The organism is Achromobacter sp. SD115, from assembly GCF_017355315.1.
GTDB lineage: Bacteria > Pseudomonadota > Gammaproteobacteria > Burkholderiales > Burkholderiaceae_B > Achromobacter > Achromobacter xylosoxidans_B.
The window spans coordinates 287,950-398,216 of sequence record NZ_JADIJM010000001.1 but is presented as its reverse complement, the minus strand read 5'-3'; the positions used below and the strand labels follow the sequence as shown (position 1 = coordinate 398,216).

The following is a 110,267-nucleotide window of genomic DNA, read 5'->3' as shown; positions in this document are numbered from 1 at the left end:
GGAACAGTGGCTCACGGGCCTGTCCGACGGCACCGCTGCTCCCACCTTTAATTCGAACGGTGACTTTCTGCCCATGACCACGCGGTCCGGCTTCGTGTTTGACGCGTACGTGGCGGACGTCAATATTGACGTGGCCACCAACGACATCGTCAAGGGAACCGTGATCTTGCAGCGCTCTGGCAAGGTCCGCCCGTTCTACAAGGCAGCGTGAACATGAGCGATCTGGATGAAGACCTGTTCGTGTCGCCCGAGGTCGTCCGCCGGGCGGTGAAGCTCGGCGACGGCAAGGAACGCGACTTTCACTTCCGGCGCTATTCGGGCGCCGTCTATTCCGCCCATCTCGCCGCCGCGGCGTCGCGCAACCCGGATGTTCGGGAAACCGCCATCCCGCATCTGGTTGCGGCGAGCTTGTGCGACGAAGACGGCGATCCTGTTCTGACGGTGGCGAGCGCCTGCCGTCTGAAGCCGGTTGTGCTGGCCGCCTTCTATGGGGTCGTCCGGGACCTGAACGAGCCGCGCTCGGAGGATGTCGAAAAAAAAACTTGACGGTCGGCCAGGACGAGTGGTTTTGGCACGTGCTCGCCCTCGCGCTGGGTGGGCGGACTGTGTTGGAGCTCAAGGCGTCCATGGAGCAGGTCGAGTTTGAGCGGTGGCGGCATTTCTATGTGTTGCATCCGTTCGATGACCTGCACCGGTTCCACCGACCGGCAGCGCTGGCGGCGGCAGCAATGAACGGCGATCTTAGGGCCGGGCTCGATTTTCTTACCCGACCGATCCAGACGGCAGAAGAAGACGCCGATGAGGCAACCCTGAAGGCGTTTGGCCTTGGCAAACTGAAGGAATCCTGACATGGCAACAGCCGGCAGCATCGTCGTCGACCTGCTGATGCGGACCGGGTCGTTCGAAACCGACACGGACCGGGCGACGAAAAAGGCGCAGAAGCAGTTCAAGGACATGGAGCGCCAGGCCAAGGAGACCGCAGACGCGATTTCCCGAAGCATTGGTGGGGTCCTGAGCGGCGCGCTTTTTGGCGTGGGCCTGGGCACCATCTTCTCCAAGTTCATCACAGAGACGCGCAATTCTCAGGACGAGCAGGCACAGCTGGCGGCCGTGCTGCGCTCCACGGGTGAGGCGGCGGGATGGACCCAGACGCAGCTGAACCAGATGGCCGGCTCCCTCGCCGGTGTGTTCAGCGAAGGTGACATCAATCGCGCGCAGACGCGTTTGCTTTCGTACACGGGGGTTGTCGGCGAAGAGTTCCCGCGCGCGCTCCAGGCGGCGATCGACATGGCCGCTCGGATGGGCGTCGAGGTCGAGCAGGCTGCCGAAACGGTTGGACGCGCCCTAGACGTTCCCAGCCAGGGCCTCAGTTCGCTGTCAAAGCAGGGATTCCGGTTTACGGAAGACCAGAAGAAACTGGTGGAGCAGCTCGAAAAGGCCGGTAAGGTCGCCGAGGCACAGGCGATTGTGCTGAGCGCCTTGGAGTCTTCCTACGGCGGGGCGGCGGATGCGGCGCGCGACACCTTGGGCGGTGCACTCAAGGCGCTGCAGAACCAGATCGACGACCTGATGACGGGCGACGACGGAAGTGTCAACGGCCTCACAGCGAGCATCAATGACCTGACGGATGTCCTCGGATCACCGGAAACCAAGCAGGCCTTTGCCACCTTTGTCGGTTGGCTCGCGGATGTATCGCGGTCCTTGGTGACCTTGATCGGTGACTTCGCGTCGGGTCTAAGCGCCGCTGGCAGCTTTACCGACGCGCTTGCGACCTATGGACTGATGAATCCGTTCAACAGCCATGCGGAGAACGCGGCGAAGTATCGCAAGGAGTTGGAGGAGCTGGACGCGTTTGAGAGGCGCGTGCTGGCCGGCCAAGAGCAGAACCAGGGCACTGACATTGCCGCGAAGCGGCGTCAGCTTCAGAACCGCATCGAGTTCTCGGACCGGAAAGCGAATGCGCAGGAAAGGGACGTGTTCGCTGCCTACCAGGGAACCGGCGAGACGGGTCGCGATATCCCGACGCTTCCGGCCCAGAGAGTCACTGGCGGTTCCGGCGGGTCTGGCAAAGGGTCGGGTGCCAAGGAGAAGGTGGACCAGGGCCAGCGCCTGATTGACCAAATGAATCAGCGCATTGCATTGATCGGAAAGGAAACCGAATACGAAAAGCTGCTTGAGCAGGTTCGCATCGGGTCGGTGAAATTCAAAACGCAGGCCCAGCAGGACGAGGCGCTTGCATCAGCGCAGACGCTGGACTTTATCAATGACCAAGCCAAGGCATATGAAGAGTCGCAAAAGCGCGCAGGCTCGCTTGCGAAATTGCTTGGTGACCTGTACCCCGATGCCGCGAAGAGCAACGAATACCTGGCGCGGCTCACGCTGCTGACCGAGGGTCTGCAAAACGGTGTGTTGACCGCTGGTGAGTATCAAGATGCGATCGGCAGGCTGGACGAAAAGTTCGGCGACACCGCGAGCGGGATGTCCGAATTTGCGGTGCAGGCGGCTCACAACATTCAAGACTCTATGGGCACCACGCTCGAAAGTGCACTCAGCGGCAACTTTGACAACATCGGCTCGGACTTCACCAAAATGATCACCAAGATGTTGGCGAACGCCGCGTCCGCAAACTTTGCCGAGGCTCTGTTTGGCGATTTCGGTAGATCGGGGCAGGTGGGCGGCTTGATTGGGAGCGCGATCAGTGGGTTGTTTGGTGGTGGCGGCGGATCTGGTCCGGTAGCCACGGCCTCGCAAGTAGGAGCAGCGGGAGATGGGTTGATGTTTTTCGATGACGGGGGCTACACAGGGCCGGGAGGTAGGCTTGAACCCGCCGGTGTAGTCCACAAGGGAGAGTACGTTTTCGACGCAGATTCGACCCGCCGTCTCGGGGTGGGATTTCTATCGCGACTACGCGGCTATGCCGACGGCGGCTATGTCGGCCCCGGGAGTGCTGTTCCCGCTGCGACTGGCGGAAATGCGCGCGTCGAGATCATCAACAACGGAACGCCTCAACGGATATCCGGCGTGCAGCGAAGCGTGGATATCCGTGGAGAGGTGATCAGCATTATGGTCGAGGACATGCGGAAGAACGGCCGTTCGGCGGATGCGGTTCGTGGTGTGGTGGGGGCCTGAGATGCCGGCGACATTTCCGAGCTACGCAAAGATCCTGCTTGAGGGGTTCAGCGAAGAGCCTGATTACGGCGTGCTACGTACCGACATGGACGGTGGCATCGCAAAGCAACGGCCACAGTGGACCACGCCTATCGTTACGCGGGCCGTGACGGTTCATGTTGAAACCTTGGCACGGAAGAATGCCTTCGACTTGTGGATGAAGTCGGATCTGAATGGCGGAACTGGTTGGTTTGGCTGGGTCGATCCGCTCGACTCTGTGACGAAGCAGGCCCGCTTCGTGTCCGGGAAGATCTCGTGGTCCAGTCCCGGGAGAGTGTGGCGGGCATCCGCTCAAATCGAGACGGTAGGCTGACATGGCGCGCAATTTTTCCTCCCAGGCAAAACGCAATATCAACGCGACCAGCGCCGATGAGCCGTTGATCGAATTGGTTGAGATAGTGCATAGAGACCTTGCAGTTCCGGCGCGTTTCGCGAATGACACGGCGGATATCGTGGTCGAGGGGCACTTGTTCAACGCCTGTCGTTTCGATTGGTCGATCCCTGACGACAAAGCAGGTCAGGTTTCAGGTGCTCGGCTTGAGGTCGACAACATTGGACGCGAACTGACGCAGTGGCTGGAGGTCAGCCAGGGAGGCGCTGGGGCGAAATGCCGGCTGATCATGGTTCTGCGTTCGAATCCCTCGAATCTGGAGTTTGACATGACGATGGACTTGACCGGCCTGTCGATCACCAATTACCGCGTGTCCGGGGACTTGGGATTCAAGAACACGCTCATGCAGTCGGCGGTCACGGTGCGGTATGACCCGACGACGACTCCAGGGGTTTTCTGATGCATTGGTCCGATAATTATCTGAACCTGCCCTATGTGCCGGAAACCGGCGACTGCGCAGCGCTTGCGGCACTGGTTGCGCGGGAGACACTAGGGATCAGTGCCGACATTCCAGGCTCACACGAAGAGACCCTGCGAGCGCAAGCAGCGCAGATTGCACGCGTGAAAGCCGACTTTGCCGAGCGAGTGGATGAGCCCGTCGAAGGCCATCCTGTGCTTTTGCTGTCGCGCGGTGACCTTTTTCACATCGGTGTCATGTGTCGGTTGGCCGGAGAGTGGTGGGTACTGCACGCTGACAAAACCTTTGGGGCTGTCATCCGTCAACGCCTGCGCTTCATGACGATGATCGATTACAAGATTGAAGGGTTCTACCGGTGGAAATCGTAGAAAAGAAGCCTGAGACGACGTCGGAGACTCCGTCGCTGCTGGTCGTTCGCAACCCCTTCGTTGCATCCACAGGCCGAGACGCGTTTTGCGCTCCTTTCTTGCCCGGTGAAACCCTGGGGCGGTACTGCGAGCGTCTGGGCGTCGCGTTGCCGTCGCGCGTGGTCAATGTCTGGCACAACGGGCGGCCGGTGCCCATTGGGATCTGGCAGAGGCTTATCCCGCGCAATGGCGATCAGGTTGTGATCCGAGCGCGAGGAGAGGGTGGTGGTGGCGGCAATAAGGTACTGCGCACCGTTGCAATGATTGCCGTCATTGCTGCGTCCATTGTTGCCCCGTACCTGGCCCCAGTAGCTTGGGGAGTGGGCGCCGGCACAATGGGTGGCGCTTTGTTGTCGGCTGCTGTGATGATCGGCGGATCGCTGTTGGTGAATACGTTGCTGCCGATGCCGACGCCGACAGCCGCCAAGCTGGGCAGTGGGCAAAAATACGAAAGCAGCCCCACCTATGCCATCCAAGGAGGACGCAATCGCGCACGCCCTTGGGAGCCGATGGCAATCGTTTTTGGGCAACACAAAGTAGTTGCAGACATTGGCGCGAAGCCATACTCCCAGTACGTCGGGGACACTCAGTTTCTGAATCAGATCTTCCACTTTGGTTTGCAGCTGAATTCTGTCTCTTTGAACGATTACAAGATTGGCGAGACGCCAGTCCTGAGTTTTCAAGGGGTCCAGATGCAGTCTTCTGATCCCAATAGCGGGGGCTTGACCATGTTCCCCGGCAACGTGGACACGTTGCAGGGGTTCACCCTGCAGGCTGGCGTGGTCAATACCCGCACGACCCCGAAAGATGTCACGCACATTTCCGTCGAGGTGGCGTCCCAGTTGTTCTACGTGAACGATTCTGGCTCCATGGAGTCGCGGACTGTTGAACTTCGGCTGCAGTACCGTCCGGTCGGTGGCGCGTGGGTAGATATTGGGCTGCTCAATGATGCGAGCTACGCGACCCACTATTGGGCGAAGATGCAGATCGTGTCCGGAACAGGCGGCGGCGAAGCCGGTGAGGCATACACGCGGGAGCAGCAGATCGGGTTCGGATCGACCAATTCCGCAGACCATACGGACGGTGAAACATTTGTCATCAAGCCTGGCTACAGCTTCGGCGGTGGCGACGCGGGCGTGACCGTTGTGCCTCCGGTGATGGGCGTTTGGCGTTGGAAGCCACACCCTTTCCAGGTCGGGCAGCCCTGGGCCGGAATCGCGCCTGATCCATTGCTCGGCTACAGCACGACCCCTGGTGTGCGCGTCACTGGGGGCAGGCAAGAGCCGACGCGGAAAACGATTTCTTGGGATGTACCTGTTGGCATGTACGAGGTGCGCGCCTGGAAGGTGACCGCGGACATACAGAGCAGCCGAGAATCGAACCAGACGGCGATCAGCCAGATACTGTGCTATCAGACCGACACGGCGGATTACTCGGGCCAGCTGCGTGTGGCCTTGCGCATCCAGGCTTCGGCACAGCTCAACGGAGCGGTTGACGAGTTCAGTGCCATTGCAACCGCGTGGTGCTCGATCTGGACCGGTTCCGACTGGCAGTGGGCCCCGACGAGCAACCCCGCGTGGTGGTTCCTGTGGTTCGCTCGCGGGAAGTTGGACACGGATGGGCATCGAATCTACGGCGGTGGCATGAGCGATGCCCAGATTGACATCGAGGCCATCAAGGCCTGGGGTTTGTGGTGCCACACCAATAGGCTCACGTTTGACTACGTGCTAGACCGCAAGATGAGCACGGCGTCTGTGCTTCAGATGATCGCGCGCGCCGGGCGTGCCTCGATGACCTACCAGACTGGGAAGCTTGGTGTCATATGGGACGCGGCGGACACCCCTGTCACTGCGATGTTCGGCCCGTTCAATGTCCGCGCCGGGTCCTTCAAGGTGGCATACATCAACGAAGGCACCGTTGACGAGATTGTTGCGAACTTCATTAATAAGGACTCGGGCTGGGTGATGGACGAGGTGCGCGCCAAGGTGCCTGGCGTGGTTGCCACGAACAATCCCTTGCAGCTCGACCTGGATGGCTGTGTGTACGCTGACATGGCCGGCCGGGAAGCGAATCTTCTGGCGGCAAGTCAGGTGTGGCGGCGGCGGCAGATTTCCTGGGAAACCGACATCGAGGGGATGGTGTGCACCCGCGGCGACGTGGTGTCGTTCTCACACGATTTGACGGTGTGGGGATACTCGGGGCGCATGATGCCCGGTAGTGGCGGCACCACGATAAAGCTGCAGAACAAGGTGCCCAGCGACGGCAACGGCATTGCGATGCTCCGCGATCCGGACGGCAACATGAAGACGGTTACCGTCGTGTCCGCTGTTGGTGATGTTGATGAGCTGACAATCATCTCGCCGCTGGATGGTTTCCCGATGCCGGGCGCGGCCGGCTTTGAAGAGTGCGCGCCGTTCGACTGGGCGTGGCAGTTCGATCCGATCGCGACGCCGGGACGTCGATTCAAGGTGTCCGGCGTCTCGCCGGCGGGCGACGGACTGCGATTTGAGGCCGTTGATGACGACCCGGAGTATTACGCCTGCGAGGACAACCCATATGCCTATACTCCGCCGAGAGACGGGGCGCTGCTGGTAGGGGTGGTGTTCTCGATCAGCGCGACGGAGGCCATCGTCAATGCCAGCAGCGATCAGATTCGCGTGACGCTTACTTGGGCGCTGTCGCGAGAAATGCCCGTTCTTGCGGTGGTTTTCGTGAACGGAGTTCAGCGCCTGGCGCAGGACATCGAGGGGCGCTCGACGGATCTGTTGGTTCGGACGGGCGACGTGATCACCGCCACGGTGACGCCGAACGGCCCAACAGGGACGGGGACGCCGCGCGAGACTACCTACGTCGTCCAAGGGCTGAATGCGCCACTTCCGCCCGTTGAGGGTTTGACAACGGTGTTCCGTGACGGGCTGACGGTGCTCAGCTGGCGCAAGGTATCCGACGTTCGTGATCCGGACTACGAGGTCAGGATTGGCGATTCCTGGTCGAATTCCCGGATCGTTGGCTCAACGCGCGCACAAGAGATGCTAGCGGTGGGCAATGGCAGCTACTGGGTAGCGGCCAGATTCAGGCTATCAAATGGCCAGGTCGTTTTCGGGCCAGCGGCCGGCATAACGGTTTCCGGCGCGGTGCTGGTCAGGAATGTCCTGCTGACGCAAGACGAAGCTCCTGACTGGACCGGCACGGTATCCGGCGGCGCGGTGGTGTACGAGAACCAACTGACGCTCGCGGCGCTGGGCGATGTGCTGGCGAGCCCGGACCTGTTCGCCGAGTCTGATTTGCTGTGGCTTGGCGGGGTGGCGTCAGATGGGATCTACACGAATGCGGTTTCGGACCAAGTCGACATCGGGTACGTGACGCCTGTCCGCCTTGATTTCAGCATCGATTATCTGGCCATCAGCCAAGATGATGACCTACTGACGATCCCGGACTGGCTGGCGGCGGAAGACCTGCTCAATGGCTCAGCCCGACAGGCCATCACTGTTCGCCCGCAGATTCGAAGTGCTCAGGTGGCAGGGCAGTGGTCGGAGTGGGTGGACTTCGTTCCAGGGCTGATCAATGCGCGCTACTTCGATGTTCGGCTGTACTTCGCCACTTCGAACGCACGTATCTTGCCGTTCGTCAGGCATTTCGTTTGGACGATAGACGTGCCTGATCTTTTGCAGCGAGCGGAGTCTGTCTCTGTCCCGGTCGCGGGTATGCGGGTCACGTATCCCAAGCCCTTTCATGCACGGCCAAACCTGCAGATCACCATTCTGGATAGTCAAAACGGTGATCGCGCGGTCGTGCAGGACGCGACGGCCGGCGCGACGGGCTTCGACGTCATGATTTTTAACGGCTCCACGGCGGTGGGGCGAAAGATTAACTGGATTGCACAGGGGTTTTGACATGCAAGATAACTCGCAGATTCCCACCACGCCGCCGTTGCCCGGCAACGTCGCGATTCCCGCGATCAATAGGGCCCTTCAGACGATAGCCACCGATTTTTCAGGACCCAACGATCCGGCAGCGTTGGCGTGGCCGTACAGCTGCTGGGCTGATACCGCAAACCAGGTCTTGAAGCGCCGCAATGATGCGAACACGGCCTGGGTGATCGAATCTGAGTTGTTCAAGCGGGCGTATCCGACGACGGGCGGCCTCATCAATGGTCAGGTCTCCGTCTACAAAGACAACCAGTCCGGCTTTTCGAATGCGGCCATCATCGCGGGTACCGCAAGCACCACGGTAGGCGATGCGGTCATTTCGCTTGCGGTAAGCGGGGCAGACGCGGCGCAAATTCTGCTATCGCGAGCCGACCCAACGGCAGTGAAGATCCTGGATGCCTCGGGATTGCCGAAGAATCTGGAGGCGAAGGCTGCCACGGCCCCGGCTCACGTCGTGACCAAGGCTCAGCTGGATGCTGGGCTGAACGGGAAGCAGGCAACCGGGAACTATGTGTCTGCGGCAAACGCAACACCTGTCACCGTGACCTGGGACGGATCGTTCTTTCAAGCTGCGGCAGATGGAGTGTATCGGGGCGCGTTGTGGCATTCCGGGAATTTCGATCCCAGTACGAAGGCGACGAAGGGCGCCCTTGTGCAGCACGATGGGGCGATCGTTGAGGCCGGCCCGACCTACTTTATCCAGTTGGTGGAGCCGAGCCAGGTGGACTTCCCGAACCCGTTTGTGATGATCGGGATGCGTCGGGTGAACAATTCCGCGATCGTCTACCTTCGCGGCATTTCTCTGAAGATGATCTAGGGGGAGCAATGATTTCTCACGAACAAATGATTTTCTGCATCCAGCGGATCTATCCGCAGATCTCCATGTATGACCATGGCCGGAAATATATCGTCTTGATGCCGATGCGCGGGGATGCGCAGATCGACGACGCGTATGTCGCCAAATGGAGCTTTGACGACATAGAGCAGCCGACCTTCGAGGAAATCATGGCGGTGTGGAACAACTCGGCGACGCAGGCGGCCTACGCTGAGCACGTCGCGAAGCTGGCCATCCCGACGTCGGTGTCGTGGCGCCAGGCGAATCTGGCCATGCTGGAAGTCGGCAAGCTGGCGGACGTGGAGGCGCTGATCCAAGGCATCGCGGATCCCGTCGAAAAGCGCAAGGCCGAGATCGAATTCAACTCCCCGGTGTACGAGCGCTCCAGCGCATTCCTGCGCGCCATGTGGGCGCAAGTCGGCGGCACGGATGCGCAGCTTGATGACCTTTTCCTCCTCGCCAGCCAGAAATAGCCGGCGATCGATTACCGGACTCGCATCGTGCCCCTTTGCTGGGGCTTTTTTACGTCTATAGGGGACGAGGGTGACTGTTGAAGCCCCGGGCTTGAGCCAGGACGCGAAGGCGATCCTGGTCGCACTCCACGAGATGCAGGCGGACGCGCGCCGAGAAACCGACGCGAAATTCGACGCCCTGCAAAAGGAGATGCTGGCAGTGTCGGCCAGCGTGAAAACCGGCTTCCCTGGCGGGGACTACGACGGCCATCGCCGTTACCACGAGTTGATCATCGAGCGCGAAGAGCAGCGCCAGCAGATCCGCCGCGAGGTCATTACGCACTTGATCAAAGGCAGCACCTGGGCCGCGCTGGGTGGGTTGGCGTGGATGCTCATCAAGAACCTGAAGGAATACCTGAAATGAACTTTGACCAGGCATTCGACCGCCTCATAGGGCACGAAGGCGGCTATGTGAACCATCCGGATGACCCGGGCGGTGAGACGAACTGGGGTATCACGCTGCGCACGGCCCGCGAGGCCGGATACAGCGGCGCCATGCGCGACTTGACCCGCGACCAGGCCAAGGGCATCTATCGGCGGGCGTACTGGGAGCGGGCCAAGGCGGATCAGTACGACGGCGCGATCGCGTTCCAACTGTTCGACGCCGCGGTCAATCACGGGATCGGCCAGGCCATACGCTTTCTCCAGCGCGCTGTCGATGTGGCGGACGACGGCGTTGTCGGCCCGGTGACGCTGGGAGTCGTGCGCGCCATGTCCGTACCGGACGTGCTGGCGCGGTTCAACGCTGAAAGGCTGGAGTTCTACACAAAGCTGACCACCTGGCCGACGTTCGGCAAGGGGTGGGCCCGCCGGGTGGCCGGCAATTTGCGGTACGCCGCTGAGGACGCATGATGAATTTCGACTGGAAGGGCGCGCTGGGCAACCTGGCGCCGATGCTGGCGACGGCCTTGGGTGGCCCGCTTGCCGGCGGCGCAGTTGCAGCGATTACGGAGGCGCTGGGACTGGGCGCCAATGCCTCCGACGCCGAGATTGCCAAGACGCTGTCCACCGCCAGTCCGGAGATCCTGAAGCAGCTCAAGCAGGCCGAACTGGACTTCTCCGCGCGCATGGCAGAACTGGGCTTCAAGAGCGAGGCCGACCTGGCCAAGATCGAGGCCGACGACCGCGCCAGCGCGCGCCAGCGGGAGGTCGAACGCCAGGACTGGACGCCGCGCATCCTGGCCTACCTGGTGACGGCCGGCTTTTTCGGCATGCTGTCGGTGATGGTCTTTGCCGAGATCCCGACCGCCAGCAAGGAACCGCTGTACATCCTGCTGGGCTCGCTGGGCACCGCCTGGACCAGCATCATTGCGTACTACTTCGGCAGCACGGCGGGCGGGCAGAAGAAATCCGAGTTGCTGGCCAAGACGAAGCCTTAGCGCTGTGCCATATCTGTGGTCGTCCCAGGCAACTTGCACGATGTCGCAGCCGCTATTTTGATAGCAAACTGAGGAGGGGCGTCAAAATCGCCATATGGTTTGCCGCCAGGCCGATGAACCGTTCGTACGCTTCCGCTAGAGTCGGCTTCCCGACATGCTGACGCATCTCTGCACTGGCGCGCAGCAAGCTGTCAATTTCCGCTTGCGATGCATTCAATTTGGAAATCGCATTTTCCAGTTGAGCAAAGACGTGCGCGTCTTGCGGAGCGGTCGCGGTGATGTTGTCGGCATGATGGTTGTCACCGACCATGACCGCAGCTCGATCGTACCCATCAAAATTGCTGTTTATTACTCTTCCATTGTTCCCGATAATTGTGACGCCGGTCTTCCCGATTCCCTTCAGCCAATCGACTGGTGCAGGCGCAGCGGGTTGCGCGGGCACATCTTTTTTTTCCTGATCGTCGCTCATTGGGGATCCTGGATCGTGTGACATGAGGCTGCTGGATTTTGGCGTGGTGTCTCTAATTGTGCCAACGAAAGTGCGCATTACCAGACAAACTCGCGATAAGCCCTGTCGGAAGGGGGGGAGTGTTGCTTCGGCGACACGCAGGCGATTTCTACCGCGGCGCCATCCCCTTGCGCAGCTTGCGCGGCGATTCCAGCAGCTCGGACGTCATCTGGTCGCGTTCCAGCACACAGGGCTCCTTGGCCAGGCCCGCCAGCAGGTCGTCGTAGATGTCGCCCGTCAGACCAGCGGGTCGCTTCAGCTCAAAGGACACCTGGTGCAGGCGCAGCATGGCCGCGCGCAGGCGCTTCACCTCCCATAGCAGGGTGAGCACGTCGGGATTCCAGGGCTGACGCTCCCGGATGGCCCGGAGGTCGGCGAAGGTGAGCGGGTCTTTGAACGGCATGGCGGAAAACACTGGTCAGGCATCCAGTATATTCCGTCGCTAATAGGGGTCAACAGACGCGATCCTCCGCTGGAATCTGACTAGTTGGTCAATAAATTCCAGCGTAGTCCGATGGAAAGAATTGCTCGCCAATCTGATCCATCAGTGTGATGCATACCTGTAGAAGCTCTGCGGTGCGCACCTGAGGATCTCCGTGCTTACCGCCGTGAAAGAGATTGTTGCGGACGGTCTTGAGTAGTTCGCAATCCCTAACTAGCTCCGGTCTCTCAGCCAGATCGAGTCTTGCGGCCCAATCTAATTCTCCGTGCTCGTTCACAATTTGTTGAAGCGGGGCCAGCGAGGTGAGGTCGGCTCCTGCGGGGCAGGGGCGATAGGTGTCGCGGTGTTTCTTGTAGAACTCCTTCCAATCCACCTGAGCCGAGTTGTACGAACCGGTCGTGAAATACCTGTTTTCTTTCAACGCAAATTCGAGACGGGAAAAGCGCAGCAGGAACTGCGCTGCGGGTTCGGCCAGGCTAGGATCTAGGGTGGGTCTCATGGTTACTGTTCTGGTTCGTAAAGGGCTATAGTTGGGCTGGCGTGGCCACCAGCCGGTCGGCCGGGTAGGGCACCAGGAAATCACGGGTGTCGGCGACCGGCGCGGTGAGCCAGTCCTGGTAGGCGCCTTCCGGCAGGATCACCACCATGCGCTTTTCCTTGCCGGCCTGGTGGTAGTTCTGGAAGAGCGGGTCCTGGTCGGCGTTGATGGTGAGCATGGTGTAGCTCTCCTGCCACTGGCCGGCGGCATCCCGGTAGCGGTCCCACAAGCCGGCGATGCCCAGCGGCGCGCCGTCAGCTCGCGTGAACCGGGTAGCCACCGCGGCGCCCGACCGCCAGTCGGGCTCGAATATCGCGTCGGCCGGGATGATGCAGTGCTGGCCGCGGCGCCAAGCGTTGCCGAACGTGAACGACTTGGCCGCCGTCTCGCTGCGAGCGTTGAAGGTGGACAGCTTGCCGGCCTTGTCCAGGCCATCCGCCTTGGTCATGGCGCTGATCAGGCCCCAGCGGCCCACGACCGCCTCGCGCTCGGGCACTGCCTCGTCGCCGGCGTCATGCTCGGGTGGCCGCCGCACGAACAGCCCCTGATACTTCGGCCACATGTCGTACTTGCCCATGGCCTTCGGCTTCTCAGGCATGCCGAATTTCTTCAGCAGGTGCTCGGCATCCTTCAGGGTCTGATAGTGGCTGCACATGGTCCCTCCCATCGGAAGGGCCAGTATAGGATCAGTCCAGGGCCGCGGCTTCGTCCGGGAAGCGCTCAAGGTAGTAGACCAGCGCGCGGACGATCAAAACGATCAGGCGCTGCTGAGCGATGGGTAAGGCGTCGAATTGCGCCAAGGTGAAGTATTCGTCGTAGGGCCAGGGTTCCATGCTGGCAATCTACCGGGCCGGCGCCGCGGCGTCGCGCGGATGGGGGAAATCTCGGACGGATTCCGCCAGCGCGCACGCCAAAGCTACGCCAGATCGCCAGGGAACCGCACCGATCCTAGATTTCGCTGTCCCCTCCTTCGCACCAACCCTATTTGGGTACTGATCTGGCATGTCGCCAACAGCGCCCTGAAAGCCCTCGGCATCCGTGCCGGGGGCTTTTCTTTTGCCGGCACGGGTTTCGCGCTTAGGGATAACCTCCCGTGCTGAAAGCACATTTTTGATATATCTTCGCGCTCTTCGGCAAAGGCTTGCCGATAGGCGCGGTAAAAGCTTCTCAGCAGGCGGCGCGGCAGACAGCCTTCCATACGGCGCCTCGGCCGCATCAAACACAGCACCCAAAACAGCAAGATAAGGAGAGCCTCCCATGGCGCTCAAGCATGCTGCATTTCTGGATGTCATCGATCTGCGCACCCCGCATCGCGAACACGGGGAGGCCGTCAGCGTCAGTCTGATAAAGACCGCGCACATGCAATTGCTGCAATTGGTGCTGCCAGCGGGCAAGGGCCTCCCGCAGCACGCCGTGGCGGGCGAAATCACCATCCAGTGCATCACCGGCGAGGTGAGCGTGACATCGCGCGATGGCATCCGCCAATTGCGCGAAGACCAGCTCATGGCGCTGGCTGCCCACGAGCCGCACGCATTGCTGGGTGTGCGCGATGCCACCGTGCTGGTGACGGTGCTGCACGCCGCCGCCTAGTACTCCTTCTTCCTGACCCAGACGTGTTCCCTGAGAGGTGAGCCGTGCATGAGCTGCTGGCCGACTGGTGCGAAATCCTGAACCGCTTGCTGCGCGACGTAGCCAACGCCCAAGCCACGACGCAGGCGCGCGACAGCGCGCTACGGCATGCCCACAGACACTCCTGCCTGGCGCCGATCTGCTTCCGGATGTCCGGCGCCACGATCAGCCACCTGGCCGAGACGTTGGATTGCGCCATCCGCGCTTCCTGCGCCCGCCAGGACAAATCCGCCTGGATGCTGGCGCTGGACGTGGCATACACCAAATTCCTGCTGTATCTGATCCGCGACGTGGACCGCTGGTCCAGCAGCGGGCTGGAAGAGCGCGCGGCCTAGGATGGGGACCGGTCGCCCGGTATATGTGCGCTCCATGAAATACTGGATAAATAAACAGTTATCTGGTTCAATCTGAACATGCCCTCGGCTGCCTCCCGTCCCCGCGCACGCACGGGCAGGGTGCCCATCCCCACGACCAGGAGAAACCATGAAATTCGGATACACCATCATCTATGTGCCCGACGTCGCCGCATCGCTGTCCTTTTTTGAACAGGCGTTCGGATTCGCCAGGCGCTTCCTGCATGAATCCCAGACCTACGGCGAACTGGAAACTGGCGAGACCACACTGTCGTTCGCCGCGCATGAACTCGGCGAGGCGAATTTCCATGGCGGCCACGTGGCAGCTTCCGCTTCGGCCGAGCCTTTGGGTATGGAAGTGGCTTTCGTGACGGACGACGTTGCCGCCGCGCACGCCCGCGCGCTAGCGGCCGGCGCGACGGAAATGAGCGCGCCCGCGCCCAGGCCCTGGGGGCAGGTCGTGTCGTATGTGCGTTGTCCGGACGGCACGCTGGTGGAGCTTTGCACGCCCGTGCACGGCTAGGCGCATACGTTGCCGCGGCGCAGGCCTTGCGTCGCAGGCGCCTTCGGTATCGCAGCCATCTTCCGGACCTGTTCGGCCTGGGTCTTTCCGTCTAGCCGGTTCGGGCGATCCCCGATCCCTCCCCGTGACGTTACCGTGGTTGCGGCAGGGGTGTCCGCGTCCGGCTACGCTCAAGAATTGTCAAGATTTACATTGCTTTAAAGTCGCCGTCCCCACCCCGCGATACCGTTGCATTTTCGTTTTTCGGGGAGTCGAAATGTATTCGCTTTCTAAGCGTTGCGGCGCGGAGTTCTTTGGCACGTTCTGGTTGGTATTGGGGGGCTGCGGCGCGGCGGTGCTAGCCGCTGGTTTCCCCGGGCTGGGCATCGGTTTCGCGGGCGTGGCGCTGGCCTTCGGCCTGACGGTGCTGACCATGGCCTTCGCGGTGGGCCATATCTCGGGCGGGCATTTCAACCCGGCTGTCACGGTCGGCCTGGTGGCGGGCGGACGTTTTCCCGCGAAGGAAATCCTGCCTTACGTTATTGCCCAGGTCCTGGGCGCGATCGTGGCGGCGGCCGTACTGGCCTGCATCGCGAGCGGCAAGCTGGGTTTCGATCTGAAGGGCAGCCATTTCGCGGCCAACGGCTACGACGCCTATTCGCCGGGCAAGTACTCAATGGTGTCCGCCCTGGTGACGGAAATCGTGCTGACCGCAGGCTTCATCTTCGTGATCCTGGGCGCCACCAGCAAGCGCGCGCCCGCCGGTTTCGCGGCGATCCCGATCGGACTGGCGCTGACGCTCATCCACCTGATCAGCATTCCGGTGACCAACACCTCGGTCAACCCGGCCCGTTCCACAGGTCCCGCGCTGTTCGTGGGCGGCTGGGCGTTGGAGCAGCTGTGGCTGTTCTGGGTCGCGCCGATCGTTGGCGCTATCGTCGGCGCCATCGCCTACCGGCTGGTCAGCGACCCGGCTCAAGAACGCGCCTAGCACAGGCGCTTGGCCGGGCCGCGCCGGGATTGCATCCCGGGCGCGGCCCGGCCGTTTCATGGCCGCGGCATCGCCGCGCAATGCGGTTGCGCAATGTCCGCGACCAGCATCGAAGCCCCCGCTCTCGCGGCCGGGCGATAATGGGGCCGAGTCCCGCTTGTTGTTCCCGGCATGTTGCCGGGCCGGGCTCAGAAGAAGCCCGATCAGTCCCATGAACGAATTTACGATTGCCATCAACCTTGCGCTGGCCATGCTGCTGGGCGCCGCCGTCGGCGTCGAGCGCCAATGGCGCCAGAATTACGCAGGCGTGGTGACGCATGCGCTGGTCTCGCTGGGCGCGGCCGCCTATACCGCCTTGCCCGCGCTGCTGGACGCCAGCAACGACATGCGCCTGGGCAGCCAGGTCGTGACCGGCATCGGCTTTCTGGGCGCGGGCTTGATCATGCGCGACGGCCTGACCATACGCGGCCTGAGCGCGGCGGCCACCATCTGGGCCACCGGCGCCGTGGGCGTGCTGGCTGGCTACGGTTTCCTGGCCGAAGCCAGTGCGGTGACGGCGCTGATCCTGGTTACCAATGTGCTGCTGCGGCGTGGCGCCAGGCTGGTGGACCGCTACGTGCCCGAAGCGGAAACCGAAGAGCGCTACTACAACATCGCCTTGACCTGCGCCTCCACGGACGAAGCTCTGGTGCGGGCGGAACTGCTGAACGCCCTGGGCAAGCACAGCCTGCGCCTGCGCGGCGTGGAAAGCCAGCAGCGCGACGGTGGCCGCTCCGAAGTGACCGCGGTGGTCTATTCCATGCGCCAGGAAGACGAACGGGTGGAACAGCTGGTGGGCAGCCTCAGCCTGCTGCCGCAGACCTACTCGGCCAGATGGACTTCGGACACCGGCAACGCCTGATGCCGGCGGTAATCAGGACGCCGTAAGTCCGATGTCAATACGCTTGCACACCTGCCTCCAGATGATGAGCGTATTCCGTGACCACACCGATTTCCTTCGCCGCGCCCACCGGCCCTGCGCACTATGACCGCATCACCATCGCGTTTCACTGGCTGACCGCGGTGCTGGTGGTGGGCCTGTTCGCGCTGGCCGAAATCTGGGGCTTCCTGCCGCGCGGTACGCCCACGCGGCGCTTGCTGCAGCACCTGCACATTTCGTTCGGCCTGCTGTTTGCCGCCGTGTTCGTGCTGCGCGCCGTCTGGCGGCTCACTGCGGGCGGACGCCTGCCGCCCGCGTCCACGGGCTGGCTGCGTACGGCTAGTACGGGCGTACATGGATTGCTGTACCTGTTGATGGCGGCGCAAATCGTGCTGGGCTTTCTGTTCCGCTGGGCGCAGGGCGAGCCGTTCGCGTTCTTCGGCCTGTTCGACGTACCCACGCTGATCGCCATCGATCACGAGCAGCGCCGCTTCATCGGCGGGCTGCACAACACCGTGGCGTGGTGCATCATCGCGCTGGCGCTGCTGCACGCGCTGGCCGGGCTCTTCCACCATTACGTCCTGCGCGATGGGGTGCTGCGCCGCATGCTGCCGGGCCGCTGAGGCGGCGCGACAGGGGCGCGAGGTGAAAGCCGGGGCGGGCAGGTTGTACATTACGCACTATCACTGCCTTACTTCCACAGGATGCACCCATCATGACCGCCCCAGAAGTGTCTATCTCCTCCTCGATCAGCTGCGCGAACGATCGCCCCTTCGTGCTGTTCGGCGGCATCAATGTGCTGGAATCCATGGATCTGGCGCTGCGCGCCTGCGAGGAATACCAGCGCGTCACCCGCAAGCTGGGCATCCCCTACGTATTCAAGGCCTCGTTCGACAAGGCCAATCGTTCCTCCATCCATTCCTATCGCGGTCCGGGATTGGAAGAGGGCATGAAGATTTTCGAAGCGGTCAAGAAGGAATTCGGCGTGCCCGTCATCACCGACGTGCATGAACCCTGGCAGGCCGCTCCCGTGGCCGAGGTCGTCGATATCCTGCAACTGCCGGCCTTTTTGGCCCGGCAGACGGACCTGGTGGTGGCGCTGGCCAAGACCCAGCGCATCATCAACATCAAGAAGCCGCAGTTTCTCAGTCCGGGCCAGATGCTGAACATCGTCGAGAAGTTCACCGAGGCCGGCAACGACAAGCTGATCCTGTGCGACCGCGGCACCAGCTTCGGCTATGACAATTTGGTTGTAGACATGCTAGGGTTTGGCGTGATGAAGAAAGTGTCCGGCAACCGGCCGCTCATTTTCGACGTCACGCATGCCTTGCAGCAGCGCTCGGCGCTGGACGCCGCATCTGGCGGCCGCCGCGAACAGGTGGCCGAACTGGCCCGCGCGGGCATGGCCGTGGGGTTGGCCGGCCTGTTCCTGGAAGCCCACCCCGATCCCAAGAACGCGAAGTGCGACGGTCCCAGCGCCTTGCCGCTGGACAAGCTGGAGCCCTTCCTGACCCAGCTGAAGATGCTGGACGACCTGGTGAAGTCCTTTGCCCCCATCGACATCGAACCTTGAGACTGGCGGTCATAACGGCTGCGCAAAGTTGTTATACGATCCGGGCCAAACATTGGGGAGGCCGGGATGTCTTTGTATGTGATCGTCGCCGTTCGAAAAGAGCCCGTCAGCGGGCATGTGGCCTATGTGCGCTGGGGCCAGGCCGAACGCGGCGTTCCGGGCTGGGTCACCGAACCGGTGACGGCGGCGGCATCCGAAGTCATCGAGGCCATCAAGGACGGAGCGGAAGTCGAAACCGCCATCAGCCAGGACGGCATGAGCGTGGCGCTGCGGCCGGTGCGCGTGCTGGTGGATGACGACGGACGCGAGCATCTCGCGTCCGTGCCGGTTCCCAGCTCGACCCTGTATACGCTCTTCGACCTGCCGGAATTCTGATCCCGCCAGGTCGGCTGGCGGCGCCTAGCGCCGGCCCTGCGCGAAATTGAGCAGGGCGTCTCCGGCCATCCGGTAGCGCACCCATTCGTCTTGCGGCAGCGCGCCGATCGACTTGTAGAAATCGATGGCAGGCGTGTTCCAGTCCAGCACGCTCCATTCCAGCCGGCCGCAACCATTGGCCACCGCTTCCTGCGCCAGATGGCGCAGCAGGTCGCGGCCCGCGCCGATGCCGCGCTGCTCCGGCGTGATGTACAGGTCTTCCAGATAGATGCCGTTTTTTCCCAGCCAGGTCGAATAGCTGTAGAAGTAGACGGCGTAGCCGATGGGCTTGCCATCCAGCAGGCACATCAGGGCCTTGGCCGGCGCGTCAGCGGCGAACAGGGTGCGCTCGACATCGTCGGCGTTGGCGATCACTTCATGGGCGGCGCGTTCGTACACGGCCAGCTCGGTGATGAACGCATGGATCTGGGCCGCATCCGAAGCGACGGCCGGACGAATTTCGATAGTCACGGGTACTTCCTACTACACTTTAAGGGGGGCCTTATCCTACCCGCGAATCCGGGTGCGCGCATGTCGTCCGGCTCATCAATTTCGGGAATACCCTTACTTGCGCGCCAGGCGCTCGGGGGCGATTCTTGAAAGCGTTCTGCCCTCGAGTCCAATGCGTACAACAGGGGACATCTCCCATGCCTGAGTCTGGCTCCGCCACCGCCAGCACGCCTGCAGCAAGCCGTAAAAGGCGTCGCCTGTCATGGATCTGGCTGGTGCCTCTCATTGCAGCCTTGGGCGGGCTGGCGCTGGTGGTGCGCGTCTGGATGGAGGCGGGCCCCACGGCCACCATCAGCTTCCAGACCGCCGAAGGGCTGGAGGCCGGCAAGACCCAGGTCCGCTATAAGGAAGTCAACGTCGGCGTGGTCGAGCGCGTGGCCTTGAATGCCGACCGCTCGGGCATCGTCGCGACCGTGCGCATCAACAAGGAAGCCGGCAGCCTGCTGCAGGAAGGGACCGTGTTCTGGGTGGTGCGGCCCAGGCTGACGCTAAGCGGCGTGTCGGGCCTGAGCACCTTGTTCTCCGGGGCGTATATCGGCGTGGACCCCTCCGACCGGTTCCGGCAGGAGGGAGAGAGCCGGGCCACCAAATACAGCTTCGTCGGACTGGAGACTCCGCCCGAAGTGCCGCAGGACCGCGCTGGCAAACGCTACACCCTCAAGGCCCGCGACCTGGGCTCGCTGGACATAGGCTCGCCCGTGTACTTCAGGCGCATCGCGGTGGGGCAGGTGGTGGCCTACCACCTGGACAGCAGCGGCGAAGGCGTCAATGTGCAGGTATTCATCGACGCGCCCAACGACGATTTCGTCAACAGCGCCACGCGCTTCTGGAACGCCAGCGGCGTGGACTTCAGCGTCGATGCGCGCGGCCTGCAGGTGCGGTCGCAATCCCTGCTGTCGGTAATCGTGGGGGGCGTCGCGTTCGACACCATCGAGCAGCACGCGCACGTGGTGGCCAAGGCCGATGCGCAGTTCACCATTTTCCCGTCGGAAGGCGCGGCCCGCGCGCAACCCGATGGCGCGCCGCTGCATATCCGCATGCGGTTTGACCAGTCGGTGCGGGGGCTGGCGGTGGGCGCGCCCATCGATGCTTATGGCGCCGCCATCGGCCAGGTGGACTCGATCCGTCTGGAGTTCGATCCGGCCATCCAGCAGTTCTATGCGCTGGTCGATGCCACCGTCTATCCCGAGCGCCTGGGCGCGCAGACGGTGGAGGAAATCAAGGAATACTCGGGCTCGACCCTGGAGCATCCCAGCGGCAAGCTGCTGGCCGCCTTGATCAAACAGGGCCTGCGCGCGCAGCTGCGCATCGGCAACCTGCTGACCGGCCAGCTGTACGTCGCCCTGGCGGTGTTCCCGGACGCCAAGCCGGTGGCGTTCAAGATGGAAGAAGATCCCTTCATTCCGACCGTGTCGAACAACCTGGATCAGCTGCAGCAGCAAATCAACAGCATCCTGACCAAGCTGGACAGGGTGCCGTTAGAAGGCCTGGGGGCCGATCTGGGTCAGCTGTTGCGCGCCACGTCCAGTCTGATGAAGCGGCTGGATACCCGCCTGGCGCCTGAGGCGCAAGCCATGTTGCGGCAGGCCAGCAAGTCATTGGCCGCCGTGGGAGGTGTGTTGAGTCCCGACGCCGGCCTGCCAGTCAATGCCAACGCGGTCTTGCAGGAACTGTCGCGGACCGCGCGGTCCCTGCGGGAGCTGGCGGACTACCTGCAAGCGCATCCGGAGTCGCTGCTGCGCGGCCGCGCGCCGGACGCCCAATACCAGCGCCAGCCGGCGCGCTAGAGGCCGTCAGCGTCGCAGGCCCTGGCTATCCGTTTAGCCACTGCGCAATCTGGCGGGCGCTGGATTGCGCATCCGTGTCCGAGGTGTCCAGCACCAGGTCGCTGAAGGGACGGGCGGCATAGCCTTCGAGGTACATCTGCGCGACGCGCTGGCGCTCCCATGCGGTCAGTACGCGTCCGCCCCGGTCCGACTGCGCGGCCGCCAGCGTGGGCGCCAGCGTCACCACCCGCAGCAGGGCGCGACGTTGTTGGCACGCAGCCAGAATCCGTTCGTAGCTGTCCTGTTCCAAGGGGTAGGCGATGACCAGATAGCGGTCCTGCGTGGTGGCGATCAGATGGGCGATGCGGGCCAGCGCCAGCGCCCATTGCTCGGGGTATGGCAGATGGCTGGGGGCGTCGTGGTCGTCGCCATCGATGAAGCGCGCAGCCGGTAGCAGGGCGGCCAAGGCGGCGCCCACGGTGGATTTCCCGCTGTTGATCGGGCCGTTGATATGGATGACGGTAATGCCGGGATTCGAGATGGCGGGTCCTTTCTGTACTGGCGGGCGCGTAAGCGTACCAGTGTCCGCGCCGGCCAAGTCAGAACAGGCATTGCCGCAAGGCGAACTTGCGGCCGAAAGCGCGGACTTCGTCGCCGTCCACGGACGCCGCCAGGTCCCAGCGGTCGCCGCGGGTCACTAAAAATGAACGGCCGATAAGCGCATGCCGCAAGGCGAATTGCCAGAACGCTGCCTCGGAACCCACCGGCTCGAGATCGTGCGGTCCGATCAGCAAGCGGGTAGGGCGGGGCGTCGCGCCCAGTGTCCAGCGCAGGGCGATTCCCAGGAATGCAAAACGCGCCGAGAGCGACGAAGGCTGTACGGTCAGCACGCGGATTCTGTTGAACATGGCGAGGACCCCTTGCAGATGGAGCCCAGCGTAGCAAAAGCTGCCCGGGCCTTCCATACCTCCTTTGGCGGAACTGGCAGGCCCGGTGGAATCCTATTTCTGGATGGCCCCTGGCGCGTGGTTGCGGGTGATCCGGCCGAGCAGCAGCAGGGCTCCGGCCGGCGCCAGCGCGAACGCCGCGAACAGCCATTGCGCCGCATGCTGCGCGCCCGCCACGCCGCCTGGATCCGCCAGGCCCGCGCTGTTGGTGATGACGCCGGCCAGCGCCGCCGTCAATGCGGTCGCGTAAAGCTGCACGGTAGTGATGGACGAGGAGGTCAAGGTTTCTTCACCGGCAGGCGCAGCGGTGAAAATGCGCGTCAGCAGGTGCGGCCAGCTCAGGCCGATGCCGAAGCCTACGCCGGCCAGCGCCAGCACATAGAGCGCCAACCCAGGGTAGGACTGCAACTGCATCGGGCGCGGCGTCATGTAGGCCAGGGCGGCCAGCGCGGCCAGGATCACCGCAGGGCTCAGTCGCACCAGAAAATTGGCGGCCGGTCCGCTGCGGGTAGCGCTGGGCATGGCGGCCAGGGTCCAACCCGCGGCCATCGCCGCCGTCATGTAGCCGGCGGCCAGGGGGGTCATGCCATGGATCACTTGCAGGAAGTACGGCACGAAGATTTCAGTGGTGATGGCGGCCACCACCAGGCACATGACCGCATACAGCGCGCCCAAGGGCGTGGCGATGGAGTACGCGCCGGTAGGCAGCAGCCGCTTCACGGCGCGCTTGTCCACCGCCGCGATCAGCGCGGCGATGGCGAGTCCGGCGGCGATGCCGGCAAGGTTCCAGCGCAGATCCTTCGACAGGCTGGCCAACGTGATCGCCAGCACGCTGGCCACCAGCAGGCCCAGCGTGGTCAGGGGCAGGGGGCTCGGCCGGGCCGGCGGGACCGATTCCTTGCCGCCGACCTTGAGAGCCACGATCGCGGCCAGGCCCGCGGCGACGGGCAGCAAGGCCCAGAACGCCAGCCGCCAGTGCCCGGTCTGGGCGAAAACGCCGCCGATGGCGGGGCCGCACAGGGTGGCGACGCCCCACATGCCCGACACCAGGGCCATGGCGCGCGACCACAGCGGCGCTTCGAACACCAGGCGGATCAAGGCATAGCTGAGCGCGAAGAGGATGCCGCCGCCCAAGCCCTGGATGCTGCGTCCGACCAGCAGCATGGGCATGCTGGGCGCCAGCGCGCAGACCACGGATCCCGCGGTGAACACCGCGACGGCCAGCAGATAGGCCGCGCGCGGTCCCAGTGTTTCGATCAGCCGGGCGGACAGCGCCGACCCGACGATGGACGTCACGACGAACAGCGTCGTGTTCCAGGCGTAGTACTCCAGTCCGCCGATATCCTTGATGACGCTGGGCAGGATGGTGGTGACGATGTAGACGTTGATGGCGTGCAACGCCACGCCGCCCGCCAGCGCGATGGAACGCAGGGCATTGGTCCCGTGCAGCAGATCTGCCCAGGACGCGCTTGAAACATGGGTGGTGCCGGTGCTCACGCGCTCTTCCGCCTTCGAGAGAAATTATTTAAACAAGATTTATATTGGATAATACGCATGCCTGGGCGCAACCGCAAACGCTGCATCGCAGCGCCGCGGCCATTCCCGTGGCCGAGGTCAGGGCATGCGCAAGCCGCGCAGCAGCAGGTCCAGCGCCTGCAACGCCTGCGCCAGACGCGGACCATCCGCGGAATCCTGCGCGATCCAGAAGGCGCTTTCGACCAGGCTGCCATTGATCAGCCGCGCCATCGCCTGCGGCGCTGCCTGCTCGATCACGCCCTGGTCCATCATCGTCTGCAGCAGTGCGCCCAGCGAAGCAATGCACTGCTGCTGCGAGCCGTCCGCCGCCGCGCCCAGCACCGCCCGCGCGTCCTGCAGCACGATGCGCCGGATCTCGGGTTCGGCCGCCATCTCCAGATAGGCGCGGCAGCGTCCGCGCAAGGCGCTCCAGGCATCGGGCGCCCGCGCCGCGATGGTGGCCAGGCGCTGGTCCATTTCGCCGTCGATCTGTTCGACCACCGCCGCGAGCAAGCCTTTCTTGTCGCCGAAATGATGGTACAGCGCGCCCCGGGTCAGTCCCGCGGCGGCGGTGAAATCGTCCATCGACGTGGCCGCGTAGCCGGCCTCGCGGAAGGCTTGCCGGGCCGTGGCCAACAATTTGGCGCGGGTGGCTTCTATCATCTCGGCGCGGGAACGCGTCATGCTCCTCTCCAAAGGCATACGGTGCGTATGTAAATTGACATACGCATCGTATGTGAATACGATGCCGCTGTCCATGCCATTCAAGGGTTTCCGGTGTCGAATCCGTATCGCGAGTTGTTCCAGGCGCCCGGCGCCCTGGGGTTTGTCCTGGCTGGCGCCATCGCGCGCCTGCCTCTGCCCATGATCGGCATAGGCATCATCACGATGTTGTCCGAGGTGCGCGGCGCCTATGCGCTGGCGGGCGGCGTCGCGGCCACGTTCGCCTTGGCCACGGCCTTGCTGGCTCCGCGGATTTCCCGTCTGGTGGATCGTCATGGCCAGGGCAGGGTGCTGCCCGTGGCGGCGGGCCTGAGCGTCGCGGGACTGCTCGGCCTGGCGGCCTGCGTGCAATGGGGAGCGCCCGACTGGACTCTGTTCCTCTTTGCCGCGCTGACGGGCGCCTTGCCCAGCATGCCGGCGATGATACGCGCGCGCTGGACCGAGATCTTCAGGGACCAGCCGCAGTTGCGTACCGCCTATGCGCTGGAGTCCGTGGCCGACGAGCTGAGTTTCATTGTCGGTCCGCCGCTGGCCGTCGGGCTGAGCGTCCTGTTCTTTCCCCAGGCCGGCCCCTTGTTCGCCGCCTTGCTGCTGGCGGTGGGCGTCACGGCCTTCGTCCTGCAGCGCGCCACGGCGCCCGCGGTGCGCTTCAGGCAGGAGGGGCGCCAGGCGTCGGTGCTGCGTATGCCTCCCATGCTATCCCTGCTTGCGATGATGGCCGCCATGGGTGTCATCGTGGGCACCATCGATGTATTGAGCGTCGCCTTCGCCCGCCAACAGGGCTTTCCGGCCGGCGCCAGCCTGGTGCTGTCCTCCTATGCCCTGGGCTCCTGCGTCGCCGGCCTGGTGTTCGGCGTGCTGAAGTTCCGGATGCCGCTCGCCCGCCTGCTGGTGGTCGCGGCGGCGGTCACGGCGTTCACCACGATTCCGCTGCTGTTGGTGAACGACCTGCTCACCCTGGCGCTGGGCGTGCTGCTGGCCGGTCTGTCCTTCGCGCCGACCATGATCATCGCGATGGCGTTGGTGGAAGGCAGCGTGCCTGGCCATCGCCTGACGGAGGGCCTGACCTGGCTAGTGACCGGCCTGGGCGCAGGCGTCGCGGCGGGCGCGGCGCTGGCAGGCTGGGTGGTCGACCATCATGGCGTGGGCGCGGGGTTCTGGACGGCGGTAGGCGCGGGGACGATCGTGCTGTTGGCCGCCCTGCCGGCCGGGCGCGGCCGCGTGGCAGGACGTGCCGGCGCCTGAGGCGGCGGATCGATAGAATGGCAGCTTCGGCGCCTGATCAGGCGCGCCGCCCGGAGATGCTCATGTCCAGAACCGTCGTCAATCCCGATACCGTGCCCAACACCGTGCAATACGGTTTCAGCCAGGCCGTCATCGTCACGGGGCGGCGCCGCATGCTGCTGTCCGGCCAGGTTGGCGTCGATGCCAATGAACGCACCGCGGGGCCGGGCCTGCAGGAGCAGACCGAGGCCGCGCTGGACAATGTCGAGCGCGTGCTCGCCGCGGCGGGCGGCACGCTGGCGCAGGTCATCATGCTGCGCATCTACATCTGCGAAACGGCCAGGGAAGATCAGGAAGTCATCGCCCAGGCGCTGCGCGACCGCTTCAAGAAGGATCCCCCGCCGTCGTCCTGGGTCATCGTCAGCGGCCTGTCGTTGCCGGAATGGCTGATCGAGATCGAGGCGGAGGCCATGCTGGACTAGCCGCGCCAGGGCGCCGCGGCAAAGGCGGCGCGCAGATGAGCCAGGAAACCCGCCGTCCGCGCGGGCAACTCCTGGCGCGATTTGACCAGGGCCACCACGTCGGCCGACGGCAGGCTCCAGCCGGGCAGCAGGGACACCAGCGCGCGCGTCTGCAAATGCGCCGCCACGTCCCATTCCGACCGCACCATGATGCCGTGCCCGGCCAGCGCCCATTCCACGGCGGTTTCGCCCGCGTTGCTCGATAGCACCGGCGCAACGCGCACCCCCACGGCCGGCCCGCGCCCATGCTTGAAGCGCCACAAGGTCACATCTTCATCGTTCTCGCGCAGCGCGATGCAGTCGTGCCCGCGCAAATCCTCGGGCTTGGCGGGAGCGCCGTGGCGCGCCAGGTAGGCGGGCGACGCACACAGGATCCGGCGGTTGGGCGCCAGCGGGTAGGCGACCAAGGTCGAATCGCGCAGCTCGCCGATATGGATCATCACATCCCAGTCGTCGGAAGCCAGCCGCGGGGGCCCGTCGGACAGCGTCAGGCTGGCGGTGACGTCCGCGCTCTGGCTGCGGAATTCCGCAACTAGCCCGGCGATATAGCGCTGGCCGAATCCCAGCGGGGCGACCACGCGCAGATGGCCCGCCACCACGCCCCGGCGGCCCGCCAGTTCGTCGGCCAGGTCGCCCAACTCGCCGCAGATCTGTTCCGCCCGCAAGGCCAGCAGCCGGCCTTCGTCGGTCAGCGCGGTGCCTCGTCCCGAGCGGTTGACCAGCCTGACGCCCAGCCGCTTCTCAAGCGTGTGCAGCCTCTGGGTGACGGCGGGCGGGGTCACGTCCAGCGCGCGCGCCGCTTCGGCCAGCGAGCGGGTCGCTGCCAGGCTGAGGAAGAAGCGCAGGTCTTCAGTCGTAATCATGCAGGCATGGATTAATGGATGATTAAGTCCAGATTAAACACGCGGAACTGCCGCCGCGCCATACTTCAGCCATTCCGATCCGCCATGCCGAGAGCGCCATGAACCAGAACGCCACGCCTTCCTCCCTCGATACCCTCGACACGCCATGCCTGCTGCTGGATGAAACGCGCATGACGCGCAACATCGAGCGCCTGAACGCGCTGATGGCCGGGCACGGCGTGCAACTGCGCCCGCACCTGAAGACGCCCAAATCCATCGACGTCGCGCGCCGGCTCATGTCTTCGCCGCAGGGACCCGCGGCAGTGTCCACGCTGCAGGAAGCCGAGCAGTTCGCGGCCGCCGGCGTCACCGACCTGCTTTACGCCGTGGGCGTGTCGCCCGCCAAGCTGGACCGCGTGCTGGCGTTGCGGCGGCGCGGCGTGGATCTCACGGTGGTGGTGGACAGCCTGGAGGCGGCGCGCGCCGTCGCCCAGCGGGGGCGGGAAGCGGGCGACGCCATCCCCGCGCTGATCGAGATCGACTGCGACGGCCACCGCGCTGGTGTGCAGCCGGGCAACACGGCGCAGCTGCTGGCGATCGCGCGGGTCTTGCACGAGGACGGCGCGTGCCTGAGGGGCGTCATGACGCACGCCGGCGAGTCCTACGGCTGCGACAGCGTCCAGGCCATTGCCGATATGGCCGAGCAGGAGCGCCTGGCAGCCGTCACCTGCGCCGGGGCGATCCGCCAGGCCGGCCTGCCATGTCCGGTAGTCAGCGTGGGGTCCACGCCCACCGCGCATTTCGCCCGCAAGCTCGATGGCGTGACGGAAGTCCGCGCCGGCGTGTACGTATTCTTCGATCTGGTGATGGCCGGGCTGGGCGTGTGCTCGGTGGATGACATTGCCACCACCGTTTTGACGACCGTGATCGGCCATCAGCCCGACAAGGGCTGGATCCTGGTCGACGCCGGATGGATGGCCATGTCGCGCGACCGGGGCACCGCCAGGCAGCGGGTGGACCAGTTGTACGGCCTGGTGTGCGATGCGGACGGCACGGTCTATCCCGACCTGCTGCTGGCCGAGACCAACCAGGAGCAGGGCATCATCAAAGTGCGTCCGGGCAGCGGCGCGGCCCTGCCCGAGCTGCCCTTGGGCGCGAAGCTGCGCATCGTGCCCAACCACGCCTGCGCCACCTGCGCCCAGCACGAAGCCTACGAGGTCGTGCGCCCGGGTTCGCCCGAAGTGGTGGCGCATTGGGAACGTTTTCGCGGCTGGTAGCCGTCATTCCAGAGGAGGCATGCATGGAACTCATCCATACGCATCAGGCCACGCCGCCCGCCGGCCACTATTCGCAGGCGGTCCGAGCCAACGGCTTCATCTTCGTCTCGGGGCAGTTGGGATTCCTGCCGCCTGCGGCCCCGGGAGCACGGCCCGTGCTGGCCAGCGGCGCGGCTGCCCAGACCCGGGAGGCGCTGCGCAGCGTCCGCGCCATCCTGGAAGCGGCCGGCGCTTCGCTGGCCGCCGTCGCCAGCGTGACGGTGTACATCCCGGACGTGGCGCTGTGGGACGAGGTCAACGGAGTGTACGAACTGTGTTTCGGCGATCACCGGCCCGCGCGGGCCATCGTGCCCACCCGCGAGCTGCACTACGGCGCCCTGGTCGAGATCAGCGTGGTCGCCGTGGCCTAGAGGTCGGGGCCGCTCCTGCGGCGCCGCGCCGCGCGGACGCGTCCGAGGCGGCGCCTATAATGCCTGCGCCTCAATACCTTCGGGGGAGACCGTCCGCATGCAGTACGAATACCTGTTCTGGTCCATGGCCGCGATGGTGGCGGCGGCGTTGGCTGGCGGCTCGCTTTGCGGCCGCCTGGGCTCCGTCAAGCATGTGCTGCTGGGGGTTGCCGCACTGGCGGCGGCGGTGGGCGTGGCGGTGTTCCTGTTGTCCCGCCACGGCGGCTTCAGCGACCTGTCGGCGATGCTGTCGATCGCCGCTTTCATGTTCAGCCTGGTGATCGGCGCCGCCGCGTCGCTGCTGACGCGGCGCATCCTGCTGCGCCGCTGAGCCTGGCGCCTTATTCTTCCGCGTCGAAATCCTCGTCGTCTTCGTCGTCCTCATCCTGCTCCAGGGCGTCGTAGCCCTTCCAGGTGATGCGCCAGCGCGTCGCGCCAGCCGTGGCTGCGGTCTCGCTGATCTGCTTGACCAGGCCCGCGTCTTCCAGCAGGTCCAGGTGGTGTGCGATCAGCTGCAGGCCCTGCTCTTCGGGGTGCGGCGCCAAGGCCACGTTCTTGATGTCGTGCGTGCTCAGGTTGGGGCCCGGGGCATCGCGCAGGGCGCCCAGGATAGTGACGACCAGATCGAAATCGCGTTGCATGATGTCCACCATTCATTGGGGGTAAAAGATAGGGCGACGATAGCAGAGATCCATTGCGGCCACGCGACAGGCAGCGCGGCCGGGTTACAGTCCAGGGTTCTCGACAACCGATACATGCAGATCCCATGAAGAAACCCGCAGAACGCGATTGCCTCGCGCTGATTCCCGGCTATACGGGCCAAGCCGCCAAGCTTTTTCTTACCCGCAGCGAGGATGGCCACATCGACGGCGTGACCGTGTTCGACCTGCTTGGCCACATCAAGCTGCAGGGCGATGCCGACGCTGCGGCGGCCTGGGTCGGCGACTGGCTCGCCCAGGAGGCCGACAACCGCAAGGCCCGCCGCACGCAGCTGCTGGCGCAGATGTTCATCTGCAAACTCGCCGGCGAGGAGAAGGACGCCTTCCTGGCGGCGCAGAAGCCGCTGCTCCGCGCGCTGGCCGACGCCGGGGTGCGCGCCCGCTCCGTCGCCGCCACCTCGGGGGCCGCGCGGCAGTCACTTGGTCCTACTGTCAAGAAGTATTAGCCCAAGGCTGTTATAGTCGCGCCTGGGCGTGCAAGTGCACCTGCAAGGTGCGTGCCCAGGCGGGTAGCGCCCGCAAATCAAGGAAGATGGATCATGGAAATAGTAAGTCGGCAGGTTGCCGACATAGCGGGCGGCGTCGAGCTGCACACCACGCTGGATGGCGAGAGCATCAGCGTCTACGTCGTAGATGGCGTGACGGATCTCAATGCGATCGCAGACATCGTGCCGCGTGAAAAGGTCGAAGCTGGGGCTGACATACACGCCTCTAGTGTCGACAATGTTGATAATGCGCAAGAACAGATCGACCAAGTCCTGGAGAATATGAATCCCGGCGACGTGGCGGTTTTCCTTTGCTCGGGCCCCGATGCTTTTGGCGCGGCGCTCGATCTGCTGGGTTTACCTATCGACGAGTAAGCCTGGCGGCAAACCAAAGTGCTAGCCCGAACGGCGTATGAAGAAATCCTCGTACGCGGGCAGGCGGCATTTATATAAGCCTTGATTGTTTGTTTATGATGCGTGGGTGTAAACACCTATGCAGGACTTCTTATTGCCTATGAAAATGTGTGAAATCCGCGTGCAGTTTCTCTTTGTTGCATTATTGGCACGCATTTTTTAGGATTATGTTGACTTGTGAGGGGAACCTAACGATAGTGTCGGCACACGATCACAAGCGTTGCGATTTTCGTTCAGTGCCGTGCCTTTTCCGGCTCAGCGTTATTGTTCTACTGTCCCCTCCTTGATTGATTCGTGACCTCCGGGCATTTGCCCATTATCTCTAGGAAATACAGTATGGAAACCGGCGTCGTCAAGTGGTTCAACTCGGAAAAGGGCTATGGCTTCATCACCCCGGAAGCGGGTGGTAAGGATCTGTTCGCTCACTTCTCCGAAATTCAGGGCTCGGGCTTCAAGTCTCTGGAAGAGAACCAGCGCGTCAGCTTTGTGACGGCCAATGGCCCCAAGGGCCCGCAAGCCACGAAGATCCAGGTCCTGTAAGGGTCTGAGTTTTCGGTAGAAGCCCCTTCGTGGGGCTTTTTTGTTTTCTGCGGCAGCCTTTCCTAAACATGGAAAGTATCTGTTCGCCAGTAATCTCAGGGTAATCCCTAGATTACGATAATTGCTCATGTCGAAGTCGCACCCGATTCATTCATCTGGTGTATTGGCGCTAATACCGGCACGCGTCTCTGTTATTGTCGGCCTTGCCCAGACTTCAGGATCCGCGTTCTCATGACTTCATCTTTCCCCACGCAGATTGCACCGCAAGCCCAGGACGTGGTCGCGTTTTGGCTCGATGCCGGTCCGCAGCAATGGTTCAGCAAGAATGCGGAGTTCGATGCGGCCTTCCGTGCCCGTTTCGAAGCCGCCCACATGGCAGCCGCGGCGCGCCAGCTGGATGCGTGGCTGGACGACGCCACGGGCGCGCTGGCGCTGATGATTCTGCTGGACCAGTTCCCCCGCAATGCCTACCGCGGCACCGCGCATATGTTTGCCACGGACCCGCTGGCCCAGTATTTCGCCGACCGCGCCATTGCCGCGGGCCATGATCTGACGGTGGACCCGCAGTTGCGCCCGTTCTTCTATCTGCCATTCGAGCATGCCGAAAACCTCGCGGCGCAGAATCGCGGCGTGGCCCTGATGGAGCCGCTGGATGCCGATACCCTGCGTTGGGCGGTCCTGCATCGCGACATCATCAAGCGCTTTGGCCGCTTTCCCCATCGCAACGCCGCGCTCGGCCGGCAGACCTCGCAGGCGGAGCAGGAATTCCTCGATTCCGGCGGCTTCGCCGGATAGCGGTGTCGCGGCTGCGGGCAAGGGCTGCTTGAACGGCGGCGCGGCATCAGGTATCCGCTTGTGTCCACGCGTGGCAAGTTGAAAATTCCAGGCGGATGGCGGCAGTGCAAACCCTTGCCCGGCCTTGCTTTCCGCTGCTTTTGGCGCGTCGTCAAACTTGTGGATGTTTGACGTTTTTCAGGGTTCGCCAATACACTGGGTTTAGCGAGATTTTCAAGCGACGCGGTCTGCGTTTCACTTGTCGCCGTCAGTGGTACTGCGGTTGCTTCCTCTCCCATCCTTGATGATCTGGCGCCCCGCGAGCAATCGCTTTTTCTAGGTTCAAGGACATTCCATGGCAACCGGCATCGTTAAGTGGTTCAACGCCGAAAAGGGTTATGGCTTCATCATGCCCGACGACGGTAGCAAGGATCTTTTCGCTCACTACTCGGAGATCCGCAGCGAAGGCTATAAGTCGCTGCAGGAGAACCAGCGCGTCACCTTCGAGGTCGGTACCGGCCCCAAGGGTCCCAGCGCAAAGAACATCAAGGTAGCGGCCTGACCTTCGCAGGGCAGCGCCCCGGGCCGGCCCGGCGCTCCGCCCAAAAAAAAAGCCCCCGCACGCAATGTGCGGGGGCTTTTTTTGTTCCTGTGACTCCGGGGCGTCCCGCAAGGTGGGCGCGACACGCGGGAGATTGATTTGGCGTCAGTGCTTGGCGTGGTTGGCAGGCGGGGTGGCCAGCTTGTCGACCAGCGCGATTCCCAGCGCCGACAGGATGAACAGCGCGTGGATGACGGTCTGCCACATCACGCCGGCCTCGGAGAAGCGCGCGTTGGGCGTGCCCAGCGTCCCGGCTTCAATAAAGGTGCGCAGCAGGTGGATCGAGGAGATGCCGATGATGGCCATCGCCAGTTTGACCTTGAGCACGCTGGCGTTCACGTGGCTGAGCCATTCCGGTTGGTCCGGGTGGCCCTGCAGACGCAGGCGGGACACGAAGGTTTCGTAGCCGCCCACGATCACCATGACCAGCAGGTTCGAAATCATCACCACGTCGATCAGGCCCAGCACCAGCAGCATGATCTCCATTTCGCCGAAACTGCTGGCGTGCGTCACCAGGTGCCACAGCTCTTTCAGGAACAGCATGACGTAGACGCCTTGCGCGACGATCAGGCCCAGGTACAGGGGCAGTTGCAGCCAGCGCGAGCTGAAGATGAGGCTGGGCAGCAAGCCCAGGCGGGGAGGGGTGTTGGAGTTCATTTGTGGGTGCGAGCCGAATGGTATGTGCGAAAAAGGCGGGCGCAATTCTATCAATGCCGCGTTGCCGCAGATATCAGTTTTTTTAAGAGTGATCCGGTCCGGCGCAAGCGCCAGCTAGCATGACTGCGCGGATCTTGTTGGGGTTTTATGTAAGGAAAGCTGGCATTTGCGAAACTGTGTGGCGAAACGCTTTGTGTGCATTGGTCGTATATAGAATTGCGGCCTCGTTCGCATAGAGCCAGTAAAGAGGAGTTTGTTCCCATGAAGATCCGCTACACCGTTGCCGCCTTGAGCGTTGCGCTCGCCCCTTTCTCCGCCTCCCAGGCTTTGGACATCGGCGGCCTGGTCGGCGCCGGCAGCAAGGTTGTTCAGGCTGCCACGCTGAGCGATGCCGAAATCAAGACCCTGTCGGACAAGGCTTGCGCGCAAAGCGATTCGCAGGAAAAGATTGCCGCTCCCGGCAGCAAGTACGACGCCCGCCTGCAGAAGATCGCCAAGCAACTGGGCGGCACGGTCAACGGCCAGAAGGCCAGCTACAAGGTCTACGTCACCAAGGATGTCAACGCCTGGGCCATGGCCAACGGCTGCATCCGCGTCTACAGCGGCCTGATGGACATGATGACCGACGATGAAGTGCTGGGCGTGGTGGGCCACGAAATCGGCCACGTCGCGCTGGGCCACAGCAAGAAGGCAATGCAGACCGCCTACACGGTTTCCGCCGCGCGCGACGCCGCCAATGCGGCAGGCGGCGCTACCGTGGCCGCGCTGAGCTCGTCGCAACTGGGCGACCTGACCGAGAAGTTCATCAACGCGCAATTCTCGCAATCGCAGGAAAGCGCTGCCGATGATTATTCCTTCGACCAGTTGCAGGCCAAGGGTCTCAATACCCGCGGCCTGGTGACGGCCTTCCAGAAGCTGGCCGAACTGGACGGCGGCAAGAGCGATATGATGAGCTCCCACCCGTCCTCGGCCAAGCGTGCGCAGCACATCGAAGAGCGCATCGCCAAGGCCAAGTAAAGCGTCCGTACAGGCGTTTCTCCTCCCATCCCGGGTGGAAAACGGGGCGCGAGTATCCGGACTTATCCGGGTGCTCGCGCCCCTTTGCGTCAGGGGTCCGGAAGTTTCCGGTAAAATGCCGCGTTTATCCGCCCGTCATCTCTTTATCTCTCGGAAAATAGGTCTTTTAATGCAGCCTGTGGTTGAAACCCTCTCCGGCCTGGAGCGCCGTGTTGATCTGGCCGTCTCGGTGGCCGACGTCGAAAAGGAAGTCCAGGCGCAATTGAAGCGCGTGGCGCGGACCGCCAAGGTCCCCGGCTTCCGTCCTGGCAAGGCTCCGCTTGCCATGCTCGAGCGCAGCCATGGCCCCGGCATCCGCTACGACGTGATCAATGGCCAAGTTGGCCGTGCCTTTGAACAAGCCGTCGACGGCGCCAAGCTGCGCGTCGCTGGCGCCCCGAACCTCGAACCCAAGACCGACGGCGTTGCCGACGACACGCTGGCGTTTACCGCCACGTTCGAGGTCTATCCCGAAGTCGCCGTGCCCGACCTGTCGACCCTGGCCGTGACCCGCTACGAAACGGCCGTCACCGACGCCGAAGTGCAGCAAACGCTGGATGTCCTGCGCAAGCAGCGCGCCACGTTCGAAGCCCGTGAAGGCCGCGCCTCGCAAGACGGCGACCGCGTCACGCTGGACTTTGCCGGCACCATCGACGGCGTGCCGTTCGAAGGCGGCAAGGCCGAAGATTTCCCGTTCGTGCTCGGCCAAGGCCGCATGCTGCCGGAATTCGAGGAAGCCGCCCGCGGCCTGAAGGCTGGCGAAAGCAAGGTCTTCCCGCTCAAGTTCCCCGATGACTACCAAGGCAAGGAAGTCGCCGGCAAGACCGCCGAATTCACCATCACCGTCAAGGAAGTGGCTGAAGGCGTGCTGCCTGAACTGAACAGCGAATTCGCCAAGTCCCTCGGCCAGGCCGAAGGCGACGTCGAAAAGCTGAAGGCCGACATCCGCAGCAACATCGAGCGCGAAGTCAAGGTCCGCTCGGCTGGCCGTACCAAGTCCAGCGTCATGGACGCCCTGGTCGAAGCCGGCAAGTTCGATGTGCCGAAGGCCCTGGTCGACAACGACGTGCAAGGCCGCGTCGCCGCTGCCCGCGAAGAGCTCAAGCAGCGCGGCATCCCGAACGCCGAGTCCGTGCCGATCCCGGCTGAAGCCTTCGCCACCGAATCCGAGCGCCGTGTGCGCCTGGGCCTGCTGGTGTCGGAACTGGTCAAGCAAGCCCAGCTGCAAGCCAAGCCCGAGCAAGTTCGCGCGCGTATCGAAGAGTTCGCCGAGAACTACGAACAACCCGCCCAGGTTGTCAGCTATTACCTGGCTGACCGCCAGCGTCGTGCTGAAATCGAGGCTATCGTGCTGGAAGACAATGTCGTCGCGCACGTGCTGGAAAAGGCCAAGGTCACCGAAGAGAAGGTGCCTTTCGATCAGTTGATGGGGATGGCGTAACACTATGCAGAGATTCACCGATTTCTATGCGGCAATGAATGGCGGGTCTTCGGTGACCCCCACCGGCCTGGGCTACATTCCCATGGTGATCGAGCAGTCGGGGCGCGGCGAGCGCGCCTACGACATCTATTCGCGTCTGCTCCGCGAGCGGCTCATTTTCCTGGTGGGCCCGGTCAACGACGCAACGGCCAACCTGGTCGTGGCGCAGTTGCTGTTCCTGGAATCGGAGAATCCTGACAAGGACATTTCCCTGTACATCAACTCGCCCGGCGGGTCGGTGTATGCGGGAATGGCCATCTTTGACACCATGCAGTTCGTCAAGCCGGACGTGTCCACCCTGTGCACCGGCCTGGCTGCCAGCATGGGCGCGTTCCTGCTGGCCGCAGGCAAGAAGGGCAAGCGTTTCACCCTGCCCAACTCGCGCATCATGATTCACCAGCCCTCGGGCGGCGCCCAAGGGCAGGCTTCGGACATCCAGATCCAGGCTCGCGAGATCCTGGACCTGCGCGAACGCCTGAACCGCATCCTGGCTGAAAACACCGGCCAGACCATGGAACGCATCGGCATAGACACGGAGCGTGACAACTTCATGTCGGCCGAAGATGCGGTATCGTATGGACTGGTGGACAAGGTGATGACCTCCCGTTCGGAAGGCTGACTTCCAGGTTTGATCTGACCCGCTGCCATCATGTTTGAGTAAGCGCATGCGCTAGGCTATGTTCCAGCCTGGCGCATCTTTACCTGAGATACGAAAGAAATATGCCTGAAAAAAAGGGATCGGCAGACGCAAAAGTGCTGCATTGCTCGTTTTGCAATAAAAGCCAGCATGAAGTCCGCAAGCTGATCGCGGGTCCGTCGGTATTCATCTGCGATGAATGCATAGACTTGTGCAACGACATCATCCGCGAGGAGGCGCAAGCCACCGCGCGCGCGGCGATTCGTTCCGAACTGCCCACTCCGGCTGAAATCAAGACCTTCCTCGACCAGTACGTCATCGGGCAGAACTCGCCCAAGCGCATGCTGGCCGTGGCCGTCTACAACCATTACAAGCGCATCCGCCACGGCGAGATCAAGGGCGACGAAGTCGAGCTCTCCAAGAGCAACATCATGCTGATCGGCCCCACCGGGTCGGGCAAGACGCTCCTGGCCCAGACGCTGGCGCGCATGCTGAACGTGCCCTTCGTCATGGCTGACGCCACCACGCTGACCGAAGCCGGTTACGTGGGTGAAGACGTCGAGAACATCATTCAGAAGTTGCTGCAGAACTGCAACTACGAAGTGGAGAAGGCGCAGCGCGCCATCATCTACATCGACGAAATCGACAAGATTTCCCGCAAGTCCGACAACCCGTCCATCACCCGCGACGTGTCGGGCGAGGGCGTGCAGCAGGCCTTGCTGAAGCTGATCGAAGGCACGGTTGCTTCGGTGCCCCCGCAGGGTGGCCGCAAGCACCCCAACCAGGATTTCGTCCAGGTCGACACGACCAACATCCTGTTCATCGTGGGCGGCGCCTTCGACGGACTGGAAAAGGTCATCCGCGACCGTACCGAAAAATCGGGCATCGGCTTTTCGGCCTCGGTGCGCGCCAAGTCGGAACGCGGTGTGGGCGAGCTGTTCTCCGAAGTCGAACCGGAAGACCTGATCAAGTTCGGCTTGATTCCCGAGCTGGTCGGCCGTCTGCCTGTGGTCGCCACCCTGGACGAGCTGGACGAAGCGGCCCTGGTGCAGATCCTGACCGAGCCCAAGAACGCCTTGCTCAAGCAATTCCAGAAGCTGTTCGCCATGGAAGGCGCCGAGCTCGACGTGCGGCCCGCCGCTCTCAAGGCAATCGCCCGCAAGGCGCTGCGCCGCAAGACAGGCGCGCGCGGCCTGCGTTCCATCATCGAGCAGGCCCTGCTCGACACCATGTATGACCTGCCTTCCCAGGGCAACGTCAAGCGTGTGGTGCTGGACGAGGGCGCCATCGAAGGCGAGGGCAAGCCATTGCTCATCTACGCCGACGAGGACGCGGCTGCCGACAAGCCAGAACGCGGAGAAGTCCGCGATGCCGCAGCCTGATATTTCAAGAAAGCCCGTTCCTGTAACGGGTTTTTTTGCCTAAGGCGCATTCCCGGGTGCAAACACGCTTTTCCCGCAGGCGCGAGGCTTGCATACTGAGAGTGCCGCCCCGGGGTTTTTTCCAGCCTTTGGGTTATCCGGGCGCCGAGATCTTGAATTTTCGGCTATTGTTCCCATAACAGACGTAACCGACGTGAATGGTCCGGGTATACCCGGGTCTCCCGTCCCCGATACGCCGAGTCATACCGAGGAACCTCCTATGTCTGCCAGCCAGACCCTGCCTTCCGACCCGATCGACCTGCCTTTGCTCCCACTGCGCGATGTCGTGGTGTTTCCGCACATGGTCATCCCGCTGTTCGTCGGCCGTCCGCGCTCTATCCGCGCGCTCGAGGTTGCGATGGAAGCGGGCAAGAGCATCATGCTGGTGGCCCAGAAATCCGCCGGCAAGGATGATCCCACCCCCGAAGACGTCTACGAGATCGGCTGCGTAGCCGGCATCCTGCAGATGCTCAAGCTGCCCGACGGCACCGTCAAGGTGCTGGTCGAAGGCACGCAGCGCGCCCGCATCAACAGCATCGAAGACGCTGATTCGCACTTCACCTGCCAGGTGAGCCCGATCGAACCGGATGCCATGCAAGGCTCCGAGACCGAGGCTCTGCGCCGCGCCATCGTGGCTCAGTTCGAGCAATACGTAAAACTGAACAAGAAGATCCCCCCGGAGATCCTGACCTCGCTGGCTGGTATCGATGATGCCGGACGCCTGGCCGACACGATCGCCGCGCATCTTCCCCTGAAGCTCGAGCAGAAGCAGAAGATGCTCGAGATTGTCGGCACCTCCGAACGCCTCGAAGGCCTGCTCACGCAACTCGAAACCGAAATCGACATTCTCCAGGTCGAAAAGCGGATTCGCGGGCGCGTGAAGAAGCAGATGGAAAAGAGCCAGCGCGACTACTACCTGAATGAACAGGTCAAGGCCATTCAGAAGGAGTTGGGCGAAGGCGAAGAGGGCGCGGACATTGAAGAGCTCGAAAAGAAGATCATCGCTGCCCACATGCCCAAAGAGGCGCGCAAGAAGGCCGATGCCGAGCTCAAGAAGCTCAAGCTCATGTCGCCCATGTCGGCCGAAGCCACCGTGGTGCGCAATTACATCGATACGCTCATCAACCTCCCCTGGAGGAAGAAGAGCAAGATCAACAATTCCATCAGCAACGCGGAAACGGTGCTGGACAACGACCACTATGGTCTGGAAAAGGTCAAGGAACGGATCCTGGAATACCTTGCCGTGCAACAGCGCGTGGACAAGGTGAAGGCGCCCATCCTGTGCCTGGTCGGCCCTCCTGGCGTGGGCAAGACCTCGCTCGGCCAATCCATCGCCAAGGCCACGAACCGCAAGTTCGTGCGCATGGCGCTGGGCGGTGTGCGCGACGAAGCCGAAATCCGCGGCCATCGCCGTACGTACATCGGCTCCATGCCTGGCAAGATCGTCCAGAACATGTCCAAGGTCGGCGTGCGCAATCCCCTGTTCCTGCTCGATGAAATCGACAAGCTGGGCATGGATTTTCGTGGCGACCCCTCGTCGGCGCTGCTCGAGGTGCTGGATCCGGAACAGAACCATACGTTCCAGGACCACTACATCGAAGTCGACTTCGACCTGTCCGACGTGATGTTCGTGGCCACCAGCAACACGCTGAACATTCCGCCGGCCCTGCTGGACCGCATGGAAGTGATCCGCCTTTCCGGCTACACCGAGGAAGAGAAGATCCACATCGCCCGCGACCATCTGCTGCCCAAGCTGCTGAAGAACAACGGCGTGAAGGATAGCGAATTGTCGGTCGACGACAGCGCGCTGCGCGACATCGTGCGCTACTACACCCGGGAAGCCGGCGTGCGTGCGCTCGAGCGCGAAGTGGGCAAGATCTGCCGCAAGGTCATCAAGCAATTGCTGACCCAGAACGATCGCGCCAAGGCCGAAGGCAAGACCGTCGAGGTCAAGCCGGTCAATGTCACGGGCGAGAACCTGAGCGATTTCCTGGGCGTGCGCCGCTACACCTTCGGCATGGCCGAAAAGGAAAACCAGATCGGTCAGGTTACCGGCCTGGCCTGGACCGAAGTCGGCGGCGACCTGCTGACGATCGAAGTCGCGGACATGCCGGGCAAGGGCGTCATCCAACGCACCGGTTCGCTGGGCGACGTGATGAAGGAGTCGGTCGAAGCGGCCCGTACGGCGGTGCGTTCCCGCGCCCGCCGCCTGGGTTTCGCCGACAGCGTCTTTGAAAAGCACGACATGCACGTGCACGTGCCGGAAGGCGCGACGCCCAAGGACGGTCCGTCCGCCGGCATCGCGATTACGACGGCCATGGTGTCGGCCTTGTCGCGCATCCCGGTGCGCGCCAATGTCGCCATGACGGGCGAAATCACGTTGCGCGGTGAAGTCCTGCCCATCGGCGGCCTGAAGGAAAAGCTGCTTGCGGCTCACCGTGGCGGCATCAAGACGGTCTTGATTCCGGAAGAAAACGTCAAGGATTTGGCGGAGATCCCGGACAACGTCAAGAACCACCTTGAGATCGTGCCGGTGCGCTGGATCGACAAGGTGCTGGAAATGGCTCTGGAGCGCCTGCCGGAGCCCCTGGCCGAGGAAGAGGCCGTCAAGGAACCCCTGGTGGCCAAGCCTGCCGAACCCGGCTCGACCGATCCGGTACTCAAGCACTGATGAACGCCTGGAGGACGCCGCCTGCAGGTGGCGTTTCTCCAAAATAGGGCCTTCAACAAAAAACCCCGCCAAGAAAATCGGCGGGGTTTTTTTTATGCAGTGCGCGGACGCGGAGCGCCAGGGTCTAGTGCAAGGCGTGTGTGCGGATCAGGCCTACGGCAATGCCTTCCAACGCAAAATCCTGGCCGGCTTCGACCACGATGGGTTCGAAGTCTGGGTTTTCGGGCAGGAGTTCGATGTGGCCGTTCTGGCGCTGCAGGCGCTTGACCGTGACGTCGTCGCCCAGGCGGGCCACCACGATCTGGCCGTTGCGGGCCTCCGAGGCTTTTTTTACTGCGAGCAGATCGCCTTCCAGGATGCCGGCGTCGCGCATGCTCATGCCGCGGACCTTGAGCAGGTAGTCGGGCGCCTGGGCGAACAGGTTGGGGTCCACGCCCACTTCGCGTTCGACATGTTCGGCGGCCAGGATGGGGCTGCCTGCGGCGACGCGGCCGACCAGGGGCAACAGCAATTGCGCTAAACCCGGCATCGGCAGCGAGCTCTGCGTGGAGGCAGGGGAGGCGTCTTTCAGGCGGATGCCGCGGGAGGCGCCCGCCGTCAGTTCGATGGCGCCCTTGCGCGCCAACGCCTTGAGGTGATCTTCCGCTGCATTGGGGGAACGGAAACCCAGGGCCAGGGCGATTTCGGCGCGTGTCGGCGGGAAGCCGGTACGTGCGACGGTCTGCCTGATGAGGTCCAGGATTTGTTGTTGGCGATCAGTGAGTTTGCTGGCCATGGCGATGATCCGGTGCTAGCGGACTGTACATATATACAGCGCCATTCTGGGGGACGCAGCGCAAAAAAGCAAGCCGGCCCGAGCCAAAAGAAAAGGCCGGCCCAAGCCAAAAGAAACTGCCGGCTCGAGCCAAAAGAAAAACGGGACCCGAAGGTCCCGTTCCTGGCGGCAGGCCCGGACGGGCCTGCGCACGGCAAGCGGCCTTAAAGCACTGCTGCGATGCCCTTGGCGACCTTGTCGATGTTGCCGCTGTTCAGCGCGGCGACGCAGATGCGGCCGCTGGACACGGCGTAGACGCCATGCTCTTCGCGCAGGCGGTCCACTTGCGCGGCGGTCAGGCCCGAGTACGAGAACATGCCGCGCTGCTGCAGCACGAAGCTGAAGTCCTGCTTGCCGCCGTGTTCCTTGATCTTGTCGACCAGCTGCTTGCGCATTTCGCGGATACGGTCGCGCATGCCGGCCAGTTCCTCTTCCCACATGGCGAAGAGCTCAGGCGTGTTCAGGACCGTCGACACCACCGTGCCGCCGTGCGTGGGCGGGTTGGAGTAGTTGGTGCGGATCACGCGCTTGAGCTGGCTCAGCACGCGTGTGGCTTCGTCCTTGCTGCCGGCCACGACCGTCAGCGCGCCCACGCGTTCGCCGTACAGCGAGAACGACTTCGAGAACGACGAGCTGATGAACATGGTCAGGTCCAGATCGGCGAACATGCGCACGACCGAGGCGTCTTCGGTCAGGCCATCGCCGAAGCCCTGGTAGGCGATGTCCAGGAACGGGACCAGCTTGTTTTCCTTGACGACGGCGGCGATCTGCTGCCACTGGTCGGCGGTGGGATCGACGCCGGTGGGGTTGTGGCAGCAGGCATGCAGCACGACGACGGTCTTGGCCGGCGCGGCCTTCAGGTCGGCCAGCATGGCGTCGAAGTTCAGGCCGCGGGTGGCGGCGTCGTAGTACGAATAGGTGCCGACCTCGAAACCGGCGCGCTCGAACAGGGCGCGGTGGTTCTCCCAGCTGGGATCGCTGATCAGGACCTTGGAGGTCGGCAGCAGCTGACGCAGGAAGTCGGCGCCAATCTTCAGCGCGCCGGTTCCGCCCAGGGCTTGGGTGGTCAGCACGCGGCCGGCGGCGGCCAGTGCCGAGTCCTTGCCCAGCAGCAGGGCTTGCGCGCCGGTGTTGTAGCCGGCGATGCCCTCGATCGGCAGGTAGCCGCGGGCGGCGGCGGCCTCGATGCGGGCGGCTTCGGCCTTGCGCACCGCGCCCAGCAGGGGAATGCGACCCTGATCGTCGTAGTACACGCCCACGCCCAGATTCACCTTACCGGGACGCGTATCAGCGTTGTATTGTTCGTTCAGGCCAAGAATGGGGTCGCGCGGCGCGAGTTCGACGGAATCGAAAAGGGTGCTCATGGGAGTCTGATGAGGTGGGTGGACGCAGTACGGGCTGCTGTGGATAATGAGGGGTTTACCCTGGAAGAGTCTAGCATGCCTAAGAGCGCAATAGACCCGATTACGGCGGGGGCTGTGGCCAACCCAGCAGTGACCCCGGCAGTGACCCCGGCGGCCGATCCCGCGGCGGCATTGACCGTGGCGGATCCGTCCGCGCCAGGCCCCGGATTCATCGACTTCCCGGGCAGTCCGTTTCATCTGTACCAACCCTATCCGCCGGCGGGGGATCAGCCCACCGCCATTGAAGGGCTGACGCAGGGGGTAGAGGACGGCCTGATGTTCCAGACGCTTTTGGGCGTGACGGGCTCGGGCAAGACCTACACCATGGCCAACGTGATCGCCCGCATGGGGCGCCCGGCGCTGGTGCTGGCTCCCAATAAGACGCTGGCCGCCCAGTTGTACGCCGAGATGCGGGAGTTCTTCCCGAAGAACGCCGTCGAGTACTTTGTTTCGTATTACGACTACTACCAGCCTGAAGCCTACGTCCCGACGCGCGACCTGTTCATCGAGAAGGATTCGTCCATCAATGAACATATCGAGCAGATGCGGCTGTCGGCGACCAAGAGCCTGCTGGAGCGCCGCGACACCATCATCGTGGGCACGGTGTCGTGCATCTACGGTATCGGCAACCCGGGCGACTACCATGCCATGGTGCTGATCCTGCGCGCTGGGGATCAGATCGCCCGCCGCGAGATCCTGGCGCGCCTGGTCGCCATGCAGTACACGCGCAACGACGCCGAGTTCACCCGTGGCGTCTTCCGGGTGCGCGGCGAGACGATCGACATCTTCCCGGCGGAAAGCCCGGAACTGGCGCTGCGCCTGACGCTGTTCGACGACGAAATCGAAAGCCTGGAACTGTTCGATCCGCTGACTGGGCGCATCCGCCAGAAGCTGCCGCGTTTCACCGTCTATCCCGGTTCGCACTACGTCACGCCGCGCGATACCGTGCTGCGCGCCATCGAAACCATCAAGGAAGAGCTGCGCGAACGCGTCAAACGCTTCGTCGACGACGGCCATCTGGTCGAGGCCCAGCGGCTGGAGCAGCGCACCCGTTTCGACCTGGAAATGCTGCAGGAACTGGGGTTCTGCAAGGGCATCGAAAACTACTCCCGCCACCTGTCGGGCGCGGCGCCGGGCGAACCTCCGCCTACCTTGATCGACTACCTGCCGTCCGATGCCCTCATGTTCATCGACGAAAGCCACGTCACCATCGGGCAGCTGGGCGGCATGTACCGCGGCGACCGTGCGCGCAAGGAGACGCTGGTGCAGTACGGCTTCCGGCTGCCCTCGGCGCTGGACAACCGGCCCTTGAAGCTCGAGGAGTTCGAGGCCCGCATGCGCCAATGCGTATTCGTATCGGCCACACCGGCTGCCTACGAGAAGGAACATACCGACAACGTCGTGGAGCAAGTCGTCCGGCCTACCGGCTTGGTGGACCCGCTGGTCGAGGTTCTGCCGGCCCGCACGCAGGTGGACGATCTGCTCGGGCAGATCAAGGCGCGCGTCTCGCAAGCTGAGCGCGTGCTGGTTACCACCCTGACCAAACGCATGGCCGAGGACCTGACGGACTTCCTCGGCGAACACGGGGTGAGGGTGCGCTACCTGCACTCGGATATCGACACCGTGGAGCGTGTGGAAATCATCCGCGACCTGCGCCTGGGCACCTTCGACGTGCTGGTAGGGATCAACCTGCTGCGCGAAGGATTGGACATTCCCGAGGTCTCGCTGGTCGCGATCCTGGACGCCGACAAGGAAGGCTTCCTGCGCTCGGAGCGCAGCCTGATTCAGACGATCGGACGGGCGGCGCGCAACCTGAACGGCCACGCCATTCTCTATGCCGACCGCATCACGGATTCGATGCAGCGCGCCATGGAGGAAACCAGCCGCCGGCGCGCCAAGCAGCAGAAATTCAACGCCGATCATGGCATCACCGCCAGGGGCGTGCAGAAGGCCGTGCGCGAACTGATCGATGGTGTGGTCGCGCCGACGCAGCACGATGCGCTCGAGGCGGCGGTGCCGGCCGAATTCCTGAAGGACGAAAAGGCCTTGGCGCGCGAGATCAAGCGCCTGGAGAAACTGATGATGGACCATGCGCGGAACCTGGAGTTCGAGCAGGCTGCGGCCGCTCGCGATGCCTTGACCGCGCTGAAGCAGCGGGTGCTGCTGGATGGGGCGGTGTAGGGCGCGCTAATGTATCTTGTTGTTTCTATTGCCTGACTGATTGCTGAATTGATCAAAAATCTGTTGCGTTGCAATCAAGCTGTCGCAAACAGACGGATTCCCCGGGTCCGGTGTTCAAGCGCTGGATCCGGATTAAATCATAAGTATCTGATTTTTATGAATTAATAATGGGTTTGCATTGGCCCAACCCGAATCTCGCAGGCGCAAAAAAAGCTTGCCTTATCTCGGGTTTTCCCGCACACTTACTTCCATGATGACCAAGGTACTTTTCGTTTGCATGGGCAATATCTGTCGCTCGCCGAGCGCAGAGGGCGTGTTTCGCCATTTGGTGAACGACGCGGGTTTGGGCGATGTGGTTCGCATCGACTCCGCGGGCACGCACGCGTTTCACATCGGCGAGGCGCCTGATGCCCGGGCGCAGGCCGCAGCGCGCAAGCGCGGCTACGAGATCACGCACTGCGAAGCGCGTCAGGTCACCGCGGAAGATTTCCGCGATTTCGACCTGATCCTCGCCATGGACTGGGACAATCTGTCCGCCATGCAGCAGCAGTGCCCCAAGGCCTACCAGCACAAGCTGATGCTGCTGATGCGCTTTGCCAACGAGTTCGAAGAGGCCACCGTGCCCGATCCGTACTATGGCGGCGCCGATGGTTTCGGCAAGGTGTTGGACTACCTGGAAGACGCCTGTCAGGGTGTGCTTGAACTGGTGCGCAAGCGCGCTACCCAGTACCAGGCGGCGTGATCCGCTTTTGCCGCAGGGCCGCCCGCCAGGCGGTTCTCGGAGGTGCTTGGCAGTGAAAGAACCGCGCAGATGCGCGGTTTTTTCTAGCCGGGAGCCATACCAAATTAGTCGGGAATAGGCTATACTTGAGCCAATTACTCGGGTATTGACCGCTGGATTCGCCTGCGGCCATTGCCGAATCACAGGGAACCTACCATGCGGCTAACTACCAAGGGGCGTTTCGCCGTGACTGCCATGATCGATCTGGCTATGCGGCAGCATAGCGGCCCGGTCACTCTAGCGGCCATCAGCCAGCGTCAGAATATTTCGCTGTCCTACCTGGAACAGCTGTTCGGGAAACTGCGTCGCCACGAACTCGTGGACAGCGTGCGCGGTCCCGGCGGCGGCTATTCGCTCGCACGCCTGGCCCGCAACGTTACCGTTGCCGACATCATCTTTGCCGTCGACGAACCCCTGGACGCTACCAGCTGCGGCGGCAAGCGGGACTGTACGAGCGGCAACGACGGCAAGCCGGGCAAGTGCATGACGCACGAACTCTGGGCTACGTTGAATCGCAAGATGGTGGATTACCTGGATTCGGTGTCCCTGCAAGATCTGGTTGATCAGCAGCGCGTGCGCCAATTGCAGGAAGCCAACAATCAAGCGCAGGCTTGCGCGGTGCGTGTGAACCGGGTGGGGGGCGCCGCAAGCGCCGCCAACGCCCCGGCCGCGACCGTCGCTGCCAACGCCACCGTATAAGCAGTATCAGGAGTTGTAGAAATGACCACCCGCCCGATCTATCTTGATTATTCGGCCACGACGCCCGTCGACCCCCGCGTCGTGGACAAGATGGTGCCCTGGCTGTACGAGAACTTCGGCAACCCGGCTTCGCGCAGCCATGCGTTTGGCTGGGAATCCGAAGAAGCCGTCGAACGCGCCCGCGAAGAAGTCGCCAAGCTGGTCAACGCTGACCCGCGCGAAATCGTCTGGACCTCCGGCGCGACCGAGTCCAACAACCTGGCGATCAAGGGCGCCGCGAACTTTTACTCCGAACGCGGCAAGCACATCGTCACCGTCAAGACCGAGCACAAGGCCGTGCTGGACACCTGTCGCGAACTCGAGCGCCAGGGCTTCGAGGTGACCTACCTGGACGTCAAGGACAACGGCCTGATCGACCTGGACACCTTCAAGGCCGCGCTGCGCCCCGATACCGTGCTGGTGTCGGTGATGATGGTGAACAACGAAATCGGCGTGATCCAGGACGTGGAAACCCTGGGTGAAATCTGCCGCGAGAAGGGCATCATCTTCCACGTGGACGCCGCGCAGGCGACTGGCAAGGTGGCCATCGACCTGCAAAAGCTCAAGGTCGACCTGATGTCGTTCTCCGCCCACAAGACCTACGGTCCCAAGGGCATCGGCGCGCTGTACGTGCGCCGCAAGCCGCGCATCCGCATCGAAGCGCAAATGCACGGCGGCGGCCATGAGCGCGGTTTCCGCTCGGGCACGCTGGCCACGCACCAGATCGTCGGCATGGGCGAGGCCTTCCGCCTGGCCCGCGAGGAAATGGGCACCGAGAACGAACGTATCCGCATGCTGCGCGACCGCCTGTGGGCAGGCCTGTCGCAGATCGAAGAGGTCTACCTCAATGGCGACATGGACCAGCGCGTTCCGCACAACCTGAATGTCAGCTTCAACTATGTCGAAGGCGAATCCCTGATCATGGCGATCAAGGAATTGGCCGTCTCCAGCGGCTCGGCCTGCACCTCGGCCAGCCTGGAACCGTCCTACGTGTTGCGGGCCCTGGGCCGCAACGACGAGTTGGCGCACAGTTCGATCCGTTTCACGCTGGGCCGTTTCACGACCGAAAAGGAAGTGGACTACGCCATCGAACTGCTCAAGAGCCGCGTCGGCAAGCTGCGCGATATGTCGCCGCTGTGGGAAATGGCCAAGGAAGGCATCGACTTGAACACCGTGCAGTGGGCTGCGCACTAAGCCCCCGCGCCTAGAAATTCGTGGAGAATTAACATGTCTTACAGCACCAAAGTTCTGGATCACTACGAAAACCCGCGCAACGTCGGCTCGTTCGACAAGTCGGACGAATCGGTGGGCACCGGCATGGTCGGCGCACCCGCCTGTGGCGACGTGATGAAGCTGCAGATCAAGGTGAATGAAGCCGGCGTGATCGAAGACGCGCGCTTCAAGACCTACGGCTGCGGTTCGGCCATCGCCTCCAGCTCGCTCGTGACCGAATGGGTCAAGGGCAAGACCCTGGACGAAGCGATGAACATCCGCAACACGCAGATCGCCGAAGAACTGGCCCTGCCGCCCGTGAAGGTCCACTGTTCCATCCTGGCCGAAGACGCGATCAAGGCCGCGGTGCAGAACTACAAAGAAAAGCACACGGCCCCGGCCGAAGCTGTGGCGGGCTGAACATGTCCGTTACCCTGACCCAACAGGCTGCCACCCATATCGGCCGCTACTTGCAGAAGCGCGGAAAGGGTATCGGCTTGCGGCTCGGCGTTAGGACCACGGGCTGCTCCGGCATGGCCTACAAGCTCGAATACGTGGACGACGTGGCGCCGGAAGACGTGGTGTTCGAAAGCTTCGGCGTGAAGGTCTTCATCGACCCGAAAAGCCTGTCCTACCTGGACGGCACCGAACTCGATTACGCCCGCGAAGGCCTGAACGAGGGCTTCAAGTTCCGCAACCCCAACGAGAAGGCGACCTGCGGCTGCGGCGAGTCGTTCACGGTGTAGGTCTTGGCTGTAGACGATCACTTCAGCCTGTTCGGCTTGCCGGCGCGCTTCGACCTGGACGCCCAGGCGCTTGAGTCCGCGTGGCGCGCTGTCGCTGCGCAGGTGCACCCCGACCGCTATGCCACTGCCAGCCCCGCGGAACGCCGCGTAGCCATGCAATGGGCGGCGCGCGCCAACGAGGCCTACCGCCTGTTGCGCGATCCCTTGCTGCGGGCGCGCTACCTGTGCGAGCAGGCGGGCGTGGACCTGCAGACCGAGAGCAACACGGCCATGGACCCCGAGTTCCTGATGCAGCAGATGACCTGGCGCGAGATGCTGGACGACGCGCGCGACGATGCCGACGGCCTGGCGGCCTTGCAAGCGGAGTTGCAGCAGGCGCGCGCCACCATGCGCGCCACGTTGACCCGCTTGCTGGACCAGGACCGCGACTACGCGGCGGCCGGGCTCAAGGTGCGGGAATGGATGTTCGTGGAGAAGCTGGCGGAAGAACTGGCGCACGCCCAGCCCGCCGCATAGCCCAGGGCGCGCCGGAGCGTCCGCGAGGCGGGCGCCGGCATCGCGCCGCCTACTGACCATAAAAGCAGAATCATGGCCTTATTGCAGATATCCGAGCCTGGCGAATCGCCCGCGCCGCACCAGCGCAAGCTGGCGGTCGGGATTGATCTGGGCACTACCAATTCCCTGGTCGCGGCCGTGCGCAGCAGCGTCGCTGAAGTGCTGACGGATGCGCAGGGCCACGCCTTGCTGCCTTCCGCCGTGCGTTATTTCGCGGGCGGCAAGGTCACCACGGGCCGCGAGCCGCTGGCGCAGCAGGCCGAGGATCCGTTGAACACCGTTGTTTCGGTCAAGCGGTTCATGGGCCGTTCGCTGGAAGAGGCGCGCGCCAGCCGCGCGCCCTACGAATTCGTGGACGCGCCCGGCATGGTGCGCATCCGCACCGTCCAGGGCGACCTGAGCCCGGTCGAAGTATCGGCGCAGATCCTTGCCGTCCTGCGCCAGCGCGCCGAAGACGTGTTGGGCGACGATCTGGTCGGCGCCGTCATCACGGTGCCCGCTTATTTCGATGACGCGCAACGCCAGGCCACGCGCGACGCCGCCCGTCTGGCCGGTCTGAACGTACTGCGCCTGCTGAATGAACCCACGGCGGCGGCCATCGCCTACGGCCTGGATAATGCCGCCGAAGGCGTGTATGCCGTGTACGACCTGGGCGGCGGCACATTCGATATTTCCATCCTGCGCCTGACCCAGGGCGTGTTCGAAGTCATTGCCACGGGCGGCGATACCGCGCTGGGCGGCGACGACTTCGATGCCTTGATCGTCGATCATGTGGTGGCGGGGCTTGCTCCCGGCGAGTTTGCGCCGGCGGATCGCCGCCGCCTGCTGATGTCGGCGCGCGCCGCGCGCGAAGCCTTGTCGGATGCGGATGCCGCCAGCCTGAAGCTGGCATTGTCCGACGGCAGGACCGTGGACACGAGCCTGACGCGGGCGGCATTCGAAGAATTGGCCCAGCCTCTCATCGTCCGTACGCTGGACTGCGCGCGCCGCGCCTTGCGCGACGCTGCGCTGACGCCGGCCGACGTGCGCGGTGTGGTGATGGTCGGCGGCGCCACGCGCATGCCGGTCGTGCGCGCGGCCGTGGGCAAGCTGTTCGGCTCGCAGCCTTTGACGGATCTGGATCCCGATCAGGTGGTGGCGCTGGGCGCTGCCTTGCAGGCCAATCTGCTGGCGGGCAATCGCGCGCCCGGCGAGGATTGGCTGCTGCTGGACGTGATTCCGCTGTCGCTGGGCCTCGAAACCATGGGCGGGTTGGTGGAGCGCATCATCCCGCGCAACAGCACCATCCCCGTGGCGCGCGCGCAGGAGTTCACGACCTTCAAGGATGGCCAGACGGCCATGAGCATCCACGTGGTGCAGGGCGAACGCGACCTGGTCGCCGATTCGCGCTCGCTGGCCCGTTTCGAACTGCGCGGCATTCCGCCCATGGTGGCAGGCGCCGCGCGCATCCGCGTGACCTTCCAGGTGGATGCGGACGGCTTGCTGAGCGTGACGGCGCGCGAGCAGAGCAAAGGCGTCGAGGCCATGGTGTCCGTCAAGCCGTCCTACGGCCTCACGGATGACGAGATCGCGCAGATGCTGGCCGACAGCGTGGCGCAAGCCGATACCGATGCCCGCGCCCGCATGCTGCGCGAGCAACAAGTGGACGCGCGCCAACTGGTCGAGTCGGTGCAGGCCGCGCTGGCCGCCGACGGCGACCTGCTGGATGCCGAGGAACGCAAGCGCGTGGACGAATGCCTGCAGGCCGCCATGGCAGCCCAGGACGCCCAGGACGTGGACACGGTGAAGGACGCAGTCCAGGCCTTGTCGGCCGCGACCGATGATTTCGCTGCGCGCCGGATGGATCGCAGCATCCGCGCCGCGCTGGCGGGCCGCAAACTTGATGAGATTGCCTGATAACACGCTATGCCGAAACTGACTGTATTGCCTCATCCCGACTACTGCCCGGAAGGCGCCGTAATCGAAGACGCGCCCAAGGGCGTGTCGATCTGCCGCGTGCTGCTGGACAACCATATCGACATCGAACACGCCTGCGAACTGTCGTGCGCGTGTACCACCTGTCACGTGGTGGTCAAGCAGGGCTATTCTTCACTGGAAGACGCGACCGATGATGAAGAGGATCTGCTGGACAAGGCCTGGGGCCTGACCCCGACCTCGCGCCTGTCGTGCCAGGCGCTGGTGACGGACGCCGACCTGACGGTCGAGATTCCCAAGTACACCATCAACCACGCCAAAGAGGGCCATTGATGAAGTGGACCGACACCTACGAAATCGCCGAGGCGCTGCTCGACGCGCATCCTGACGAAGATCCCAAGACGCTGCGTTTCGTGCAACTGCGCGAGTGGGTCCTGGCCTTGCCCGGCTTCAACGATGATCCCGCCCATTGCGGCGAGAAGATCCTGGAGGCCATACAGATGGCCTGGATCGACGAAGCAGATTGATGGTTTAGTCACAAACGCTCCCTGCGGGGAGCGTTTCTGGTTTTGGGCGGGAAACAGGCTTGAGCGAGCCCAGGCCGTGGCCGCCACGGTATCATCAAGGGTCTCCTTGTCGTCCCTACCTGCCTGAGTCTACCGATGCCCGCTGCCCAATTGCGCTTTGGCCTGGCCGCCAACCGGCTGCACCACGAAACTCCCGATGCCGCGCTGTTCACCTGGCTGCGCGCGTGTTCGTCCACGATACGCGAGCTGGGTGTGCAGTTGCATACCGTCGGCCGCACCCATGACGCGATCGTGCGCGAGGGCATGCTGCAGGGCTACGGCGGGCTGATCCGCTATCCCTACGGCCGCGAGGGCGGGCTGATGAAGCTGGTGGCCCGGGTGACCGAAGGCCGTGACGGACAGGCGCCGTTCGACGGCGCAATCTACCTGATCGATCCCGTCGACCCGTCTTCGATTTTCCCGGAGGCGCTGGCGCTCAAGCGCCAGTGCATCACGCACGGCCGTCCGTTCATTTCGACGCTGGCCGGCGCCATCGAATGGATGGAAGTCGAACGCATCCATGCCGGGCTGGCGCCTGATGTCTCGGCCTCGCGTCACTTCAACTTCGCTGGCCAGACCGTCGCGCTGATCGCCCACGATGCGCTCAAGGATGAGATGGTGGCCTTCGCCAGCGAGCATTTCGACGTGTTGTCGCAATTCGCGCGGCGAGTGGCGACCGGCACCACCGGCGGCCGCCTGAACGACCTGGCCTGGTCGCGCGGCTGGCCCAAGGACACGCCCTGGGTGCACCGCTACCTGAGCGGACCGCTGGGCGGCGACGCGCAGATCGCGGAGCTGGTGCTGGAGCACCAATGCCAGCGCGTGATCTTCTTCGAAGACCCGCACGTGGCCCGCCAGCACGAGGCCGACATCCAGCTGCTGGAACGCGCCGTGCGCGTGGTGACGGAGTCGGCCACCTGCGCCACCTCGCCGACGGTGGCGCGGCGTTGGGCGCAGGCGGTCGAAAAGCGCGTTATCTGACTTTCATTTTCCCTTGAACTGCGGCGTCCGCTTCTCGCGGAACGCCCGCACGCCCTCGGCGAAGTCCTGGCGCGCTGCCGTGTCCAGGAACCGTGCCGTTTCCTCGGCCAGCTGGGTTTCCAGCGTGGCGTGTTCGGCCGAACGCAACAGGTCCTTGGCGCCGGCGATGCCGTGCGGCGCGTGGCGGGCGATGTCCTGCGCATAGGCTTGCGCCGCTTGCGCAAGTTCGCCGGATGCGGCGGTGCGTGTGACGATGCCCCAGGTCAGCGCGTCGCTGGCAGAGAAGGCGTCGTGGCGCAGCAGCAGGTCCAGCGCGCGCCGGGCGCCCAGCACCCGCGTGAGGCCGTGCGTCATGCCGGCGTCCGGCGTGGCCCCCAGCTTGAGATAGGCCGTCATGAAGCGGGCCTCGGCATCGGCGATGGCCAGGTCGCAGGCCAGCACCAGCGACAGGCCCGCGCCCGCGGCGATGCCGTGCACCTGGGCGATCCAGACCTTGTCCATGCGGGTGATGCGCGCGATGAAATCGTTCAGCGGCGTGAACAGGTCCAGCAGCGTGGCGCGCACCTGGGCCGGGTCGCCCATGAACATGCTGATGTCGCCGCCGGCGCAGAAGGCCTTGCCGGTGGCGCGCAGCAGGACCGCGCGGATTTCGTCGCGCGTTTCCAGCCATTGCGCGGCGCCTTGCAGATCCTGCGCTAGCGCCACGTCGATGGCATTCAGGGCATCGGGGCGGTTCAGCGTCACGGTCGCGATTGCGCCGTCGGTTTCCAGAAACAGCGTCTGGAAGACGGGAAGTCCTTGGGTCATGGCGAGTCTCCGTTATCGGGTAAGTACCAACTGTCGATCCAAAAACCGCGATGCTATGGTCTGAACCGAGCGCTTGCTTGGTTTTCTTTTAAGCACGCTTAGCGTAACGCATAGAACGATTTTCCGGCGCTGTACTGGCGTAGGTAAAGACAGGTTCGTTGCATCTCCTGCCTCGCGGGTTCGCCAGACCGACGTCGATAAAAACTTCGCATGTAAAAGCGAGGAGACAAATGGTGGATCAGTCCGACAGCACTGCCTTGCTGGAGGTGGATGGGGTCACGCTGGCGTTCGGCGGGGTCAAGGCGCTTACCGGCGTGGGCTTTCGCGTGGCGCCTGGGTCCATCACCACGGTCATCGGCCCCAATGGCGCGGGCAAGACCTCGCTGTTCAATACCATTTCCGGTTTCTACCGTCCGGCGTCCGGGCAGATCCGCTTTCAGGGTCGCGACATCACGCGCATGGCCGCGCCGGAACGCGCGCGGTTGGGTCTGGCGCGCAGCTTCCAGAACATTGCGCTGTTCCGCGGCATGACCGTGCTGGACAACATCAAGCTGGGCCGCCACGCCCACCTGCGCACCAATGTGCTGGACGCCCTGTTCTATCTGGGGCGGGCGCGCCGCGAAGAGATGGCGCTGCGCGCCGACATCGAAGAACGCATCATCGATTTCCTGGAGATCGACCACATCCGCCACGCGCCGGTGGCCGCGCTGTCCTATGGCCTGCAAAAACGCGTGGAGCTGGCGCGGGCGCTGGCCATGAATCCCAAGGTGCTGATGCTGGACGAACCGGTGGCGGGCATGAACCGCGAAGAGACCGACGACATGGCGCGCTTCATCCTGGATGCGCGCTCCGAATGGGGCGTGACGGTGTTGATGGTGGAGCACGACATGGGCATGGTCATGGACCTGTCGGACCATGTGGTGGTGCTGAACTTCGGCCAGGTGATTGCCGACGGCACGCCCGCCCAGGTGCAGGCGGATCCGCAGGTCATCCAGGCCTATCTGGGCGCGGGCGACGTCGGCGACCTGCGCCGCCGCCTGCGGGAGGCAGCCTGATGGACATGCTGTTCTTCCTGGAGGTCACTCTGGCCGGGTTGGGCAGCGGCGGGCTTTATGCGCTGGCGGCGCTGGCCTTCGTCATTGTCTACAAGGCGACCCGGGTGGTGAACATCGCCATCGGCGAATTCCTGATGCTGGGCGCCTACGTGTTCTACGCCTTCGCCACCGGCATGGAGTGGCCGATCTGGCTGGCCATCGTGGGCGCGGTAGTGGTGTCGGGTGCGCTGGGCGCCGTGGTCGAGCGCCTGACCATCCGCCCCATGCTGGGCGAGGCGCCGATCTCGGTGTTCATGATCACCGTGGGCCTGGCCTCCATCCTGGTGGGCGCGGTGGAACTGATCTGGACGGCCGACCAGCGCCGCCTGCCGGAATTCATGCCGCGGTCGCCGGTGATGATAGGCGAGGCATTCGTGGCGCCCAAGGTGTTCTACGGCTTCTGGGTGGCGGTGGTGCTGGCGCTGCTGGTGCTGGTGGTGTTCCGCTACTGGCGCGGCGGGGTGGCGCTGCGCGCCACGGCCTCGGACCAGGGCGCGGCGTATGCCATGGGCATCAACGTGCCGCGCGTGTTCTCGCTGGCCTGGGTGGCGGCGGGGGCGCTGGCCGCGGTGTCGGGCGTGATCGTCGGCGCGATTGGCGGTATTTCTTCGTCGATGGGCGTGTTCGGCCTGTCGGTGCTGGTGGTGGTGATCGTGGGCGGGCTGGACAGCGTGGCCGGCGCCCTGGTGGGCGGCGTGTTCATCGGCCTGTTGGAAGCCTGGGCCGGCGCCTACATGGGCGGCGAATACAAATTGCTGGCCACCTTCATCGTGCTGGTGGTGGTGCTGATGGTCAGGCCGTACGGCCTGTTCGGCACCCGTGAAATCGAGAGGCTCTGACCGATGCGCATCGCGACTGCCAAGCAGACTTATCTTGCGGACGAAGCGCTGTTCGATACCCGTACGCAGAAGGCGTGGCTGGTCTTGCTGGCCGCGTCCCTGGTCATGTTCCCCTTCGTGGCCGACGCCTACTGGCTGTACCTGGCCTGCCTGGTGGCCATCAATGTCGCCAGCGCCACGGGGCTGAACATCCTCACGGGTTATACCGGTCTGGTCAGCCTGGGGCAGGCGGCCTTCATGGGCCTGGGGGCGTACACGGTCGCGGTGCTGGAGCAGCGGCTGGGCACGCCGGTGTTGCTCAACCTGGTGGCCGGCGGGCTGGTGGCGATGCTGGGCGGCCTGCTGGTCGGCATTCCGTCCCTGCGGGTGAAGGGACTGTACCTGGCCATCGCCACGATCGCCGCCTCGTTCATCGCGCATTTCATCTTTGCCAACTGGCAGTTCACGGGAGGCACGACGGGAATGCAGGTACCGCCAGCACGGGTGCTGGGTGTGGACCTGGATACCTCGTTCAAGATCTACTGGCTGATCGTGCCGGTGACGGCGCTGATGGTGCTGGGCGCGGCCAACCTGTTCCGCACGCGCATCGGACGCGCCTTCATTGCCATACGCGACCGCGATATTTCGGCCGAGGTACTGGGTATACGGCTGCTGCGCTACAAGCTGCTGTCGTTCGGCCTGTCCTCGTTCTATGCGGGCGTGGCGGGCGGCATGTGGGCCTACTTCTTCCGGGTCGTCACCCCCGAGAGCTTCCCCCTGATCATGTCGATCTTCTTCCTGGCCGCCATCATCGTGGGCGGCATGGGCACGATCCTGGGCTCCATCCTGGGCGCCATCTTCATGACCATGGTGCCGGAACTGCTCAAGCTGATCGTCGGTTGGCTGCCGGTGGGCGGCGACGCGCTGCGCCTGATTTCCCCGGTGCGCACCATTGTTTTCGGCCTGCTGATCGTGGGCTTTCTGATCTTCGAGCCGCATGGGCTCGCGGAAATCTGGCGGCGCGTGCGCCGTTACTTCCACCTTTGGCCCTTCCGCACCTAGCCCATGCGAGGCGAGCGCGGCGGCCATCCATAAGACCCTCAGGAGACTAACCATGAAGCGCATCCGGATCGGCAGCGGTTTATCGAGGTTGTTGGCCCCCCTGGGCCTGGCGGCGGCCCTGTCAGCGGCGCCGGTCGCGCAGGCGGCCGAGGACCTGGTGCTGGGCGGGTCCATTCCGCTGAGCGGGGTGTTCGCCTTCGCGGGGCAGGGCATCCATGCCGGCATTACCGACTATGTGAAGATCGTCAACGACCAGGGCGGCGTGAAGGGGCGCAAGCTGCGCTACGTGCCGGAAGACACGGCCTACAAGGTGGATGCGTCGGTGGCGGCGTTCAAGAAGATCACCAGCCAGAACAAGGTGAACTTCTACTACGGTGACTCCACCGGCTTCTCCAAGACCATCAATGCCGAGTTGAACCGCACGGGCGATATCCTGATGACCGGCGCGTCGTTTGCCACGGAACTGAACGATCCGGCCAAGTATCCCGCCCAGTTCATGCTGGGCCCTGATTACACGGAAATGTTCGGCATCCTGCTGCGCTACATCGCCAAGGAGCAGCCCGGCGCCAAGGTGGCGTTCGTCTATTCGGACACGGAGTTCGGCCGCGATCCCATCGCCAGCTCGCGCGCGGTGGCGGAAAAGCTGGGCCTGAAGGTTGCGACCGAAATCATGACGCCGCCGGGCAGCGTGGACGTGTCGACCGAGGTCATCAAGCTGCGCCGCGCCGATCCGGACTACACCATCTTCCATGGCTACGTGCTGGCGCCGATTCCCGAGTTCGTGGGGCAGGGCAAGCGCATGGGCCTGAAGACGCGCTACATGGGTACGTTCTGGACCATGGACAACTCCACCGTGATGCAGATGGGCGAGGACGCCGAAGGCTTCATGGGAGTGATGCCGTACCGCTACTACTACGACACCGCGGCCGATGCGCCGATGCTGAAGAAGATCCGCGAGATGCGTCCGCAGTACCAGAGCACGGGCTATATGCAGGGCTTCCTGGCCGCCATGCTGTTCACCGAGGTCGCCAAGCGCACGCTGGACGCTGGCAAGGAGCTGACCAGCGCCAACATGAAGGCGGCGCTTGACGGGATCAAGGACTTCGATACGGGCGGCCTGATCGGCGTGCCGATTTCGATCAAGGGTAATTCGATCCCGGTGGGCCGGATCTATCGCGCCGATGTGAAGCAGAAGCAGATGGTACCGGCCTCCGACTGGATCGTGCTGAAGTGAGGCGGCTGTGAACCCTGGACATGACGCGCAGGCAGCGCCGCCGGCCCCGGCGGTGCTCGATATCAACAATATCGAAGTCGTCTACAACAAGGCGGTGCAGGTGCTGCGCGGCTTGTCCTTGTCGGTGCCGGCCGGCAGCATCGTGGCGCTTCTGGGCAGCAACGGCGCCGGCAAATCCACCACGCTGAAGGCCGTTTCCGGCCTGCTGGACCTGGAGGACGGCGCGCTGGTGCGCGGGCAGATCGTCTTCAACGGCGGCGATACCGCGGGCGCCAGACCGCAGAACCTGGTGCGCGCGGGGCTGGCGCATGTGATGGAAGGACGCCGGGTGTTCGAGGACCTGACTGTCGAAGAGAACCTGGTGGCCGCGACCTATGCCTTGACGGGCAGACCGGGGGCGAAGGTCGACTTCGATCTGGTCTATGGCTACTTTCCGCGCCTGTTCGAGCGCCGCCGCGGCCTGGCGGGCTATCTGTCGGGCGGCGAGCAGCAGATGCTGGCCATCGGCCGCGCGCTGATCGCGCAGCCCAGTCTGATGCTGCTGGACGAACCTTCGCTGGGCCTGTCGCCGATGCTGGTGGAGAACATCTTCTCCATCATTGCGCGCATCAATCATGAGCAGGGGGTGTCGATGCTGCTGGTGGAGCAGAACGCCTCGGTGGCGCTGGCGGTGGCCCATTACGGCTACATCATGGAAACCGGCAAGGTGGTGATAGACGGCAGCGCCGAAAAGCTGGCGGCGGACCCGGACGTGCGCGAGTTCTATCTGGGCGTGGGCGGCACGGGCGAGGCCCGCGGCTTTCGCGACATCAAGCACTACAAGCGCCGCAAGCGCTGGCTGTCATGACGGACAAGCACATGGATATCTCCGGCGCATCCGCGCAGGCGTGGCCGGCCCTGACGCTGCCGCAGATGCTGCGCGAGCAGGCGCGCCGCCAGCCGATGGCCATCGCCATCCGGCAGAAGGACTTCGGCATCTGGAAGCCCATGACCTGGGCGGAATATTGGAGCCGGGCCTGCCACGTGGGGCTGGGCCTGCGCGCCCTGGGTCTGAGCGCGGGCGGACGGGTCGCCATCGTCTCCGAGAACCGCGTGGAATGGTTGCTGACCCAGATGGGCGCAGGTGCGGTCGGCGCCGTGGCGGTGGGCGTGTACTCCACCAGCCCGGCCGAGGAAATGGGCTACGTGCTGGAACACGCGGACGTGGAACTGGTGGTGTGCGAGGACCAGGAGCAGACCGACAAGGTGCTGCAGGTGGCCGACAGGCTGCCGCTATTGCGCCGCATCGTCATGATGGAGACCAAGGGCCTGCGCTCCTATGCGCCGGCCGAGCGCGAGCGCATCGTGACCTACGCCGAGATCGAGGCCGAGGGCGCGCGGCGCGAGGCGGCGGAACTTGCCGCATTGAACGCGGCGTTGGACGGCCAGCGGCTGGACGACACCGGGCTTATGATCTACACCTCCGGCTCCACCGGCAAGCCCAAGGGCGCGATGCTCAGCTACGGCAATATGCGCGGCGTGGCGCCGGGCATTGCCGACCGCGTGGCGATGGACGGCAACAGCGTGCACTTGTCCTACCTGCCGCTGTGCCACGTGGCCGAGCAGATGCTCTCCACCTTTGTGCCCCTTTACCTGGGCGCGCAGGTGAACTTCGGCGAGTCGATACGCACGGTGCAGGAAGACCTGCGCGAAGTCGCGCCGACGATATTCCTGGGCGTGCCGCGCATCTGGGAAAAACTGCACGCCGCCATTTCGATCAAGATGCAGGAAGCGGGGCGCTTGCAGCAATGGCTGTACCGGCGCGCGCTGGCAGCTTGCACGCCGTTCCTGGAGAAGTCGCCTGCGCAATACTCGCTGCGCGAGCGCTGGACCCGCTGGCTCTGGTACTGGCTGGTGTTGCGCGCCTTGCAGAACTTCATCGGGCTGCGGCGGGTGCGCGTGGCGATGACGGGGGCCGCGCCGATCTCGCCCGACGTGGTGCGCTACTTCCGCACGCTGGGCGTGCCGCTGATCGAGGTCTACGGGCTGACCGAGTCGGCGGGCATGATCTTCGGCCAGCATCCGGACCGCGTGAAGGTGGGCACCGTGGGCGAACCCATCCTGGGGGTGGAATGGCGCATGGGCGATGCCGGCGAGCTGCTGGTGCGCGGCGACATGGTGTTCCAGGGCTACTACAAGAACCCGGAAGCCACTGCCAGTACGGTGCGCGACGGCTGGCTGTACACGGGCGATGTGGTGGCTGAAGAGGCGGGCCGCGTGCGCATCGTGGATCGCTTGAAGGACATCATGATCACGGCGGGCGGCAAGAACCTGACGCCTTCCGAGATCGAGAACGCGGTCAAGGGCAGCCCCTACGTCAAGGAATGCATCGTGATCGCGGATGGCCGGAAGTACGTGTCGGCGCTGATCCAGCTGGAGTTCGATACGGTGGGCAAGTGGGCCGAGTCGCGCCGCATCGCCTTCACGCATTTCCGGTCGTTGGCCGAATGCGCGCAGGTGCGCGAGCTGGTGCAGCAGGAGGTCGCGCGCGCCAACGCGGGCCTCGCGCCCGTGGCGCAGATCAAGCGCTTCCATCTGCTGACCAAGGAGCTGGACCATGACGACGGCGAAGTGACCGCGACCATGAAGGTCAGGCGCGCCAGCATCTACCGCAGCTATGCGGATGAAATCGAAGCGCTCTACGTTGAGGAGACGACGGCATGAATGAAGCCGTGATCGTGGAGGCCGTGCGCACGCCCTTCGGGCGGCGCGGCGGATGGTGGGCCGATACGCGGCCGGACACGCTGCTGGCCGGGACCGTGCAGGGCCTGCTGGCGCGAGCCGGACTGCCGGGCGCCCAGGTCGAGGACTTGATCGCGGGCTGCGTCAGCCAGGCGGGCGAGCAGGGTGCCAACATCGGCAGGCTGGCCGCCATGTTGGCGGGCCTGCCCGAGAGCGTGCCAGGCGTGGCCTTGAACCGCATGTGCGGGTCCAGCCAGCAGGCGGTGCATTTCGGCGCGCAGGCCATTGCCGCCGGCGATATGCGCTACGTGGTGGCGGGCGGCGTTGAGAGCATGAGCCGGGTGCCGATGTTCCTGGACGTGACGCTGGGGCAGGGCGAGTTCCGCGGCTTTGAAGGCTTGAACCCCGCCTTGCTGGAACGCTATCCATTGATCCATCAGATCGAGAGCGCGGAGCGGATTGCGGAGCGCTGGCAGCTGTCCCAAGCCGAGATGGACGAATGGGTCAGGGAGAGCCATGCGCGCGCCTGGAGCGCCGCGCAGGCCGGCCGCCACGCCGAGTTGCTGCCGGGGCCGCGCGCAGATGCCGGGCGCGACGAAGGCATACGCGAGAAGACGGACCCGGCCCGCATGGCGGCCATGGCGCCCGCCTTGCGGCCGCCGGGCCAGGGCGGCGTCACCGCCGCCAACGCCAGTCAATTGGCGGACGGCGCCTCAGCGGTGCTGCTGGCGGACCGCGACGCGGCCTTGGCCGACGGCCTGCGGCCGCGCGCGCGCTTCCTGGCGCGGGTGGCGGTGGGATCGGACCCGGTGCTGCAATTGACGGGCGTGATCCCGGCGGCCCGGCAGGCGCTGGCGCGCGCCGGCCTGAGCCTGGAAGACATAGACTGGATCGAGATCAACGAGGCCTTCGCCAGCGTTGTGCTGGCCTGGCAGCGCGAACTGGGCGCCAAGCTGTCGCGCGTCAATCCTTGGGGCGGCGCGATCGCTCACGGCCATCCGCTAGGGGCCACCGGCGCCGGGCTGATGGCCAAGATGCTGACGGGACTGGAAGCCACCGAAGGCGAGCTGGGCATGCAGCTGATGTGCATCGGCCACGGCATGGCCACGGCCACCATCATTCAAAGGCTGTGACCGGACCATGGAGAAAATCCGGGAGGTCGCGCAAGGGCGGGACGAGGGATCGGAGTCCGAACGCCGGCGCGAGCTGGTCCTGACGGCCGGGCAGCTGTTCTGCAAGCACGGCTATGAACGCACCACCGTGCGCGAGTTGGCGCGGGCGGTGGGCCTGCAGTCCGGCAGCCTGTTCCATCATTTCCGCAGCAAGGAGGAGATCCTGGTGGCGGTGATGAACAACGGCATCCAGGAAGTGATAGACGACGGCGAGCGGGCCCTGGCGCGTTACCAGGCGCCGGCGGACCGGCTGGCCGCGCTGTTCCGGGTGCACATGTGGAGCATGCTGCATGGCGCGGGCGGCGACGCCATGAATGCGCTGGTCTACGAATGGCGCAGCCTTTCGCCGCCCAGCCGCGCGGCGGTGAAATCGCTGAGCGACCGCTACGAGGCGATGTGGCAGGACGCGGTGGCGGCCGCTGTCGGCGTGGGACTGCTGCAGGGCGATGCGCGCGTCATCAAGCGCTGCGTGCTGGGCGCCATGAACCTGACGGTGCAGTGGTACAAGCCGGACGGTCGCTTGCGGCCTGCCGAGTTCATCGATGCGATGCTGCAGGCATCGCTGCCCTCGCTGCCGGCGGGAGCCGGCAAATGGCCGGAATAGGCGGGCCGCCAGGGCGGGAGTTCAGCCCCGGCGCTTGAAGAATGCGCCCACGGCGCAGACGACGGCCAGCGCCAGCAGGGTGCCCGCCACGGGCAGCAGGAAATCCACCTGGCCGTGATAGCCGCCGCCGGTGACGCCGCCCGCCACGCCGCCTGCCCACAGCAGGAAGGTCGTCAGGGAAGCCGCCACCGAGAGCGCCGCGGCGATGCACAGCGCGATGAATACCGGCCGGCGCGGCCGCGCCGACGGATAGGGGGAGTAGGGCTGGCCGCCGCGGGGTTGTTTGATCCAATAGACCAGCCCCGCCACGACCAGCAGCAGCATCAGGATCTTGAAGATCATGATGCCAGCCGCCGTTTAGTCTTCACGGCGCAGGTGCGGGAACAGGATGACGTCGCGGATGCTGGGGCTGTCGGTCAACAGCATGACCAGGCGGTCGATGCCGATGCCGCAGCCGCCCGTGGGAGGCATGCCGTATTCCAGGGCGCGGATGTAGTCCGCGTCGTAGAACATGGCTTCCTCGTCGCCGGCGTCCTTGGCTTCGACCTGCGAGCGGAAGCGCTCGGCCTGGTCTTCGGGATCGTTCAGTTCCGAGAAGCCGTTGGCGATTTCGCGGCCGGTCATGAAGAGCTCGAAGCGCTCGGTGATGCCCTCGCGGGTATCGGAGGCGCGCGCCAGCGGCGAGACTTCCACCGGGTAGTCGATGATGTAGGTCGGGTTCCAGAGCTTGGCTTCGGCGGTCTCTTCGAACAGGGCCAGTTGCAGTGCGCCCAGTCCGGCGCGCGACAGCACCGGGCCGTCGGCGTCGGCGCCCAGTTTCTTGAGTTCGGCGCGCACGAAGGCCGCATCGTCCAGTTGCGCCTGGGTGTAGCCGGGGGCGTACTTGAGGATGGCTTCGCAGATGGTCAGGCGGTCGAACGGCTTGGACAGGTCCAGTTCGCGTTCGCCGTAGGTCAGCACCGCGCTGCCGGTGGCCGAGATGGCGGCTTGGCGGATCAGTTCTTCCGTGAAGTCCATGAGCCAGCGGTATTCCGCAAAGGCCGCATAGAACTCCATCATGGTGAATTCAGGATTGTGGCGCGGGCTCACGCCCTCGTTGCGGAAGTTGCGGTTGACTTCGAAGACGCGCTCGAAGCCGCCGACGATCAGGCGCTTGAGGTAGAGCTCGGGCGCGATGCGCAGGTACATTTCCATGTCCAGCGCATTGTGGTGCGTGACGAAGGGCTTGGCCGCCGCGCCGCCCGGGATCGGGTGCAGCATGGGGGTTTCCACTTCGAGAAAGCCCGCGTTCAGCATGAACTGGCGGATGCTGCCCACGGCCTTGCTGCGCGCCTCGAAGGTGCGGCGCGTGGCGTCCGTCATGATGAGGTCGACGTAGCGCTGGCGGTAGCGCAGTTCCTGGTCGGCCACGCCGTGGAACTTGTCGGGCAGCGGGCGCAGCGACTTGGACAGCAGGCGCGCGCTGGCGGCGTGCACCGACAGTTCGCCCTTGTTGGTCTTGAAGACCGACCCTTCGATCGCGATGATGTCGCCGATGTCCCATTGCTTGAACGCGGCGTAGCTGTCTTCGCCGAGCGTGCCGCGGTCCAGGTAGATCTGGATGCGGCCGGTGCTGTCCTGCAGCGTGGCGAAGCTGGCCTTGCCCATGACGCGCTTGAGCATCATGCGGCCGGCGACCTTGACGGTGACGGGGTTGGCGGCAAGCGCTTCCTGCTCCTGGCCGTCGTACTTTTCATGCAGGGCGGCGGCGCGGGCGTCGGGAACGAAGTCGTTGGGGTACGCGACCCCGGTCTCGCGCAGTTTGGCCAGCTTGGCGCGCCGTTCGGCGATCAAGCGGTTTTCGTCCTGGGCGGGCGCCGGAGTGGTCGAGTGGTCGGTCATGGTCGGGGAATCAGTCGTAATTGCGGATGTCGTCGATCTCGGTCGTGCCGAAATCGTCGCGGTCCAGGTAGGCGAGGATGCGGGAGGCCACGTTGGCGGGCGAGGATAGCTTGCCGGTCGCGTGGAACTCCTGGAACTTGGCCAGCGCCGGGAAACTTTCCGGATCGCTGGAACGGATGGCGACCTGCATGTCGGTGTCGACGATGCCGGGGGCCAGCGCGACGATGCGCGCGCCGTCGGCGCCTTGCTCCGCCTTGACCACGCGCGAGTACATGTCGAGCGCGGCCTTGGTGGCGCAGTAGACGCCCCAGCCGGCGTTCGGGTTGCGGCCCGCGCCGGAGGAGATGTTGAGTACGCGGCGGTCGGCCTTGAGGTCCTCGACCGCGGCCAGGAAGCGCGCCGTGAGCAACATCACGGCGCTGACGTTCAGGTTGAAGGCGGCGGCGATGGCCGCGCCGTCGACCAGCGCGTCGGTGCCGGCGACGGGGTGCACGGTGCCGGCGTTGTTGATCAGCAGATAGCGGCGGGCGTCGCGCGGCAGCGACGCGCAGATGCGCTGCGCGACAGCCTCGGCCGCATTCAGGTCCGAGAGGTCCACGGACAGCTGTTCCAGCTGCGCGTCCTGCGAGCGGGCATAGGCAGCCAGCTCGGGATCTTCCCGGCGCGCCAGGGTGATCAGGCGGGTACCCGGTTTGGCCAGGCCGCGCGCCATGGCGGCGCCGATGCCGCGCGATGCGCCGGTGAGAATTACGATGGTGTCGGACATTCGTGAACCTCTGGATGCGTTGAGGGGGAGTATCGCGAAACTCAGATGCCTTGCTTCAGGCTGGCCTGGATGAAGGGATCCAGGTCGCCGTCCAGCACCTTCTGGGTGTTGGAAATTTCGACGTTGGTGCGCAGGTCCTTGATGCGGCTCTGGTCCAGCACGTAGGAGCGGATCTGGTGGCCCCAGCCCACGTCGGTCTTGGAGTCTTCCAGCTTCTGCTGCTCGGCCATGCGGTTGCGCATTTCCAGTTCGTAGAGCTTGGACTTCAGCATCTGCATGGCTTCGGCGCGGTTGCGGTGCTGCGAACGGTCGTTCTGGCACTGCACCACGATGCCCGTGGGGATGTGGGTCAGGCGCACCGCCGAATCGGTCTTGTTGATGTGCTGGCCGCCCGCGCCGGAAGCGCGGTAGGTGTCCACGCGCAGGTCGGCGGGGTTCACTTCGACTTCGAAGGACTCGTCGACTTCGGGATAGACGAAGACGCTGGCGAACGAGGTGTGGCGGCCGCCGGAGGAATCGAACGGGCTCTTGCGGACCAGGCGGTGCACGCCGGTTTCGGTGCGCAGATAGCCGAAGGCGTACTCGCCTTCGATCTTGATGGTGGCGGACTTCAGGCCCGCGACGTCGCCGTCGGATTCTTCCAGCACTTCGGCCTTGAAGCCCTTGCGCTCGGCGTACTTCAGGTACTGGCGCAGCAGCATCGAGGCCCAGTCCTGCGCTTCCGTGCCGCCGGCGCCGGCCTGGATGTCCAGGAAGCAGTTCAGCGGATCGGCCGGATTGGAGAACATGCGGCGGAATTCCAGCGCTTCCAGCTTTTCCTGGAAGGCGTCGGCATCCTGCTCGATGGACTCGAGGGTGGCGTCGTCGTCGTCGGAGGCGGCCAGTTCGAACAGCTCGTTCGAGTCGGCCAGGCCCGTGCCCAGGGCGGTGAGCGTTTCCACCACGTCTTCCAGGGCTTTCTTTTCACGGCCCAGGTCCTGGGCGTGCTTGGGGTCGTTCCAGACCGCCGGATCTTCGAGTTCGGCGTTTACGACTTGCAGGCGTTCAGCTTTGGCATCGTAGTCAAAGATACCTCCGTAGAGCCTGTTCGCGCTCCGCGCAATCGGCGAGGCGGGCTGCGAGCTGGTTCTGACGTTCGGCTTCCATGATGATCCTGTCCTGATGACTTTTGTGCGAAACCAAACATTTTACCGTGCTTGGGCCAAGTGCGCGGCCGCAGCGGGCAAGAAGGGGGACGGATCTTATCGCGGAGGTTTCTGCCAGAAAATCCGAATTGTTCAGTTTTTTGTCAAGACGGGGGTTCTAGGCTGGGGGTAACGGCCTGGCCGCTCCTGATCGGGACGGGATGGGCCGCGACGGCGCCGGCGAGCAGCCGGCCTATCCCGACAGAGGAATGGAGACATAGATGGACAACGCGATGGCCCCCGGGGTTTCGCCGGCGATCCCGGCGACAGAGGAAGACCGGATCTACCGCAAGGTAGGCTGGCGGCTGGTGCCGCTATTGGTGGTGTGCTACGTCGTGGCCTACCTGGACCGCGTCAACGTGGGTTTCGCCAAGCTCCAGATGCTGCAGGAGCTCCAGTTCAGCGAAACCGTGTATGGCCTGGGCGCGGGCATTTTCTTCATCGGCTACTTCATCTTCGAGATTCCCAGCAATATCATCCTGCACAAGGTGGGGGCGCGGATCTGGATCGCCCGCATCATGATCACCTGGGGGATCATTTCCGCCTGCATGATGTTCGTGACCAGCGTGCACATGTTCTACATCCTGCGCTTCCTGCTGGGCGCGGCGGAAGCCGGGTTCTTTCCGGGCATCATCCTGTACCTGACCTACTGGTATCCGGCGGCCCGGCGCGGCCGCATCACGACCTTTTTCATGACCGCGGTGCCCATGTCCGGGCTGATCGGCGGCCCGATCTCCGGCTGGATCATGAGCACCTTCCACGGCGACCACGGGCTGTCGGGCTGGCAGTGGCTGTTCCTGCTGGAGGGGATTCCGTCGGTGCTGATCGGCGTGCTGGTGCTGATCTATCTGGACGACCGCATCAACAAGGCCAAGTGGCTGACCGCCAATGAAAAGGCCGTGCTGATCCGCAATATCGCGGCCGAGGAGCAGCAGAAGGAAGATCCGCCGATTCGCGCCGCGCTGGCCAAGCCGCGCGTGTGGGCGATGGCGCTGATCTACTTTTCGTTCGTGATGGGGCTGTACGGCGTGGGCTTCTGGATGCCGACCCTGATCAAGAGCACGGGCGTGCAAAGTCCGCTGGCCATCGGCCTGTTGACCGCGATTCCGAACCTGTTTGCCGTGATCGGCATGATCCTGATCTCGCGCAACTCTGACCGCCTGCGGGAGCGCCGCTGGCATGTGGCCTTGCCCGCGCTGTTCGGCGCGCTGGGCCTGCTGTTCTCGGCGATCTGGAGCGGCAACACCGTACTGGCGATCCTGGCGCTGACGGTGGCCAATATCGGCATCTGCACGGTACTGCCGTTGTTCTGGAGCCTGCCCACGGCCTTGCTGGGCGGCACGGCGGCGGCGGCCGGCATCGCGCTCATCAATTCGGTGGGCAACCTGGCTGGCTTCGTCAGTCCGTATCTGGTGGGCTGGCTCAAGGACATGACCGGGACCACCAATACCGGCCTCTATATGCTGTCGGGCTGCCTGGTGGTGGGCGCGCTGGTGGCCTTGGCGCAGCCCGCGAAGCTGGTGAACAAGTAGGCCGGATGCCGTGCGAGCGGCCCGGGACGGGTACCCGGGTCCGCATCGCGCGCGGCGCATCACGCCTTATCGAGGCTCCCGCCCATGGCGGGCCTCAGCCCGCGTGCTCGATGACCAGCTGCACCGACACCATCCCGTTCCACACGTTCTGCTCCAGCCGGTAAGCCGCCTGGATGTGTTCGGGCAGCGACTGGTCGTGGCCGAACCAGATGGCGTCGAAGCGCTGGTGACCGCGTTCCAGCGACAGTTTCAAGTGCTTTTCCCCGACCAGGCGCTGGTTGCGTACCACGAACTCGTCCAGGAACAGCGGGGCGGCGAAGCCGGCGCCCCAGACTTGCTGCTGCAGCATGCCGGCGACGTCGGCATTGGCATAGCCTGATTCCAGCGAGCCGTCGGTCTCGATCACCGGCTCGAAGGTATCGCGGCCCGTCAGCTCGCGCACGGCGGCGTCGAAGGCGGGGGCGAAGGCGGCGAAGTCGTCGCGCCCCAGGGTCAGGCCGGCCGCCATGGCGTGGCCGCCGAACTTGCGGATCAGGTTGGGATGGCGCTTGGAAACCAGGTCCAGCGCGTCGCGCAGGTGCACGTCGGGGATGGAGCGGCCGGAGCCGCGGATTTCATCGTCGCCCGCGGGCGCGAAAGCCAGGGTGGGGCGCCAGAATTTTTCCTTCAGGCGCGAGGCCACCAGGCCGACCACGCCCTGGTGCCAGCCCGGGTCGAACACGCAGACCGTGGCGCCAGCGGCCGCGTTCGGTTCTTCCATGGCGGCCAGCGCCTGTTCGCGCATTTCGGCTTCGATCGTGCGGCGTTCGCGGTTGATGTTGTCGAGCTCGCGCGCCAGTTCCAGCGCTTGTGCCTCGTCGTCGGTGGTCAGGCAGGCGATTCCCAGGCTCATGTCGGCCAGGCGGCCGGCGGCGTTGATGCGGGGGCCGAGCGCAAAACCCAGGTCGAAGCCGTTGGCCGCGCGCGGCTCGCGCCCGGCCACGGCGAACAGGGCGCGCAGCCCGGGCTGCAGGCGGCCGGCGCGCATGCGTTGCAGGCCCTGCGTGACCAGCAGGCGGTTGTTGGCGTCCAGTTTGACCACGTCGGCCACCGTGCCCAGCGCCACCAGGTCGGACAGCGCGTCCAGGCGCGGGCCGCCATCGGCCGCGTAGACGCCGCGGCGGCGCAGTTCGGCGCGCAGCGCCAGCATCATGTAGAAAATGACGCCCACGCCCGCCAGGTTCTTGGACGGAAAGCCGCAGCCGGGCTGATTCGGGTTCACGATGGCCAGGGCCGCGGGCAGCGTGTCGCCCGGCAGGTGGTGGTCGGTGATGACCACGCCGATGCCGGCGTCGTTGGCCGCGGCCACGCCGTCCACGCTGGCAATGCCGTTGTCGACCGTGATGATGATGTCGGGCTTGCCGGCGCGATGCCGGACCGCCAGGTCGACCACGGCGGGCGACAGGCCGTAACCGGTTTCAAAGCGGTTGGGCACCAGGAAGTCCACGTCGGCGCCCATGGCGGACAGGGCGCGCAGGCCGACCGCGCAGGCGGTGGCGCCGTCGCAGTCGTAGTCGGCCACGATCAGCAGCTTCTTGCCGGCCTGGATGGCGTCGGCCAGCACGCCCGCGGCATGGGCCGAATGCGTCAGGCCCGTAGGCGGCAGCAGCGACTTCCAGGCGAGCTGGGTTTGATCAGGATGGGTCACGCCGCGGGCGGCCCACAGGCGGGCAAGCAGCGGATGGATGCCCGAGGCTTCCAGGATGTGGCAGGCCTGCAGGTCGGGCGTGCGGACGGTTAAGCGGGGTGAGACCACCAGGCGCTCCAGTTTTTCTTGGGCGCGGGCAGCAAGCCGAGCAGGCCCCCGCGCGGTTTCAGGGTAAGGGCGACCTTGCGGTCGTCGCCCAGCAGCAGCAGTTCGGCGGGCGCGGCCGGCAGGCCATGCTTGCCGGCCAGCGGGCGCAGATGCTGCGCGTCTAGCGCTGCCAGGGCGTCCAGCCAGGCGGCCCAGTCGCCGGCCCGCTGGGGGGCGTCCAGATCGGCGTACACCTGCGCCGGGACCGGTTTGGACTGCGTCCAGGGCGTGCCGCCGCCATACAACCATAGCGCGTTGACTGGCGGCAAGCCGCGCGCCGCGCGGGCGTCGTTGACCGGGTGTTCATGCCAGGCCATCTGTATTTCATTGAGCAGCCGGCGCCAGGGGCGCGCTTCCGCGTCCTGGCGCCACCAATCGTTCAAGCGCTGTCCAGCCACGGCCAGCGGGCTGGCGGTCTGCGGGCGCAGGCCCTCCGGCAGGCGCAGGCGCCAGCGTTCGGGCGAGAGTTCTTCGACCGCGAAGCCGGTGTCCTCGAACAGGGGGCGGGCGGTGTCGAGCAGGGCGGCCGTTTCCTCGGCGCGCAGGTCCATCAGGCCGGGATCCAGCAAGGTGGCCTGGTCGGTGCCCAGCGCCAGATGGACCAGTTCGGCCAGCCAGACGGGGCCGCTGCCTTCGGCTTGCGCCCCGGCCAGCAGCGGGCCAAGTCCGGCGCCGGGCGGCAGGCCGGCCTCGGGGACGTAGCCCGCACGGTCCAGCAGCCAGGATTCGTAGGGGGTGCAGCCCTGCGCACGCCGGTCATGGGCCTGGGGCCGGGCGCTGCCGGCGAGCAGCCAGCCATGCAGCGTGGGCGCGCGTTCAGGCAACAGCTTGGCCAGTTCGGCGGCGACGGGGAGGGCGGGCAGGGCGCCCGGAATGACGATCAGCATGGGCGCGATTGTAGTCCCCGCAGGCGCCGGGAACTAAGCGGCGCCGCGGACTGCCATAGCTTGAAACGCCTGGATTCCGAACCGCACATCCGCGGGCCGGAATCCAGGCGGTTAATGCCATAATGCGCACGTGCTGAAAATACCCTACGAACTATGGATAGGCGCCCGCTATGCCGGGTTGGCCAGAATCCGCCAGCGACGCGGCCGCCGCGATCGCTTCATCTCCTTCATCGCCGCCAGTTCGATGGCGGGCATCGCGCTGGGTGTCGCCGCGCTGATCGTGGTGCTGTCCGTGATGAACGGCTTCCAGAAGGAAGTGCGCGACCGCATGCTGTCGGTGCTGCCGCACATCGAACTCTACATCCCCGGCGCGGCGCCGGAGCGGGTGCTGGAGAGATGGCAGGAATTCGCGTCCGCCGCCGAGAAGAACCCCGAGGTCAAGGCCGGCGCCCCGTTCGTGGCGGCGCAGGGCATGCTGGTGCGCGGGCAGGCCTTGCGCGGCGTGCAGGTACGCGGCATCGATCCGCAGACCGAAGGCAATGTCTCGGACCTGCCGCGCCAGATGGTGTCGGGCAAGCTCACCGATCTGAAACCCGGCAGCTTCGGCGTGGTGCTGGGCAATGAACTGGCCGACGGCATGGGCGTGAAGCTGGGCGACACGCTCTTGATGATGGCGCCGCAAGGTTCGATCAGCCCGGCGGGTTTCACGCCGCGCATGCGCCAGTTCACCGTGGTGGGCGTGTTCTCGTCCGGCCACTACGAATACGATTCCTCGCTGGCCTTCGTCGACGACGAGGACGCTGCCCGCGTGTTCCGCGACAGCGGCACCGCCGGCGTGCGCCTGCGCGTCGCCGACATGCAGCGCGCGCCGGAAGTGGCGGCCGAGCTGCAGAAGGTGCTGCCGCCCTACATGATGGCGAGCGACTGGTCGCGCAATAACCGCACCTGGTTCGCGGCCGTGAAGACCGAAAAGCGCATGATGTTCCTGATCCTGGCGCTGATCGTGGCCGTGGCGGCGTTCAACCTGCTGTCGTCCCTGGTCATGGCCGTGAAGGACAAGCAGTCCGACATCGCCATCCTGCGCACGCTGGGCGCCGGCCCGCGCGAGATCGCCCGCATCTTCCTGGTGCAGGGGGCGCTGATCGGCGTGATCGGCACGCTGCTGGGCGTGGCGGGTGGCATCCTGATCGCCTACAACGTGGACGTGATCGTGCCGTTCATCGAGGGCTTGCTGGGCGTGCATTTCCTGCCGCGCGAAATCTATTTCATCAGCGCCTTGCCTTCGGATCCGCAGATGGGCGACATCGTCACCATCGGCGTGACCTCCCTGGTGCTGTCGCTGCTGGCGACCCTGTATCCCAGCTGGCGCGCCTCGCGCCTGCAACCCGCACAGGTGCTGCGCCATGACTGACATGCTGACTCACGCGCTGCAGGCCGACAATATCGTCAAGGTCTACGACGAAGGTCCCGCGCGCATCGAAGTGCTGAGCAACGTCAGCCTGACGGTGGCGCGCGGCGAAATGGTCGCCATCGTCGGCGCCTCGGGCTCGGGCAAGAGCACGCTGCTGCATATCCTGGGACTGCTGGACGTGCCTACCAGCGGCTCCGTCTCGGTGGATGGCCAGCTCGCCGTCGGCCTGTCCGAGGGCCGCAAGAGCGCGGTGCGCAACCGCAGCCTGGGTTTCGTCTACCAATTTCACCACCTGCTGCCGGAGTTCTCCGCGCTGGACAACGTGGCAATGCCGCTGATCGTGCGCCGCGAGAGCCGCGACAAGGCGCGGGCTGCCGCCCACGAAGTCCTGGGCATGGTGGGCCTGGCCGCCCGCGAAGGACATTTCCCGGGGCAGTTGTCCGGCGGCGAGCGGCAGCGCGTGGCGCTGGCGCGGGCCCTGGTCACGCGGCCCGTCTGCGTGCTGGCCGACGAGCCTACCGGCAACCTGGACCGCCACACCGCGCACAATATGTTTGAACTGTTGACGCGGGTGAACCAGGAATCCGGCACGGCGTTCGCCATCGTCACCCACGACCCCGAACTGGCCGCCCGCGCCGATCGCCAACTGCTCATGGAAAACGGCCGCCTGGTTTCGGGTTAAGGCGCGCCGGGCGATAATCCGGGCAAGGAGGTCGCGCCCATGCTGATCGATACCCATTGCCACCTGGATGCCGCCGAGTTCGACGCCGACCGCGAGCAGGTCGCCGACGGCGCCTGCGAGGCGGGCGTCCAGTCCATCGTGATTCCGGCCGTCGAGCGCGCCAATTTTTCCGTGGTGCGCGATCTGGCCGGCAAGACCGCCGGCGGCGCCTACGCGCTGGGCATCCACCCGCTGTATGTGCAGCGCGCCAGCGATGATGACCTGGACGCGTTGCGCGGCGCCGTTAAGGAAGCGCTGGGCGATCCGCGCTTCGTCGCCATCGGCGAGATCGGCCTGGACTTCTTCGTTCCTGAAATCGCTTCCGGCGAGCCGCGCGAGCGCCAGGAACGGTTCTACGCCGCGCAGCTGGCGCTGGCCGCCGAGTTCCACCTGCCGGTGTTGCTGCATGTGCGCAGATCGCAAGACATCCTCTTGAAGTATCTGCGCCGCCACCCGCGTATCGGCGGCATCGCGCACGCCTTCAACGGCAGCGCGCAGCAGGCGCAGGCCTTCATCGACCAGGGCTTTGCGCTGGGACTGGGCGGCGCCATGACCTATGAACGTGCCTTGCAGATCCGCCGCCACGCGGTGGAGGTGGACCTGGCGCACCTGGTGCTGGAAACCGATGCGCCGGACATTCCCCCGGCCTGGCTGCATCCGCCGCAGCGACGCAACGCGCCGGCGGAACTGGTCCGCATCGCCGCCACGCTGGCGGAGCTGCGCGGCATCACGCCCGCGCAGGTGGCGCATGCCACCACGGCCAATGCCATGCGCGTATTGCCGCGGCTGCCGGCCGCGATCCTGGCCGATGCCGACTGACCGCGGCTGACCCGCTTCAGCCGGCCAGGCGCGGCAACTCCATCCGCACGCAAAGCCCTTGCGGCGAGATGTTGCGGGCCGTCATCGTACCCTTGTGCGCGGCCACCGCGGCCTGAGCGATGGACAGCCCCAGCCCGGCGCCGCTGCCGGCCTTGCGCGCGCCCGATGCGGTGCGATAGAAGGGCTCGAACAGCGCTTCCAGTTCTTCGGATGCCACGCCCGGCCCGCGGTCCTCGATTTCCAGGCAGGCCTCCTGCGAGTTCGACAGCAGGCGCACGCGGATCGCGCTGTGCGCGGGCGCGAAGCGCAGGGCGTTGCGCAGCACGTTCTCGATGGCGCTGGCCAGGCTGCAGCGGTCGCCGATGAGCGGCACCGGGGCCTGTTGCTGCCACTCTATGCCTATCTGCCGGCCGCCGGCTTCGTAGCGGGCATCATTGACCACGTCGGAAACGACTTCGGCCAGGTCCAGGTTTTCGGTGGGTACGGGCAGGGCGCCCAGGCGCGCCAGCCTCAAGGTGTTGCCGACCAGCGCGTCCAGGCGTTCGCATTCGAGTTCGATGCGGTCCAGCTGCAGGTCCTGGCGTTCGTCCTTGCGCCGCGCCAGTTCAGCCGCCAGCCGCAGCCGCGCGAGCGGCGAGCGCAGCTCGTGAGCAATGTTGTGCAGCAACTGCTCGCGCGTGTCGACCAGGGCTTTCAGGCGGTCGGCCATGGCGTCGAAGTCGCGTGCCAAGAGGCCCAGCTCATCCTTGCGGCGGGCCAGCTTGACGGGAGTATGGGCGTCCAGCCGGCCGGCCGACAGAGCATGAGTGGTCTGGCGCAGTTGCGCCAATGGCGCCGTTACGTGGCGGCTCAGGGCCCAGCAGAACGGAGCGGTCACCGCCAGCGCGAATAGCACCAGCGCCAGAGCGACCGGCGACAGGGCCAGCATTTCCCAATGCGAAGAGTCGAACGGCAGGAACAGCATCAGCAGCACCGAGCCATCGGGCAGGAGCAGCTTTTGCGGCTCCCACCAGGAGACGCGTTCGCCGGTGGGGTCGGCGGGCAGGTAGTCCGCCTTTGGCGAACGGTCGGGTCCGGCGCGGAAATCGCTCAGCCAGTCTTCCATGCGGGCGGGCAGCCGCCGGCCCAGGATGTCGGCGTCCTGGGCGTCCATGACGTAGATCTTCAGGGCTGAGTAGCGCTGGTCCATGGCCTGGACCCAGCGTTCCAGGCCATCCACGCCCTCGCTGCGGGCGATCTGCGCCGCGTCGCGCGTGAGGTTGCCGGGATTCAGGCCGTCCAGGGAGTTGAAGCGGTACCAGGCGACCGCGGCCGTCAGCACCATGCCGCACACCAGGATGACGGCCATCGCGCCCCAGAAGGTCAGGAAAGCGCGCCAGAACAGCGAGCGGGCGGGCAGCCAGGCCATCAGTCCGCGCCCGCCAGCACGTAGCCCAGGCCGCGCAGGTTGCGGATGGCCAGCGTTTCGGCGCCGCTGTCGCTACGCAGCTTCTTGCGCAGCGCGCTGATGTGGGTATCGATGCTGCGGTCGTAGCGGTCCGGCTTGCGGCCTAGCGCGTACAGGCCGATCTGATCGCGTCCGACCACCTGGCCCGGCGTGCGCAGGAGGATTTCCAGGATGCGCTGTTCAGCGCCGGTCAGCGCGATTTCATTGTCGCCCACCCGCAAGAGGCCGGTGGCGGGGTCCAGCGACACCGCACCCAGCGCAAGGGCGGGTCGGACGGCGTCGGGCAGCTCTTCGAAGCGGCGCAGCACCGCGCTGATGCGGGCCTTGAGCTCGCGCGGGCTGAAGGGTTTGGCCAGGTAGTCGTCGGCGCCGAATTCCAGGCCCAGCACGCGGTCCGTCTCGCCGCCGTGGGCGGTGAACATGATGACGGGCCGGCGCGAGCGCTGGCGGTATTGCTTCAGCAGATCCAGCCCGTTGCCGTCGGGCAGCATCAAATCCAGCAGCACCAGGTCGTAGTCGTCTTGCGCCAGCAGGGCCAGGCCCTGCGCGCCGCTATGCGCCAGGGTGAGCTGGCAATGGCCGGGTTCCAGGTATTCGCGCAGCATCTGCGCGAGCTCGACATCGTCGTCGATCAGCAGGATGCGGCGCGTCGCCGGAGCGTGGGAAAAAGGCATGCGTGTCGTCGGTTCTGCATCCGGCAGTTTGGCTTATGGCCGCAGTCCGGAGTGTCAAGAAGTTCAAAGAAGATAAAAGTTGCGGAAAGCGTGTTGCTGGCTCCCGGCAGCTCCAATTCTAATATGAGAATGGTTTTCATTAATAAGTACGGGGCAGGACGGACGCCGCACGCGGGGTGCGGCGCAGGCCTGGGACGGGAGAAATTGGAATCATGAGCAGCAAACAAATGGTCGCCGGCCGGCGCGGTCCGGGTTCGCGCACGCAATTGGCGGCAGCCCTGTGCGCCGCGGGTGTCGGCGTGGCGCAGCCCCTGTGGGCGCAGAGCGCGGACAACGCCAAGACGCTGGATACCGTGGTGGTGACGGCCTCGGGCTATGAGCAGCAGATCCAGGACGCGCCGGCGTCGATCAGCGTGATCACCCGCGAGGACCTGGACAAGAAGTTCTACCGCGACATCAATGATGCGCTGGTGGACGTGCCGGGCGTGATCGTCACCGGCGGCGGCGACCGCCAGGACATCAGCTTGCGCGGCATGGGACCCAAGTACACGCTGATCCTGATCGACGGCAAGCGCCAGAATTCGCGCGAAACCCGCACCAACTCGGACTCCACGGGAGTCGAAGGCGGCTGGACGCCGCCGCTTTCCGCCATCGAGCGCATCGAAGTGGTGCGGGGCCCCATGTCTTCGCTGTACGGTTCGGACGCCATGGGCGGCGTGATCAACATCATCACGCGCAAGGTGCCGTCGGAGTGGGGCGGAGAGATCCGCCTGGACACGACCATCCAGGAAAGCAATAAGTCGGGCGACATCTACCAGGGCAACTTCTACCTGTCCGGCCCGATCAAGACCGACCTGCTGGGCCTGCAGATCTACGGCCAGGCCACGCAACGCGACGAAGACGACATCGTCGACGGCTTCCGCAAGCGCAACTCGGAAAGCGTCACGGCCAAGCTGGCGCTGACGCCCAACCGCGACCACGACATCGTGCTGGAAGCGACCACCATGCGTCAGAAGCTGCACGAAACGCTGGGCAAGACGGTTGCGCCGCTGCCGCCCGGCCAGGCTTGCGGGCGCAACGGCTGCCCGGCCTCGTCCGAGACCGACTACCGCAGCAACAAATGGGCGCTGTCGCACACCGGCCGCTGGGGTTGGGGCGTGTCGGACAGCTACGTGCAGCAGGAAGAGTTCGACAACCGCTCGCGCCAGATGAAGATCAAGAACCTGGACATCCAGACGAGCTGGACGCTGCCGCTGGGCTCGCACATGCTGACCCTGGGCGGCAGCTATCTGAGCCAGCGCCTGAACGACCAGACCGGCAACCAGCTGGCCAACGGTCCCAGCAAGGTGGACCGCTACCAGTGGGCCCTGTTCGCCGAGGACGAATGGCGCCTGACCGAGAGCTTCGCCGTCACCGCCGGCCTGCGCATGGACGAAGACGAGAACTTCGGCACGCACTTCAGCCCGCGCCTGTACGGCGTCTGGCACATGGCCGACCGCTGGACCCTGAAGGGCGGCGTGTCCACGGGGTTCCGCGCGCCCGACCTGCGCCAGACGGTGGCGGGCTGGGGCCAGGTCAGCCGCGGCGGCAATATGTACGGCAATCCGGACCTGACGCCCGAGAAGTCGGTGACCGAGGAAATCGGCATCCTGTATGACGACGGCGAAGGCTTCAACGCCGGCCTGACCATTTTCAACAACGACTTCAAGGACAAGATCACCCGTGTGGCTTGCCCGGCGACCCAGTGCACGGACGGCCCGAACCAGTTCGGCTCGGACCCGACCACCTACATGAACGTGGACAAGGCCAATTCGCGCGGCGTGGAAGCCAACTTGAAGCTGCCGCTGTCGCGCGACTGGTCCCTGACCAGCAGCTACACCTTCACCAAGTCGGAACAGAAATCCGGCCAGTACCAGGGCCAACCGCTGAACCAGCTGCCCAAGCACTTGTTCACCACCACGGTGAACTGGCAGGCCTCGGACGCATTGCAGGCATGGGCGCGCCTGAACTACCGCGGCAAGGAAAGCCAGCCCATCACCGGCCCGTCTTCCTCGTCGGTGGTGGCGCCTTCCTACACCTTCGTGGACCTGGGCGGCTCGTACCAGGTGAACAAGACCGTGGCGGTGTACGCCGGCATCTACAACCTGTTCGACAAGCAGGTCACGTATGACGACTACGGCTATGTCGAGGACGGCCGCCGCTACTGGCTGGGCGTGGGCGTCAAGTTCTGAGTTTGAAAGGGCGCCTGGCGCCCGCTACATGAAGAGGTATGCATGAAGAAGCAAACGCAAGCAGGCCGCGTCCGGCGTTGGGCGGTCCAGGCCGGGGCCGCACTGGTCCTCGGCGCCGCCACGACGGTATGCGCGGCGCAGGCGACGGTGCCGGTAAAGCACGCGCGCGGTGAAACCGCCGTGCCGGCCAACCCTGAGAAGACGGTGGTGATGGACCTGGCCGTGCTGGACACGCTGCATGCGCTGGACGTAGAGGTGGCGGGCGTGCCGACGGTCGCCAAGTGGCCGCCGCAGCTGAGCCAGTATGCCGATCAGCGCTACCTGAAGGTGGGTTCGATGTTCGAGCCCAACTACGAGGTGATCCACGCCGCCGCGCCGCAGCTCATCTTCGTGGCGGGCCGCTCCGCGCCCAAGTACGACGAGCTCGCCAAGCTGGCGCCCACCGTGGACCTGACCGTGAACGCCAAGGATCTGGTGGGCAGCGTCACGCGCAACACTGAAACGCTGGCCGCCATCTACGGCAAACAGGACATTGCGAAGACCAAGCTCGACGCGCTGCGCGCTTCGATCGCGGATCTGAACGGCAAGGCGGCAAGCGCCGGCACCGCACTGATCGTGCTGACCACCGGCGGCAAGATGAGCGCCTATGGCCCCAGTTCGCGCTTCGGCGTGATCCACGACGCCTTCGGCATCAAGCCGGCGACGACGGGACTGAGCGTGTCGAACCACGGCCAGGCGATCTCCTTCGAGTTCATCGCCCAGACCGACCCCGACTGGCTGTTCGTGATCGACCGCGATGCCGCCATCGGCCGCGAAGGCGTGTCGGCCCAGCGCATGCTGGACAACGAGCTGGTGCGTCCTACCAAGGCCTGGAAGAACAAGCGCGTGGTCTACCTGAACGGCTACAACTGGTATCTGCTGGGCAGCGCAGGCCTGACCGCCATGCAGCAGAACGTGGACGAGATCGCTGGCGCGCTGGCGGCGGGCAAGTAAAGCCTTATGCCTGAGCGGCGGGAGCATTGCGGGTGAGCTGGCGGCAGTCGATAGGCGGTTGGGGCGGTTTGGTGGCGGCAGTCGCCTTGCTGCTGGCCCTGTGCGCGGCCAGCATCAGCCTGGGCGCCGGCCAGCTCAGCCTGGCCGCGCTGTGGAGCGGCGGCGAGGACGCGGAGCGGGCCTGGCGCCTGCTGATGGTCAGCCGGATACCGCGCACGCTGGCCTTGCTGCTGGCCGGCATGTCGCTGGCGGTGGCGGGGCTGATCATGCAGATGCTGGTGCGCAACCGCTACGTGGAGCCCACCACCGCGGGCACGGTGGAGTCCGCCACCCTGGGCATACTGGCGGTCACGCTGCTGGCGCCGGACACGCCGGTCATCGGCAAGATGCTCACGGCCACGGGCTTCGCGCTGGCCGGCACCTTGCTGTTCCTGGCCTTGCTCAAGCGCGTGCCGCTGCGCACGCCCTTCATCGTGCCGCTGATCGGCTTGATCCTGGGCGGCGTGATCCACGCCGCCACTACCTTCGTCGCCTACCGCTACGACCTGCTGCAGTCGCTGCATGCCTGGACCACGGGCGATTTTTCGGGCGTGCTGCGGGGGCGCTATGAACTGCTGTGGATAGGCTTCGGCCTGGCCTGTGCGGCGTACGCGGCCGCCGACCGCTACACGGTGGCGGGCATGGGCCGTGAGTTTGCCGCCAACCTCGGCCTGAACCATGCGCGGCTGACGCTGGCGGGACTGTTGATCGTGTCCGCGATTTCGGCCGTGGTGGTGGTGACGGCCGGCAGCATTCCCTTTCTGGGCCTGATTGTGCCTAACGCCGTCAGCCTGGTGCTGGGCGACAACATGCGCCGCTCCATTCCCTACGTGGCGGTGCTGGGCGGGGTGTTCGTGCTGGCCTGCGACGTCATCGGCCGGCTGGTGATCCATCCCTACGAGATTCCCATCGGCACGGTGGTCGGCGTGTTGGGCAGCATCCTGTTCCTGTGGCTGTTGCGCACGCGGAGGAACCGGCTTGGCTGAACTCGCGATCTTCGTGCGGGCGCAGGTCCGGGCGCCGCAAGCCTGGCGTTTGTGGCTGCTGGGTGCGCTTGCGCTGGCCTGCGCCATCGCGTTCATGACGCTGGGCGCCAATGGCCAGTGGTCCTTCGTGATTCCGTTCCGTGGCGCCAAGCTGGCGGCGATGCTGCTGGTGGCCTATGCCGTGGCGGTGTCGTCGGTGCTGTTCCAGACCATCACCCACAACCGCATCCTGACGCCCGCGATCATGGGCTTTGACGCCCTGTACCTGCTGATCCAGGCGGTGGTGGTGTTCGGTTTCGGCCAGGCGGCCACCGCCGCCAGCCATCCGGTGGCCGCGTTCCTGCTGGAGGTCGGCGCCATGACGGCGTTTGCCTGCCTGCTGTTCCGCTGGCTGTTTTCCGACGCGGTGCGCAGCTTGCACCTGATGATGCTGGTGGGCATTATCTTCGGCCTGTTGTTCCGCAGCCTGTCCAGTTTCGTGGTGCGGCTGATCGATCCCAATGAATTCCTGGTGCTGCAGGACCGCATGTTCGCCAGCTTCAACACCGTGCGCGTGGGACTGCTGCCGATCGCGCTGGCCGCGGTGTGCGCCGCGTCCCTGGTGGTGTGGCGCATGCGCCGGCGCTACGACGTGCTGGCGCTGGGCCGCGACATCGCGGTGAACCTGGGCGTGGACTATCGCCGCACGCTGATGCTGACGCTGGCCGCCATTGCGGTGCTGGTGTCGGTATCGACGGCGCTGGTCGGCCCGGTGACCTTCTTTGGCCTGCTGGTCAGCAACCTGGCCTATCAGGCCATGGGGTCCGACCGGCACCGCCACACCGTGCCGGCGGCTGTGTTGCTGAGCGTGATCTTCCTGGTGGGCGGCCAGACGCTGCTTGAACGCGTGCTGGGCCTGAACACCACCGTCAGCGTGGTGATCGAATTCCTGGGCGGGCTGATGTTCCTCGTCCTGATCCTGCGCAGGGGGCGCCGATGATAGAGATCCAGCAAATCAGCAAGCAATACGGCGACAGCGTGGTGGTCGACGAGGTCAGCCTGACACTGCCGGCGGGCGGCGTTACGGCCATCATCGGCCCCAACGGCGCGGGCAAGTCCACGCTGCTGTCCATGGTCAGCCGTTTGCTGCCCATGTCCGCCGGCCGGGTGCTGGTGGAAGGCCTGGACGTGACGCGGGCGGACAGCCGCGAGCTGGCGCGCCGCCTGGCCATTCTGCGCCAGGACAATCACCTGCCGCTGCGGCTGACGGCCAGGGAGCTGGTCGCGTTCGGCCGCTATCCACATAGCGGGGGTCGGCTGACGCTTGAAGACAAGGACCACATCGACCGCGCCATCGCCTACCTGAATCTGGAGCCGCTGGCCGACCGCTACCTGGACGAGATGTCGGGCGGACAGCGTCAACGCGCCTTCGTGGCGATGGTGCTGTGCCAGGACACGCGCTACGTGTTGCTGGACGAGCCCTTGAACAGCCTGGACATGAAGCATGCCGTCGCCATGATGGGCTCCTTGCGGCGGGCGGCGGACGAACTGGGCAAGACCGTGGTGCTGGTGCTGCACGACATCAATTTCGCGTCCACCTACGCGGACCGCATCGTGGCGATGCGGGCAGGGCGCATCGCGCATCAGGGATCTCCGGCCGAACTGGTCCGGCCGGAGATCCTGAGTGAACTGTACGAGCTGCCGATCGAGGTACATGAGATCGGCAGCCGGCGCATCTGCGTCTACTACCGCCAGCCTTAGCGGCTGAGATCCACCGCGTAGCGCGACAGCTGGGTCACCGGGTCGGGCGTGGCGTCATGCACGCTGACGTTGTCCACGCCATGCGCCGCAGCCATGGCCAGCGTGCCCGGCACCGACGAGAACACCACCGGGCCAGCTAGCGCACCCACCCGCGCAAAGCGCCAGCTGCGGTCCAGGCCATAGCTCGCCAGGTCCAGATCCGGGTGCTTCTTGATGTAGCTGATCAGCACGTCGCGGCTGGCGTCCGGGGCTTGCAGCACGATGTCGCCCTTGCCGCCGGCCAGGCCGGGGAAGTCGCCGCCGCCGCTGGCGCGGTAGTTGTTGGTGACCACCAGGAATTGCGTGGCGGGATCCAGCGGCGCGCCCTGGTACGTCAGCTTCGTGATGCGCGAGCCCTTGGGCTTGGTCACGTCGATTTCATACTGCAGGGTATTGCCGGCGGCATAGAGCACGTCGAAGTTGAAGGTCGGGAAGCCCGTGTCGATCAGATCCTGCGGCGCGACCTGGCCCGGGTCGATCTGGCGGAACTGTTCGGCCGTCTTCTCCAGCCATTGCCGCACGATGTCGCCGCTGACCCGCACCACCTGCAGGGTGTTCGGATACAGGTACAGATCGGCGGCGTTGTTGATGGCGATGTTGCCCTGCTTCACGTAGGTGAAGTCGCCCGGACCGTTGCGTCCGCCCTTGAAGGGCGCAGCGGCGGACAGGATGGGCAGCGCGGCGTATGACGGCTTGTTCTTGGCGATGTAGTCCGCCAGATAATCGATCTGCGCCATGTTCACGATCTGCAACGCCGACACGTCACCCGCCAGCGCGTAATAGGTCGCCATGTCGAAGCGGCTCTGGCCGATGGGTGTCTTGACGTAGGCGATGGTGGCGGCATGTTCGGCCTGCACCAGCTGCTGCGCGGCGGCGTCGGATTCGACGTAGGTCGCGGGCGTGGCGCCGTTCTGCGCGGTCAGGCGGGTTGAGATGCGCTGCACGCGCGTGGCGTCCTTCCGGACCTGCCAGCCCTTGTCATACGCCAGCTTGAGCGTGATCTGCCCCAGGTTGTTGCCCCACTGGCCGGCCTGCACCGCGGGCACGCCGTTGATCAGGCCCTTCTCCAGGTCTATGCCGGGCTGGCCCGCGAATTGCGACTTGACGTTGGTGTCGGGAAACAGCAGGTGCTGATGGCCGGTGATCAGGGCGTCGATGCCAGGCACTTGGCTCAGGTAGCCGGCGCCATTCTCCATGGCGGGGCTGTAGGCGGTGAGCATGTCGATGCCGCCGTGCGCCAGCGCCACCACCAGGTCGGCGCCCGCCGCCCGCATTTCCGGCACGTAGCGCTGCGCCGACTCCTTCCAGCCCGCGACTTCCACATGGCCTTCGAGGTTGGCTTTGTCCCATTGCAGGATGGGCGGAGGCGCAAAGCCGATCACACCCACTTTCAGCGCAACGTCGATCTGCTTGCCGTTGGGATCGGTGGCCTTGAAGGTCTTGTCCAGCACCACCCAGGGCTTGAAGACGGGCTGCTTGCTCGCAGCCGATACGACGTTGGCGGACACGAAAGGAAAGCCTGGCGCCGCGCAGTCCTTGGCGCCGGCGGGGTTGGTCTGCGCCGTGCCTTTGCCGATGCCGGCCAGCCCGAGGTCCGTATTCGTGATCTGCGACAGGAAGGGCAGGCCGTAGTTGAACTCGTGGTTGCCCAGCGTGGCGGCGTCATAAGCCAGCAGCTTCATCTGCTTGTAGATCGCCAGCATGTCGCTGCATTGCACCGGCGCCACCAGCGCCTGGTAGTCGGACAGGGCCGTCCCCTGGATGGTGTCGCCGTTGTCGAACAGCAGGGTGTTGGCGTTCTGCTTGCGGGCATTGGCGATCAGCGTGGCCGTGCGGTCCACGCCGTAGCTCTTGTCTTCGGCCAGCTTGTAGTAGTCGTAGCCCAGCACGTTGGCGTGCAGGTCGGTGGTGCCCAGGATGGCCACGTCCAGCGTGGAGCCCTGGGGCACGCTGGCCTGCGGCGGCGTCGCAGGCGCGTCATCGTCGTCATTGTCGCCACCACAGGCAGCCAGACCCGCCAGCAGCGCGGCGCTGGCGGACATTGCAAGGATCTTTCCTAGATTCGGCTTCACCGTCTTTCCTCCGGGTTTGAAGGAAAGGAATTTTGGGGACAGTGTGTGACCCGACCGTGACATGGGCGAAGGCTGGCGCGGCCAGGGTTCGCGCACGAGTTGCATACACGTGCTGACAAGAAACTGAATTTGACGCCTGTCTCATTTATCGTGGCAAGCCGGCAACGAAATGATAAAACGATTGCGACCTATTCTTATTAACAGGAAAATCGCCGATCGTTCCATTTCAAACTATTTTAGAAAGACGCAGCACGGCCATGCACGCCCCTCGTTCGATTTCCGCCGCATTGATTGCCCTGGCGCCCCTGGCCAGCCCGGCTCCCGCGCTTGCCCAGACCAGCGCTCCGACCTTGCCCGCCGTCAGCGTGTTTGGCAACGACGAAGCGGCGCAAAGCTACAACCCGCCTGACTCGTCCAGCGCGACCAAGATCGATGTTCCCTTGCGCGATATCCCGCAGACCGTGAACGTGGTGCCTGCGGAGGTCATGCGCGATCAGCACTCCAATTCGATGCAGGACGCGTTGAAGAACGTGCCTGGCGTCAGTTTCTCGACGGGTGACGGGCAGCGCGACCAGGTATCGATCCGGGGCTTTACCGCCATCGCCGACCAGTTCGTCGACGGCTTCCGCGACGACGCGCTGTATTTCCGCGATCTGTCCAACGTCGAGCGCATCGACGTCATCAAGGGACCGGCCGCAGTGCTGTACGGCCGGGGATCGTCGGGCGGCCTGATCAACCGCATCACCAAGAAGCCGGGCGAGGACATCACGCAACTGGGCCTGAGCTACGGCTCCTGGAATGACCGGCGCCTGGATCTGGACCTGGGCCGCTCGACGGAAAGCGGCAGCATGGCGTGGCGCCTGACCGGCGCGGTGGAGAAGGGCGACAGCTACCGCGACAAGCAGTTCCTGGACCGCAAGGCCATAGCGCCGTCCGCCCAATTCCGCCTGGGCGAGGACACGACGCTGCTGCTGCAGACTGAATTCCTCGAAGATCGCCGCGTCACGGACTTTGGCATCCCGGCCTACCATGGCCGTCCGGTGGACGTGGATCCTTCCACCTACTACGGCGCCGAGAACGCGCGCGACGCGGACTACTCGCAGGCGCGGGTACAGTCCTATGCCGCCACGCTGAATCATCGTTTCAACGAGAACTGGTCGCTGCGCAACGCCACGCGCTACTACCACTACACGCTGGACCGCAACAACACCTTGCCCGGCATCGTGAACGAGGCCGCGCGGACCGTGACCTTGAACCGCTCGAACGTGCTGCGTGAAGAGCACGGTTGGACCAACCAGACCGAACTGACGCAGCGCGCGCAGTGGGGTGCGGTGCGGCACGAGATCCTGTACGGCGTGGAGGTCGGCCAGCAGAACAAGGACCTGGTGAACTACTCGGCCAATAACGTGGCGACTGTCGACCTGTTCGATCCGGTGTTGCCGACCTTGCCCTTGCACCTGGGCGGCCGTCCCGGCACGGACAACCTGGGCCGTTTCAACACCCTGGGCCTGTACGTGCAGGACATGGTGTCGCTGGGCGAACACTGGAAGGTGCTGGGCGGCGTGCGTCACGACCGCTTCGAGCAGAAGACCGAAGACCGCCGCAACGGCACCAACCTGGCCCGTACCGATTCCAACTGGAGCCCGCGCTTGGGCCTGGTGTTCCAGCCCGATTCGGTGCAGTCGTACTACATTTCGTGGAGCCAGTCGTACCAGCCTTCCGGCGAAGCGTTCTCGCTGGCTGCGAACAACGCCGATCTGGCGCCCGAGAAAACCACCAACTACGAAATCGGCGCCAAGTACGACTTCCTTGGTGGCAAGCTGTCGACCACGGTGTCCGTCTTCCGCCTGGAGCGCACCGACATCAAGGTCAACAACCCCGTCACCAACACGCTGGTGCCGGTCGGCACACAGCGCACCGACGGCGCGGAATGGACCTTGGCGGGAGAACTTGGCGACGGCTGGCGCGCGATGCTGGGCTACGCCTACCTTGATGCCCGTATCACTGAATCCATTGCCCGGGACGGCGGCAAGAACGTGGAAGGCAAACGCGCCACGCTGACGCCGCGCCACGCCGGCAACGTCTGGGTCACCAAGGACCTGGGAGAGGGCTTTGGCGTGGGCGCCGGCCTGAACCTGGTGGGCGCGCGCTACGCCAATCCGGGCAATACCGTCAGGCTGCCGGGCTATGTGACCGCCGACGCCGCGGCGTGGTGGCGCAAGGGACCGTATTCGGTGCAGCTGAACGTGTACAACCTGTTCGACGCCGGCTACATCGTGTCGGCCCATGGCAGCAGCCCCAACCTGAACATGCCGGGCGCGCCGCGCAATGCGATGCTGAGTCTGCAGTACCGCATGTAGGTTTCAGGGCCTGTTGACGGGGCCCTAGCGCAGCGGCGATTCCCGGGTAAGACTGTCGGCCTCCAACGCCGCCAGCGCATCCAGGAAGCGCCACGCAAAAGATCCGGGTCCTTGCGCCAATTCACCGGCGCGCCGGCCCGCGATGGCGAAACACGACAAGGCGGCAACAGCCGCCGAGTACGGATCACCCCTGGATACTGCGGCGCAGGCGCCGACCAGCGCCGTCAGCGCGCAGCCGGTGGCCGTGACGCGCGGCATCAGGGGCGAGCCGCCCGTAATGCGCACGGCGCGCGTTCCATCCGTGACGTAGTCGGTTTCGCCGGTGACCGCCACCACCGTGCGTCGGCTTGCGGCCAGGGCGTGCGCCGAAGCTTCCGCCTGCGCGACCGCATCGCCCGCATCCACGCCCTTGCCGGCGCTATGTCCGCCGGCCAGCGCGATGATTTCCGAAGCATTGCCGCGGATGATGGTGGGCCGCAGGTCCAGCAGGCGCCGTACCGCGTCGCGGCGGAAGGCGGTGGCGTGGTGGGCCACCGGATCAAGCACCCAGGGGATGCCGGCTTCGTTGGCCAAGGCGGCGGTCAGCAGCATGCTGTCCAGCCAGGGCGAGGACAGGGTGCCGATGTTGATCACGACCGCGCCGCAGAGGCGCGCGAACTCGGGCGCTTCTTCCTGGGCATGCACCATGGCGGGCGAGGCGCCCATGGCCAGCAGCACGTTGGCCGCGGTGTTCATGGATACGAAATTGGTCAGGCACTGCACCAGCGGCGCATCACGGCGCAGGGCGGTGAAAAGTTCGCGCGAAATGAGCGCCTGGGCGGAAAGGTCTGGGGTGTGTTGCATGCGTAGAGGCTCTGATCAAGCGCTGACGTCCGACAGCCCGGGCTGCGCGGGCAGGGCGCCGCGCAGCGATTCCAGCAGCACGCGCTTGTTTTCGCGGCTGCGGTAGGCGTGTTCGCGCATCAGGTTTTCCGCGCGCACGGCCTCGCGGCGCGTGATGGCGCGCAGCAGGTCTTCGTGGTCCGCCTGCGCGCGCAGCACGAACGGCGTTTCCAGCAGCGACGGCGTGGACGGCAGGGTCAGCGCGGCCGGGCCGGCCAGGGGCGTCTTGTTGTTGTGTTCCAGCGCCGACAAAAGCGCGCGATTGCCCGCGGCCGCGCACAGGATCTCGTGAAAGCGGCGGTTGATCTGCCCCCAGGCGCGCGCGTCCACCGTGGTGTTGGGATCGCGGCGGGCCGGCGCCAGCAGGGCGCGTCCTTCTTCCACCGCCTGCGACAACTGATCCAGCACCTCCTGCGACGCGCCGCGCTCGGCCAACAGGCGCGCCGCCATGCCTTCGAGCACGCCCCGCACGTCCACCGCATCGCCGATCTCGTCCACGGTGAAAGCCCGCACGCGGAAGCCGCGTGACGGCAGCCGCTCCAGCAAACCTTCCTTTTCCAACTCGGTCAGCGCGATGCGCAGCGGGGTGCGCGACACGCCCAGGCGCGCCGAGAACTGCAATTCGACCACGCGTTCCCCGGGCTGCAGCACGCCTGAAAGCACCATGTCCCGGAGTTCCGAAATGACTTTATCGATTTGTGCGGCCATAGAGAGATGTGGGCGGATCCCGGTCTTTGAAGGCTTTCAGTGTACCGTCAAAATTGCATGCAATAGTCAACAAAAAAACCTTCTTCGCCTTGCGATTTATCAAAATTGCATGCAATAATTCGGAAAAACAGCGATTCAAGTACGAATAAGGCAGTGAATGCATGCAAAGAAATCTATCAATGCATGCGATAAGCCGCCGCAAGCACAGGAGACAACATGAAGCTCGTCAGCTTCGTTCAGGCAGGCCGTAGCGCCTGGGGCGTGTTGCGCGGCACCGAGGTCGTGGCGCTGACGCAGGTCTGGCCGGACATGGTCGCGGCGTTGGAGGCAGGGGTGGAGCAGATCGCGCGCGCCGCCGAGACGCAAGACCAGGCAGTCTGTCTGCCCTTGGCCGGGCTGCGTCTGCTGCCGCCGGTCGTGGCACCCCGCAAGATCCTCTGCGTAGGGCTGAACTACGGCCGCCATGTGGCCGAGGCCGGGCGCGAGTTGCCCGCGCATCCCTCGCTGTTCGCGCGCTTTGCGGACAGCTTTGTCGGCCATGGCGATCCGGTGTGGAAACCGCAGGCTTCCGAGCGGTTCGACTACGAGGCCGAATTGGCCGTGGTGATCGGCCGGGGCGGCCGCCACATCGCTGCCAAGGACGCCCTGGCGCACGTGGCCGGCTACACCTGCATGGCCGAGAACTCCGTGCGTGATTTCCAGAAGCACAACGCGCAGGTGACGCCGGGCAAGAACTTCGAGCGCAGCGGCGCGCTCGGCCCCTGTCTGGTCACCGCCGACGAGATCGGCGATCCGGCGCGCCTGGAAGTCATTTCCCGCCTGAACGGCGAGGTCATGCAGCACGGCCAGGTGTCCGACCTGATCTTCCCGATACCCGAGCTGATTGCCTACATCAGCAGCTTCACCCGCCTGTCGCCGGGCGACGTGATCGCCACCGGCACGCCCGAGGGAGTCGGCTCCAGCCGCAAGCCGCCGCGCTTCATGCGCGCGGGCGACACGCTGGAAGTCGAGATTCCCGGCATCGGAACACTGGTCAACACGGTGGCGGACGAGCCCGCCGCCGACCAACAAGGAGACGCGCATGACTGATGCGCTGCGGTACCTGACGGAACGGGACGTGGTCTCGGTGCTGGACATTCCCAAGGCGATCGAAGCCTTGCACGCCATGTTGGTCGCGCAAGGGTGCGAGCAGGCGCGCAACCTGCCCAAGGCGCTGGCGACCTGGGGCGACGGCAGCTCGATGCATGCATTGGGTTCGGTGCAGACCGGCGCCGGCGGCTATGCGGGATTCAAGACCTGGGTCCATACCAAGAACGGCGGCGGCTCGCTGTTCAGTCTGTTCGACGCCGAGACGGGCTTTCTGCGCGCCGTGATCGAGGCGCGCGCGCTGGGCATGCTGCGCACGGCCGCGATCAGCGGGGTTGCCACGCGGGCGCTGGCGCCGACCGACGCATCCTGTGCCGCGCTGATCGGCACGGGTCCGCAGGCCGTGACCCAGCTGGCCGCGCTGGCCGCCGTGCGCGACCTGCGCCGCGTGCGCGTTTACAGCCCCACGCCGGAAAAGCGCCGCGCCTTTGTCGCCAGCGTGCAAGGCAAGTATCGATTCGAGATCGAGGAAGCCGCCAGTCTGGAGCAGGCGCTGGCCGGCGCGGAGATCGTCACCTTGATCACGCGCGCCGTCGAACCTTTCGTCGACGCGGCCATGCTGGCTGATTGCCGGCACCTGAACGCCGTGGGCGCGATCCTGCCGGCCAAGGCTGAATTCACGCAAGACGTGTTCGAACGTGCGGACCGCGTGGTGGTGGATGACATGGAAAACGCGCGCCGCGGCTCGCGTGAATTGCGCGAGCGCTTTGGCGCCGATGGCGCGCCGTGGCAAGACGTGGCGGTGCTGAGCGATCTGCTCGCCGCGGACGCAGGCCGCCCGCAAGACGCGCGGCTGACGATCTTCAAGGGCATGGGCATGGGCCTGTCCGACCTGGCGATGGCGCGCGTGGTGTACGAGCACGCCCGGGACCATGGCCTGGGCGTGGCGCTGCCGCCCCAGACCCGCGAGAACCTGCTGCTGGCGCAGCCCTGATACCGGATTCGCATAACCGTACAGCCGGCGCGAGGCGCCGGCCGCAAGAGGAGAAACACATGTTCGTCGACGTCAGCGGCGCCAGTCCGCGGGAACAAAACAAATGGCCGTCCATCGTCATCCCCAAAGAGGATATCGATCTTGAGATTGCGCGCCTGATCGACGCGCCCCGGCCCGACAACGGCCGCCGCGCGTCCCTCATCGTGCACCCCGAAGCCAGCGCGCCGGGCTTGGGCCTGGCCCCGGGAACGGACGTCACCATCAACGTGGTCAATCCGGGCGAGAGCACCAGCAACCTGCGCAAGAACTCCAACATGCTGGAGATCTGTATCAGCGGCGAGGGCGTGGCCACGGTGGCCGGGCGCGACATCCGCGTCGGGCACTGGGACGTGTGGAACACCCCCGCCATGCAGGTGCATGCCTATCGCAACGAGGGCAAGACGCCGTGGGTGCGCTTGTCGTACTCCAACGCGCCGCTGCTGGAAAAGCTGGAGATCCATTACGTCGAGGAGTTCGAGGGCAGCGTGCCGCCGGCCGACGCCAACACCAAGCCGGTGCCGCCCCGCGCGCCGGATGCGGCCCGTTCGCGCGACCTGGCGCTGCGCGAGCAGATCACGCCCGAGGGCGCCTGGTTGCTGGGCTACGAATGGCTGATCGACATCGACGTGCTGGAATCCAAGGCCCTGCACTGGCCCTGGTCGGCGGTCTCGCGCCAGCTGCCCAGCGTCGAGGACATGGCGCGCGGCTACAACGGCCGCCGCCTGTTCGTGCTGTACAACCCGGCGACCGAACGCCGCATCGGCACCACGCACAGCTTCTTCGCCACCATATCCTCGTCGCCGCCGGACAACCACCACGTGCCGCACCGCCACAGTTCGTCGGCCATCAACTACTACCTGCGCGGCAACGGCTACAGCAAGGTCAACGGCACGCGGCTGGATTGGAAGGCGGGCGACCTGATCCTGTCGGCGCCGGGCTGGGCCATGCACTCGCATCACTCGGGTACCGAGACCACCTCCGCGCTGACGGTGCAGGACCATCCGCTGCAGATCGCCATGGAGTCGCTGATCTGGCAGGAGCGCATGCAGGAACCCATCCTGGCGCTGGGCAGCCAGAGCGGCTTCGAGAGCAACCGCGCGCAACTGGCCGCGGCCCGATAGGACGCGATTTCCTAGAACCGATATCTGGATCCGCAATGACCATGACCGAGCTTTCCGATACCCCGTCGCTGCGCGCGCGCCTGCGGGACTTCTATGACGATTACGCCTACTGCCTGGATGAAGACCGGCTGGAGGACTGGCCGGCCTTCTTCACCGAAGACTGCCATTACCGGGTGCTGTCGCGCGAGAACCATGACGCCGGCCTGCCCCTGGGCCTGATCTATTGCATGAACAAGAACATGGTGCGCGACCGCGTCACCGCCTTGCGCGAAACCACCATGTTCGAGCCGCGTTCGCTGCGCCACTTCATCAGCGGCGTGCGCGTGCTGGAAGTGCAGGGCGACCACATCGTGGCGCAGGCCAACTTCGCGGTGATGGAGTCGCTGTCCGACCGCGAGCCCACCTTGAACATGGTGGGCCGCTATCTGGACGTGCTGCGCGTGACGCCCGAGGGCCTGGCATTCAGCCGCCGCGATTGCGTGTACGACAACTACCGCGTGCGCACCTCGCTCATCGTTCCCATCTGAATCCGCCCCGAGGATACCCATCATGACCTGTACCCACACCACCGCGCCGGAGGCTCCGGCGGCGGCCCCCATCCATATCGAACGCCGCTGGCCCAAGGAGGGCTACACGCGCATCCCCAACTGGGTCTACACCGATCCCGCCATCTTCCAGAAGGAAATGGACGTGTTCTTCGGCGGCAAAACCTGGAACTACGTGGGCCTGGAATGCGAAGTGCCCGAAGTGGGCTGCTACAAGCGCAACTGGATCGGCAACCGCCCCGTGGTCATGGTCCGCAACGCGGAAGGCGAGATCAATGTGCTGGAAAACCGCTGCGCGCACCGCGGCGCGCAGATCTGTTGGCAGAACACCGGCAAGGTCGAGGATTTCACCTGCCCGTACCACCAATGGAACTATGACCTGAACGGCAATCTGCAGGGCGTGCCGTTCCGCCGCGGCGCCATGGGTAAGGGGGGCATGCCGCGCGATTTCGATCCCAAGCAGAACGGCATCCGCAAGCTGCGCAGCGTGAACCGCGGCGGCTCGATCTGGGCAACCTTCGCCGAGGACGCGCCCAGTTTCGAGGACTATTGCGGCCCCGAGGTGCTGGCCGAGATCGACCACATGCTGCCCGGCAAGCCGCTCAAGCTGCTGGGCTACAGCCGGCAGTTGATCCCCAGCAACTGGAAGATGTACCTCGAGAACCTGAAGGATCCGTACCACGCCACGCTGCTGCACACCTTCTACATCACCTTCGGCCTGTGGCGCGCGGATTCCAAGTCCGAGTGCATCCCCACGGGCGGTGGCGCGCACAGCGTGATGGTGTCGCACAACGAGGGCAAGAAGAAGACTGAAGCGACCACGGAAATGAGCCGCTTCCGCGACGACCTCGAACTGCTGGACCTGGAAACGGTGACCCCGCGCGCCGAGTTCAACCGCGGCCGTGTCGGCGGCGCCTGGGTATTTCCCGCCGCCCAGTTCGGCATCCAGGCCAATTCGCTCAAGACCCGCCACGTCATCCCGCGCAGCCCCACCGAGCATGAGCTTGTGTTCACCTACTACGGCTACGAGGACGACGACGAGGAAATGACCCGCCTGCGCCTGAAGCACGCCAACCTGCTGGGTCCCGCCGGTTTCGTGTCGATGGACGACAGCGAAATGCTGAACCAGGTGCAGATCGGCGTTACCGGCTATCCGGAAGCGCGCGGCATCGTCGAGATGGGCGGCCGCGATACCGAACCCGCCGACTACATGGTGACCGAGGTGCTGATCCGGTCCTTCTACGATTACTACCGCCAGGCGATGGGGCTGTGAGCATGGATACCTGGAAACCTGTGGCGATGGTGTCGGACATTTCGCCCGACACCGGCACCCTGCGCGTGGTGCACGAAGGCGAGGGCGTCTGCCTCTACGATCTGCAGGGCGATATCTGCGCCACGCAGGACCGCTGCCCGCACGGCAACGCCAGCCTGGCCGATGGCTACCTGGAGGACGGCACCATCGAATGCCCGCTGCACCAGGGCGTCTTCGACATCCGCACCGGCAAGCCGCAATGCCCGCCGGTCACGACGGACCTGCGCCGCTACGAGGTGCGGGTGGAGGCGGGCACGGTCTACCTGAAGGCGGAGGCCGCATGAACCCGGCCGCCATCGTGGTGGTCGGTGCGGGCCAGGCGGGCGGCTGGGCCGCGGCGACCTTGCGCGAACGCGGCTACGAAGGCCGCATCGTGCTGCTGGGTGATGAAGCTCACGCGCCGTACGAGCGCCCGCCCTTGAGCAAGGCGGTGCTGGGCGGCCAGGCCGTGCCTGAAAGCACCGAGCTGTTTTCGGCCGATCGGCTGCGCGCGCTGCGCATCGAGTTCCAGCCGGGCGTGGCGGCCACGCGCCTGCGCCTGGCTGACAGGCAGGTGGATACCTCGGACGGCGGCGCCATTGCCTACGACAAGCTGATCCTGTGCATGGGCGGCAGGCCGATAGTGCCCGCGCTGCCGGGCATCGACGGCCCGGGCGTGCACGTGCTGCGCACCCGCGGCGACGCCTTGCGCCTGCGCGCCAGCCTGGGACCGGGCCGCCGCCTGGTGGTGGTTGGCGGCGGCTGGATCGGGCTGGAGGTGGCGGCGACGGCGCGCCAGTCGGGCAGCGCCGTGACCGTGCTGGAGCAAGGGCCGCGGCTGTGCGCCCGCAGCGTGCAGCCCGGCGTCTCGGCGCACCTGGCCGCGCTACATGCCGCGCATGGCGTGGACTTGCGGCTGAACACCGGCCTGCGGGCGGTGCTGGCGCAGGCGGACGGCCGTCCGGTGGCGGAACTGTCCGACGGCACCCGCCTGGAGGCGGACGCCATCGTGCTGGGCGTGGGCCTGCGGGCCAATGACGAACTGGCGCGCGAGGCCGGCATCGCCTGCGAACGCGGCGTGCTGGTGGACGCATATTGCAGGACCTCGTCGCCCGACGTCTACGCGGCGGGCGACGTCGCGGTGCTGGCGGCCGAGGACGGCCACGCGCGCCTGGAGTCCTGGCAGAACGCGCAGGACCAGGGCGCGGCCGCCGCGCTGTCGGCGCTGGGTCAGGGCGTCCCTTATGCGCCGACCGGCGCCGTCTGGTCGGAGCAATACGACGCCATGGTGCAGATCGTCGGATTCCCTGGCCTGGCATGCAGCGAAGTGCTGCGGCCCCAGGCGGGGGACCGCGCCTTGCTGTCGGTGGCGCTGGACGCCGGTGGCCGCGCCGTGGCCGGCGTATCGGTGGATGCGGTGCGCGATTTCCGCCAGCTGCGCAAATGGATCGCGCAGCGCGCGGCCCTGGACCCGGCGTTGTTGCAGCGGCCGGATGTGCCGCTGGCCAGCGCCCAGATCGAATGAGGATCGCAATGGAAAACCCGATTTTGCCCATGCTGGCCAAGGCGGCCTGCGAATCCGTGGTGCTGGAATTCTTCCACGCGCTGGATACGCGGCGTCATGAGGCCGCCGCCGCGCTCATGGCCGAGGACGGCGTCTGGCAACGGCAGGGACGCCGGCTTGCCGGTCGCCAGGAAATCCTGGAAGCCCTGAATGCCCGCGCGCCGGAGCGCAGCACTTGCCATGTCATCACCAATTTGCGGCTGGTCGAGCTGGCCGGCGCGCGCGCCACCGTTGGCTACTTCCTGACCGCCTACGACAGCGTGCCGCATGAACAAGGCGGCGCGCCGCGCCTGGTGTCCATCCGCGAGTGCCAGGACGTGCTGGTGGAGACGGACGGCGGCTGGCGCTTGGCCGACAAGAGCAGCCGCCGCCATCTGCCACCGGAATGACGGCCCCCGAATCGATACCAACCCGCGCGTCCGGACTATTCAAAAAGCAGCGGACGCGACCCTAAAATTCCTCAGGAGACAAACCGTGAAACCTTCAAGAATCTTGCAATGCATGTTGGCGGCCGCCTGTGCGGCCGTCGTGTCCGGCGTCCAGGCGCAGCAGGCCGACTGGCCGACCCACCCGATCACGTTGGTGGTGCCGTTCGCGGCCGGGGGCGGCGGCGACACGCTGGCGCGCCTGGTCGCGGAACCGCTGTCGCGCGAACTCGGGCAATCCATCATTGTCGAGAACCGTCCCGGCGCGGGCGGCAATATCGGCACTTCGATCGCCGCGCGCGCCAAGCCCGACGGCTACACGCTGGCCTACGGCACCAACGGCACCCAGGCCACCAACCACTGGCTGTACAAGTCGCCGGGCTACGCGCCTTCCGACTTCGAGCCGATCTCGCGCTTCACGGTCATCGCCGCGGCGCTGGTGGTCAACGCTACGGACGAGCGCTTCAAGACCCTGGCGCAGCTGCTGTCCTATGCCAAGGCCAACCCGGGCGAACTGACCTGCGGTTCGGCGGGCAACGGCACGTCCTCGCACCTGGCCTGTGAGCTGCTGAACCAGATGGCGGGGACCAAGGTCATGCACATCCCCTACAAGGGCGGTGGCGCGGCCATGACCGATCTGCTGGGCGGCCGCATTTCGTTCATGATCGACGTGATGCCCAATGTGTCGGGGCAGATCGCGGCAGGCAAGCTGCGCGCGCTGGGCGTGACGACGCCGGAGCGGGTGGCGTCCAACCCGGACATTCCCACGATCAACGAGGCGGGCCTGAAGGGTTATGAGTTCTTCGCCTGGGACGGCCTGTACGCGCCCAAGGGTACGCCGGTGGCGGTGCTGGACAAGCTCAACGCCGCCGTCAACCGCGCGTTGCAGCAGCCCGAAGTGCGCAAGATGCTGGAGTCTCGCGGCGCCATTCCGTCGGCCACCTCGCGCCAGTCGCTGGCGGAGTTCGGCGCGGAAGAGTACGCGCGGCTAGGCAAGGTGGTGAAGGTGGCAGGCGCGTCGATCGACTGAGCGGCGGATCTTTGCAGTGGAAGCCGGCGGCGTGAGCCGCCGGCTTCCTACCATGCCATGCGCAAGCGGCCCAATGCGGGCAAGGCTCCCACCGTGGCCGCCAGTCCTCCGGGAGGCGGCAGCGGTTCGTTGTCCGCCACCCGTCCATCCGGATCGAGAAAATCGCCCAGCACGTCATCGCGCAGCCGGATGAAGCGCGGATCGCTGCGGTGGCGCGGATGCGGCAGATCGATGTCGACGATGCGGCGTATGCGGCCCGGACGCGGCTGCATCACCACCACGCGGTCGCCCAGGAACACGGCTTCCTCCACGTCGTGGGTGACCAGCACCATGGTGATCTTTTCGTGTTGCCAGATGCGCTGCAACTCGTTCTGCAGCCGCGACCGCGTCAACGCGTCCAGGGCGCCCAGCGGCTCGTCCAGCAGTAGCACCCGCGGCCGGTTGACCAGGCCGCGTGCGATCGCCACGCGTTGCGCCATGCCGCCCGAAATCTGGTGCGGATAGGACTGCTCGAAGCCCTGCAAGCCGACCAGCGCGATATGCTCGGCCACCAACTCGCGCTTTTCCGCCTTTGACAAGGGCGCGTTGCGTAGCGCCGTGGCGATATTGCGTTCCACGTTCAGCCATGGGAAAAGGCGATGGTCCTGGAACACGATGCCGCGGTCCAGGCCCGCGCCTTGCACTGGCTTGCCATCCAGCAGGATCTGGCCGGAGTAGTCGCCGTCCAGCCCCAGGATCAGGCGCAGCAGCGTGGATTTGCCGCAGCCGCTGGCGCCCACAATGCTGACGAAGCGCCCGGCGGGCACGTCGAGGTTGATGTCGTGCAGCACTTGCAGCGCCTGCGCGCCGTCGCCTGGGCCGGCATAACGCTTGCCCACGCCGCGGATACTCAATTCCTTGCCGAAGATGCTCGTCATTCCTATCCTTTCTTATCAGGCGGCGCCCGGGCGGTGCCGCGTCAGCCGGCGCTCCAGCGCGCGGGCCCATGCATTCATGGTCCATCCCACCAGGCCGATCACGAACATGCCGAAGATCACCAGGTCCATCTGGAAGTGTTCGCTGCCTTCGATCAGGGTGTTGCCGATGCCGTGGCCGGCCACCAGCAGGTACTCCGCGCCTATGGTCGCCAGCCAGGAGTAGATCAGCGCCAGGTACACGCCGGTGAAGATCGAAGGCGCCGCTGACGGCAGCACCACGCGCAGCAAGGTCTGCCAGCGGGAATAGCCGAACACGCGTGCTACCTCCAGCAGGGTCGTGGGCGTGCTGCGTATGCCGTCGCAGGTATTGACGACCACGGGCACCAGGGCCGCAAGCGACAGGAACGTTACCTTGGCCACGTCGCCCAGGCCGAACCAAACCGAGATCAGCGGAATCCAGGCGAACAGCGAGATCTGCTTGAAGGTATTGAAGCTGGGGCCCACGATGCGGTTGAACAGCGGCAGCAGCCCCAGCAGCGCGCCGAGTATCAGGCCGAGCACGGTGCCTATCGCGAAGCCGGTAAATTCACGCGCAAGGCTCGCGCTCAGCGCGCGCCACAGCCGGCCCGAGGAGATCTGGCTGGCCGCAGTGTCCAGCACCTTGCCCGGCGACACCAGCAAGGGCGTGGACACCCAGTCCAGCCGCGCCAGCGCCCACCAGACCAGAATCGCGGCAATGGGCAGCACCAGGCCGCGCCAGCGTGCTTGCAGCCAACGGCTCGCGCGGCGGGCCACAGGAGGCGAGGAGATGAGCGCCGCCGTCATGCCTGGGCTCCCGTGGACGCCGTGCCCAGGCGGGTAGCGGCGTGGCCGCCGCCCGCGCGGACTTCGGCCAGGTCCAACAACTTGTCGATGGCATAGCCGATGGCGCCCACCACGATCACCGCCGCCATCACCAGGTCCAGCTGAAAAAGCTGGCGGCCATAGACGATCAGGTAGCCCAGCCCTTCGCTGGACGCGACCAGCTCCACCACGACCAGCGACAGCCAGGCCTTGGTGAAGCCCAGGCGCAGGCCGGTGAAGAGCGTGGGCAGCGCGTGCGGCAGCACCACTTCCAGTACTTGCTGGCGGCGCGTGTAGCCATAGACGCGGGCCACTTCCAGCAGGTTGGCCGGGGTCTGCCGGAATCCCTGCAAGGTGTTCAGCGTCACCGGCACCAGCGCGGCCTTGGCGATCAGGATGTACTTCAGTGGTTCGCCTATGCCCACCAGCAGCAGCACGAAGGGCAGCCAGGCCAGTACCGGAATCTGCACCAGCGCGTTGAAGGTGGGCAGGATGTAGGCTTCGAGCGGGCGCCACAATCCCATCGCGGCGCCCAGCGCCAGGCCCAGCGCGCTGCCGGCCGCGAAGCCCACCAGCACGCGCTGCATGCTGGCCTGTACGTGCAGCCAGAGGTCGCCGCTGCTGTAGAGATCCTGCAAGGTCAGCCAGACGAAGTGGGGCGAAGGCAGCACCTGCGGGGAGATCCAGCCCTGCGCCGCGCCCAGCTGCCAGAGCGCAAGCAGCGCCAGCGGCAGCAGCCAGGGCAGCAGGCGGCCGCCGGCGTTGCGCAGCAGATCAAGAGGTGCATGGCGCGCGGACGGCAGCGGCGCGCTCAGAGTATTCGCCGACATGACCACTCCTTATCGCGCCGTGGCGGCGTTGGCCTGGCGCTCGCCGGATGCCGGCTGGCCCTGCGCGTTGAACGCGGTCCAGCGGGTGGCAAGATTGGCCTTGCGCAGCGCGGCGTCGAGATAGCGCGGCTCGAACCAGCCGTCCACGCTCACGGGACGGCGGATCAGCTTCAGTTTCAGCGCATCGTCCGCCACGGCCTGGTAGCGCGCGGCGAGGAACTGGTCCAGCAGCGGCGAGTTGCGCACGGCCAGCACTTCGCCTTCGAACTCCGCCTGCCAGGACGTGTAGGGCGTGCCGCTGCGCGCCCAGATCTTGAAGAGCGCGTCGCGGTTCTGTTCGTCGGAGGACCATTGCGCGGCGCGCACGAACACGTCGACCACGCGCTGCACGGCCTCGGGGTTTTCTTTCTCGAAATCCTCGCGCACCAGCAGGGAAGCCTGGCGGGTGAACGAGGGATCCTGGCCCTTGGTCGAATAGATGATGCGGGCCAGTCCTTGGTCGCGCAGCTTGAAGTACTCATAGCCGCCAAAGGCGGCATCCACGCCATTGGAGACCAGCGCCGCCTGCGCGCTGCCGGTGTCCAGGTTGACGCCCTTGATGTCACGCTCGGTCAGCTGGCGCGATGCCAGCACGTTGATGGCGACCAGATGGCCATTTGTGCCGCGGAAGATCGACACCTTGCGGTCCTTCAAATCGTCCAGCGATTGCAGCGCGGAATCCCTGGGCGTGGAGACGTACAGGTTGTTGCGCACGCCGCTGCCCAGCAGGATGCGGGTCTTCAATCCGTTGGAGCGGCCTACCACCGACGGCAGGTCGCCCTGGTAGGCGAAATCGATCTGCTTGTTTGAAAGCGCCTCGTTGACCGCCGGCCCCGCGCCCTTGAAGAACAGCCATTGCACCTGGGTGCCAGTGCCCTGGAAGGCTTCTTCCAGCCAGTTGTTGGCGCGCGCCACGCCGCCCGGCGAGCCGCCCCAGGTGATGGGGTCGCCGCCGCCGGCGGTGGCCACGCCGATGCGGACCACGTCGGGCGCGGCCAGGGAGGCGAGGCTGACGGCGCACAAGGCAGCGCCCAGCATCAGGCGTGAAATCAGGCTGCGGGGAGAGAGCAGGGTGCGCATGGTCGTTCCGTAAGATGATGATGAAAGACAGGCCCGGGCCGGCGCGCGCCAGCCTCGGGCAGGACTGGCCATCCGCCGACGTGAACCGGCGGGTGGCGGTGTGGTTTGCGGCGAGGATCAGGCCGCGCGCTTCTCGGTGCGCGCCTGCAGCTTCTGCTCGATGCGGGTGCCCTTGAAGAACTCGGGATGCGCCTGGGTATAGAAGCGGTAGGGGTTGTCGAACACCAGGGCCTTGAAGTCTGCCGCGCTGATCACGCCGTCCTCGACCAGGTCCCAGCTTTCGGCCAGCGGTTCGGTCAGGTCGGGCACGTCCCAGTGGCCGACGTCCGACGACCAGATCGCGTTGAGCTTGGTGTTCAGCGGATTGGCGCGGTCGTTGAAGGCGGCGCCTATGGTGCGGTCGTCGGCCTCCGAGCCGAAGTAGAAACTGTCGACCCAGCGCTTGCGGATATCCTCCACGCTGTCGATGCCGGCCGCGGCGAAGTCGTCGAGCTCATCGCCCTGGGGCTCGCGGCTGTGATGCAGCGCCGATAGCCCCAGGCTGTCGCGCAGCAGGGTGTCCTTGTTCACTTCGCGTCCCTTCAGCAGTTCGGCGCCGTATCGCTCGAACAGGTCCGCCAGCAGTTCTACGTCCGCATTGGCCGGGTTGTACTGCTGCACGGCGTTGCGGTTGCGCTTTTCCCAGCGGTCCACCAGGTGGGCATAGACATGTGCGCCCCAATCCGCGCCGCCCTCCAGCAAGGCCACGCGCAGATTCGGAAAGCGCCGCGTCACGCCGCCGAAGAACAGCGCCTTGGCGAAGGCCTGGGAACCGTCGGCGAAGTGGCCGATATGGTTGAACATGTAATTGCTGATGGAATGGCGGCCGGTCCAGCCCTGGCTGCCGTAGTGGGTGGCTAGCGGCACGCCCAGTTCCACCGCCTTGGCCCAGAACGGGTCGTAGTCGTACTCGCTGTCCAGGCCGAAGAAATCCACGTAGGAAGCGTGCCGCGCGATCTCAGGGAATTCGGCGGGCGGATACTTGTCGGCGATGGCCTTGATCGGCCGCCGCACGCCGCCTGGAATGTTGGCCACCTTCAGCCCCAGCGTCTTGACCGCGAATTCGAGCTCTTCGATGGCCTCCTGCGGCGTATTCAGCGGGATGCCGGCCACGGGCGTCAGGCGGTCGCTGTACTTGCGGTACTGGTCCGCATGGAAATGGTTGATCGCGCGATGCAAGGGCTGACGGTATTCGTCGCCTGCGCCCAGCGGCGCCAGCACGTCGTTGGGAAACAGGATGGAGTAGTCGGAGCCTTGCTCCTCCAGGCGTTCATATAACAGCTCCGGCAGCGTGACCGTGGCCAGGTCCAGGGTATTGCGCGTGACGCGCGCCCACCAGGGCGAACGCAGCGTGCGGTTGTGTTGTCGTTCCGCGGGCGTCTGCTGATACCAGTCCTTGCCCTGGGACTTGGTGGCGAAGCGCGAGCCCTGCGTCTTGCGCAGCACGTCCACCAGCTTGGAGCCGCCATAGTGCTGGATGTAGTCCTCCAGCACAGGCGCATAGTCGTTGACGTGTACGTCGGTATCGATCACGGGATAGTCCAGCTTCGCCTTGATGGCGGCGGAGCGGGAAGCCTGGGTACGGTGCAGCCGGTCGTTCATGCGGGTCTCCGAGAGTGAAACGAACGCGGCGCCTTGCGGATTCGGCAAGGCTGGCGCGGACTGATCACAGTACGGGAGATGGTCGTCAGACCAAACGACCGATACGCAATTTCTAACTGAGTGATGTGCTTATGGCTTGGGTGTGGCAATGGACGGGTCTTGCGGTCCGCATACTCAAATTTGGGTATGCGCCGACAAAAAGACGCTCCTAACATGGTTGCGGCCAAGGCCGCGCACATCGCTCCTATGGCAATAACTTGAGGGGAGCATCATCTGATCTTGCTCGGCGACAGCATGTACCTGGACATACATGTCGAGGAAGCAGGGCATCCAAAAGATATGGGCGTGGACGATTTTGCCAGGCATGCGTTTTCTCGGTACAGCGAGCTGCTTCAGCAGGCGCAGTTCTCAAGACTTGTGAAGTCGTTGCCAACAGGTCATGTCTGGACGACTTGGGACGATCACGACTGCCTATGGAATGATGTCCTGGGAGCGGTTGCCAGGGCAAGCCCCGCTCAGGCGCCGAAACTGCGTATCAGCACTGCCCTGCATGAGGCGTTTCGTAAGACTCTGAAAAAAGGCATGGCGGCGGGCTCATTTCCCAATGCCTACAATGCTCCGTCCCTTTGGAAGGAGAATCAGCCGCCTCTGGAATCGCCAAGTATCAAGCTGTCGAATGACGTGATGTTGCATCTTGCCGATGTGCGTAGCTGGCGTACGGGAACCTGGCTGATTCCAGACGACGTGCGCACGATATTGGGCGCCCGACAAAGAGCCGGCTTCGACGCTGCTATGGAGCGTGCGCCTGATGCCATTCACCTCTTCGCTAGTGGCTCCACCTGTGCTGATTACAAGGTTGGGTATGCCGGTGACTGGGAGTGGCTGCTTGGTCGGGCAGCCACCAGCAAGATCCTGGTACTCAGCGGCGATATCCACCGTAACGAGTCTGATGCTTTTTTCACCACGGGTTGGCCCCTGCATGAGGCGACCTCATCGGGCGCGGCAGTGAAATACGCCGTGACGGTAGGAGAGACGTACAGGAACTATGGTCTCGTCGATATCGACGAGACGCACGTTTCATTTTCTTTTTTCGCGGAGAACCAGCCTGAGCCGCGCCATTCGCGCAAACTAAGCCGCGCGAGCTGGCTCCCTGTATGAAACCCCGGCGTCGCGAACTCTTGAGCGCGCTCGCCGTGCTGCCCTTTGTTGGGGGGTGCCGATGGCCGCGCCGAGCTTCGGAAAACGCTCAAGGCAGCGCTCCGCCCGCGGGCCTCAGCCCTATCCTGACACCGCGTCCTGGGCGGAAGGCCGAGGGCGCTCCGGCTTGGGTGGTCGATACCCACGCGCACTTCTTTAATGCCAGCGATGTGCCGGTGGAAGGATTCCTGGCGGGACCGGTTGCGCATAGCAGGTCCGGAGTATCCAGGGCGCTGATTAGGGCATTGGCCCCACTTGCCGGCCGGATTGCATCCTTGGCGCCGACCGCCGATGAAGAAATCAAAGAGCTTGTCGGGATGGCCCGCAACCATGCGGTGATGGGCCTGCCGCCGGAGGCAAGCGAAACTGTCCTGCACCAGCGGCGAGCAGAGTTCTTGAAAAGACAGTCAGCCTTCTTCTTCGAGGTGGTACGAGAAACCGAATTTGAGACGATCTACAACGATGCGGCGCCAGCGAGCTTTACACAGGGAGGGGTGGACGGAAACTTGGGACCGGACACGATGGCAATGGTTTTTCAAGCCACCGAGACCGGAGGACTGGCAGAACCCATGAGCGATGGCGCGGCCCAGGGAGGTGGAGCATATCGCGAAGGTGTTGTGGGTTTTGTGGGATACATGCTGTCTTATCGATGGATGAACCTGCTCGCGTACCAGCAGTCGTTCACCACCGGTGACCAGGCTTTCGGGGTGGATCGCGTGTTTGCTTCCTTGGTCGACTTCGATTATTGGCTGGCTCCCGCAGCCCTTTCATCGCAAGAGAGCCAGATAGCGCTGCATCAGTTGCTTTCAGTGCTGTCGAATGGATACATGCGTCCCTTGGTCGCGTACAACCCCTGGAGTGCGGTGCTGGACCCCAAGCGGGTGCGCTTGCGGGTGGCCGACGCGATAGAAAGGCGGGGGTTTGTCGGTATCAAGATTTACCCGCCGAACGGATTCAGGCCGCTTGTAAACCCTGACGTTCACCCGATGCGCCCGGGCATACCCTCGGGCGCGGCCCTGGAGCGTGAGCTGACGGCGATGTGGAACATTGCCCAGCGTCTGGACGTACCGGTGATGGCTCACGGCGCATCAACAATGGGGTTGGATGACCTGCATGACGAGTACGCAAGCCCGCAGGGATGGATGCAAGCGCTGATGAAACTGGACTCGCCCCGTGTGAACATCGGCCACTTTGGGGGAGACGATCTCGACGGTTGGTCAGCCGGGTTTGCCGCACTGATGGAGGCTGACGCGGGGAAGAACCTCTATGGCGATACGGGTTACTGGGAAAATCTGAGATGTGGAAAGTTGGAGAGTTGCATCGCGCGCGATCAATTGAAGAGGATCTTCGAAACTCATGCCGTGCTGAATGCCAGGCTCATGTATGGCAGCGATTGGCACATGCTCTCTCAAGAGCGCGCATGGGCCCGGTATCCGTCGGAAATCTTGCGAGCGACGAGAGATTTCATGAATCCTGAATCGCTCTTTGGAGGCAATGCGATTGGCTGTTTTGGCAAAGCAGCACAACCGCCTCCGGCTTCTTGAGTCAGCACTTGTGCGCCGTCCGCACGGTTTTGGCCATCAGGTCTTCGAGAAATCCGCGCGCTCCAGGATGAAGCTGGTCGCCACGCCGAACACCACGCCCCAGAACGGCGCGCCGATGCCGAGCAGGGGCAGGCCGCCCAGGGTCACCAGAAAGGCGACCAGGGCGCCCAGCGTGAAGTGCTGGCGGAAAGCGGTGTGGAACGCGCCTTGCAGGATGCGCAGGAGCGCCAGTCCCGCCAACGTGGCCACGAAGGCCGCGGGCGTGGCCAGCAGCGCCTGCGTGACCAGCGGTGAAAACAGTCCGAACACGATCACCATCACACCCAGGAAGATCGCGGCCAGCCAGTGCCGCGACGCGTCGGCGCCGGAGGCGATGATGGCGTTCGATGGACCGGCCAAACAGGTCGAGACGCAGCCCAGGCACGCGGTCAGCGCCGAGAACACGCCGCAGGCGTTGGTGATCGCATTGACCGGCGGACGATGCAGCGAATTCCTCAGCACCGCAATCCCTTGCGCGTTCTGCACCGCGATCACGGTCACCGCAAGAGGCAGCACCAGCTCGAATGTCGCGGCCCAGGAAAACACCGGCGCGTAGAACTGCGGGCTTGCCACCGAGGTCGCCAGCGTGACGTGCTCCAGCTGTGGCGTTCGCCCCATGAACATCAGCACGCCTATCCCGGCGATCAGCGCGCCGATGATGGGCGATAGCCGCTTTTGCACGGCAGGGAAGACCGAGACCAGGAAGAAGGTGGCGGTCATGACGCCCGCGAGCCAGGGATCGGACGCGAACGACTTGATCCAGTCCAGCGCGAAGCTGAGGAAGACGCCGGCGACCATGCCCATGACGATGGGCATGGGGATGCGGTCCATGATGGCGCCGACCCAGCCCGTCAATCCCAGCACCAGCATCAGCGCGGCGGTCAGCAGATAGGCGCCGATGACTTCGGCGAAGGGCAGGTGCTGCAGGGCGCTGGCGACGAGCACCGCGCCGGGGATGGTCCAGAGGAAGGCGAGCGGCTGCCGGTAGATGGCGGACATCACGATGGTGAGGATGCCGTTGAGCACGAATGCGGCAAATATCCACGAAGCCAGGGTCGTCTGGCTGAGGCCCCCCTTCACGCCCGCGCTCAGGATGATGGCCACCGGCGCGGATGCGGAGAACAGGAAGGCGACGAAAGCGTTCGTCAGCTCGGTCGCCGGGAACGGCGATGGAGCGGCTGGAATCGTGTCAGGGTGGGCCATGGACTTATCTCATTAATGAGTGAAGCATCTTGCCGGGCACCGACACAATACAGGAAATGTCGTCCTATGAACTGCGGGCCGGCCGGGCCGGAGTACCCGGCGAGCCGTCAGGCGGAATGGGTCGATAGCCCACGCCGCGCAGCACGAAGTCCAGCGACAAGAAGGTGGGCGATGTAGACAATGCCGGAATTGCCGCGCTCATGCCGGAGAACGTTGCGCCCATCGTGTTGTATCTTGCCAGCGAACGTTCGGGCTGGCTTACCGGACGCACGCTGTCCGCCGGCGGTTTCGATGTGGGGCTGTACAGCAATCCCGAAGAGATCCGCCAGATCTGCGCCACGAGCCCCTGGCAGTTTGATCAATTGTCTTCCATGCTGGAAAAAACATTCAAGCCGGTCGCGGATGGTCTGCCTCCCAGCGTGTTCGCGACGCAGCTTGCCAACGCGTCAGTTGGCTAGCTGCAGCGCCGGACGCTTCGGATCTGCGTTCAGCCGAGGTGGCTGAAAGCATGCACGCGGTCCGCTGCGCTGCCGCGCCTTGCCCTACGCTGTCCCGTTTCGGGAGGCGCATATCACAGGTCGGATCTTTTGCGTGGCGTTCGTGGCGGGCGCGGGGCTGGTCCAGTTGTGGCCCCGGCTTCCAGGAGCCGGGGCCACATGGTTGTTGGCTGGAACGTGTCTGTTCGCGTCCGTCATTGGCATGCGGCTGCGGCACGGCGCCGCGCGTTTGCTCGCGGCCCTGGCGCTGGGCCTGTGCGCGGGCCTGCTCAACGCCAGCCTGCAAGCGCAAGCCAGGCTTGACGATGCGCTGTCGGACGCCCACCAGGACGCCGTGTCGCGCCTGGTGCTGCGCGTCGCTGGGTTGCCGGACGGCGATGCGCGCAGCCAGCGTTTTCTGGCCGAATTGGACGAGCCGGCACCGGCAGGGATCCCGTCGCGCATCCAGGTCAGCTGGCAGGCGCCGCCCGGCCCGCAGGCCGCGCTTCCTGAACTCAAGCCCGGGCAGGTCTGGCGCATGGCGCTGGTGCTGCGGCGTCCCCACGGTCTGCTGAATCCTGCCGGGCCCGATGCGGAAGGGCGCATGTTCGCGCAGGGGATACGCGCGGTGGGCACGGTGCGCGGGCAGCCCAGGCTGCTGGCGGACCGGCCTTGGGCGACACCGGGCATCGCGATAGAGCGGGCGCGCCATCGGGTGCGGGAGGGTCTGCGCGCGGCCCTGGGCGAGCATCGCTACGCGCCGGTGATGATCGCCCTGGCCATCGGCGATCAGGCCGGCGTGGCGCGCGACGACTGGCGATTGTTCAACCGCAGCGGCATCACGCATCTGGTGTCGATCAGCGGCATGCACGTGACCTCGATCGCGGGCATCGCCGGGTTGCTGGTGGCGGCGCTGTGGCGGCGGGGGCGTTGGCGCGGCGCGGGGTTGGCCGAGCATGTGCCCGCGCGCGTGGCGGGCGGGGCGGCGGCCGCGCTGGTCGCATTGCTGTACTGCCTGCTGGCCGGCTGGGGCGTGCCGGCACGGCGCACTTTTTTCATGCTGTCGGTGGTGCTGGCGGCGGGGGTGTCGCGCCTGCCGCTGTCGGCCGGCCGGGTGCTGGCGTGTGCGGCCGCTGCGGTGGTGGCGCTGGATCCGTGGGCGCCGGTGTCGGCGGGATTCTGGCTGTCGTTCGGCGCGGTGGCGGTGTTGTTGCGCATCGCGGATGCGCCGGTGGACCGCGAGGCCGGCTGGCGCCGGCGTTGCGTGGCCCGATTGGCGCAGGCGACGCGCTTGCAGTTGATGGTGACCGTGGGCCTGACGCCGCTGTTGGCCTTTCTGGTGCACCAGGTGTCGCTGGGCTCGCCGCTGGCCAATGCGGTGGCTATTCCCGTCGTGACCTTCGTCGTGACGCCGCTGGCCTTGTTTTGCGCAGCCTTGTCGGTGCTGCCGGGCGCGCAGGCGCTGGCCGCGCTTGCCGGTCAGTGGGGCTTACTGGCGTTCGACCTGATCATGGCGCCTGTGTCCTGGGTGGGCAATGCCGCCTGGGCCAGCGTGCCGGTCGCGGCAGCGCCTTGGCCCTGGCTGTTGCTGGCCGTGGCAGGGATGGCCTGGGCGCTGCAGGTGCGCGGCTGGCCGGGCAGGCATTTGGGGTGGATCTGCATGCTGCCGTTGCTGTTCTGGCGGCCCGACCGGCCCGAATTGGGCCATTGGCGCATGAGCGCGATGGATGTGGGGCAAGGCAGCGCCATCCTGGTGGAAACGGCCAGCCAGACCCTGCTGTTCGACGCAGGCCCACGCCACTACGGCGGTAGCGACGCGGGCGAGCGCGTCGTGGCGCCATTCCTGCTGGCGCGCGGCATCCGGCAGCTGGACGTGCTGGTCCTGTCGCACGCCGACCTGGATCACGTGGGCGGCTTGCGCGCGGTGCTGGCGGCGGTTCCTGCGCGGCGCGGCTTTGCCTCGTTCGATGTGGCTGCGTTCCTGCGCCGCGACATCGGGTTGTGGCCGGACGCGGGCAGCATTGCACCCCCCTTGCCCGACGACATGGGGCGCTGCCGGCGCGGCCAGGGCTGGGAGGCGGACGGCGTGGCGTTCACCTTTCTGAATCCGGCGGATACCGGCGGCAAGGGCGGGCTGGGCCGCAATGCCGATAGCTGCGTGCTGTTGGTACAGGGGAAGTCACATTCGCTGTTGCTGACGGGCGACGTGGGCGTGACGCAGGAAAACGCGCTGGTCCGGGACTTGCCGCGCATCGACGTGGTGATGGCGCCGCATCACGGCTCGGCTTCGTCCTCGGGCAGGGATCTGGTGGCGGCATCGGCCGCCGGCCATGCGATCGCGCAGGCGGGACACCTGAACCGCTTCCGCCACCCGGCTCGCGCGGTGGAGCTGCGATGGACACGGGCCGGCGCCGCCTTCTGGCGCAGCGACCGCGATGGCGCGGTGATGGCGAGTTCAGGTCCCAAGGGCCTGGAGGTCTGGGCAGAGCGGACGCGCGGGCGGCGGTACTGGCATGGGCCTTGAGACCGCCCGCGACGCTTAGTTGGCGCCGAGCAAGTTCGCGCTCTTGACCAACGAGGACACCCGTTCCGAGTCGCGCTTGAGCAGATCGGCGAAAGCAAGGGGGCCGCGTTCTTGCGTAGCCGGAGCCTGCGCCGCCAGTTGTTCCAGACGCGTCTTGAACTCGGGCGTGTCGATGGCCTGGGACAGGGCGGCGGACAGCTTGTCGACGACGGGCTGGGGAGTGCCTGCAGGCGCCACCAGGCCGTTCCAGATCGCCAGGTCGAACTCGGGCAGGCCGCCCTCGGCAAAGGTGGGAATGTCCGGACTCTGCGCCAGACGGGCGGATCCGGTGACGGCGATGGCCTTGACGCGCTTGTCCTGGTGCAGGGGCAGCATCGTCACGGTCTGGTCGATGACGCCGTCTATCATCCCGCTCATCAGGTCGGTCAACGCGGGACCCGTGCCGCGATAGGGAATGAGTTCGCCGCGCGCATTGGCGAAATGCAGGAACATGGCCTCTGCCAGATGCGCGGTACTGCCGGGACCGCTGGACCCCAGGTTGAGCTTGACGGCGTTCGTGTCACGGATGCGCTTGAGCATGGCGGGCAGGTCCTGGATGCCGCTCTTGTTGCTGACCGACAGCACCATCGGCACGGTCGCGACGATGCCGATGGGCGCCAGTTCCTTTTGCGGATCGTAATTGGCCTTGGGATGCAGGTGCGGCAGGATCGCCAGCGACATGTTGTTGAAGGCCAGGGTGTAGCCGTCGGGCGAACTCTTTTGCAGTTTCTGCATGCCGATAAGACCGCCGGCTCCGCCGGAGTTCTCGACCACCACGGTCTGGCCCAGCTGCTTGGCCAGGGAAGTTGCCACCAGACGGCCCAGCGTATCGCTGGTGCCGCCCGGCGCGAAGGGCACGATGACCGTGATGGAACGGCTGGGATAGTCCTGGGCCGCGGCGGGGGCGGCAAGCGATACCGCGGCCAGCGCGGCGCACAGGATGGGGGTGATGCGTAGCATGGGGTGTCTCCTCGTCATTGCTTTTGTGTGTGTGGATGCGTGCGCCGCTTAGCGGGATAGCGCGCGGCAGACGGCCTGGGTCATGTCGGTGCAGCTTGCGGTGCCGCCCAGGTCGCGCGGCACGTGGTCTCCCTTGGCTAGCACCTGTTCGACGGCAAGCTCGATGCGCTGCGCGGCGTCGGTCAACGCGCCATCGGCGTGCTTGTCGCCCAGCCAGCGCAACATGAGCGCGCCCGACAGGATGGTGGCCAGCGGGCTGGCGGCATTCTGGCCGGCGATGTCTGGGGCGGAACCGTGGGCGCCCTGGAACAGGCCGTGCGTGTCGCCCAGTTCGGCCGAGGCGGACAGGCCCATGCCGCCGATGGTGGCGGCGCCCAGGTCGGAGATGATGTCGCCGAACATGTTTTCGGCCACGATCACGTCATAGAAATCCGGCCGTTTGAGCATGTGCACCGTGATGGCGTCGGCATAGGCGTAGTCGATGTCGACGTCGGGGTAGGACGTCGCGACCTCGTCGCAGACAGCGCGGAAAAAGGCGTAGGTACGCAGGATGTTGGCCTTGTCGCATACCGTGACGCGGCGCTTGCCGTCGCGCGGTGCGCCCTTGCGCTGGCGGGCGAGTTCAAATGAAAAACGCGCCACGCGTTCGATGCCCTTGCGGGTGACGACGATGGTGTCGGTGGCCACTTCGTCGCGCAGCACGATGCCGCCGCCACGGCTGGCGTAGAGGCCCTCGGTGTTCTCGCGCACGATGACGTAGTCGATCTGTCCCGGCTGGAAATGCTTGAGCGGCGAGTCGACGCCCTGGTACAGCCGGATCGGACGCACGTTGGCGTACAGGTCGAGCCGGAAGCGCAGGCGCAAGTGCAGATCGTTGCCGACCTCGGTGCCGTCGGGATAGGTCACGCCGGGCATGCCTGCCGCGCCATGCAAGATGGCGTCGGCCGTCTTGCAGGCCGCATAGGTGTCGTCGGGCAGCACGTGGCCCGACCTGACGTAGTGGTCGGCGCCGCCGTCGTAGCTGCTGAACGCGAGCAGGCCGGAGCCGCAGGCTTCCTTCAGCACGGTGATCGCCGACTGGCAGACCTCCGGACCGATGCCATCGCCGTTGATGGTCGCAATTTCATATTTAGCCATGTCTGGCTATCTCCTCGTTTGGGGTTCGAAATGGGACGGGCGGTTGCGCGCGGGACGCAGCCGCGCGGATTTACCAGTTGGTCGAGATGTATTTCGCTTCCATGAATTCCAGCAGGCCGTGGTGCGCGCCTTCGCGGCCCAGGCCGCTTTGCTTGACGCCGCCGAAGGGCGCCGCGGGATCCGACACCAGGCCCCGGTTCAGGGCGATCATGCCGCTTTCGATGCTCTCGGAGACCCGCAGGCCGCGGGCCAGATCACGGGTGTAAACGTAGGCCACCAGGCCGTATTCGGTGGCGTTGGCCAATGCCACCGCTTCGTCTTCGGTATCGAAGGCCACGATGGGCGCCACGGGGCCGAAGATCTCTTCGGTCAGCAGATCGGCGTCGGCCGGCACGTCCACCAGCACGGTGGGTTCATAGAAATAGCCGGAACGGTCCAGCCGCTTGCCGCCGGCCTTGACGCGCGCGCCCTTGGCCACGGCGTCGTCCACCAGCGAGGCCACCTTGTCGACCGCGCCGGCGTTCACCAGGGGACCGCATTGGGTGTCGGGGTTGACGCCGTCGCCGGTTTTCAGCGCCGCCATGCGGGCGGCGAACCTGGCGCTGAACGCCTCGACCACGCCACGCTGCACGTAGAAACGATTAGCCGCGGTGCAGGCCTCGCCGCCGTTGCGCATCTTGGCGATCATGGCGCCTTCCACGGCGGCGTCGATGTCCGCGTCGTCGAAGACCAGGAACGGCGCGTTGCCGCCTAGCTCCATCGAGCAGCTGATGACCGAGTCGGCGGCCTTGCGCAGCAGCACGCGGCCCACTTCCGTCGACCCCGTGAAGGAGAGTTTGCGCACGCGCGGATCGTCCAGCACGGCATTGGCGAACTTGCCCGCCGACGACGTCGTCAACACGTTGACCACGCCCGGAGGCACGCCGGCTTCCTCGAGCAGTCGCATGACGGCATACG

Annotated in this window: 114 protein-coding genes (2 of these 114 only partly in view); 78 read left to right on the top strand and 36 right to left on the bottom strand. The window is 65.1% G+C overall.

The window, feature by feature from the left end; translation table 11 throughout:
* The 12 genes from IPU70_RS01755 to IPU70_RS01700 all read left to right on the top strand — a co-directional run.
* On the top strand, window positions 1-211 hold the 3' portion of the coding sequence (locus IPU70_RS01755) for a phage tail tube protein (protein ID WP_207464442.1). Its footprint begins 266 nt before the window's first position; only the last 211 of its 477 coding nucleotides appear in the window; its start codon lies off the left edge, out of view; its stop codon occupies window positions 209-211.
* A 2-nt stretch (window positions 212-213) separates the two neighbouring features.
* Complete coding sequence (locus tag IPU70_RS01750; RefSeq protein WP_207464440.1) at window positions 214-546, top strand: phage tail assembly chaperone family protein, TAC; 333 nt, start codon at window positions 214-216, stop codon at window positions 544-546.
* Window positions 543-848 (top strand): hypothetical protein, encoded by a 306-nt coding sequence (locus IPU70_RS01745; RefSeq protein WP_207464438.1) that lies wholly within the window; start codon window positions 543-545, stop codon window positions 846-848. Before IPU70_RS01750 ends, IPU70_RS01745 begins: the two co-directional genes overlap by 4 nt.
* A 1-nt stretch (window position 849) precedes the next feature.
* Window positions 850-3,129 (top strand): phage tail length tape measure family protein, encoded by a 2,280-nt coding sequence (locus IPU70_RS01740; RefSeq protein WP_207464436.1) that lies wholly within the window; start codon window positions 850-852, stop codon window positions 3,127-3,129.
* 353 nt (window positions 3,130-3,482) lie between these two features.
* Window positions 3,483-3,959 carry a DUF1833 family protein gene (locus tag IPU70_RS01735; protein WP_207464434.1) on the top strand — a complete coding sequence of 159 codons (477 nt, stop codon included), beginning with the start codon at window positions 3,483-3,485 and terminating at the stop codon, window positions 3,957-3,959.
* On the top strand, window positions 3,959-4,345 hold the full coding sequence (locus tag IPU70_RS01730) for a hypothetical protein (RefSeq protein ID WP_207464432.1): 387 nt from the start codon (window positions 3,959-3,961) through the stop codon (window positions 4,343-4,345). The genes IPU70_RS01735 and IPU70_RS01730 overlap by 1 nt, the downstream gene beginning before the upstream one ends.
* The gene (locus tag IPU70_RS01725; protein ID WP_371818848.1) at window positions 4,333-8,277 is read left to right on the top strand and encodes a host specificity factor TipJ family phage tail protein; all 3,945 of its coding nucleotides are present in this window, start codon (window positions 4,333-4,335) and stop codon (window positions 8,275-8,277) included. Before IPU70_RS01730 ends, IPU70_RS01725 begins: the two co-directional genes overlap by 13 nt.
* A gap of 1 nt (window position 8,278) precedes the next feature.
* Complete coding sequence (locus tag IPU70_RS01720; RefSeq protein WP_207464430.1) at window positions 8,279-9,130, top strand: hypothetical protein; 852 nt, start codon at window positions 8,279-8,281, stop codon at window positions 9,128-9,130.
* A gap of 65 nt (window positions 9,131-9,195) precedes the next feature.
* Window positions 9,196-9,621, top strand: a complete 426-nt coding sequence (locus tag IPU70_RS01715; protein WP_207464429.1) for a hypothetical protein — start codon at window positions 9,196-9,198, stop codon at window positions 9,619-9,621.
* A gap of 70 nt (window positions 9,622-9,691) precedes the next feature.
* Window positions 9,692-10,024 (top strand): hypothetical protein, encoded by a 333-nt coding sequence (locus tag IPU70_RS01710; RefSeq protein ID WP_207464427.1) that lies wholly within the window; start codon window positions 9,692-9,694, stop codon window positions 10,022-10,024.
* A complete protein-coding gene (locus IPU70_RS01705) occupies window positions 10,021-10,512 on the top strand; it encodes a glycoside hydrolase family 108 protein (protein WP_125473489.1) in 492 nt (163 codons plus the stop codon). Before IPU70_RS01710 ends, IPU70_RS01705 begins: the two co-directional genes overlap by 4 nt.
* Entirely contained in the window at window positions 10,509-11,039 is a 531-nt protein-coding gene (locus IPU70_RS01700) for a hypothetical protein (protein ID WP_207464425.1), read from the top strand. The genes IPU70_RS01705 and IPU70_RS01700 overlap by 4 nt, the downstream gene beginning before the upstream one ends.
* 52 nt (window positions 11,040-11,091) lie before the next feature.
* On the opposite strand, the gene IPU70_RS01695 is transcribed toward IPU70_RS01700, so the two are convergent.
* From IPU70_RS01695 to IPU70_RS01675, 5 genes are all read right to left on the bottom strand, one after another.
* Window positions 11,092-11,508 (bottom strand): hypothetical protein, encoded by a 417-nt coding sequence (locus IPU70_RS01695; protein ID WP_207464423.1) that lies wholly within the window; start codon window positions 11,506-11,508, stop codon window positions 11,092-11,094.
* A 148-nt stretch (window positions 11,509-11,656) separates the two neighbouring features.
* Window positions 11,657-11,950: a hypothetical protein gene (locus IPU70_RS01690; protein ID WP_207464422.1), complete on the bottom strand. Its 294-nt coding sequence runs from the start codon at window positions 11,948-11,950 to the stop codon at window positions 11,657-11,659.
* A gap of 88 nt (window positions 11,951-12,038) precedes the next feature.
* Complete coding sequence (locus IPU70_RS01685) at window positions 12,039-12,488, bottom strand: hypothetical protein (protein WP_207464420.1); 450 nt, start codon at window positions 12,486-12,488, stop codon at window positions 12,039-12,041.
* A gap of 25 nt (window positions 12,489-12,513) precedes the next feature.
* A complete protein-coding gene (locus IPU70_RS01680; protein ID WP_207464419.1) occupies window positions 12,514-13,182 on the bottom strand; it encodes an SOS response-associated peptidase in 669 nt (222 codons plus the stop codon).
* A gap of 31 nt (window positions 13,183-13,213) precedes the next feature.
* Window positions 13,214-13,360: a hypothetical protein gene (locus tag IPU70_RS01675; RefSeq protein ID WP_207464417.1), complete on the bottom strand. Its 147-nt coding sequence runs from the start codon at window positions 13,358-13,360 to the stop codon at window positions 13,214-13,216.
* Window positions 13,361-13,784: 424 nt separating this feature from the next.
* Here IPU70_RS01675 and IPU70_RS01670 point away from each other — a divergent pair, with 424 nt between their 5' ends.
* The 8 genes from IPU70_RS01670 (at window position 13,785) to IPU70_RS01635 (ending at window position 18,869) form a co-directional block, all read left to right on the top strand.
* Window positions 13,785-14,117 (top strand): cupin domain-containing protein, encoded by a 333-nt coding sequence (locus IPU70_RS01670; protein ID WP_207464416.1) that lies wholly within the window; start codon window positions 13,785-13,787, stop codon window positions 14,115-14,117.
* A 44-nt stretch (window positions 14,118-14,161) separates the two neighbouring features.
* Window positions 14,162-14,491, top strand: coding sequence for a hypothetical protein (locus IPU70_RS01665; RefSeq protein WP_207464414.1), 330 nt, complete (start codon window positions 14,162-14,164; stop codon window positions 14,489-14,491).
* A 148-nt stretch (window positions 14,492-14,639) separates the two neighbouring features.
* Window positions 14,640-15,032, top strand: a complete 393-nt coding sequence (locus tag IPU70_RS01660; RefSeq protein WP_207464413.1) for a VOC family protein — start codon at window positions 14,640-14,642, stop codon at window positions 15,030-15,032.
* 256 nt (window positions 15,033-15,288) lie between these two features.
* Window positions 15,289-16,002, top strand: a complete 714-nt coding sequence (gene aqpZ / locus IPU70_RS01655) for an aquaporin Z (protein WP_207464412.1) — start codon at window positions 15,289-15,291, stop codon at window positions 16,000-16,002.
* A 211-nt stretch (window positions 16,003-16,213) separates the two neighbouring features.
* Window positions 16,214-16,903, top strand: coding sequence for an MgtC/SapB family protein (locus IPU70_RS01650; RefSeq protein ID WP_013394627.1), 690 nt, complete (start codon window positions 16,214-16,216; stop codon window positions 16,901-16,903).
* A 77-nt stretch (window positions 16,904-16,980) separates the two neighbouring features.
* On the top strand, window positions 16,981-17,544 hold the full coding sequence (locus tag IPU70_RS01645; RefSeq protein ID WP_207464411.1) for a cytochrome b: 564 nt from the start codon (window positions 16,981-16,983) through the stop codon (window positions 17,542-17,544).
* A 92-nt stretch (window positions 17,545-17,636) separates the two neighbouring features.
* Window positions 17,637-18,494: a 3-deoxy-8-phosphooctulonate synthase gene (gene kdsA, locus IPU70_RS01640; protein ID WP_207464410.1), complete on the top strand. Its 858-nt coding sequence runs from the start codon at window positions 17,637-17,639 to the stop codon at window positions 18,492-18,494.
* Window positions 18,495-18,560: 66 nt separating this feature from the next.
* Complete coding sequence (locus tag IPU70_RS01635) at window positions 18,561-18,869, top strand: carbohydrate isomerase (protein WP_207464409.1); 309 nt, start codon at window positions 18,561-18,563, stop codon at window positions 18,867-18,869.
* 24 nt (window positions 18,870-18,893) lie between these two features.
* Here the strand turns inward: IPU70_RS01635 and IPU70_RS01630 are convergent, their stop codons facing one another.
* Complete coding sequence (locus IPU70_RS01630) at window positions 18,894-19,379, bottom strand: GNAT family N-acetyltransferase (protein WP_013394623.1); 486 nt, start codon at window positions 19,377-19,379, stop codon at window positions 18,894-18,896.
* Window positions 19,380-19,555: 176 nt separating this feature from the next.
* On the opposite strand from IPU70_RS01630, the gene IPU70_RS01625 reads away from it, so the two are divergent.
* Window positions 19,556-21,205 (top strand): intermembrane transport protein PqiB, encoded by a 1,650-nt coding sequence (locus tag IPU70_RS01625; protein ID WP_207464408.1) that lies wholly within the window; start codon window positions 19,556-19,558, stop codon window positions 21,203-21,205.
* Between the two features lie 25 nt (window positions 21,206-21,230).
* Here IPU70_RS01625 and IPU70_RS01620 read toward each other — a convergent pair whose 3' ends face one another.
* The 4 genes from IPU70_RS01620 to IPU70_RS01605 form a co-directional block, all read right to left on the bottom strand.
* Window positions 21,231-21,662 (bottom strand): shikimate kinase, encoded by a 432-nt coding sequence (locus IPU70_RS01620; protein WP_207464407.1) that lies wholly within the window; start codon window positions 21,660-21,662, stop codon window positions 21,231-21,233.
* A 121-nt stretch (window positions 21,663-21,783) separates the two neighbouring features.
* Window positions 21,784-22,092, bottom strand: a complete 309-nt coding sequence (locus IPU70_RS01615) for a hypothetical protein (protein WP_207464405.1) — start codon at window positions 22,090-22,092, stop codon at window positions 21,784-21,786.
* A 93-nt stretch (window positions 22,093-22,185) separates the two neighbouring features.
* Window positions 22,186-23,628, bottom strand: coding sequence for an MFS transporter (locus IPU70_RS01610; protein WP_207464403.1), 1,443 nt, complete (start codon window positions 23,626-23,628; stop codon window positions 22,186-22,188).
* A 117-nt stretch (window positions 23,629-23,745) separates the two neighbouring features.
* Window positions 23,746-24,330, bottom strand: coding sequence for a TetR/AcrR family transcriptional regulator (locus IPU70_RS01605; RefSeq protein ID WP_207464401.1), 585 nt, complete (start codon window positions 24,328-24,330; stop codon window positions 23,746-23,748).
* A gap of 93 nt (window positions 24,331-24,423) precedes the next feature.
* Here IPU70_RS01605 and IPU70_RS01600 point away from each other — a divergent pair, with 93 nt between their 5' ends.
* Window positions 24,424-25,614, top strand: a complete 1,191-nt coding sequence (locus IPU70_RS01600) for an MFS transporter (RefSeq protein ID WP_207464399.1) — start codon at window positions 24,424-24,426, stop codon at window positions 25,612-25,614.
* A gap of 62 nt (window positions 25,615-25,676) precedes the next feature.
* Window positions 25,677-26,075, top strand: coding sequence for a RidA family protein (locus tag IPU70_RS01595; protein WP_207464397.1), 399 nt, complete (start codon window positions 25,677-25,679; stop codon window positions 26,073-26,075).
* Here the strand turns inward: IPU70_RS01595 and IPU70_RS01590 are convergent.
* A complete protein-coding gene (locus IPU70_RS01590; protein WP_207464394.1) occupies window positions 26,072-26,977 on the bottom strand; it encodes a LysR family transcriptional regulator in 906 nt (301 codons plus the stop codon). The two genes, IPU70_RS01595 and IPU70_RS01590, sit on opposite strands and share 4 nt — an antisense overlap.
* Window positions 26,978-27,075: 98 nt before the next feature.
* On the opposite strand from IPU70_RS01590, the gene IPU70_RS01585 reads away from it, so the two are divergent.
* From IPU70_RS01585 to IPU70_RS01575, 3 genes are all read left to right on the top strand, one after another.
* A complete protein-coding gene (locus IPU70_RS01585) occupies window positions 27,076-28,233 on the top strand; it encodes a DSD1 family PLP-dependent enzyme (RefSeq protein WP_207464392.1) in 1,158 nt (385 codons plus the stop codon).
* Between the two features lie 23 nt (window positions 28,234-28,256).
* On the top strand, window positions 28,257-28,643 hold the full coding sequence (locus tag IPU70_RS01580) for a RidA family protein (protein WP_207464391.1): 387 nt from the start codon (window positions 28,257-28,259) through the stop codon (window positions 28,641-28,643).
* Window positions 28,644-28,740: 97 nt separating this feature from the next.
* The gene (locus tag IPU70_RS01575) at window positions 28,741-29,013 is read left to right on the top strand and encodes a hypothetical protein (protein ID WP_207464389.1); all 273 of its coding nucleotides are present in this window, start codon (window positions 28,741-28,743) and stop codon (window positions 29,011-29,013) included.
* Between the two features lie 10 nt (window positions 29,014-29,023).
* Here the strand turns inward: IPU70_RS01575 and IPU70_RS01570 are convergent, their stop codons facing one another.
* Window positions 29,024-29,323 (bottom strand): DUF2513 domain-containing protein, encoded by a 300-nt coding sequence (locus tag IPU70_RS01570; RefSeq protein ID WP_088141337.1) that lies wholly within the window; start codon window positions 29,321-29,323, stop codon window positions 29,024-29,026.
* 125 nt (window positions 29,324-29,448) lie between these two features.
* On the opposite strand from IPU70_RS01570, the gene IPU70_RS01565 reads away from it, so the two are divergent.
* The 5 genes from IPU70_RS01565 to IPU70_RS01545 all read left to right on the top strand — a co-directional run bounded on the left by IPU70_RS01565 (window position 29,449) and on the right by IPU70_RS01545 (window position 32,176).
* The gene (locus IPU70_RS01565) at window positions 29,449-29,847 is read left to right on the top strand and encodes a hypothetical protein (protein WP_207464387.1); all 399 of its coding nucleotides are present in this window, start codon (window positions 29,449-29,451) and stop codon (window positions 29,845-29,847) included.
* Window positions 29,848-29,940: 93 nt separating this feature from the next.
* Window positions 29,941-30,261 carry a hypothetical protein gene (locus tag IPU70_RS01560; protein WP_013394609.1) on the top strand — a complete coding sequence of 107 codons (321 nt, stop codon included), beginning with the start codon at window positions 29,941-29,943 and terminating at the stop codon, window positions 30,259-30,261.
* Between the two features lie 375 nt (window positions 30,262-30,636).
* Complete coding sequence (locus IPU70_RS01555) at window positions 30,637-30,840, top strand: cold-shock protein (protein ID WP_006220190.1); 204 nt, start codon at window positions 30,637-30,639, stop codon at window positions 30,838-30,840.
* A gap of 231 nt (window positions 30,841-31,071) precedes the next feature.
* Window positions 31,072-31,635 (top strand): DUF924 family protein, encoded by a 564-nt coding sequence (locus tag IPU70_RS01550; RefSeq protein ID WP_207464385.1) that lies wholly within the window; start codon window positions 31,072-31,074, stop codon window positions 31,633-31,635.
* A gap of 334 nt (window positions 31,636-31,969) precedes the next feature.
* Window positions 31,970-32,176 (top strand): cold-shock protein, encoded by a 207-nt coding sequence (locus tag IPU70_RS01545; RefSeq protein ID WP_006225311.1) that lies wholly within the window; start codon window positions 31,970-31,972, stop codon window positions 32,174-32,176.
* Window positions 32,177-32,320: 144 nt separating this feature from the next.
* On the opposite strand, the gene IPU70_RS01540 is transcribed toward IPU70_RS01545, so the two are convergent.
* Window positions 32,321-32,872, bottom strand: coding sequence for a TIGR00645 family protein (locus IPU70_RS01540; RefSeq protein ID WP_013394607.1), 552 nt, complete (start codon window positions 32,870-32,872; stop codon window positions 32,321-32,323).
* Between the two features lie 261 nt (window positions 32,873-33,133).
* On the opposite strand from IPU70_RS01540, the gene IPU70_RS01535 reads away from it, so the two are divergent.
* From IPU70_RS01535 to lon, 5 genes are all read left to right on the top strand, one after another.
* Window positions 33,134-33,889, top strand: a complete 756-nt coding sequence (locus IPU70_RS01535; protein WP_013394606.1) for a M48 family metalloprotease — start codon at window positions 33,134-33,136, stop codon at window positions 33,887-33,889.
* 169 nt (window positions 33,890-34,058) lie between these two features.
* The gene (tig, locus tag IPU70_RS01530) at window positions 34,059-35,369 is read left to right on the top strand and encodes a trigger factor (protein WP_013394605.1); all 1,311 of its coding nucleotides are present in this window, start codon (window positions 34,059-34,061) and stop codon (window positions 35,367-35,369) included.
* Between the two features lie 4 nt (window positions 35,370-35,373).
* Window positions 35,374-36,027 carry an ATP-dependent Clp endopeptidase proteolytic subunit ClpP gene (clpP, locus tag IPU70_RS01525; protein ID WP_013394604.1) on the top strand — a complete coding sequence of 218 codons (654 nt, stop codon included), beginning with the start codon at window positions 35,374-35,376 and terminating at the stop codon, window positions 36,025-36,027.
* Window positions 36,028-36,128: 101 nt separating this feature from the next.
* Entirely contained in the window at window positions 36,129-37,427 is a 1,299-nt protein-coding gene (clpX, locus tag IPU70_RS01520; protein ID WP_013394603.1) for an ATP-dependent Clp protease ATP-binding subunit ClpX, read from the top strand.
* A 259-nt stretch (window positions 37,428-37,686) separates the two neighbouring features.
* Window positions 37,687-40,137, top strand: a complete 2,451-nt coding sequence (lon, locus tag IPU70_RS01515; protein WP_207464384.1) for an endopeptidase La — start codon at window positions 37,687-37,689, stop codon at window positions 40,135-40,137.
* 124 nt (window positions 40,138-40,261) lie between these two features.
* Here lon and lexA read toward each other — a convergent pair whose 3' ends face one another.
* Together lexA and IPU70_RS01505 are read right to left on the bottom strand one after the other, a co-directional pair.
* On the bottom strand, window positions 40,262-40,912 hold the full coding sequence (lexA, locus tag IPU70_RS01510) for a transcriptional repressor LexA (RefSeq protein WP_207464383.1): 651 nt from the start codon (window positions 40,910-40,912) through the stop codon (window positions 40,262-40,264).
* A 203-nt stretch (window positions 40,913-41,115) separates the two neighbouring features.
* The gene (locus tag IPU70_RS01505; RefSeq protein WP_207464382.1) at window positions 41,116-42,315 is read right to left on the bottom strand and encodes an amino acid aminotransferase; all 1,200 of its coding nucleotides are present in this window, start codon (window positions 42,313-42,315) and stop codon (window positions 41,116-41,118) included.
* 75 nt (window positions 42,316-42,390) lie between these two features.
* On the opposite strand from IPU70_RS01505, the gene uvrB reads away from it, so the two are divergent.
* The 11 genes from uvrB to IPU70_RS01450 all read left to right on the top strand — a co-directional run bounded on the left by uvrB (window position 42,391) and on the right by IPU70_RS01450 (window position 52,028).
* Entirely contained in the window at window positions 42,391-44,535 is a 2,145-nt protein-coding gene (gene uvrB / locus IPU70_RS01500; protein WP_242702250.1) for an excinuclease ABC subunit UvrB, read from the top strand.
* A gap of 250 nt (window positions 44,536-44,785) precedes the next feature.
* Window positions 44,786-45,277: a low molecular weight protein-tyrosine-phosphatase gene (locus IPU70_RS01495; protein ID WP_006386176.1), complete on the top strand. Its 492-nt coding sequence runs from the start codon at window positions 44,786-44,788 to the stop codon at window positions 45,275-45,277.
* A 195-nt stretch (window positions 45,278-45,472) separates the two neighbouring features.
* The gene (gene iscR / locus IPU70_RS01490) at window positions 45,473-46,015 is read left to right on the top strand and encodes a Fe-S cluster assembly transcriptional regulator IscR (protein WP_013394598.1); all 543 of its coding nucleotides are present in this window, start codon (window positions 45,473-45,475) and stop codon (window positions 46,013-46,015) included.
* A 21-nt stretch (window positions 46,016-46,036) separates the two neighbouring features.
* The gene (locus IPU70_RS01485) at window positions 46,037-47,248 is read left to right on the top strand and encodes an IscS subfamily cysteine desulfurase (RefSeq protein WP_207464381.1); all 1,212 of its coding nucleotides are present in this window, start codon (window positions 46,037-46,039) and stop codon (window positions 47,246-47,248) included.
* Between the two features lie 33 nt (window positions 47,249-47,281).
* Window positions 47,282-47,686, top strand: a complete 405-nt coding sequence (iscU, locus tag IPU70_RS01480; protein WP_013394596.1) for a Fe-S cluster assembly scaffold IscU — start codon at window positions 47,282-47,284, stop codon at window positions 47,684-47,686.
* A 2-nt stretch (window positions 47,687-47,688) separates the two neighbouring features.
* Complete coding sequence (gene iscA / locus IPU70_RS01475) at window positions 47,689-48,012, top strand: iron-sulfur cluster assembly protein IscA (protein WP_013394595.1); 324 nt, start codon at window positions 47,689-47,691, stop codon at window positions 48,010-48,012.
* Window positions 48,013-48,015: 3 nt separating this feature from the next.
* Window positions 48,016-48,528 (top strand): Fe-S protein assembly co-chaperone HscB, encoded by a 513-nt coding sequence (hscB, locus tag IPU70_RS01470; RefSeq protein ID WP_013394594.1) that lies wholly within the window; start codon window positions 48,016-48,018, stop codon window positions 48,526-48,528.
* Between the two features lie 72 nt (window positions 48,529-48,600).
* On the top strand, window positions 48,601-50,463 hold the full coding sequence (gene hscA, locus IPU70_RS01465; RefSeq protein ID WP_207464380.1) for a Fe-S protein assembly chaperone HscA: 1,863 nt from the start codon (window positions 48,601-48,603) through the stop codon (window positions 50,461-50,463).
* A gap of 9 nt (window positions 50,464-50,472) precedes the next feature.
* Entirely contained in the window at window positions 50,473-50,814 is a 342-nt protein-coding gene (gene fdx / locus IPU70_RS01460; protein ID WP_013394592.1) for an ISC system 2Fe-2S type ferredoxin, read from the top strand.
* Window positions 50,814-51,008 (top strand): Fe-S cluster assembly protein IscX, encoded by a 195-nt coding sequence (gene iscX, locus IPU70_RS01455; RefSeq protein WP_207464379.1) that lies wholly within the window; start codon window positions 50,814-50,816, stop codon window positions 51,006-51,008. Before fdx ends, iscX begins: the two co-directional genes overlap by 1 nt.
* Before the next feature lie 135 nt (window positions 51,009-51,143).
* The gene (locus tag IPU70_RS01450) at window positions 51,144-52,028 is read left to right on the top strand and encodes a methylglyoxal synthase (protein WP_207464378.1); all 885 of its coding nucleotides are present in this window, start codon (window positions 51,144-51,146) and stop codon (window positions 52,026-52,028) included.
* A gap of 3 nt (window positions 52,029-52,031) precedes the next feature.
* Here IPU70_RS01450 and IPU70_RS01445 read toward each other — a convergent pair whose 3' ends face one another.
* Window positions 52,032-52,835, bottom strand: a complete 804-nt coding sequence (locus tag IPU70_RS01445) for an enoyl-CoA hydratase/isomerase family protein (RefSeq protein WP_207464377.1) — start codon at window positions 52,833-52,835, stop codon at window positions 52,032-52,034.
* A gap of 230 nt (window positions 52,836-53,065) precedes the next feature.
* Here IPU70_RS01445 and IPU70_RS01440 point away from each other — a divergent pair, with 230 nt between their 5' ends.
* The 8 genes from IPU70_RS01440 to IPU70_RS01405 are packed head-to-tail and all read left to right on the top strand — an operon-like array spanning window position 53,066 to window position 61,540.
* Complete coding sequence (locus tag IPU70_RS01440; protein ID WP_207464376.1) at window positions 53,066-53,890, top strand: ABC transporter ATP-binding protein; 825 nt, start codon at window positions 53,066-53,068, stop codon at window positions 53,888-53,890.
* Entirely contained in the window at window positions 53,890-54,768 is an 879-nt protein-coding gene (locus tag IPU70_RS01435) for a branched-chain amino acid ABC transporter permease (protein ID WP_088141197.1), read from the top strand. Before IPU70_RS01440 ends, IPU70_RS01435 begins: the two co-directional genes overlap by 1 nt.
* A gap of 3 nt (window positions 54,769-54,771) precedes the next feature.
* Complete coding sequence (locus IPU70_RS01430) at window positions 54,772-55,809, top strand: branched-chain amino acid ABC transporter permease (protein WP_013394582.1); 1,038 nt, start codon at window positions 54,772-54,774, stop codon at window positions 55,807-55,809.
* A gap of 52 nt (window positions 55,810-55,861) precedes the next feature.
* Complete coding sequence (locus IPU70_RS01425) at window positions 55,862-57,043, top strand: ABC transporter substrate-binding protein (RefSeq protein WP_207464375.1); 1,182 nt, start codon at window positions 55,862-55,864, stop codon at window positions 57,041-57,043.
* Window positions 57,044-57,095: 52 nt separating this feature from the next.
* On the top strand, window positions 57,096-57,890 hold the full coding sequence (locus IPU70_RS01420; protein WP_041655753.1) for an ABC transporter ATP-binding protein: 795 nt from the start codon (window positions 57,096-57,098) through the stop codon (window positions 57,888-57,890).
* On the top strand, window positions 57,887-59,746 hold the full coding sequence (locus IPU70_RS01415; protein WP_207464374.1) for a long-chain fatty acid--CoA ligase: 1,860 nt from the start codon (window positions 57,887-57,889) through the stop codon (window positions 59,744-59,746). Before IPU70_RS01420 ends, IPU70_RS01415 begins: the two co-directional genes overlap by 4 nt.
* Window positions 59,743-60,897 (top strand): thiolase family protein, encoded by a 1,155-nt coding sequence (locus IPU70_RS01410; RefSeq protein WP_207464373.1) that lies wholly within the window; start codon window positions 59,743-59,745, stop codon window positions 60,895-60,897. The genes IPU70_RS01415 and IPU70_RS01410 overlap by 4 nt, the downstream gene beginning before the upstream one ends.
* Window positions 60,898-60,904: 7 nt before the next feature.
* Entirely contained in the window at window positions 60,905-61,540 is a 636-nt protein-coding gene (locus tag IPU70_RS01405; RefSeq protein WP_242702249.1) for a TetR/AcrR family transcriptional regulator, read from the top strand.
* Between the two features lie 21 nt (window positions 61,541-61,561).
* Here the strand turns inward: IPU70_RS01405 and IPU70_RS01400 are convergent, their stop codons facing one another.
* The 4 genes from IPU70_RS01400 to prfB all read right to left on the bottom strand — a co-directional run bounded on the left by IPU70_RS01400 (window position 61,562) and on the right by prfB (window position 65,333).
* Window positions 61,562-61,882 carry a DNA translocase FtsK 4TM domain-containing protein gene (locus tag IPU70_RS01400; RefSeq protein WP_207464371.1) on the bottom strand — a complete coding sequence of 107 codons (321 nt, stop codon included), beginning with the start codon at window positions 61,880-61,882 and terminating at the stop codon, window positions 61,562-61,564.
* Between the two features lie 15 nt (window positions 61,883-61,897).
* Window positions 61,898-63,421 (bottom strand): lysine--tRNA ligase, encoded by a 1,524-nt coding sequence (gene lysS / locus IPU70_RS01395; protein ID WP_207464369.1) that lies wholly within the window; start codon window positions 63,419-63,421, stop codon window positions 61,898-61,900.
* A 10-nt stretch (window positions 63,422-63,431) separates the two neighbouring features.
* Window positions 63,432-64,187 (bottom strand): SDR family oxidoreductase, encoded by a 756-nt coding sequence (locus IPU70_RS01390; protein WP_207464367.1) that lies wholly within the window; start codon window positions 64,185-64,187, stop codon window positions 63,432-63,434.
* 41 nt (window positions 64,188-64,228) lie between these two features.
* Window positions 64,229-65,333, bottom strand: a protein-coding gene (prfB, locus tag IPU70_RS01385) for a peptide chain release factor 2 (protein WP_207464365.1) whose coding sequence is annotated in 2 segments (ribosomal slippage) — window positions 64,229-65,251 and window positions 65,253-65,333 — 1,104 coding nt in all. Because the reading frame shifts where the segments join, the coding sequence is not laid out codon by codon here.
* 259 nt (window positions 65,334-65,592) lie between these two features.
* On the opposite strand from prfB, the gene IPU70_RS01380 reads away from it, so the two are divergent.
* Window positions 65,593-66,903, top strand: coding sequence for an MFS transporter (locus IPU70_RS01380; protein ID WP_207464364.1), 1,311 nt, complete (start codon window positions 65,593-65,595; stop codon window positions 66,901-66,903).
* A gap of 94 nt (window positions 66,904-66,997) precedes the next feature.
* Here IPU70_RS01380 and recJ read toward each other — a convergent pair whose 3' ends face one another.
* A complete protein-coding gene (gene recJ / locus IPU70_RS01375) occupies window positions 66,998-68,698 on the bottom strand; it encodes a single-stranded-DNA-specific exonuclease RecJ (RefSeq protein WP_207464363.1) in 1,701 nt (566 codons plus the stop codon).
* The gene (locus IPU70_RS01370; RefSeq protein WP_207464362.1) at window positions 68,680-69,624 is read right to left on the bottom strand and encodes a hypothetical protein; all 945 of its coding nucleotides are present in this window, start codon (window positions 69,622-69,624) and stop codon (window positions 68,680-68,682) included. The genes recJ and IPU70_RS01370 overlap by 19 nt, the downstream gene beginning before the upstream one ends.
* Before the next feature lie 178 nt (window positions 69,625-69,802).
* On the opposite strand from IPU70_RS01370, the gene IPU70_RS01365 reads away from it, so the two are divergent.
* The 3 genes from IPU70_RS01365 to IPU70_RS01355 are packed head-to-tail and all read left to right on the top strand — an operon-like array spanning window position 69,803 to window position 72,575.
* The gene (locus tag IPU70_RS01365) at window positions 69,803-71,035 is read left to right on the top strand and encodes a lipoprotein-releasing ABC transporter permease subunit (protein ID WP_237710035.1); all 1,233 of its coding nucleotides are present in this window, start codon (window positions 69,803-69,805) and stop codon (window positions 71,033-71,035) included.
* A complete protein-coding gene (locus IPU70_RS01360) occupies window positions 71,028-71,717 on the top strand; it encodes an ABC transporter ATP-binding protein (protein ID WP_207464361.1) in 690 nt (229 codons plus the stop codon). Before IPU70_RS01365 ends, IPU70_RS01360 begins: the two co-directional genes overlap by 8 nt.
* 39 nt (window positions 71,718-71,756) lie before the next feature.
* Window positions 71,757-72,575: a TatD family hydrolase gene (locus IPU70_RS01355; RefSeq protein ID WP_207464360.1), complete on the top strand. Its 819-nt coding sequence runs from the start codon at window positions 71,757-71,759 to the stop codon at window positions 72,573-72,575.
* Between the two features lie 16 nt (window positions 72,576-72,591).
* On the opposite strand, the gene IPU70_RS01350 is transcribed toward IPU70_RS01355, so the two are convergent.
* Both IPU70_RS01350 and IPU70_RS01345 read right to left on the bottom strand, forming a co-directional pair.
* The gene (locus IPU70_RS01350) at window positions 72,592-73,983 is read right to left on the bottom strand and encodes an ATP-binding protein (protein WP_207464358.1); all 1,392 of its coding nucleotides are present in this window, start codon (window positions 73,981-73,983) and stop codon (window positions 72,592-72,594) included.
* Window positions 73,983-74,696, bottom strand: a complete 714-nt coding sequence (locus IPU70_RS01345) for a response regulator transcription factor (protein WP_207464356.1) — start codon at window positions 74,694-74,696, stop codon at window positions 73,983-73,985. The genes IPU70_RS01350 and IPU70_RS01345 overlap by 1 nt, the downstream gene beginning before the upstream one ends.
* Before the next feature lie 212 nt (window positions 74,697-74,908).
* Between IPU70_RS01345 and IPU70_RS01340 the strand changes: the two genes are divergently transcribed.
* Genes IPU70_RS01340 through IPU70_RS01320 form a run of 5 tightly spaced genes read left to right on the top strand, consistent with a single transcriptional unit; the run spans window position 74,909 to window position 80,685 of the window.
* A complete protein-coding gene (locus IPU70_RS01340; RefSeq protein ID WP_207464354.1) occupies window positions 74,909-76,927 on the top strand; it encodes a ligand-gated channel protein in 2,019 nt (672 codons plus the stop codon).
* Window positions 76,928-76,969: 42 nt separating this feature from the next.
* Window positions 76,970-77,920 carry a siderophore ABC transporter substrate-binding protein gene (locus IPU70_RS01335; protein ID WP_207464351.1) on the top strand — a complete coding sequence of 317 codons (951 nt, stop codon included), beginning with the start codon at window positions 76,970-76,972 and terminating at the stop codon, window positions 77,918-77,920.
* Window positions 77,921-77,952: 32 nt separating this feature from the next.
* Window positions 77,953-78,945 (top strand): iron chelate uptake ABC transporter family permease subunit, encoded by a 993-nt coding sequence (locus tag IPU70_RS01330; RefSeq protein ID WP_207464350.1) that lies wholly within the window; start codon window positions 77,953-77,955, stop codon window positions 78,943-78,945.
* Window positions 78,938-79,924, top strand: coding sequence for an iron chelate uptake ABC transporter family permease subunit (locus tag IPU70_RS01325; RefSeq protein ID WP_207464347.1), 987 nt, complete (start codon window positions 78,938-78,940; stop codon window positions 79,922-79,924). Before IPU70_RS01330 ends, IPU70_RS01325 begins: the two co-directional genes overlap by 8 nt.
* Entirely contained in the window at window positions 79,921-80,685 is a 765-nt protein-coding gene (locus tag IPU70_RS01320; RefSeq protein WP_207464345.1) for an ABC transporter ATP-binding protein, read from the top strand. Before IPU70_RS01325 ends, IPU70_RS01320 begins: the two co-directional genes overlap by 4 nt.
* Here IPU70_RS01320 and IPU70_RS01315 read toward each other — a convergent pair.
* A complete protein-coding gene (locus IPU70_RS01315) occupies window positions 80,682-82,766 on the bottom strand; it encodes a 5'-nucleotidase C-terminal domain-containing protein (protein WP_207464344.1) in 2,085 nt (694 codons plus the stop codon). The two genes, IPU70_RS01320 and IPU70_RS01315, sit on opposite strands and share 4 nt — an antisense overlap.
* Before the next feature lie 287 nt (window positions 82,767-83,053).
* Here IPU70_RS01315 and IPU70_RS01310 point away from each other — a divergent pair, with 287 nt between their 5' ends.
* Window positions 83,054-85,156: a TonB-dependent siderophore receptor gene (locus tag IPU70_RS01310; RefSeq protein WP_207464342.1), complete on the top strand. Its 2,103-nt coding sequence runs from the start codon at window positions 83,054-83,056 to the stop codon at window positions 85,154-85,156.
* Between the two features lie 24 nt (window positions 85,157-85,180).
* On the opposite strand, the gene thiM is transcribed toward IPU70_RS01310, so the two are convergent.
* Complete coding sequence (gene thiM / locus IPU70_RS01305) at window positions 85,181-85,999, bottom strand: hydroxyethylthiazole kinase (RefSeq protein WP_207464340.1); 819 nt, start codon at window positions 85,997-85,999, stop codon at window positions 85,181-85,183.
* A gap of 15 nt (window positions 86,000-86,014) precedes the next feature.
* Window positions 86,015-86,746: a GntR family transcriptional regulator gene (locus IPU70_RS01300; RefSeq protein ID WP_207464338.1), complete on the bottom strand. Its 732-nt coding sequence runs from the start codon at window positions 86,744-86,746 to the stop codon at window positions 86,015-86,017.
* 216 nt (window positions 86,747-86,962) lie between these two features.
* Here IPU70_RS01300 and IPU70_RS01295 point away from each other — a divergent pair, with 216 nt between their 5' ends.
* The 9 genes from IPU70_RS01295 to IPU70_RS01255 all read left to right on the top strand — a co-directional run bounded on the left by IPU70_RS01295 (window position 86,963) and on the right by IPU70_RS01255 (window position 94,841).
* Window positions 86,963-87,835 (top strand): fumarylacetoacetate hydrolase family protein, encoded by an 873-nt coding sequence (locus IPU70_RS01295; RefSeq protein WP_207464336.1) that lies wholly within the window; start codon window positions 86,963-86,965, stop codon window positions 87,833-87,835.
* On the top strand, window positions 87,828-88,826 hold the full coding sequence (locus tag IPU70_RS01290; protein WP_207464334.1) for an ornithine cyclodeaminase family protein: 999 nt from the start codon (window positions 87,828-87,830) through the stop codon (window positions 88,824-88,826). The genes IPU70_RS01295 and IPU70_RS01290 overlap by 8 nt, the downstream gene beginning before the upstream one ends.
* 59 nt (window positions 88,827-88,885) lie before the next feature.
* A complete protein-coding gene (locus tag IPU70_RS01285) occupies window positions 88,886-89,986 on the top strand; it encodes a cupin domain-containing protein (RefSeq protein WP_207464332.1) in 1,101 nt (366 codons plus the stop codon).
* Between the two features lie 35 nt (window positions 89,987-90,021).
* Entirely contained in the window at window positions 90,022-90,513 is a 492-nt protein-coding gene (locus IPU70_RS01280) for an aromatic-ring-hydroxylating dioxygenase subunit beta (RefSeq protein ID WP_207464331.1), read from the top strand.
* A gap of 22 nt (window positions 90,514-90,535) precedes the next feature.
* Window positions 90,536-91,804 carry an aromatic ring-hydroxylating dioxygenase subunit alpha gene (locus IPU70_RS01275; protein ID WP_207464329.1) on the top strand — a complete coding sequence of 423 codons (1,269 nt, stop codon included), beginning with the start codon at window positions 90,536-90,538 and terminating at the stop codon, window positions 91,802-91,804.
* 2 nt (window positions 91,805-91,806) lie between these two features.
* Window positions 91,807-92,127 carry a non-heme iron oxygenase ferredoxin subunit gene (locus IPU70_RS01270; protein WP_013394550.1) on the top strand — a complete coding sequence of 107 codons (321 nt, stop codon included), beginning with the start codon at window positions 91,807-91,809 and terminating at the stop codon, window positions 92,125-92,127.
* Window positions 92,124-93,347 (top strand): NAD(P)/FAD-dependent oxidoreductase, encoded by a 1,224-nt coding sequence (locus IPU70_RS01265; RefSeq protein ID WP_207464327.1) that lies wholly within the window; start codon window positions 92,124-92,126, stop codon window positions 93,345-93,347. Before IPU70_RS01270 ends, IPU70_RS01265 begins: the two co-directional genes overlap by 4 nt.
* A gap of 8 nt (window positions 93,348-93,355) precedes the next feature.
* Window positions 93,356-93,775, top strand: a complete 420-nt coding sequence (locus tag IPU70_RS01260; protein ID WP_207464324.1) for a nuclear transport factor 2 family protein — start codon at window positions 93,356-93,358, stop codon at window positions 93,773-93,775.
* 112 nt (window positions 93,776-93,887) lie between these two features.
* Window positions 93,888-94,841: a tripartite tricarboxylate transporter substrate binding protein gene (locus IPU70_RS01255; RefSeq protein WP_207464607.1), complete on the top strand. Its 954-nt coding sequence runs from the start codon at window positions 93,888-93,890 to the stop codon at window positions 94,839-94,841.
* A gap of 47 nt (window positions 94,842-94,888) precedes the next feature.
* Here IPU70_RS01255 and IPU70_RS01250 read toward each other — a convergent pair whose 3' ends face one another.
* The 5 genes from IPU70_RS01250 to IPU70_RS01230 form a co-directional block, all read right to left on the bottom strand.
* Window positions 94,889-95,758 carry an ABC transporter ATP-binding protein gene (locus tag IPU70_RS01250; protein ID WP_207464322.1) on the bottom strand — a complete coding sequence of 290 codons (870 nt, stop codon included), beginning with the start codon at window positions 95,756-95,758 and terminating at the stop codon, window positions 94,889-94,891.
* 15 nt (window positions 95,759-95,773) lie between these two features.
* Entirely contained in the window at window positions 95,774-96,583 is an 810-nt protein-coding gene (locus tag IPU70_RS01245) for an ABC transporter permease (RefSeq protein ID WP_207464321.1), read from the bottom strand.
* On the bottom strand, window positions 96,580-97,431 hold the full coding sequence (locus IPU70_RS01240; protein WP_207464319.1) for an ABC transporter permease: 852 nt from the start codon (window positions 97,429-97,431) through the stop codon (window positions 96,580-96,582). The genes IPU70_RS01245 and IPU70_RS01240 overlap by 4 nt, the downstream gene beginning before the upstream one ends.
* A 9-nt stretch (window positions 97,432-97,440) precedes the next feature.
* The gene (locus IPU70_RS01235; protein WP_207464317.1) at window positions 97,441-98,550 is read right to left on the bottom strand and encodes an ABC transporter substrate-binding protein; all 1,110 of its coding nucleotides are present in this window, start codon (window positions 98,548-98,550) and stop codon (window positions 97,441-97,443) included.
* Window positions 98,551-98,667: 117 nt separating this feature from the next.
* On the bottom strand, window positions 98,668-100,191 hold the full coding sequence (locus tag IPU70_RS01230; RefSeq protein ID WP_207464315.1) for an amidohydrolase family protein: 1,524 nt from the start codon (window positions 100,189-100,191) through the stop codon (window positions 98,668-98,670).
* Between the two features lie 294 nt (window positions 100,192-100,485).
* Between IPU70_RS01230 and IPU70_RS01225 the strand changes: the two genes are divergently transcribed.
* Both IPU70_RS01225 and IPU70_RS01220 read left to right on the top strand, forming a co-directional pair.
* Entirely contained in the window at window positions 100,486-101,349 is an 864-nt protein-coding gene (locus IPU70_RS01225; protein WP_207464313.1) for a hypothetical protein, read from the top strand.
* Window positions 101,350-101,663: 314 nt separating this feature from the next.
* Window positions 101,664-102,932: an amidohydrolase family protein gene (locus tag IPU70_RS01220; RefSeq protein WP_207464311.1), complete on the top strand. Its 1,269-nt coding sequence runs from the start codon at window positions 101,664-101,666 to the stop codon at window positions 102,930-102,932.
* A gap of 36 nt (window positions 102,933-102,968) precedes the next feature.
* On the opposite strand, the gene IPU70_RS01215 is transcribed toward IPU70_RS01220, so the two are convergent.
* Complete coding sequence (locus tag IPU70_RS01215) at window positions 102,969-104,174, bottom strand: benzoate/H(+) symporter BenE family transporter (RefSeq protein WP_207464309.1); 1,206 nt, start codon at window positions 104,172-104,174, stop codon at window positions 102,969-102,971.
* A gap of 164 nt (window positions 104,175-104,338) precedes the next feature.
* Here IPU70_RS01215 and IPU70_RS01210 point away from each other — a divergent pair, with 164 nt between their 5' ends.
* Window positions 104,339-104,632 (top strand): hypothetical protein, encoded by a 294-nt coding sequence (locus tag IPU70_RS01210; protein WP_207464307.1) that lies wholly within the window; start codon window positions 104,339-104,341, stop codon window positions 104,630-104,632.
* Between the two features lie 202 nt (window positions 104,633-104,834).
* Window positions 104,835-107,174 carry a DNA internalization-related competence protein ComEC/Rec2 gene (locus tag IPU70_RS01205; RefSeq protein WP_207464306.1) on the top strand — a complete coding sequence of 780 codons (2,340 nt, stop codon included), beginning with the start codon at window positions 104,835-104,837 and terminating at the stop codon, window positions 107,172-107,174.
* 15 nt (window positions 107,175-107,189) lie between these two features.
* On the opposite strand, the gene IPU70_RS01200 is transcribed toward IPU70_RS01205, so the two are convergent.
* The 3 genes from IPU70_RS01200 to IPU70_RS01190 all read right to left on the bottom strand — a co-directional run.
* Complete coding sequence (locus IPU70_RS01200; protein WP_207464304.1) at window positions 107,190-108,173, bottom strand: tripartite tricarboxylate transporter substrate binding protein; 984 nt, start codon at window positions 108,171-108,173, stop codon at window positions 107,190-107,192.
* A gap of 48 nt (window positions 108,174-108,221) precedes the next feature.
* Window positions 108,222-109,310 carry an isocitrate/isopropylmalate dehydrogenase family protein gene (locus IPU70_RS01195; protein WP_207464302.1) on the bottom strand — a complete coding sequence of 363 codons (1,089 nt, stop codon included), beginning with the start codon at window positions 109,308-109,310 and terminating at the stop codon, window positions 108,222-108,224.
* Between the two features lie 70 nt (window positions 109,311-109,380).
* A protein-coding gene (locus IPU70_RS01190) for an NAD-dependent succinate-semialdehyde dehydrogenase (protein ID WP_207464301.1) crosses the window boundary here: on the bottom strand, window positions 109,381-110,267 show its 3' portion. Its footprint extends 562 nt past the window's final position; 887 of the gene's 1,449 nt are visible here — the last part of the coding sequence; its start codon lies off the right edge, out of view; its stop codon occupies window positions 109,381-109,383.

Coding starts and splice junctions, on each gene's coding strand:
- IPU70_RS01750 (WP_207464440.1), top strand. CDS start 214: ATGAGCGATCTGGATGAAGACCTGTTCGTGTCGCCCGAGGTCGTCCGC.
- IPU70_RS01740 (WP_207464436.1), top strand. CDS start 850: ATGGCAACAGCCGGCAGCATCGTCGTCGACCTGCTGATGCGGACCGGG.
- IPU70_RS01735 (WP_207464434.1), top strand. CDS start 3,483: ATGGCGCGCAATTTTTCCTCCCAGGCAAAACGCAATATCAACGCGACC.
- IPU70_RS01730 (WP_207464432.1), top strand. CDS start 3,959: ATGCATTGGTCCGATAATTATCTGAACCTGCCCTATGTGCCGGAAACC.
- IPU70_RS01720 (WP_207464430.1), top strand. CDS start 8,279: ATGCAAGATAACTCGCAGATTCCCACCACGCCGCCGTTGCCCGGCAAC.
- IPU70_RS01715 (WP_207464429.1), top strand. CDS start 9,196: ATGTATGACCATGGCCGGAAATATATCGTCTTGATGCCGATGCGCGGG.
- IPU70_RS01705 (WP_125473489.1), top strand. CDS start 10,021: ATGAACTTTGACCAGGCATTCGACCGCCTCATAGGGCACGAAGGCGGC.
- IPU70_RS01700 (WP_207464425.1), top strand. CDS start 10,509: ATGATGAATTTCGACTGGAAGGGCGCGCTGGGCAACCTGGCGCCGATG.
- IPU70_RS01695 (WP_207464423.1), bottom strand. CDS start 11,508: ATGAGCGACGATCAGGAAAAAAAAGATGTGCCCGCGCAACCCGCTGCG.
- IPU70_RS01690 (WP_207464422.1), bottom strand. CDS start 11,950: ATGCCGTTCAAAGACCCGCTCACCTTCGCCGACCTCCGGGCCATCCGG.
- IPU70_RS01685 (WP_207464420.1), bottom strand. CDS start 12,488: ATGAGACCCACCCTAGATCCTAGCCTGGCCGAACCCGCAGCGCAGTTC.
- IPU70_RS01680 (WP_207464419.1), bottom strand. CDS start 13,182: ATGTGCAGCCACTATCAGACCCTGAAGGATGCCGAGCACCTGCTGAAG.
- IPU70_RS01675 (WP_207464417.1), bottom strand. CDS start 13,360: ATGGAACCCTGGCCCTACGACGAATACTTCACCTTGGCGCAATTCGAC.
- IPU70_RS01670 (WP_207464416.1), top strand. CDS start 13,785: ATGGCGCTCAAGCATGCTGCATTTCTGGATGTCATCGATCTGCGCACC.
- IPU70_RS01660 (WP_207464413.1), top strand. CDS start 14,640: ATGAAATTCGGATACACCATCATCTATGTGCCCGACGTCGCCGCATCG.
- aqpZ (WP_207464412.1), top strand. CDS start 15,289: ATGTATTCGCTTTCTAAGCGTTGCGGCGCGGAGTTCTTTGGCACGTTC.
- IPU70_RS01650 (WP_013394627.1), top strand. CDS start 16,214: ATGAACGAATTTACGATTGCCATCAACCTTGCGCTGGCCATGCTGCTG.
- kdsA (WP_207464410.1), top strand. CDS start 17,637: ATGACCGCCCCAGAAGTGTCTATCTCCTCCTCGATCAGCTGCGCGAAC.
- IPU70_RS01635 (WP_207464409.1), top strand. CDS start 18,561: ATGTCTTTGTATGTGATCGTCGCCGTTCGAAAAGAGCCCGTCAGCGGG.
- IPU70_RS01625 (WP_207464408.1), top strand. CDS start 19,556: ATGCCTGAGTCTGGCTCCGCCACCGCCAGCACGCCTGCAGCAAGCCGT.
- IPU70_RS01615 (WP_207464405.1), bottom strand. CDS start 22,092: ATGTTCAACAGAATCCGCGTGCTGACCGTACAGCCTTCGTCGCTCTCG.
- IPU70_RS01605 (WP_207464401.1), bottom strand. CDS start 24,330: ATGACGCGTTCCCGCGCCGAGATGATAGAAGCCACCCGCGCCAAATTG.
- IPU70_RS01595 (WP_207464397.1), top strand. CDS start 25,677: ATGTCCAGAACCGTCGTCAATCCCGATACCGTGCCCAACACCGTGCAA.
- IPU70_RS01590 (WP_207464394.1), bottom strand. CDS start 26,977: ATGATTACGACTGAAGACCTGCGCTTCTTCCTCAGCCTGGCAGCGACC.
- IPU70_RS01585 (WP_207464392.1), top strand. CDS start 27,076: ATGAACCAGAACGCCACGCCTTCCTCCCTCGATACCCTCGACACGCCA.
- IPU70_RS01580 (WP_207464391.1), top strand. CDS start 28,257: ATGGAACTCATCCATACGCATCAGGCCACGCCGCCCGCCGGCCACTAT.
- IPU70_RS01575 (WP_207464389.1), top strand. CDS start 28,741: ATGCAGTACGAATACCTGTTCTGGTCCATGGCCGCGATGGTGGCGGCG.
- IPU70_RS01570 (WP_088141337.1), bottom strand. CDS start 29,323: ATGCAACGCGATTTCGATCTGGTCGTCACTATCCTGGGCGCCCTGCGC.
- IPU70_RS01565 (WP_207464387.1), top strand. CDS start 29,449: ATGAAGAAACCCGCAGAACGCGATTGCCTCGCGCTGATTCCCGGCTAT.
- IPU70_RS01560 (WP_013394609.1), top strand. CDS start 29,941: ATGGAAATAGTAAGTCGGCAGGTTGCCGACATAGCGGGCGGCGTCGAG.
- IPU70_RS01555 (WP_006220190.1), top strand. CDS start 30,637: ATGGAAACCGGCGTCGTCAAGTGGTTCAACTCGGAAAAGGGCTATGGC.
- IPU70_RS01550 (WP_207464385.1), top strand. CDS start 31,072: ATGACTTCATCTTTCCCCACGCAGATTGCACCGCAAGCCCAGGACGTG.
- IPU70_RS01545 (WP_006225311.1), top strand. CDS start 31,970: ATGGCAACCGGCATCGTTAAGTGGTTCAACGCCGAAAAGGGTTATGGC.
- IPU70_RS01540 (WP_013394607.1), bottom strand. CDS start 32,872: ATGAACTCCAACACCCCTCCCCGCCTGGGCTTGCTGCCCAGCCTCATC.
- IPU70_RS01535 (WP_013394606.1), top strand. CDS start 33,134: ATGAAGATCCGCTACACCGTTGCCGCCTTGAGCGTTGCGCTCGCCCCT.
- tig (WP_013394605.1), top strand. CDS start 34,059: ATGCAGCCTGTGGTTGAAACCCTCTCCGGCCTGGAGCGCCGTGTTGAT.
- clpP (WP_013394604.1), top strand. CDS start 35,374: ATGCAGAGATTCACCGATTTCTATGCGGCAATGAATGGCGGGTCTTCG.
- clpX (WP_013394603.1), top strand. CDS start 36,129: ATGCCTGAAAAAAAGGGATCGGCAGACGCAAAAGTGCTGCATTGCTCG.
- lon (WP_207464384.1), top strand. CDS start 37,687: ATGTCTGCCAGCCAGACCCTGCCTTCCGACCCGATCGACCTGCCTTTG.
- lexA (WP_207464383.1), bottom strand. CDS start 40,912: ATGGCCAGCAAACTCACTGATCGCCAACAACAAATCCTGGACCTCATC.
- IPU70_RS01505 (WP_207464382.1), bottom strand. CDS start 42,315: ATGAGCACCCTTTTCGATTCCGTCGAACTCGCGCCGCGCGACCCCATT.
- uvrB (WP_242702250.1), top strand. CDS start 42,391: ATGCCTAAGAGCGCAATAGACCCGATTACGGCGGGGGCTGTGGCCAAC.
- IPU70_RS01495 (WP_006386176.1), top strand. CDS start 44,786: ATGATGACCAAGGTACTTTTCGTTTGCATGGGCAATATCTGTCGCTCG.
- iscR (WP_013394598.1), top strand. CDS start 45,473: ATGCGGCTAACTACCAAGGGGCGTTTCGCCGTGACTGCCATGATCGAT.
- IPU70_RS01485 (WP_207464381.1), top strand. CDS start 46,037: ATGACCACCCGCCCGATCTATCTTGATTATTCGGCCACGACGCCCGTC.
- iscU (WP_013394596.1), top strand. CDS start 47,282: ATGTCTTACAGCACCAAAGTTCTGGATCACTACGAAAACCCGCGCAAC.
- iscA (WP_013394595.1), top strand. CDS start 47,689: ATGTCCGTTACCCTGACCCAACAGGCTGCCACCCATATCGGCCGCTAC.
- hscA (WP_207464380.1), top strand. CDS start 48,601: ATGGCCTTATTGCAGATATCCGAGCCTGGCGAATCGCCCGCGCCGCAC.
- fdx (WP_013394592.1), top strand. CDS start 50,473: ATGCCGAAACTGACTGTATTGCCTCATCCCGACTACTGCCCGGAAGGC.
- iscX (WP_207464379.1), top strand. CDS start 50,814: ATGAAGTGGACCGACACCTACGAAATCGCCGAGGCGCTGCTCGACGCG.
- IPU70_RS01450 (WP_207464378.1), top strand. CDS start 51,144: ATGCCCGCTGCCCAATTGCGCTTTGGCCTGGCCGCCAACCGGCTGCAC.
- IPU70_RS01445 (WP_207464377.1), bottom strand. CDS start 52,835: ATGACCCAAGGACTTCCCGTCTTCCAGACGCTGTTTCTGGAAACCGAC.
- IPU70_RS01440 (WP_207464376.1), top strand. CDS start 53,066: ATGGTGGATCAGTCCGACAGCACTGCCTTGCTGGAGGTGGATGGGGTC.
- IPU70_RS01435 (WP_088141197.1), top strand. CDS start 53,890: ATGGACATGCTGTTCTTCCTGGAGGTCACTCTGGCCGGGTTGGGCAGC.
- IPU70_RS01430 (WP_013394582.1), top strand. CDS start 54,772: ATGCGCATCGCGACTGCCAAGCAGACTTATCTTGCGGACGAAGCGCTG.
- IPU70_RS01425 (WP_207464375.1), top strand. CDS start 55,862: ATGAAGCGCATCCGGATCGGCAGCGGTTTATCGAGGTTGTTGGCCCCC.
- IPU70_RS01415 (WP_207464374.1), top strand. CDS start 57,887: ATGACGGACAAGCACATGGATATCTCCGGCGCATCCGCGCAGGCGTGG.
- IPU70_RS01410 (WP_207464373.1), top strand. CDS start 59,743: ATGAATGAAGCCGTGATCGTGGAGGCCGTGCGCACGCCCTTCGGGCGG.
- IPU70_RS01405 (WP_242702249.1), top strand. CDS start 60,905: ATGGAGAAAATCCGGGAGGTCGCGCAAGGGCGGGACGAGGGATCGGAG.
- IPU70_RS01400 (WP_207464371.1), bottom strand. CDS start 61,882: ATGATCTTCAAGATCCTGATGCTGCTGCTGGTCGTGGCGGGGCTGGTC.
- lysS (WP_207464369.1), bottom strand. CDS start 63,421: ATGACCGACCACTCGACCACTCCGGCGCCCGCCCAGGACGAAAACCGC.
- IPU70_RS01390 (WP_207464367.1), bottom strand. CDS start 64,187: ATGTCCGACACCATCGTAATTCTCACCGGCGCATCGCGCGGCATCGGC.
- IPU70_RS01380 (WP_207464364.1), top strand. CDS start 65,593: ATGGACAACGCGATGGCCCCCGGGGTTTCGCCGGCGATCCCGGCGACA.
- IPU70_RS01370 (WP_207464362.1), bottom strand. CDS start 69,624: ATGCTGATCGTCATTCCGGGCGCCCTGCCCGCCCTCCCCGTCGCCGCC.
- IPU70_RS01360 (WP_207464361.1), top strand. CDS start 71,028: ATGACTGACATGCTGACTCACGCGCTGCAGGCCGACAATATCGTCAAG.
- IPU70_RS01355 (WP_207464360.1), top strand. CDS start 71,757: ATGCTGATCGATACCCATTGCCACCTGGATGCCGCCGAGTTCGACGCC.
- IPU70_RS01350 (WP_207464358.1), bottom strand. CDS start 73,983: ATGGCCTGGCTGCCCGCCCGCTCGCTGTTCTGGCGCGCTTTCCTGACC.
- IPU70_RS01345 (WP_207464356.1), bottom strand. CDS start 74,696: ATGCCTTTTTCCCACGCTCCGGCGACGCGCCGCATCCTGCTGATCGAC.
- IPU70_RS01340 (WP_207464354.1), top strand. CDS start 74,909: ATGAGCAGCAAACAAATGGTCGCCGGCCGGCGCGGTCCGGGTTCGCGC.
- IPU70_RS01335 (WP_207464351.1), top strand. CDS start 76,970: ATGAAGAAGCAAACGCAAGCAGGCCGCGTCCGGCGTTGGGCGGTCCAG.
- IPU70_RS01320 (WP_207464345.1), top strand. CDS start 79,921: ATGATAGAGATCCAGCAAATCAGCAAGCAATACGGCGACAGCGTGGTG.
- IPU70_RS01315 (WP_207464344.1), bottom strand. CDS start 82,766: ATGTCCGCCAGCGCCGCGCTGCTGGCGGGTCTGGCTGCCTGTGGTGGC.
- IPU70_RS01310 (WP_207464342.1), top strand. CDS start 83,054: ATGCACGCCCCTCGTTCGATTTCCGCCGCATTGATTGCCCTGGCGCCC.
- thiM (WP_207464340.1), bottom strand. CDS start 85,999: ATGCAACACACCCCAGACCTTTCCGCCCAGGCGCTCATTTCGCGCGAA.
- IPU70_RS01300 (WP_207464338.1), bottom strand. CDS start 86,746: ATGGCCGCACAAATCGATAAAGTCATTTCGGAACTCCGGGACATGGTG.
- IPU70_RS01295 (WP_207464336.1), top strand. CDS start 86,963: ATGAAGCTCGTCAGCTTCGTTCAGGCAGGCCGTAGCGCCTGGGGCGTG.
- IPU70_RS01290 (WP_207464334.1), top strand. CDS start 87,828: ATGACTGATGCGCTGCGGTACCTGACGGAACGGGACGTGGTCTCGGTG.
- IPU70_RS01285 (WP_207464332.1), top strand. CDS start 88,886: ATGTTCGTCGACGTCAGCGGCGCCAGTCCGCGGGAACAAAACAAATGG.
- IPU70_RS01280 (WP_207464331.1), top strand. CDS start 90,022: ATGACCATGACCGAGCTTTCCGATACCCCGTCGCTGCGCGCGCGCCTG.
- IPU70_RS01275 (WP_207464329.1), top strand. CDS start 90,536: ATGACCTGTACCCACACCACCGCGCCGGAGGCTCCGGCGGCGGCCCCC.
- IPU70_RS01270 (WP_013394550.1), top strand. CDS start 91,807: ATGGATACCTGGAAACCTGTGGCGATGGTGTCGGACATTTCGCCCGAC.
- IPU70_RS01265 (WP_207464327.1), top strand. CDS start 92,124: ATGAACCCGGCCGCCATCGTGGTGGTCGGTGCGGGCCAGGCGGGCGGC.
- IPU70_RS01260 (WP_207464324.1), top strand. CDS start 93,356: ATGGAAAACCCGATTTTGCCCATGCTGGCCAAGGCGGCCTGCGAATCC.
- IPU70_RS01255 (WP_207464607.1), top strand. CDS start 93,888: ATGTTGGCGGCCGCCTGTGCGGCCGTCGTGTCCGGCGTCCAGGCGCAG.
- IPU70_RS01250 (WP_207464322.1), bottom strand. CDS start 95,758: ATGACGAGCATCTTCGGCAAGGAATTGAGTATCCGCGGCGTGGGCAAG.
- IPU70_RS01245 (WP_207464321.1), bottom strand. CDS start 96,583: ATGACGGCGGCGCTCATCTCCTCGCCTCCTGTGGCCCGCCGCGCGAGC.
- IPU70_RS01240 (WP_207464319.1), bottom strand. CDS start 97,431: ATGTCGGCGAATACTCTGAGCGCGCCGCTGCCGTCCGCGCGCCATGCA.
- IPU70_RS01235 (WP_207464317.1), bottom strand. CDS start 98,550: ATGCGCACCCTGCTCTCTCCCCGCAGCCTGATTTCACGCCTGATGCTG.
- IPU70_RS01230 (WP_207464315.1), bottom strand. CDS start 100,191: ATGAACGACCGGCTGCACCGTACCCAGGCTTCCCGCTCCGCCGCCATC.
- IPU70_RS01225 (WP_207464313.1), top strand. CDS start 100,486: ATGTACCTGGACATACATGTCGAGGAAGCAGGGCATCCAAAAGATATG.
- IPU70_RS01215 (WP_207464309.1), bottom strand. CDS start 104,174: ATGGCCCACCCTGACACGATTCCAGCCGCTCCATCGCCGTTCCCGGCG.
- IPU70_RS01200 (WP_207464304.1), bottom strand. CDS start 108,173: ATGCTACGCATCACCCCCATCCTGTGCGCCGCGCTGGCCGCGGTATCG.
- IPU70_RS01195 (WP_207464302.1), bottom strand. CDS start 109,310: ATGGCTAAATATGAAATTGCGACCATCAACGGCGATGGCATCGGTCCG.